This is a genomic window from Streptomyces africanus (assembly GCF_030816955.1).
GTDB lineage: Bacteria > Actinomycetota > Actinomycetes > Streptomycetales > Streptomycetaceae > Streptomyces > Streptomyces africanus.
This window is the reverse complement of sequence record NZ_JAUSYP010000001.1, coordinates 7,792,976-7,908,318: the sequence shown is the minus strand read 5'-3', so window position 1 is coordinate 7,908,318 and position 115,343 is coordinate 7,792,976. Positions and strand designations below refer to the sequence as shown.

Annotated in this window: 76 protein-coding genes, 1 tRNA gene and 4 pseudogenes (1 of these 81 cut by a window edge); 31 read left to right on the top strand and 50 right to left on the bottom strand. The window is 71.8% G+C overall.

Going from position 1 to position 115,343, the window contains the following annotated elements:
- Positions 1-21 precede the first annotated feature (21 nt).
- The 5 genes from QF034_RS36185 to QF034_RS36165 all read right to left on the bottom strand — a co-directional run bounded on the left by QF034_RS36185 (position 22) and on the right by QF034_RS36165 (position 7,450).
- On the bottom strand, positions 22-1,365 hold the full coding sequence (locus QF034_RS36185) for a wax ester/triacylglycerol synthase family O-acyltransferase (protein WP_307178877.1): 1,344 nt from the start codon (positions 1,363-1,365) through the stop codon (positions 22-24).
- A gap of 159 nt (positions 1,366-1,524) precedes the next feature.
- Positions 1,525-4,128, bottom strand: a complete 2,604-nt coding sequence (locus QF034_RS36180) for a PA14 domain-containing protein (protein WP_307178876.1) — start codon at positions 4,126-4,128, stop codon at positions 1,525-1,527.
- A 103-nt stretch (positions 4,129-4,231) separates the two neighbouring features.
- Positions 4,232-5,452: a glucose-1-phosphate adenylyltransferase gene (gene glgC / locus QF034_RS36175; RefSeq protein ID WP_243378490.1), complete on the bottom strand. Its 1,221-nt coding sequence runs from the start codon at positions 5,450-5,452 to the stop codon at positions 4,232-4,234.
- Positions 5,453-5,503: 51 nt separating this feature from the next.
- Positions 5,504-6,655, bottom strand: a complete 1,152-nt coding sequence (gene glgA, locus QF034_RS36170; RefSeq protein WP_307178875.1) for a glycogen synthase — start codon at positions 6,653-6,655, stop codon at positions 5,504-5,506.
- A gap of 39 nt (positions 6,656-6,694) precedes the next feature.
- Positions 6,695-7,450: a (2Fe-2S)-binding protein gene (locus QF034_RS36165; RefSeq protein ID WP_307178874.1), complete on the bottom strand. Its 756-nt coding sequence runs from the start codon at positions 7,448-7,450 to the stop codon at positions 6,695-6,697.
- 209 nt (positions 7,451-7,659) lie between these two features.
- On the opposite strand from QF034_RS36165, the gene QF034_RS36160 reads away from it, so the two are divergent.
- Positions 7,660-9,105: a DMT family transporter gene (locus QF034_RS36160; protein ID WP_307178873.1), complete on the top strand. Its 1,446-nt coding sequence runs from the start codon at positions 7,660-7,662 to the stop codon at positions 9,103-9,105.
- On the opposite strand, the gene QF034_RS36155 is transcribed toward QF034_RS36160, so the two are convergent.
- Positions 9,095-10,348: a transglycosylase family protein gene (locus QF034_RS36155; RefSeq protein WP_307178872.1), complete on the bottom strand. Its 1,254-nt coding sequence runs from the start codon at positions 10,346-10,348 to the stop codon at positions 9,095-9,097. The genes QF034_RS36160 and QF034_RS36155 overlap by 11 nt on opposite strands.
- Before the next feature lie 360 nt (positions 10,349-10,708).
- Here QF034_RS36155 and gnd point away from each other — a divergent pair, with 360 nt between their 5' ends.
- On the top strand, positions 10,709-12,148 hold the full coding sequence (gene gnd, locus QF034_RS36150) for an NADP-dependent phosphogluconate dehydrogenase (protein WP_307178871.1): 1,440 nt from the start codon (positions 10,709-10,711) through the stop codon (positions 12,146-12,148).
- A 605-nt stretch (positions 12,149-12,753) separates the two neighbouring features.
- On the opposite strand, the gene QF034_RS36145 is transcribed toward gnd, so the two are convergent.
- Together QF034_RS36145 and panD are read right to left on the bottom strand one after the other, a co-directional pair.
- Positions 12,754-13,098, bottom strand: a complete 345-nt coding sequence (locus QF034_RS36145) for a GNAT family N-acetyltransferase (RefSeq protein WP_307178870.1) — start codon at positions 13,096-13,098, stop codon at positions 12,754-12,756.
- A 28-nt stretch (positions 13,099-13,126) separates the two neighbouring features.
- Positions 13,127-13,546: an aspartate 1-decarboxylase gene (gene panD, locus QF034_RS36140; protein WP_307178869.1), complete on the bottom strand. Its 420-nt coding sequence runs from the start codon at positions 13,544-13,546 to the stop codon at positions 13,127-13,129.
- A 540-nt stretch (positions 13,547-14,086) separates the two neighbouring features.
- On the opposite strand from panD, the gene QF034_RS36135 reads away from it, so the two are divergent.
- From QF034_RS36135 to QF034_RS36105, 7 genes are all read left to right on the top strand, one after another.
- On the top strand, positions 14,087-14,734 hold the full coding sequence (locus QF034_RS36135; protein WP_307178868.1) for an RICIN domain-containing protein: 648 nt from the start codon (positions 14,087-14,089) through the stop codon (positions 14,732-14,734).
- 895 nt (positions 14,735-15,629) lie between these two features.
- Positions 15,630-17,933: a transglycosylase domain-containing protein gene (locus tag QF034_RS36130; RefSeq protein ID WP_307178867.1), complete on the top strand. Its 2,304-nt coding sequence runs from the start codon at positions 15,630-15,632 to the stop codon at positions 17,931-17,933.
- Between the two features lie 240 nt (positions 17,934-18,173).
- On the top strand, positions 18,174-20,534 hold the full coding sequence (locus QF034_RS36125; RefSeq protein ID WP_307178866.1) for a HAMP domain-containing protein: 2,361 nt from the start codon (positions 18,174-18,176) through the stop codon (positions 20,532-20,534).
- Positions 20,504-21,931, top strand: a complete 1,428-nt coding sequence (gene pgsB, locus QF034_RS36120; RefSeq protein ID WP_307178865.1) for a poly-gamma-glutamate synthase PgsB — start codon at positions 20,504-20,506, stop codon at positions 21,929-21,931. Before QF034_RS36125 ends, pgsB begins: the two co-directional genes overlap by 31 nt.
- Positions 21,928-22,410, top strand: a complete 483-nt coding sequence (locus tag QF034_RS36115) for a poly-gamma-glutamate biosynthesis protein PgsC/CapC (protein WP_307178864.1) — start codon at positions 21,928-21,930, stop codon at positions 22,408-22,410. Before pgsB ends, QF034_RS36115 begins: the two co-directional genes overlap by 4 nt.
- 31 nt (positions 22,411-22,441) lie before the next feature.
- On the top strand, positions 22,442-23,524 hold the full coding sequence (locus tag QF034_RS36110; RefSeq protein ID WP_307178863.1) for an NlpC/P60 family protein: 1,083 nt from the start codon (positions 22,442-22,444) through the stop codon (positions 23,522-23,524).
- 50 nt (positions 23,525-23,574) lie between these two features.
- Positions 23,575-25,500, top strand: a complete 1,926-nt coding sequence (locus QF034_RS36105; protein WP_307178862.1) for an ArnT family glycosyltransferase — start codon at positions 23,575-23,577, stop codon at positions 25,498-25,500.
- Between the two features lie 174 nt (positions 25,501-25,674).
- On the opposite strand, the gene QF034_RS36100 is transcribed toward QF034_RS36105, so the two are convergent.
- Positions 25,675-26,793 carry an acyltransferase family protein gene (locus QF034_RS36100; protein WP_307178861.1) on the bottom strand — a complete coding sequence of 373 codons (1,119 nt, stop codon included), beginning with the start codon at positions 26,791-26,793 and terminating at the stop codon, positions 25,675-25,677.
- Between the two features lie 363 nt (positions 26,794-27,156).
- Between QF034_RS36100 and QF034_RS36095 the strand changes: the two genes are divergently transcribed.
- The gene (locus QF034_RS36095) at positions 27,157-28,662 is read left to right on the top strand and encodes a S53 family peptidase (protein WP_307178860.1); all 1,506 of its coding nucleotides are present in this window, start codon (positions 27,157-27,159) and stop codon (positions 28,660-28,662) included.
- A gap of 527 nt (positions 28,663-29,189) precedes the next feature.
- Here the strand turns inward: QF034_RS36095 and araD are convergent.
- From araD to QF034_RS36055, 7 genes are all read right to left on the bottom strand, one after another.
- Positions 29,190-29,918, bottom strand: coding sequence for an L-ribulose-5-phosphate 4-epimerase AraD (gene araD, locus QF034_RS36085; protein ID WP_307178859.1), 729 nt, complete (start codon positions 29,916-29,918; stop codon positions 29,190-29,192).
- Between the two features lie 28 nt (positions 29,919-29,946).
- Positions 29,947-31,464 carry an L-arabinose isomerase gene (araA, locus tag QF034_RS36080; RefSeq protein WP_307178858.1) on the bottom strand — a complete coding sequence of 506 codons (1,518 nt, stop codon included), beginning with the start codon at positions 31,462-31,464 and terminating at the stop codon, positions 29,947-29,949.
- A gap of 61 nt (positions 31,465-31,525) precedes the next feature.
- Positions 31,526-33,208 (bottom strand): ribulokinase, encoded by a 1,683-nt coding sequence (gene araB, locus QF034_RS36075; protein ID WP_307178857.1) that lies wholly within the window; start codon positions 33,206-33,208, stop codon positions 31,526-31,528.
- Between the two features lie 102 nt (positions 33,209-33,310).
- Positions 33,311-34,330 (bottom strand): ABC transporter permease, encoded by a 1,020-nt coding sequence (locus QF034_RS36070; RefSeq protein ID WP_307178856.1) that lies wholly within the window; start codon positions 34,328-34,330, stop codon positions 33,311-33,313.
- On the bottom strand, positions 34,327-35,904 hold the full coding sequence (locus tag QF034_RS36065) for a sugar ABC transporter ATP-binding protein (protein WP_307178855.1): 1,578 nt from the start codon (positions 35,902-35,904) through the stop codon (positions 34,327-34,329). Before QF034_RS36065 ends, QF034_RS36070 begins: the two co-directional genes overlap by 4 nt.
- A 2-nt stretch (positions 35,905-35,906) precedes the next feature.
- Positions 35,907-37,031 (bottom strand): substrate-binding domain-containing protein, encoded by a 1,125-nt coding sequence (locus tag QF034_RS36060; RefSeq protein WP_307178854.1) that lies wholly within the window; start codon positions 37,029-37,031, stop codon positions 35,907-35,909.
- A gap of 570 nt (positions 37,032-37,601) precedes the next feature.
- Positions 37,602-38,633 (bottom strand): substrate-binding domain-containing protein, encoded by a 1,032-nt coding sequence (locus QF034_RS36055; RefSeq protein ID WP_307178853.1) that lies wholly within the window; start codon positions 38,631-38,633, stop codon positions 37,602-37,604.
- 545 nt (positions 38,634-39,178) lie between these two features.
- Here QF034_RS36055 and QF034_RS36050 point away from each other — a divergent pair.
- The 3 genes and pseudogenes from QF034_RS36050 to QF034_RS36040 all read left to right on the top strand — a co-directional run.
- A complete protein-coding gene (locus QF034_RS36050) occupies positions 39,179-40,675 on the top strand; it encodes an arabinofuranosidase catalytic domain-containing protein (RefSeq protein ID WP_370880909.1) in 1,497 nt (498 codons plus the stop codon).
- Positions 40,676-40,963: 288 nt separating this feature from the next.
- Positions 40,964-43,585 carry an alpha-L-arabinofuranosidase family protein gene (locus QF034_RS36045; RefSeq protein ID WP_307178852.1) on the top strand — a complete coding sequence of 874 codons (2,622 nt, stop codon included), beginning with the start codon at positions 40,964-40,966 and terminating at the stop codon, positions 43,583-43,585.
- A 454-nt stretch (positions 43,586-44,039) separates the two neighbouring features.
- A pseudogene (locus QF034_RS36040) lies at positions 44,040-44,393 on the top strand (flavin monoamine oxidase family protein); the annotation flags it as partial.
- Positions 44,394-45,058: 665 nt separating this feature from the next.
- Here QF034_RS36040 and QF034_RS36035 read toward each other — a convergent pair.
- Positions 45,059-45,911: pseudogene (locus tag QF034_RS36035) on the bottom strand (class II fructose-bisphosphate aldolase).
- 152 nt (positions 45,912-46,063) lie between these two features.
- On the opposite strand from QF034_RS36035, the gene QF034_RS36030 reads away from it, so the two are divergent.
- The gene (locus QF034_RS36030) at positions 46,064-46,852 is read left to right on the top strand and encodes a DeoR/GlpR family DNA-binding transcription regulator (protein WP_307178851.1); all 789 of its coding nucleotides are present in this window, start codon (positions 46,064-46,066) and stop codon (positions 46,850-46,852) included.
- Positions 46,853-46,896: 44 nt separating this feature from the next.
- On the opposite strand, the gene QF034_RS36025 is transcribed toward QF034_RS36030, so the two are convergent.
- Positions 46,897-47,784 (bottom strand): carbohydrate ABC transporter permease, encoded by an 888-nt coding sequence (locus QF034_RS36025; protein ID WP_307178850.1) that lies wholly within the window; start codon positions 47,782-47,784, stop codon positions 46,897-46,899.
- Positions 47,781-48,359 (bottom strand): carbohydrate ABC transporter permease, encoded by a 579-nt coding sequence (locus QF034_RS36020; protein ID WP_307178849.1) that lies wholly within the window; start codon positions 48,357-48,359, stop codon positions 47,781-47,783. The genes QF034_RS36025 and QF034_RS36020 overlap by 4 nt, the downstream gene beginning before the upstream one ends.
- Positions 48,360-48,379: 20 nt before the next feature.
- Between QF034_RS36020 and QF034_RS36015 the strand changes: the two genes are divergently transcribed.
- Entirely contained in the window at positions 48,380-48,511 is a 132-nt protein-coding gene (locus QF034_RS36015) for a hypothetical protein (RefSeq protein WP_307178848.1), read from the top strand.
- A 30-nt stretch (positions 48,512-48,541) separates the two neighbouring features.
- Here the strand turns inward: QF034_RS36015 and QF034_RS36010 are convergent, their stop codons facing one another.
- From QF034_RS36010 to QF034_RS35975, 8 genes and pseudogenes are all read right to left on the bottom strand, one after another.
- Entirely contained in the window at positions 48,542-50,338 is a 1,797-nt protein-coding gene (locus QF034_RS36010) for an ABC transporter ATP-binding protein (RefSeq protein ID WP_307178847.1), read from the bottom strand.
- Positions 50,316-50,720 carry a lasso peptide biosynthesis B2 protein gene (locus QF034_RS36005; protein WP_307178846.1) on the bottom strand — a complete coding sequence of 135 codons (405 nt, stop codon included), beginning with the start codon at positions 50,718-50,720 and terminating at the stop codon, positions 50,316-50,318. The genes QF034_RS36010 and QF034_RS36005 overlap by 23 nt, the downstream gene beginning before the upstream one ends.
- Positions 50,717-51,082: a lasso peptide biosynthesis PqqD family chaperone gene (locus tag QF034_RS36000; protein WP_307178845.1), complete on the bottom strand. Its 366-nt coding sequence runs from the start codon at positions 51,080-51,082 to the stop codon at positions 50,717-50,719. The genes QF034_RS36005 and QF034_RS36000 overlap by 4 nt, the downstream gene beginning before the upstream one ends.
- Positions 51,083-51,095: 13 nt before the next feature.
- Positions 51,096-52,932: pseudogene (locus tag QF034_RS35995) on the bottom strand (lasso peptide isopeptide bond-forming cyclase).
- A 105-nt stretch (positions 52,933-53,037) separates the two neighbouring features.
- Positions 53,038-53,151: a keywimysin-related RiPP gene (locus QF034_RS35990; protein ID WP_307178844.1), complete on the bottom strand. Its 114-nt coding sequence runs from the start codon at positions 53,149-53,151 to the stop codon at positions 53,038-53,040.
- 201 nt (positions 53,152-53,352) lie between these two features.
- On the bottom strand, positions 53,353-53,877 hold the full coding sequence (locus QF034_RS35985) for a GNAT family N-acetyltransferase (RefSeq protein WP_370880908.1): 525 nt from the start codon (positions 53,875-53,877) through the stop codon (positions 53,353-53,355).
- On the bottom strand, positions 53,874-55,472 hold the full coding sequence (locus tag QF034_RS35980) for an amidohydrolase (RefSeq protein WP_307178843.1): 1,599 nt from the start codon (positions 55,470-55,472) through the stop codon (positions 53,874-53,876). The genes QF034_RS35985 and QF034_RS35980 overlap by 4 nt, the downstream gene beginning before the upstream one ends.
- Before the next feature lie 6 nt (positions 55,473-55,478).
- The gene (locus QF034_RS35975) at positions 55,479-55,691 is read right to left on the bottom strand and encodes an MbtH family protein (RefSeq protein ID WP_086558994.1); all 213 of its coding nucleotides are present in this window, start codon (positions 55,689-55,691) and stop codon (positions 55,479-55,481) included.
- Positions 55,692-55,782: 91 nt separating this feature from the next.
- Between QF034_RS35975 and QF034_RS35970 the strand changes: the two genes are divergently transcribed.
- Positions 55,783-56,874 carry an alpha/beta hydrolase-fold protein gene (locus QF034_RS35970; RefSeq protein ID WP_307178842.1) on the top strand — a complete coding sequence of 364 codons (1,092 nt, stop codon included), beginning with the start codon at positions 55,783-55,785 and terminating at the stop codon, positions 56,872-56,874.
- A 73-nt stretch (positions 56,875-56,947) separates the two neighbouring features.
- Here QF034_RS35970 and QF034_RS35965 read toward each other — a convergent pair whose 3' ends face one another.
- The 9 genes from QF034_RS35965 to QF034_RS35925 form a co-directional block, all read right to left on the bottom strand.
- Positions 56,948-58,858: a sensor histidine kinase gene (locus QF034_RS35965; protein ID WP_307178841.1), complete on the bottom strand. Its 1,911-nt coding sequence runs from the start codon at positions 58,856-58,858 to the stop codon at positions 56,948-56,950.
- Between the two features lie 95 nt (positions 58,859-58,953).
- A complete protein-coding gene (locus QF034_RS35960; RefSeq protein ID WP_307178840.1) occupies positions 58,954-60,654 on the bottom strand; it encodes an ABC transporter ATP-binding protein in 1,701 nt (566 codons plus the stop codon).
- Entirely contained in the window at positions 60,641-71,581 is a 10,941-nt protein-coding gene (locus QF034_RS35955; RefSeq protein WP_307178839.1) for a non-ribosomal peptide synthetase, read from the bottom strand. Before QF034_RS35955 ends, QF034_RS35960 begins: the two co-directional genes overlap by 14 nt.
- 58 nt (positions 71,582-71,639) lie before the next feature.
- Positions 71,640-73,430 (bottom strand): ABC transporter ATP-binding protein, encoded by a 1,791-nt coding sequence (locus QF034_RS35950; protein ID WP_307178838.1) that lies wholly within the window; start codon positions 73,428-73,430, stop codon positions 71,640-71,642.
- 46 nt (positions 73,431-73,476) lie between these two features.
- Positions 73,477-74,535 (bottom strand): iron-siderophore ABC transporter substrate-binding protein, encoded by a 1,059-nt coding sequence (locus QF034_RS35945; protein WP_307178837.1) that lies wholly within the window; start codon positions 74,533-74,535, stop codon positions 73,477-73,479.
- A gap of 115 nt (positions 74,536-74,650) precedes the next feature.
- Entirely contained in the window at positions 74,651-75,490 is an 840-nt protein-coding gene (locus QF034_RS35940) for an ABC transporter ATP-binding protein (RefSeq protein WP_307178836.1), read from the bottom strand.
- Positions 75,491-75,528: 38 nt separating this feature from the next.
- A complete protein-coding gene (locus tag QF034_RS35935) occupies positions 75,529-76,590 on the bottom strand; it encodes a FecCD family ABC transporter permease (protein WP_307178835.1) in 1,062 nt (353 codons plus the stop codon).
- Positions 76,591-76,613: 23 nt separating this feature from the next.
- Positions 76,614-77,672 carry a FecCD family ABC transporter permease gene (locus tag QF034_RS35930; RefSeq protein WP_307180064.1) on the bottom strand — a complete coding sequence of 353 codons (1,059 nt, stop codon included), beginning with the start codon at positions 77,670-77,672 and terminating at the stop codon, positions 76,614-76,616.
- Positions 77,673-77,731: 59 nt separating this feature from the next.
- Positions 77,732-79,087 (bottom strand): lysine N(6)-hydroxylase/L-ornithine N(5)-oxygenase family protein, encoded by a 1,356-nt coding sequence (locus tag QF034_RS35925; protein WP_307178834.1) that lies wholly within the window; start codon positions 79,085-79,087, stop codon positions 77,732-77,734.
- Between the two features lie 211 nt (positions 79,088-79,298).
- On the opposite strand from QF034_RS35925, the gene QF034_RS35920 reads away from it, so the two are divergent.
- Entirely contained in the window at positions 79,299-80,246 is a 948-nt protein-coding gene (locus QF034_RS35920) for a methionyl-tRNA formyltransferase (RefSeq protein ID WP_307178833.1), read from the top strand.
- Positions 80,247-80,376: 130 nt separating this feature from the next.
- Positions 80,377-80,688, top strand: coding sequence for a hypothetical protein (locus tag QF034_RS35915; protein WP_307178832.1), 312 nt, complete (start codon positions 80,377-80,379; stop codon positions 80,686-80,688).
- A 9-nt stretch (positions 80,689-80,697) separates the two neighbouring features.
- On the opposite strand, the gene QF034_RS35910 is transcribed toward QF034_RS35915, so the two are convergent.
- Positions 80,698-81,417 carry a response regulator gene (locus QF034_RS35910; protein WP_307178831.1) on the bottom strand — a complete coding sequence of 240 codons (720 nt, stop codon included), beginning with the start codon at positions 81,415-81,417 and terminating at the stop codon, positions 80,698-80,700.
- Positions 81,414-83,042 carry a sensor histidine kinase gene (locus QF034_RS35905; protein WP_307178830.1) on the bottom strand — a complete coding sequence of 543 codons (1,629 nt, stop codon included), beginning with the start codon at positions 83,040-83,042 and terminating at the stop codon, positions 81,414-81,416. Before QF034_RS35905 ends, QF034_RS35910 begins: the two co-directional genes overlap by 4 nt.
- 97 nt (positions 83,043-83,139) lie before the next feature.
- Here QF034_RS35905 and QF034_RS35900 point away from each other — a divergent pair.
- Positions 83,140-83,550: pseudogene (locus QF034_RS35900) on the top strand (tripartite tricarboxylate transporter substrate-binding protein); the annotation flags it as partial.
- 103 nt (positions 83,551-83,653) lie between these two features.
- On the opposite strand, the gene QF034_RS35895 reads toward QF034_RS35900, so the two are convergent.
- Complete coding sequence (locus QF034_RS35895) at positions 83,654-84,157, bottom strand: hypothetical protein (protein ID WP_307178829.1); 504 nt, start codon at positions 84,155-84,157, stop codon at positions 83,654-83,656.
- Between the two features lie 102 nt (positions 84,158-84,259).
- On the bottom strand, positions 84,260-86,146 hold the full coding sequence (locus QF034_RS35890; protein WP_307180063.1) for an ABC transporter ATP-binding protein: 1,887 nt from the start codon (positions 86,144-86,146) through the stop codon (positions 84,260-84,262).
- 272 nt (positions 86,147-86,418) lie between these two features.
- Here QF034_RS35890 and QF034_RS35885 point away from each other — a divergent pair, with 272 nt between their 5' ends.
- Positions 86,419-87,402, top strand: a complete 984-nt coding sequence (locus QF034_RS35885; RefSeq protein ID WP_370880907.1) for a lysylphosphatidylglycerol synthase transmembrane domain-containing protein — start codon at positions 86,419-86,421, stop codon at positions 87,400-87,402.
- 231 nt (positions 87,403-87,633) lie between these two features.
- A complete protein-coding gene (locus QF034_RS35880; RefSeq protein ID WP_307178828.1) occupies positions 87,634-88,731 on the top strand; it encodes a mechanosensitive ion channel family protein in 1,098 nt (365 codons plus the stop codon).
- Between the two features lie 60 nt (positions 88,732-88,791).
- On the opposite strand, the gene QF034_RS35875 is transcribed toward QF034_RS35880, so the two are convergent.
- A complete protein-coding gene (locus QF034_RS35875) occupies positions 88,792-88,962 on the bottom strand; it encodes a hypothetical protein (RefSeq protein WP_307178827.1) in 171 nt (56 codons plus the stop codon).
- Positions 88,963-89,053: 91 nt separating this feature from the next.
- Here QF034_RS35875 and QF034_RS35870 point away from each other — a divergent pair, with 91 nt between their 5' ends.
- Entirely contained in the window at positions 89,054-91,273 is a 2,220-nt protein-coding gene (locus QF034_RS35870; protein WP_307178826.1) for an NADP-dependent isocitrate dehydrogenase, read from the top strand.
- A gap of 128 nt (positions 91,274-91,401) precedes the next feature.
- Positions 91,402-92,199, top strand: coding sequence for an N-formylglutamate amidohydrolase (locus QF034_RS35865; protein WP_307178825.1), 798 nt, complete (start codon positions 91,402-91,404; stop codon positions 92,197-92,199).
- 21 nt (positions 92,200-92,220) lie between these two features.
- Here QF034_RS35865 and QF034_RS35860 read toward each other — a convergent pair whose 3' ends face one another.
- The 3 genes from QF034_RS35860 to QF034_RS35850 all read right to left on the bottom strand — a co-directional run bounded on the left by QF034_RS35860 (position 92,221) and on the right by QF034_RS35850 (position 94,774).
- Entirely contained in the window at positions 92,221-92,700 is a 480-nt protein-coding gene (locus tag QF034_RS35860) for a hypothetical protein (RefSeq protein WP_307178824.1), read from the bottom strand.
- A 5-nt stretch (positions 92,701-92,705) separates the two neighbouring features.
- A complete protein-coding gene (locus QF034_RS35855; protein ID WP_010044855.1) occupies positions 92,706-93,281 on the bottom strand; it encodes an RNA polymerase sigma factor in 576 nt (191 codons plus the stop codon).
- A gap of 62 nt (positions 93,282-93,343) precedes the next feature.
- Positions 93,344-94,774 carry a S8/S53 family peptidase gene (locus QF034_RS35850; RefSeq protein ID WP_307178823.1) on the bottom strand — a complete coding sequence of 477 codons (1,431 nt, stop codon included), beginning with the start codon at positions 94,772-94,774 and terminating at the stop codon, positions 93,344-93,346.
- Positions 94,775-94,950: 176 nt separating this feature from the next.
- On the opposite strand from QF034_RS35850, the gene QF034_RS35845 reads away from it, so the two are divergent.
- Positions 94,951-97,518: a CHAT domain-containing protein gene (locus QF034_RS35845; protein ID WP_307180061.1), complete on the top strand. Its 2,568-nt coding sequence runs from the start codon at positions 94,951-94,953 to the stop codon at positions 97,516-97,518.
- A gap of 44 nt (positions 97,519-97,562) precedes the next feature.
- Here the strand turns inward: QF034_RS35845 and QF034_RS35840 are convergent, their stop codons facing one another.
- Entirely contained in the window at positions 97,563-99,287 is a 1,725-nt protein-coding gene (locus QF034_RS35840; protein ID WP_307178822.1) for a LuxR family transcriptional regulator AbsR2, read from the bottom strand.
- A gap of 95 nt (positions 99,288-99,382) precedes the next feature.
- On the opposite strand from QF034_RS35840, the gene absR1 reads away from it, so the two are divergent.
- From absR1 to QF034_RS35815, 5 genes are all read left to right on the top strand, one after another.
- Positions 99,383-100,468, top strand: a complete 1,086-nt coding sequence (absR1, locus tag QF034_RS35835) for a beta-glucuronidase AbsR1 (protein ID WP_307178821.1) — start codon at positions 99,383-99,385, stop codon at positions 100,466-100,468.
- A gap of 492 nt (positions 100,469-100,960) precedes the next feature.
- Positions 100,961-102,214, top strand: a complete 1,254-nt coding sequence (locus QF034_RS35830) for a cation:proton antiporter (protein WP_307178820.1) — start codon at positions 100,961-100,963, stop codon at positions 102,212-102,214.
- 56 nt (positions 102,215-102,270) lie between these two features.
- A complete protein-coding gene (locus tag QF034_RS35825) occupies positions 102,271-103,146 on the top strand; it encodes a hypothetical protein (RefSeq protein ID WP_307178819.1) in 876 nt (291 codons plus the stop codon).
- A complete protein-coding gene (locus tag QF034_RS35820) occupies positions 103,143-104,231 on the top strand; it encodes an ATP-binding protein (protein ID WP_307178818.1) in 1,089 nt (362 codons plus the stop codon). The genes QF034_RS35825 and QF034_RS35820 overlap by 4 nt, the downstream gene beginning before the upstream one ends.
- A 53-nt stretch (positions 104,232-104,284) precedes the next feature.
- A complete protein-coding gene (locus QF034_RS35815; protein WP_307178817.1) occupies positions 104,285-106,555 on the top strand; it encodes a hypothetical protein in 2,271 nt (756 codons plus the stop codon).
- Here the strand turns inward: QF034_RS35815 and QF034_RS35810 are convergent.
- The 3 genes from QF034_RS35810 to fxsA form a co-directional block, all read right to left on the bottom strand.
- On the bottom strand, positions 106,533-107,405 hold the full coding sequence (locus QF034_RS35810; RefSeq protein ID WP_307178816.1) for a hypothetical protein: 873 nt from the start codon (positions 107,403-107,405) through the stop codon (positions 106,533-106,535). The two genes, QF034_RS35815 and QF034_RS35810, sit on opposite strands and share 23 nt — an antisense overlap.
- 193 nt (positions 107,406-107,598) lie before the next feature.
- Positions 107,599-110,349, bottom strand: a complete 2,751-nt coding sequence (fxsT, locus tag QF034_RS35805) for an FxSxx-COOH system tetratricopeptide repeat protein (protein ID WP_370880982.1) — start codon at positions 110,347-110,349, stop codon at positions 107,599-107,601.
- A gap of 1,008 nt (positions 110,350-111,357) precedes the next feature.
- Complete coding sequence (gene fxsA, locus QF034_RS35800) at positions 111,358-111,552, bottom strand: FxSxx-COOH cyclophane-containing RiPP peptide (protein ID WP_010044821.1); 195 nt, start codon at positions 111,550-111,552, stop codon at positions 111,358-111,360.
- A gap of 258 nt (positions 111,553-111,810) precedes the next feature.
- Here fxsA and QF034_RS35795 point away from each other — a divergent pair, with 258 nt between their 5' ends.
- Together QF034_RS35795 and QF034_RS35790 are read left to right on the top strand one after the other, a co-directional pair.
- On the top strand, positions 111,811-113,043 hold the full coding sequence (locus tag QF034_RS35795; protein ID WP_307178814.1) for an FxsB family cyclophane-forming radical SAM/SPASM peptide maturase: 1,233 nt from the start codon (positions 111,811-111,813) through the stop codon (positions 113,041-113,043).
- Positions 113,040-114,470: an HEXXH motif domain-containing protein gene (locus QF034_RS35790; protein ID WP_307178813.1), complete on the top strand. Its 1,431-nt coding sequence runs from the start codon at positions 113,040-113,042 to the stop codon at positions 114,468-114,470. Before QF034_RS35795 ends, QF034_RS35790 begins: the two co-directional genes overlap by 4 nt.
- Here QF034_RS35790 and QF034_RS35785 read toward each other — a convergent pair.
- Positions 114,436-114,509 (bottom strand) — tRNA-Pro (locus tag QF034_RS35785). The genes QF034_RS35790 and QF034_RS35785 overlap by 35 nt on opposite strands.
- A 506-nt stretch (positions 114,510-115,015) precedes the next feature.
- On the bottom strand, positions 115,016-115,343 hold the 3' end of the coding sequence (locus QF034_RS35780) for a LacI family DNA-binding transcriptional regulator (protein ID WP_307178812.1). 671 nt of this gene lie beyond the right edge of the window; only the last 328 of its 999 coding nucleotides appear in the window; its start codon lies beyond the right edge, outside the window; the stop codon is at positions 115,016-115,018.

The following is a 115,343-nucleotide window of genomic DNA, read 5'->3' as shown; positions in this document are numbered from 1 at the left end:
GCACCGCCAAACCCGCCCGATTCAGGACCGGCAGGCGATGATCAGCGTGCGCACCTCCTCCGAGACGGCCGCCGCGAGCCGGTCGAGGTCCGGCACGGCATGGCCGTCGGCGACGAGCCCGTAGTGGACGCTCCCCCGGTACGTCGAGACCGCCACCGCCACGGAGTGGCCGGGGGCCAGCGGGGCGAACGGGAAGACGGCGGTGAGCGGGTTGCCGCCGAGCTTCAGGCCGAGGCTGGGCAGGGGCACGCTGGTGACCAGGATGTCGAACCAGAGCCGGGCCGCCTGGCCGACCAGGGGTCCGCCCAGCCGGTGGGCCAGGGCCGGGACATGGTCGGCGAGCAGGGCGACGGCGCCCGCGCCCCGGTTGGGGCCGGCGTCCTTGTTGCGGTCCATGGCGGTGCGGACCGAGGCGAGGCGGGCCAGCGGGTCCGGGTCGTCCACCGGAAGCCGTATCAGGTAGCCGGAGAGCCGGTTGCCCTGTGGGTACGCGGTGCGCGGGCGGCGTTTGGAGACGGGGATCAGGGCGCGGGGCGCGACGTCCTCGCTGCCGTCGCCGCGCTCGTCGAGCCAGCGGCGCAGCGCGCCCGCGACCACCGCGATCAGCACGTCGTTGACGGTGCCGCCGACGGTCTTGCGGACGCGGTGCACGTCGTCGAGGTCGAGCAGCACTCCGGCGGTGCGGCGGGTGCCGCTCGGCTCGCAGGTGAGGGCGGGCGTGGAGCGCACGTCGAGGGAGGAGCGGGCGACGGAGGCGCCGATGTCCAGGGCCCGGCTCATGTCGGACAGGGCGCCGCGCACCATCCCGGGCAGCTCGCGCACGTCCGGCAGCAGACCGCGCGGGGGCTCGGCGGGGCGGGGCCGGGGCGCGGGCATGTCGATCGGGTCCATGACGCCCGCGGCGAGGGTCAGCGCCCGCAGCCCGTCGGCCAGGGCGTGGTGGAACTTGAACAGCACCGCGAAGGAGACCCCGTCCTCGCCGGGCAGCACATGAGCCTCCCACGGCGGCCGGCCACGCTTCAGCGGACGTCCCATGAGCCGGCCCGCGACCGTGTGGAAGTCGGCGGTCGGGGCGTGCAGCCGCACGTGGTTCAGGGCGTCGAAGTCCGGGTCGGGTTCGCGGGCCGCGCCGCCGAAGGCGAGGGGCCGGCGCAGCGCGGAGGGCAGCGGCTGCCACACGTCGCGGATCCGCATCCGCAGTCCGGGCACGCCGGCGGCGCGGGCCGCGAGCAGGTCGGCCGCGTGGGCGCCGGCGGCGGGCGAGTGGGCCGAGAAGATCCCGAGCGCGCCGAGGTGCATCGGGTGGTCCGCGGACTCGATGTTCCAGAACGCCAGGTCGAGAGGAGCGAGCAGGTCAGCAGTCAAGGGCTTGCCTCGCGTCGACGTCGGGTGGGCCAGCAGTCAATCGCCCCCAGCCGATTACGGTCAAGTACGATCAGGCTACGTACAGTTAACAACACATTAAGTCCCGCCCCGGCGAGAGGGACGGGACTTATGGTGCATGTGTGGTCAGTTCAGCACAGGTTACGGCGCCGGGCACCCCGTGGGAGTCACCCGGGAGGCGTCACGGATCAGCGCCTGGTGGGCTGCCTTCAGCCGGGCCGTGTCCGGTTTCAGCACGGCCCGGTCGTACGTCAGGAAGCCGTTCAGTTCGCCCTCGACGTCGGTGATCTGGGTGTAGACCGCCCCGTTGCCGCCCCGGCATGCCAGAGCCCGGACCTCGTCCAGTTTCGCCAGGTAGTCGTCCGTGTAGGTGGCCGGGTCGACGTCGACGTACGACTGCTGCACCGACCAGGCGTGACCGGGCACCGCGAGGCCCAGGCCGCCGTACTCGCCGCTGACCAGGGCGCGCTCGCCGTCGGGGCGGGGCGGCAGGGCCGGGCTCGGATAGCCGTGCTCGTCCATGATGTCGCCGGTGCCGCCGTCGGCGCCGAGGTTCAGTCCGGACTGGCCGTTGACGAGCCTCGTGGGGTCCCACGCCTTGGCCTGCTCGGCTATCCGGCCCACGTCGTACTGGCCCCAGCCCTCGTTGAAGGTCACCCACATGACGACCGACGGGCTGCTGACGTGCTCGTCGATCATCTCCTTCAGCTCGCGCTCGTAGCGGGCGCGGGAGGCAGCACTCGGGTTCACCCCGGCCGTCATCGCGGGCATGTCCTGCCACACCAGCAGTCCGAGCCGGTCGGCCCAGTGGAACCAGCGGTCCGGCTCGACCTTGATGTGCTTGCGGACGGAGTTGAAGCCGAGCCGCTTGTGCGCCTTCAGGTCGGAGGCTAGGGCCTCGTCGGTGGGTGCGGTGTGCAGGCCGTCCGGCCAGAAGCCCTGGTCGAGCGTGGCCATCATGAAGACGGGCTCGCCGTTGAGGACCGTGCGCGGGACGCCGTTCACCTTCTCGACGGCGATGGACCGCATCCCGAAGTAGCTGCCGACCCGGTCGGCGCCGGCCTTCACCTTCAGGCCGTAGAGGAACGGGTCGTCGGGTGACCACAGGCGGGGGTGGTGGACGGTCAGGGTCAGCGGGCTGCCGGTGCGGCCGCTCGCCGTGGCCACCTTGCGCCGGCCGTCGTACGCCGTCGCCGTGATCGGTACGCCGTCCCGGACGCCCCGGGCCTCCACGGTGACCTTCTCGCCGGCCACGTCGGGGGTGAGCTTCAGCGAGTCCACGTGGTCGCGGGCCACCGGCTCCATCCAGACCGTCTGCCAGATGCCGGAGGACGGGGTGTACCAGATGCCGCTGGGGTCCAGGCGCTGCTTGCCGAGCGGCGGGTTCTCCCCGGAGGCGGCGTCGGTCGGGTCGTAGACGCCGACGATCAGCTCCTGGGTCCGCCCGGGCTTGAGCGCGTCGGTGATGTCGGCGCTGAACTTGTCGTAGCCGCCCTCGTGCTCGGCGACCTGGGTGCCGTTGACGTACACCTCGGACCGCCAGTCGACGGCGCCGAAGTTGAGCCTGAGCCGCTTGGCCGAGCCGATGTACCAGTCGGACGGGACCGTGAAGGTGCGGCGGTACCACATGCGGTCCTCGTGCCGCTCGATGCCGGAGAGCTGGGACTCCACCGGGTACGGGACGAGGATGCGCTCCTTCAATGTCCTGCCGACGGGCGGCTGCTCGCCCGGCTCGGCGGAGGCGAACTGCCAGCGGCCGTTGAGGTTCTGCCAGGCGTCCCGGGTCAGCTGCGGGCGCGGGTACTCCGGGAGGGCGTTGCCGGGCCCGACCTCGTCGGCCCAGCGGGTGCGCAGCTGGTACGTCGAGCGGTTCGGGCCGCTGGTCCAGAACTCCTTGACAACGTTGCCGTCGGCATCGGTGAGGCCGCCCTGCCCGTCGTAGCGGACGTCGGCGGTGCCGCGGGCCGTGCCGGTCTTGTTGCCGACGACCGGTTCGTCGAGCGTCACCAGGAGGGAGGAGGGGTCGGACGGGTCCGGCCGTGCCGCGCCCAGGGGCCAGGCGGCGCCGCCGATCACCGCCTTGAGGTGGTCGGTGAAGCCCGCGGGGGGCGCGGCGAGGGGCTGGGCGAAGTCGAGCTTGAGGGTGCGGCCGGTGGGCTGGACCGTGGCCGCGAGGGCGCCGTCGTAGTCGAAGCCGTCGGGGAGGCGGAACGCCGACTGCGGGACGGGTTCCTTGCCGCCGCCGGGCTGCGTCCAGCGGAGGTGGAGGTTGGAGCCGCCGTAGTGCTCGAAGTACTCGACCTTGATGTCGTGGGGCCGGCCGGCGGTCAGGTCGACGGGCCGGGCGGTCTGCTCGCGGTCCCAGTCGTCGACCCAGTGGTCGATGGCGAGCTGCCCGTCGATCCAGAGGCGGAAGCCGTTGTCGCCGATGATCGAGAAGGTGTGGGGGCCGGTCTTCTCCGGGACGATCCTGCCGGTCCAGCGGACGCTGACGTCGTCGGACTGTCCTGTGGTGAAGGTCAGGCGCGGCTCCAGGTTGTCGAAGTCGAGGTCCTGGTCGAAGGTCGTCGCCTTGAGGGTGTGGAAGTCGAAGGCGCCGGGGGCGGAGTGCGTGTAGTACTCGCCCTTGAGGCCGTGGATCTCGGCCGGGTCGTCCGCGAGGGCGGGTGCCGCGGTCAGGCCGGTGAGGGCGAGGAGCGCGGTGAGCAGTAACGCGAGTCGGGCTCTGAGACGTCCGGTACGCACGGAACCTCCATAACAACGTTGTCATGGACATGAGTTGGCATGACAACATCACGGATTCCGTTCTTCGTCCAGAGGCAGGACAAAGTCCCGCGGCTGCTCCTCCTCAGGTGACCAGCTGCCCCTTGCCGAGGGCGATGACTCCGCCCTTGGACACCGTGTACAGCTCCGCGTCGCGCTCCGGGTTGACGCCGATCGTCGCGCCCGGCGGCACCTCGACGTTCTTGTCCAGCACGGCACCACGCACCACCGCGCCCCGGCCGATGTGCACGTTGTCGTGCAGCACCGACCCCTGCACGACGGCCCCCGGGTCGACCACCACACCCGGCGACAGCACGGACCGCGTGACCTGCCCGCGGATGAGGCAGCCGGCGCTGATGATGGACTCGCTGGCGATGCCCCCGGCGTTGAAGCGGGCCGGCGAGAGCTGGTACGAGTGCGTGTAGATGGGCCAGCTGCGGTTGTACAGGTTGAAGGCCGGACGCTCGGCGATCAGGTCCATGTGGGCCTCGTAGTAGGCGTCCAGCGTGCCGACATCCCGCCAGTAGCCCTGGTCGCGGGTGGTCTCGCCGGGCACGTGGTTGGCGCTGAAGTCGTACAGCGCGGCCTCACCCCGGTCGGTGAGCTGGGGCAGGATCGAGCCGCCCATGTCGTGCACGGAGTGCTCGTCCTCCGCGTCCCGCTGGAGCGCCTCGATGAGGGCCTTCGTGGTGAAGATGTAGTTGCCCATGGAGGCGAAGACCATCTCGGGGTCGTCGGCCAGGCCGGGTGGGTCCGTCGGCTTCTCCAGGAAGCGCTCCACCGTCTGGCCGTCCGAGCCCGGGGTGATCACGCCGAACGCCGAGGACTCGGTGCGCGGCACCCGGATCCCGGCCACCGTGACGCCCGCCCCGCTGTCGATGTGCTGGGTGAGCATCTGGCGGGGGTCCATGCGGTAGACGTGGTCGGCGCCGAAGACGGCGACGTACTCGGGGCGCTCGTCGTAGATCAGGTTCAGCGACTGCAGGATCGCGTCGGCGCTGCCCAGGTACCAGCGCGGGCCCAGGCGCTGCTGGGCGGGCACGGGGGTGACGTAGTTGCCGAGCAGGCTGGACATCCGCCAGGTGGTGGTGATGTGCCGGTCCAGCGAGTGCGACTTGTACTGCGTCAGCACGCAGATGCGCAGCACGTCGGCGTTGACCAGGTTGGACAGGACGAAGTCGACCAGGCGGTAGGTACCGCCGAAGGTCACCGCGGGTTTCGCCCGGTCCGCGGTCAAGGGCATCAGACGCTTGCCCTCTCCGCCCGCCAGCACGATTCCCAGGACCGAAGGACCACCACGACGCATGGCCGCTCCCCTCACGCAGATTTCCCGATGCCTGCCCCTGAGCAGCTCGGACTAAGCCTGTTTCAGGATCTCCTCGTAGAGCCGGACCGTGCGGCGGGCCACCGCGTCCCAGCCGAACTCGCCGACCGCGCGTTCCCGCCCGGCCTCACCCATCCGCCGGGCGGCCTGCGGGTCGCCCAGGACGGAGTCCATGGCCCGGGCGAGTCCCGCCTCGAAGCCGTCGCCGGCCGGGACGAGCAGTCCCGTCCTGCCGTCGTCCACGACCTCGGGGATGCCGCCGACCGCCGAGGCCACCACGGGCGTGCCGCAGGCCATCGCCTCCAGGTTCACGATGCCGAGCGGCTCGTACACCGAGGGGCAGACGAACAGGGCGGCGTGCGTGAGGAGCTGGATCACCTCCGGGCGCGGCAGCATCTTCGGAATCCAGAACACGCCGTCGCGGACCCGGCTCAGCTCCCCGAACAGCTCGCGGAACTCCTGGTCGATCTCCGGCGTGTCCGGCGCGCCCGCGCACAGCACGACCTGCGCGGCCGGGTCGATGTCGCGCACCGCGCGCAGCAGGTGGGGCACGCCCTTCTGGCGGGTGATGCGGCCGACGAACAGCACGTACGGACGGGAGCGGTCGAGGCCGACGCGGTCCAGGGCGTCCGTGCCGTGGTCGGGCCGGTACAGGCTCGTGTCGATGCCGTTGTGGATGACGTGGACCTTCTCCGGGTCCAGGGCCGGGTAGCAGCCGAGGATGTCCTCGCGCATGGCACCCGACACGGCGACCACCGCGTCGGCGGCCTCGATCGCGGTGCGCTCGGCCCAGCTCGACAGCTCGTAGCCGCCGCCGAGCTGCTCGGCCTTCCACGGGCGCAGGGGCTCCAGGGAGTGGGCGGTCATCACGTGCGGGATGCCGTGGAGCATCTTGGCGAGGTGGCCGCCGAGGTTGGCGTACCAGGTGTGGGTGTGGACCAGTTCGCGGCCTTCCAGGGCGGCGGCCATGGCCAGGTCGACGGAGAAGGTGCGCAGCGCGTCGTTGGCCCCGTCGAGCGTGGACCAGGGGCGATGGCGCAGCACGCCGTCGGCGCGCCCCTCGCCCCAGCAGTGCACGTCGAGGTCGACCAGTGGTCGCAGCTCCCGGGCCAGGAACTCCACATGGACGCCTGCGCCGCCGTACACATCCGGCGGGTACTCCCGGGTCAGCAGTCCGACGCGCACCCGCAACTCCCTGCTCTCAGCGGCCGTTCCCTTTCATGGTCACCCAGATGAGGCGTGTGGGGAAGAGCGAGGCGGCCGTGTGAAGCAACAGTCACCACACAGGCCCCCGCCGGGCACGCGGTAGTACAGACAGCAGCTGCGGCGCCGGAAGGCCGTGCCGGTGAGGGTTCCGGAGCCGGTCAGCAGAGGGTGCGCGAGGAGTTCGGCGGTCAGGGAACGGGCCCGGGCGGCGGTGTCCGTACGGCCGTGCCGCCGGGCCCAGCGGTCGAGTTCCCGGGCGGCGCCCGCCAGCGCGGAGGCGGCGTTGCCCCGCAGCAGGCCCGGTGCGAGGCGGTAGTGGGCGCGCAGGGCGGCCGAGAGGGGTTCGAGGTGGCCGTGCAGGACGACGTCGGCGAGGGTCGGCGCGTCCCCGGGGAGCGGCCGTACGTCCGAGAGCCACAGGTCGTCGGGGGCGCCGGCGTCGGCGTCCCAGTGCAGCAGCCGGGGGTCGAGGTCGGGGAGACGGCCGTAGAGCGCGGCGCAGCCGAGTGCCACGGACCAGAGGCGGGCCGCGAGTCCGAGGTGGGCCACGGACGCCGCGACGCGCAACTCCGGGGCGCGCAGAGCATCGGCGACTTTGCCGACACGGAAAATCAGGGGATTTCCGTACACATCCGGTGACGCGGCGGCGTAGGCCTGTGCGAGAGTGGGAGGAGGCCCCGCCGCCGCTTCTCCCGTGCGCAGCACGAAGTAGCCGCCGAGCGGGCGGAGCGCGGCAAGGCCGGGGTCGAGGTCCACGAAGAGCAGTAGTACCAAGGCCCCTAAGGGATGCGACCCGGTGCCCCCGACCAAGGTCGCCCACCCTGGGGATGATGGGGGTCCCCTCGTACTCCATCGGCAGTAGGACCCAATGAGTGCTCAGGGACGACGACGGGAAGACCTGGACACGGCAGGGTGTTGGTCATGAAAGCCGACCATTCGCCGCGCCGGGCCGAGCGCCCCCGCATGACGCAGAGGAGCAGCCGATGAGCGCCCTCGCGTTGTCCGTCCTGCTGTCCCTCGTGTCCGCGTTCGCCTACGCGGGCGGGGCGATCGTGCAGGAGCGGGTGGCGGAGTCCTCGCCGGACGAGCAGTACGCGCCGCTGCGGCGGCCGGGCTGGTGGGCGGCGGTCGCGCTGAACGGCCTCGGTGGTCTGCTGCACGTGGTGGCGCTGGCGTACGGTCCGCTCAGTCTGGTGCAGCCGCTCGGCGCGCTGACCATCGTGGTGGCCCTGCCGATGGCGGCGCTGTTCGTCGGCCGCAAGGCCGGTGCCACGGCGTGGCGGGGCGCGATCATGGCGACGGTGGGACTCGCGGGTCTGCTGTCCCTGGTCGCCGCGTCCGACGCGCGGTCGCTCGACGCGGCGGAGCGGGTGGCCGTGGCCCTGGTCACCGCGGCTGTGGTCGTGGCGCTGATGATCGCCGGCCGGGCCGCGCACCGGCATGCGGCGGTCCGCAGCATGCTGCTGGCGACGGCCTCGGGTATCGCGTTCGGCATGTCCTCGGTGTTCACCAAGACCGTCGCGGTCGACTGGACCGGCGGTGTGTCGGCGGCGGACGTGCCGTCCCTCGCGGTGATCGGTGTCCTTGCCACGGCCGGCATGCTGCTGTCGCAGGCCTCCTACCGGGGCGCCGGCCTCGCGGCCCCGCTGGCCACGCTGACGGTGGTGAACCCGGTGGTGGCGGCCGCCGTCGGCATCACGATGTTCGGCGAAACCTTCCGGTACGGCACGACGGGCACGGCGCTCGCCCTGAGCTGCGGCGTGGTGGCGGCGGGCGGCCTGATCCTGCTGACGACGGAGCGGCTCACCCACGCCGAGCCGGAGCGTGCGGGGAGTGTCGGGCCGGAGGTCGCCGGGACGGGGCTGGTTCCTGCGGACACCGGCCTCGGGGCGACGGGGATGCTGCCCGGGCCCGCGGGGGAGCCGGCCGGGAGCGTGCGGGGCCCGCTGGAGACGGTGGATGTCGACGAGTCGGGGCGCGTGGGCGGCTTGGCAGAGACGGTGGGTGTCGAGTCCGGGCGTGTGGGTGCCTTGGTCGGGGCCGTGGGTCGCCCGCCCGGAAGCGGAGGCGTATTGCCCGGCCCGGTGGACGCGTCGCTTCCCGAGACGGTGGACGCGCTGCTTCCCGAGCCCGTGGGCGCGCCGCTTGCCGAGCCCGTGGGCGCCTCGCTGCCCGGGACCGTGGGTGCGCCGCCGGTCGCCGTGGGGGCGCTGCCCGGGGCGATGGGTGCCGGGGCCGGCCGGGGTGCGTCAGGGGACGTGCCGGTGTCCGTGCCTGCGGTTGCCGGTGCCGTTGCCGGTGAAGCCGAGGCCGGACCGGACGGCGCGTACGAGAGCGGGGAGCGCCCGCTCTCCTACGCTGCCTGCTACGGCATCCCGTACGTGCCGATGCCCACCGTGGACCGGCACCGCACACGTATCAGATCCTGACGCCGCCGGCCCTCAGGTAGGCGATGGGGTCGACGTCCGAGCCGAACCCGGGCCCCGTCCGCACCTCGAAGTGCAGATGCGGGCCCGAGCTGTTCCCGGTGGAACCGGAGCGGCCGATGCGCTGGCCCGCGCTCACCGTCTGCCCGTCCCGCACGGAGATCGCCGACAGGTGGGCGTACTGGCTGTAGCGGCCGTCGCCGTGCCGGATGACGACCTGGTAGCCGAACGAACCGCCCCACCCCGCGCTGACGACGCTGCCCGAGGCGACCGACTCGACGGACGTGCCCGTGGGCACGGGGAAGTCGACGCCGGTGTGGTACCCCTTCGACCAGGACGGGCCCGCCTTGCGGTAGGGCGTCCCCAGGGAGGCGCTGACGGGGGCGACCAGGCCCTGCCGGGTGGTCGTGGACCGTGCGGCGCGCTCCTTGCTCTCGTCCTTGGACCGGTCCTTGGCACGGTCGGGGGATTTCGACGACGACTTCTTCGCCGGCTCCTTCGCCGGCTCCTTCGTCGACGGCTTGGCCGACGGAGCCGGGGCCCGCTCGGGCGCGGGACGCGTCTTCGTGGCGCCCTCGCCGCGCAGCGCGAGCCGCTGGCCGGGCACGATCAGGTCGGGATCGCCCCCTATGGCCGAGCGGTTGGCGGCGTACAGACCCCGCCAGCCGCCCCGCACCTCCCGTTCCTCCGCGATGCCGGAGAGCGTGTCGCCCCGCACCACCGTGTACATCTCGGCACTGCCCGCCCGGGACTGCGGCGTGGACTGCGGCCGCACATCCTCGATGGACGTCTTGGCCCTGGTCTTCCGGTCCGCCTTCTCGCTCTTGCGCGTGCTCTCGGCGGCCGGCCGGATGTCGGGCTCGGCTCCGCCCCGGGGCAATCCGGCCCGGTCGGAGCACACCGGCCAGGCGCCCGGCCCCTGTCCGTCGAGCACCTTTTCGGCCACGGCGATCTGCTGGTGCTTCGAGGCCAGGTCCGCGCGCGCCGCGTAGGCCCGGCCGCCGTACGCCTCCCAGGTGGACTGGGTGAACTGGAGCCCGCCGTAGAACCCGTTGCCGGTGTTGATGTTCCAGTCGTTGCTCGACTCGCAGGCGGCGACCTTGTTCCAGGTGTCCACGTCCGCCGCCTGGGCGGTGCCGGCGCCCATGAACGGGAGCGCCATGCCCGCGCCGCCCGCCGTGACGGTGAGTGAGGCGCGGTTGATCCTGTTCGGCTGATACCGGCGATGCCGGCCGCGTACGGCCATCGAGAGCCCCCCTAGACATGCGTCAGGAGGGGCAAAAGTAAGCGCTGCGAACCGGCCAGGACAAGGCGGCTATCGGCCGCCCGGTTGCCCAAATGGCCGGGATGAGGCCCCTGTTGCGCGACGTGCGCCCCGGCGGCGCACCGTGTACGTCACCCGGTGCGCGGGTGCGGCGCGCGCGGGGACGCGTACCTCGGGTGAGTGCGACGGGGGCTCTTGTGCGTATCTGCGTGCGCGACGTCGTACGACCCGCGCGTGCGGACGGAGTAGCGGCACGTCAGGATGGGCGACGGGGCATGCTGGTGGACACGCTGGTGGACACCATCCGCAGCACCGATACCGAGGTCTTTAGGAGCCAACCGAATGAGCAGTACAGCGCAGATCGGCGTCACGGGTCTCGCGGTCATGGGCCGCAACCTCGCCCGCAACTTCGCCCGCAACGGCTACACGGTGGCGGTGCACAACCGGACGCCCTCGCGCACGCGCGCCCTGGTCGAGGAGTTCGGCGGGGAGGGGGAGTTCGTCGCGTGCGAGTCCGCGAAGGACTTCGTGGCGGCACTGGAGCGGCCGCGGCGGCTGGTCGTGATGGTGAAGGCCGGTGAGCCGACGGACGCGGTGATCCAGGAGTTCGCCCCGCTGCTGGAGCCCGGCGACATGATCATCGACGGCGGCAACGCTCACTTCGCGGACACCCGGCGCCGGGAGCGCGACCTGCGCGAGCAGGGCATCCACTTCGTCGGCATGGGCGTCTCCGGCGGTGAGGAGGGCGCGCTCAACGGGCCGAGCATCATGCCGGGCGGCCCGAAGGAGTCGTACGACTCGCTGGGCCCGATGCTGGAGAAGATCTCGGCGAAGGCGGCCGACGGTTCGCCGTGCGTCTCCCACGTCGGTCCGGACGGTGCCGGGCACTTCGTGAAGATGGTGCACAACGGCATCGAGTACGCGGACATGCAGCTCATCGGCGAGGCGTACCAGCTGCTGCGCGATGTCGCCGGGTACTCCCCCGCCCAGATCGCGGAGATCTTCCGCACCTGGAACCAGGGCCGCCTCGACTCGTACCTGATCGAGATCACGGCCGAGGTGCTGTCGCACGTGGACGCGGAGTCGGGCAAGCCGTTCGTGGACGTGGTGGTGGACCAGGCCGAGCAGAAGGGCACCGGCCGCTGGACCGTGCAGATCGCGCTCGACCTGGGTGTGCCGGTGTCCGGCATCGCCGAGGCGGTCTTCGCGCGCTCGCTGTCCGGGCACGCGGCGCTGCGGGAGGCCTCGCGCGGCCTGGCCGGCCCGCAGGCGAAGCCGCTCAGCGAGGCGGAGGCCCGGGCCTTCGCCGACCGGGTGGAGCAGGCGCTGTACGCCTCGAAGATCGTGTCGTACACGCAGGGCTTCCACGAGATCGACGCGGCCCGCGACGAGTACGGCTGGGACATCGACCTCGGTGCGGTGTCCGCGCTGTGGCGGGGCGGCTGCATCATCCGCGCGGCGTTCCTGGACCGGATCCGCGCGGCCTACGACGCCCGGCCCGACCTGCCGAGCCTGCTGTCGGACGCGACGTTCGCGCAGGAGATCGCGGATGCCCAGGACGACTGGCGCGAGGTGCTGGTCGCGGCCACCCGCCAGGGTGTGCCGACGCCCGGTTTCGCCGCGGCGCTCGCCTACTACGACGCCCTGCGCGCGGAGCGGCTGCCGGCGGCGCTGACGCAGGGACAGCGGGACTACTTCGGTGCGCACACCTACCGGAGGGTGGACCGGGACGGGTCGTTCCACACGCTGTGGGGTGGGGACCGGTCGGAGGTCTCCGCGTAGGCGGTGCTCGCTGACGGTGACGATGCGGGGCCGGTGGACGGCTGTGACGGCTGTCCACCGGCCCCGTTCTCTTGCCGGTTCTCCTGCCGGTTCTCTTGCTGGTTGTCTTGCCGGTTGTCTTGCCGGTTGTCTTGCCGCCGTTCAGGACAGCGGCGGGCCCGGTTCGGGGTTCGGTACGGGTTCCGGTCCCGGCGGGATCGGGGACGGGTCGGGTCCCGGCACCGGGTCCGGGCCCGGGGGTGTCGGCGGGGTCGGACCCGGGGGTGTCGGGCCCGGGGGTGTCGGGCCCGGGGGCGGGGTCGGGGCCGGGGGCGGCGGGGTCGGCTCCGGGCCCGGCGGCGGCTGCGGATTCGGCACCGGATCGGGGTGCGGCTCCGGGGGCTGGGGCTCGGGGCCCGGTGTCGGCCCCGGCGGCACGGGGTCGGGATACGGATTCGTCATGAGGTCCTCCAGCCAGTCGCTCGACTCCGGCTCTGGACTACTCCCCCGCCTACCCGTCGGCTCCTTCCCCAGTCACTCCCGCGCAGGACGGGGAGGGGCCAGGTGGAGGTAAGGGGACGGGGCCGGGCACCGGGTGTCCCGGCTCGGGAGCTCGGATCCGGGAGTCAGAAACGGCCGGGGTGTTCGGCCAGCCAGTCCTTCGCCGCCGTCAGCAGGGTCTGGCCGGCCGGTGGGGCCTCGTCGGGGTGGCGTTCGGCCCACTTGACGACGTAGGGGCAGAGCGGGGCGACGGCACTGTGCTCGCGGGCGGCGATCCCGTAGAGCTCTCGTGCCAGCGCGCCCGCGATGCCCTGGCCCTCGTGGGCCGGTTCGACGATCGTGTGCACGGGCACGAGCGCGCGTTCGGGGCTGTCGAGGACGAAGTACTCGATGCGGCCGACGACTTCACCGCCGGACAGCGCCTCCAGCCGGCCCGCCGCCCGGTCGTCGCGGATCTCCAGGTCCCTCATGGACACGCTCCTGTCCCCTGTACGTCGGTCAGGCCCGGACGGCCTGCGGGCTGCGCTGCTGGTCCGAGCCCGGTACCGGCTCGGACGGGTCGGCGCCGAGGTCCACGATCCTGTTGTCGCGGTCCACGTGCACGACCCGCGGGGCGAGTGCCCGGGCCTCGGCGTCCGTCACCTGGGCGTAGCTGATGATGATCACCAGATCGCCGGGGTGGACGAGATGGGCGGCGGCCCCGTTGATCCCGACGACGCCGGACCCGCGCTCGCCCTCGATGACGTACGTCTCCAGCCGGGCGCCGTTGGTGATGTCCACGATGTGCACGAGCTCGCCGGGCAGCAGGTCGGCGGCGTCGAGCAGGTCGGCGTCGATGGTCACCGATCCCACGTAGTGCAGGTCGGCCTGGGTGACGGTGGCTCGGTGGATCTTGGACTTGAACATCGTACGCAGCATCGCGGCACTCCCACAGGTAGGCTCCCTGCCCGCCTTTTCGCAGGTCAAGGGCTGTTTCCACACCGTACAACGAGTCGCATGTTCGGGCAGCTGTCGCTAGGTTTTCAGGACTCATGCTGACCGAATGCCGACTTTTCTGACGGGGCATCAGGCGCCGGGACGGGCACTCGGGGTGGTCCTTGCCTCCCGGGGGCGCCCCTCACGAACGGCCGCGATCAGCGTACTCAACGGCCCCCGAAGACTCTCGTGACGATCGCCACAGCAGGGTTCGACTACCTGACCATCAGGTCGAACAAGATCCGTCGACGTGAAACACGCTTCGAGTAACAGAGGGCTCTCGCCCGCCGCCCTGACTGCGAGTGCCACGGACGGTCCGCCCGCATTGCCTCGACGGGGCGGCGGGCGGTCAGGGCCGGATGCAGCCGGCGACTCCCAGGCCGCCCCCAAAGCGCAAGCACGCGTTCAGGACGCCATCAACCTTCCTGACCGGGAAGAACACGCTGAATCACCGACATTGCCGGTCAGGGGCACTTACTACGTGTGACGTGGAAGCTTCACAAGCCGGACAATCGGCCGCGATCGCGCTATGTGCGCACCGTCGTGTCCACCGCCAAGAAGTACGGAGCGGCCACAGTCTACTGGGACAACGGCGCAACCGGACGGTACGGGTTCGGGCTATTCGACCGACATTCCTATGCGGTGACCCAGCAGGGCATTATTGATGCCATCATGAGCGGCGGTGGTGGCGGTGGTGGCAGCCCGGGCCTACCGTCTGCCACCTACAAGATCAGAAACGTGGCGACGGGCAAGTACCTGGACTCGGACGCGAACGGCGTGGTCACCCTCGCCGCCGCCAGCTCGTACGACGACCAGGACTGGGTCGTCACGCAGCACTCCTCCGGCGCTTGGACGATCCGGAACGCCAGAAACGGGCGATTCTACGCCGACTCCGGACCGAACAACACCGTCATCTGGAACTCCGGCGAAGTCACCCCGGATTCGCTATGGAGGCTCGAAACAACCTCCGGAGGCTTCCGGCTCAACAACGAACAATCCGACAGGCACCACATGTACGGAACCTCAGCCGGCGAAGTGAAATGGAACACCGGATCGACCGACAGCAGCACAATCTGGTCCTTCGAACGCAAGCAGCCAAAATCCAAGAGTATTATCCTCGATGGTTCATGAGTCCTCGTCGGTTTACTGACGGGGACTCTGTGTTTGTGTGGTGCGGTCTTTTCGGGGCAGCGGGCGCCGTTCCGCCCGCTCTCACACAGCTGTCACGAACTGGGCAAAACACTCCCGTACCATGCGGTCCTGACCTGCAATTTTGTGCCCGCCCTGGAGTGGCTGGACGCCCATGGACAGTCGTCACAACCTGTGTCAGGTGGCGGCCCGTATCGTGCTACGCGGCCCGTGGCTGCCCCGGGGAGGCCGGCGTCCAGCACCGGAACAAGGGCGGCGCCATGGTCAGCCTCGGTGGCACCGCGAGGCGGCTCGGCACGGCGAGGAACCCCCGACGGCTCCCGGGCGGACCGAAGCTTCGCACCGACGTATCGAGTCGGTCAGCCGGAGGCCATTTCACAGCGATGGAGCGGTCAACAGGGCGCCAAATAGCCGTCTCTGTCCGGCATGGTCCACTTAAGCTCAGCTCGGCGCCGGTCGCTTGAACTGACACAGGAGCAAAAAACAGTGGGCCATTCACCTGCCACCACTGTGCGGGACTGACAGTCCAGCACTTCCGGTAAGGCGGAGCCTTCTCACCCGCACGCACGGCCGGCGGAGCGGTCTATCAGCTGAGCCGATCGGCCCGCTACGGGAGGCACCCGAACCCGGGGCTGTCACGCCTCTTACGACCGACTCCGGCATGCGTATCTCACTGAAGGCAACAAGGATGAGCGATTACCGCAGCGAGCCTCCTTCGCGAAATTCCCGGGGTCATTCCGGCCCGTATCCGGTGCGGGAGGGGACGGGGCCTGCGGGCGGACAGCCCGGGATGACCCGAGCGGAGATGCGCAGGACCGCCCGGACGGCGAACCGGCGCTGGTCGCGCAGGACGACGGAGAGAGGACACGCCCCGGGTGTGCGTCCGGCCGCTTCCTCCCGGCGCGGGACGTCCGGGAAGCGGCGGCTGATCGACTATCCGCGGGCCGGCAGACGCGGTCTGCGGCGCTGGCTACCGTCCTGGAAGCAGGTGTTGACCGTCCTCATGCTGCTCTTCGGCGGCACGGTCGGCACGGTCGGCTTCGCCTACGCGACAGTGTCCATTCCGAGCGTCAACCCGAACACGCAGCTGCAGAACAACGTGTTCTACTGGTCGGACGGCTCGCAGATGGCCAGCGTAGGCCAGGTGAACCGGCAGAACGTGAGCTTGTCGCGCGTTCCGTCCGATGTGCGGTGGGACTTCCTCGCGGCGGAGAACGCGTCCTTCTACACCGATCCGGGCGTCGACCCCCAGGGCATCCTCCGAGCGCTGTACCACATGGCGGAGGGCGGCCAGGTGCAGTCCGGGTCGACCATCACGCAGCAGTTCGTGAAGAACACCTACCTCAGCCAGGACCAGACCCTCTCGCGCAAATTCAAGGAGATCATGATCTCTTTGAAGATCGGTGCGAAGCTCAGCAAGCAGCAGATTCTGCAGGGCTATCTGAACAGCAACTACTACGGTCGCGGGGCCTACGGCATCGAGGCCGCCGCTCAGGCGTACTACCACCTCCCCGTGGAGAAGCTGAACGCCAGCCAGGGAGCGTTCCTGGCGGCCACGGTGAACGAGCCGAGTGTGATGATGAACGCCGACGACCCGCAGGCCCGCCCCCAGGCCACCGCCCGCTGGAAGTACGTGCTGAACCGGATGGCCGCCATCGGGAAGTTGAGCCCGACACAGGAACAGCGGTATCTGCGGGCCGGCTTCCCGGTGCCGAAACCGATGACCCACTCCGGCTCGCTGAACGGGCAGGTCGGCTACCTCGTCCAGATCGCGCAGCAGTACGTCGAGCAGCACTCGTCCCTCACCGACCAGCAGCTGAACCAGGGCGGCTACCAGATCTACACCACGTTCGACAGGCACCAGGTCGCTGAGCTGAGCGCCTCGGTGGCCAGTATGCGCAAGCAGCACCTGAACCCGCGGCACGGGCCGGCGGACCGGAACGTGCAGGTCGGCGCTGCCTCCGTCGACCCGGCCACCGGGGCGGTGGTGGCCCTGTACGGCGGTGACGGCTGGAACGAGGGCCACTACACGGACAACGCCAACAGTTCCGGCGTGCCGGTCGGTTCCACCTTCAAGCCCTTCGACCTCGCCGCCGCCCTGGACCACGGCGCGGTCCTCTCCCCCGGGCAGCCGCCGTCGCCGATCACGCCGGAGAGCAGGTTCGACGGCGACAACGGCATCAAGATAAAGAACCAGCAGGGACAGTACCTCCCGGACGGCAGCGACCCCACCGGGCTGCTCCACCAGCAGAACGACGTCTCCACCAAGTGGGGTTACATCACCCTGCGCAAGGCAATGGAGCAGTCCGTCAACACCCCGTACGTCCAGCTGGGCGAGTATGTCGGGTACGACACCGTGGAGAACGAGGCGCTGGCGGCCGGCCTGCTGCGCAGCAGCCTCCAGTACGACACCGCCGGCTTCTACATCGGCACCTCCACCCCGTCGGCCATCCGCATGGCCGACGCCTACGGCACCTTCGCCGCGGACGGGGTCCACCACGAGCCCTACTCGGTCACCAAGGTCCTCGACGGCGGGCGGCAACTCCCCGGTTTCACCCCGCCCGTCGGCGCCCGGGCCATGCCCGCCTCGACCGCCGACACCGTCACCAACGTGCTGCGGGACGTGGTGAAGCACGGCACCGGCACCAACGCCTTGGCCCTCGGACGGCCCGCCGCAGGCAAGACCGGCACCACGGACGACTACAAGTCCGCCTGGTTCATCGGCTACACCCCGCAGTTGTCCACGGCGGTCACCATGTTCAAGGAGGGCTCCGGCAACTCGGGCCTGCGGTCCATGTCCGGAGTCGGCGGCTACAGCAAGGTCTTCGGCGCGGACATGCCCACCCAGGTATGGCTCGGCTACATGTCCGCCGCCCTCCAGGACCTGCCCGTGAAGTCCTTCCCTCCGGCACCGCCACTCGGCCAGGGAGCCAACGAGAACGGCGCTCCGTCCGCCACCCCCTCGGCCTCCCCGACCGAGTCGCCCTCGAGCACCCCCTCACCAACCACACCGGCACCGTCCCCGTCCATCACGCCGTGCAGCGACATCCCGGGCGGGTGCGCCTCCCCCACCGCTCCCACACCCTCCCCCTCGCCGACCAGTCCCGGCCTGACAGGAGGTCTCTTCGGCCCGGGAGGCGGCAAGCAAGGAAACGGTGGCGGGCCATCACCACACCGATGACCTGGGGCTCCGGCGCCGGCCCCGCCAGAACGTCTCAGGATGAGGTGCGCAGGCGGCGGAGCCCGATCCTTACCGCTTTCATGCCCAGAAGTGAAGAAACCATGACTATTCCGCAATAACCTGTGTGCATTCAGCGATCGTTGTCGCCTTTTGTAGGTGCTTGTCGGCGCTGCGAGAGGACCCGCCCTGCACACGTACGCCCGGGCGCCGCGACGACACCGCATTCGCCGCCGCGCCGACATGCCGCTCATAGGCGGCGTCCGCCCGCCGGTCGCCATCCTGATGGTGCTTCTGCTCTCGGTCGCCGGACTCACCGTCTACGCCCTCGGCTCCGTCCCCGGCGAGCACCTGCCGCTTGCGGTGCGGGACACCGAGCAGCAGATCGCCGCGGACGCCGCCGTGTCGGTCCGTGGCTCCATCAGCGCCGAGGCGAGCACGCTGCGCCGTGCTGCCGAGGCATACACCCCGACGAGTACGACCGCGCCCGCGACGGCCCTCAAGGCGGTCGTCTCCGGCCGCCGGTCGGTGCGCGGCGCCGCCCTGGTCGATCCGGCCACCGGTCACCTGCTGGCCGCGAGCGGCTCGACTGTGCCGCTCGCCGGGATCGGCGTGGGGGACCTGGCCGTAGACGCGGAGCGCACCATCGTCGCGCCGCGGCTCGTGACCGCCGCCTCCGGCGCCCGCATCCTCTACTTCGCCCGGCTCACCGTGCCCGAGCACCACCAGGACACCAACGCCGACCAGAGCCAGGACCAGACACAGCAGCAGACCAAGCACTGGCTGGTGGTGGTCCTCGAACCTCTGCCGACACCCGCGGCGCACGGAGACGGCCGCGGCACTTGGCTGGTGGGGGGCGACGGCACCGTCCTGGCGGCCGCTACCCCCGTGCGGGCCCCCTCCGGCGCGGACCGGACGCTCCCCCGAACCGCAGCCCGGGCCGCCGGGGTCTCCGGATGGCAGAGTGACGCCTCCGGCAGCCTGCTCGGCGCCGCCGCCTCCGGTACGCGCACCGTGGCCGGTTGGGCGGTGGTCGCACCGCAGCGGACCGCCGCCGGCAACACCGGCACGGACAACACCAGCGGCCTTCACCTGACAGTCGTGACCGTGCAGTCCGTCGCGCTCACCGCCCAGTCCACCGACTACCTGCGGGTCGCCCTGCTGACGGGCGGCGCGCTCGCCGCCATCGCCGTGCTGAACTGGCTGTTGCTGGTCTTCGCCGTGCAGCGCCCGTTGCTGCGGCTGCACCTGTCCGCCGCGCGCCTCGCCCGGGGCGCCGTCGGTCGGCACCCGCTCGCCTCCGAGGACCTGTCGCGGCCCGTAACGGTGCCCGCATACGGCGAACCGCGTCGCACAGGCCGGGCGTTGGAGGCCCTGCGGCGGCAGCTGCTCGGTACGGACCCGCCGGAGGAGATCCTCGCCCCACGGGGGCCGGGCAGCCGGGCGCTGGTGGCCTGCTGCGCTCTGCTGGTCACCGCCTGGGCCGCCCCGATGCTCTTCGTCGTCGACCACGTGGACACGCCCGCCTCCGTGCCCGTGAGCGTGGTGGCCGGGCAGCAGACGCGCACCCAGTACGCGGCCGACCGGGTGCGGCGGTCCCTCGACCAGTCGTACACCGACCTGGTCGACGTCGCCGCGTCGCTGAAGGGCAAGAGCACGGCCCAGCGGCGCCGGGTGCTGCGGAAGACGCTGGCCGACCACGGCCGGTACCGCTCGCTTTACGTGCTCGACCGTGCCGGCTCCATCGTGCTGCGGGTCGGCCAGACTCCGCTGCGCACCATCGTCCACGTGCCGGGCGGCAACGGCATCACCGGCGTCAACACGTACGGGAAGATCCCGGCCATCGCCGCGTACGCGCACATCCCGGCGGCGAAGGCCGGGACGAAGGCTTCCGGTGTGGTGGTCTTCGGCGAGATCGACGTGAAGGTGCTCGACGGTCTGCTCCCCGAGCCCGGCCTGGGCAGTGTGTGGCTGACGGACAGCCACGACCGAGTGCTGGCCGCGGGCGTGGGCTTCCGGGCGTTCCAGCCTCTGTCCGGCCCGGGGCTCGCGCGGCTCGCCGACCGTACCCGGGCGCCCGGCACCGCCGGCACCCCGACCAGCGCGGTGCTGACCTCCTCGGGCGTCTCGCGGGCGATGTCCGTGGCCGCCGCCGCGCCACTGGCCGAGGCCGGCCCGGCCGCGGGGCTGGGCTGGCGGGTCGTCACCTCCGAGCCGGCCGCCTCGCTGCGGCTGCCCGCCTTCCGGGCCGAGCGGATGACCATGCTGGCCGGGCTGCTGGGGTTCGCGGTGGGGGTGGCCTGCCTGAGCTGGGTGCACATCGTGGTGGTACGTCCGCTGCGCGAACTGGCGCGACTCGCCGAGCGGTTGGCGGGCGGCGACCGCCGCACCGTGCTGTACCCGGTGAACCACGACGAGACCGGCTCCGTCACCCGCAGTCTGGAGCTGATCAGGCAGGCGCTTGCCGACCGGGCCGGTCGGGGACGGCATTCCCTGCCGCACCCCGCGCGGAAGCCTCGTCCGCCGGTCACGGCCGAGTACACACACAGCAGTGAACAGGAAGGCGGACTGAGGTGCTCTTCCTCTACATCATGTTGCTGCTGAGCAGCGCCGTGCTGGTGACAGCCGGTGTCATCGAGCAGCGGCGGCACTACGCGGCGCTGGATCAGATCCCGGTGCGGGTCCTGGTGAACGGCATCCGCGGCAAGTCCTCCATCACCCGGCTGTGCGCAGGGGCGTTGCGCGGTAGCGGGCTGGTGGCGGTGGCCAAGACCACCGGCACGGCCGCCCGTTTCATCCACCCGGACGCCACCGAGGAGCCGGTATACCGAAAGTTCGGGCTGCCCAACATCGTGGAGCAGATCGGCATCGTGCGGCGGGCGGCGGCGTACACGCCGGACGCGCTGGTGATCGAGTGCATGGCCGTGCTGCCCGCGCTGCAGGAGGTCAATCAGGAGAAGCTGATCCGCTCCACCATCGGCGTGCTGTGCAACGTCCGCGAGGACCACCTGGCCGAGATGGGTCCCACACTGGACGACGTCGCCCGTTCGCTGTCCCGCTCGATGCCGGTCGGCGGGGTGTGCGTCACCGCGGAGAAGGAGCGGCTTCACATCCTGCGCGAGGAGGCCGAAAAGCGGAACTGCCGCCTCGTCGCGGTGGATCCGGAGACGGTCAGCGACGCGGAACTGCGGGGCTTCAGCTGGTTCACGTTCAAGGAGAACGTGGCCATCGCGCTGGCCGTCGCCGAACTGATGGGTGTGGAACGGGAGACGGCGCTCAGGGGCATGTGGGACGCGCCGCCGGACCCGGGCGTTCTCTCCGTGGAGCGCTACCGCACGCACGACGGCAAGCGACTGCGGTTCGCCAACGTCTTCGCCGCCAACGACCCGGAGTCGACGCTGATGAACGTCCGTCAGCTGCTGGATCTCGGTGCGATCCGCCGCCCGCTCAACGTGGTCGTCAACTGCCGCCCGGACCGGGTGGAGCGCAACGGTCAGATGGGCGCGATCATCCGCGACCTCGGCCCCGACGCGGTCTTCCTCATCGGCCATCCGACCAAGAGCGCCAAGGACGCCATCCCGTCCTCGTTCGCCGGCCAGGTGATCGACCTGGGCGGCGACCGCCGTGACCCGCGGGAGCTGACCGAGACCGTTCTGGCCGAGCTCGGCCCGGCCTCCTCGCTGGTGGCGGTGGGCAACATCCACGGTCAGGGCGAGCTGCTGCTGGAAATTCTTGCCGAGTTGCCGCTGGACGACTCGGACGAGCCGCTCACCCCGGCGCCGTACTCCGGGCCTCTGGGCGAGGACACCCTGCGGATCGTGGTGGCCAGCCCGCCCGAGCCCGAGCCCTTCAGCTGGGTGGCACCGCTGGAGACCCCGGCGCACGGCATCCACATCCCTGGCCGCCGCGGACGGGCCCGCCACAACGCGCACCGGAACGCCCACCGATCCGAACCGAGGCCGGACGGCTCCCCGACCCAGCCGATGAGGAACCAGCCGTGATATCCGCCAACCTCACACCGCAGGTCGCCGCGCTGGGAATCGCGCTGGGCCTGGTCTTCTCTCTCGTGTGCTACCTGACCACCAACCTCTCACCCGGCGGGATGATCACCCCCGGCTGGGTGGCGCTGACACTGGTCACCCATGTGCAACTGGCGGCGATGATGGTCGGCGTGGCCGCGGTCACCTACGGCGCGACCCGGCTGTTGCAGCGCAACGTGATCCTCTACGGCAAGCGGCTGTTCGCCGCGGTGGTCGTGTGCGCAGTGGTCATGCAGACCACCGTGATGCTTGCGCTCAACCATCAGTTCCCGCTGCTGTACACCTCGCAGACGCTGGGTTTCATCGTGCCCGGCCTGATCGCGTACCAGCTCGTCCGCCAGCCGTTCGGGGCGACCGTGCTCTCCACCACGGCCGTCACCCTGGCCACCTACGTGATCATCGCCGCCGGGCTGCTGCTCGGCGCTGTGCCCACCACCTGACCCACCGCCTCGCACGCCTCAGGAGGACGAGATGTATCCCGACTCCAGGTCCGGTCACGGCAAGGACGGCGGCCTGATCCGCCGCCAGGTCTTCGGCTCCCTCGTCGGCCTCGCTGTGGCGGGCGCGGGCGGCGCCTACGCCTGGCAGCGCCTCGAACACCGCCCCGGTGCGAACATCCCCACGGTGGACGGCTCCGTGCCCCGGGCAAGGCCCGTGGGCGGTCACCGGGTCGAGCGGCTCGGGAACCCGGCCCGCACCGTGGTACGGGACGCCGACGGCAGCGTCGTAGCGACGTTCACCGACGGGGCACGCACGGCCGTGCTCACCGGTCCGTCCCGCACCTTCAGCGAACCTCGCACCACCACAGCCACCGTCACCACGGACGCCTGGGTGCGCGTCCTGCCCAGCGAGTGGCGGCAGGGCAGGGAGGAGAGCTCCTGGTTCAAGCGGTGGTTCCCCGAGGCGCTGCGCGACACCAGCCCGGACGTCTTCGCGGTCGCGTTCCAGTACAGCAGCGCCGGGGCGCCGGACAAGCACAACTCCGCCGGGGTGCGCTACGCCGGCACGGCCCACTTCGGGCCGCGCAATCCAGGTGTCGGTTCCTCGCTGGACTTCGGCTACCACGACGAGCGGTCCGACTTCTACGACTACCTCGGCATTCCGTGGACCTTCCCGGACGGCAGCCGCGTCGAGCCGGAGAAGGCCCGCTACGGCGACGTCGACTGCTCCGGCTTCCAGCGCCTGGTGTGGGGCTACCGGATGGGCATACCCACGCACAACACCAACACCGCGGGCGTCGGCCTGCCCCGCCGCGCCTACTCCATCGCCGCCTACGGCCCCGGGAAACTGCTCATCCCCGACAAGGGCCGGCAACCCACCGACCTCAGCGCGCTGCAACCCGGCGATCTGGTCTTCTTCGCCATCATCAAGAACGAGCCGAACGTCATCGACCACTGCGGCATGTACCTGGGCCTCGACAACGCGGGCCGCCCTCGCTTCTATTCGAGCCGCTCCGCCGCCAACGGTCCCACCATGGGTGACCTCGCGGGCCACGCCCTGCTCGACGGCACCGACTTCTACGCCCGCGGCTTCCGCGCCGCCCGCCGCCTGTAGCGGTACCTCCACCCGAGCCCGACCAGCACCGCACGAAGGACGACCCCGTCATGGCCATCGCTCCCCGTGCCCGGGAAACCGGCGCGCACCGCCGCAGGGCCGACCGCTCCCGTCGCAGAAGCGCCCTTGACGGGGGGCGGGACATCCCCGCGCGCTGGGAGCGCGTGAGCCTGCTCGGCGTGCTCGCCGTCGCCGCGCTGCTCTACGGCTGGGGCCTGAACCACGCCGCTGTGCACCCGTACTACGGCGCGGCCATCCGCTCCATGGCCACCAGCGGGCGGGCGTTCCTCTTCGGCGGGCTCGACCCCAGCGGCACGATCAGCATCGACAAGACACCCGGCGGTTTCTGGCCCGACGCGGCCTCGGTGTGGCTCTTCGGCCCGCACACCTGGGCGGTGGCGCTGCCGCACGTGCTGGAGGGCGTGCTCACCGTCTACGTGCTGCACCGGACGGTGCGCGCCTGGGCCGGGCCGCTGGCCGCCCTGTTCGCGGCACTGGCGCTCACCGCCACTCCCGTGACGGCGGTGCTCGACCGGGCCACCATCCCGGACGAGCTGCTCACCCTGCTGCTGGTGCTGGCCGCCGGGGCGCTGCTGACGGCGGTGCGCAGCGGACGGTTGCTGCCGCTGCTGGCCTGCGGCCTGTGGGTCGGCCTGGCCTTCCAGGCGAAGATGCTTCAGGCCTGGCTGCTGCTGCCGGTCTTCGTGGCGGTCTACCTGCTGGCGGCCCCGGGCGGGGCGTTGCGTCGCGTCGGGCGGGCGGTCCTGCTGGGCGCCACCGCGCTGGCGGTCTCCTCTTCTTGGCTGCTGCTGGTGCTGGCGACGCGCCCGGCCGACCGCCCCTACCTGGACGGCACCATCAACAACAATCCCTTCACTCTGGTCTTCGGCTACAACGGCATCAGCCGCTTCGGCGGTGACGCCGGCGCGCTGGGAGCCGTGCCGGGCACGTCCGCCAGCCGCACCACGGGCAACACCGGGTGGGGGATGCTGGTCAACCACACCGTCGGCCCTCAGATCGCCTGGCTCCTGCCGCTGGCCGTGCTGGCGGCGCTGCTGGGGGTGCTGTGGCGTGCCGGGCAGCCGCGCGGCGACCTGGCACGGGCCGGCTTCCTGCTCTGGGGCGGCTGGCTCGCCCTGCACGTGGCCGTCTTCAGCACCTCCAACGGAAACCACGCTTACTACACCGCCGTCATCGCCCCCGCGCTCGCCGCGCTGAGCGGCGGCGGCCTGGCCACCTTCTGGAGGGAGCACCGGGCACCTCAGGCCGCCTGGCATCGCGCGGTACTGCCCGCGGCGATCGCGCTGACCTCGGGCTGGGCCCTACTGCTGGACGCCCACACCCTCTTCGCCGCCTGGCTGCTGCCCGTGGTGGTGATGCTCGCCCTGTGCAGCGTCGCCACGCTGTGCCAGCGCGGGCCGCGCACGGGCTCCCGGCAGCGAGCCTGGGCACTGGCCGCCGGTGTCGCCGCCGTGCTCGTCCTCCCCACGGCCTGGGCGGTGTCCAGCATCGACCCGCTCTACGCAGGGGCCGCCACCTCCCCACTGGCCGGCCCGGTCGGTGGCAACTACGCCGACCTGGACGGCCACGAGCCGACGATCAACACCGGGCTGTCCACGCCGAGCGCCCGCGACAAGGCCCTGCTCACCTACCTGGAGGCCCACCGGAGCGGCGAGAAGTACCTGCTGGCCACGCAGGCCGCGTACACCGCCGAGCCGTTGCTGCGGGCCGCCTCCGATCCACTGCTGGTCATGGGCGGTTTCACCGGGCTGACACCCTTCCCGACCGCGGCGCAGCTGAGCACGCTGATGGGCAGGCACCAGGTCCGCTACGCCATGCTGACGACCCAGCGTCCGAGCACCCCGGCGACCACCTGGGTCAAGGGCCACTGCTCACGCGTGTCCCCACGCGCATACGAAGAGCGTCGGACGGATGGGAGTTTCACCCTCTATGACTGCCGTCCGACGGCCGGCTGACCGGCGCGGCGTTGATGCCGCGACGTAGCGGGTGCGGAGTCGTATGAAGTGATGGAGCAACTCCGAGGTCGTGCGGCAGGGAGTTCCAGCTGACAGACGGCATGTACCGGCCACAGCTCCGCGATGTACTCGCCGACGGTGATCACACAGTCGCGCTGCTGCCACGTCACGGCGTCAGAAACGGATGCTGCGCAGCAGCAGTCGTCTGGCCGGGCGTTCCAGACCCTCGTACAAGGCCCAGGACAACCCCAGCGCCACGGTGAACGCGACGACCGTGGCGGTCAGCGCGGGCAGCACGCCGAAGTGCGGAGAGGTGCCGAGCAGGTTGGTACCGATCCGCAGCACAAGTAGATGGATCATGTAGAAGGCGAAGGAGAGTTCACCCAGCCGCACCAGCCTTCGGTGCCGCCACAGCGAGGGGAGGCCGCGTAGGTCGGCGACGGCCGCCGCCGGGATGAGGAGAGCGAAGCCGATGAGGGTGCAGGTGGTGGCCGGATACCCGGCGGGGACTTGGGGGACGAGGAAGTAGCCGATGATCGCCAGAGCGAGTGAGGCCTCCAGGCTGGGCCCGCGCCATTGCCCGAGACTGACCACACGGGCGACAGCGGCGCCGAGGACGAACTCGGGGAGGCGGGCCGCCGGGAAGGAGTAGAGCGGCTGGCCCAGCCAGTGGTGCGTGTCCGACCAGGCCAGCACCAGCACCGCCAGTACCGATACCCCGGCCAGGACGGCCGATCCCCGGGCTCCCAGGCGACGCAGCCAGAGAGCCAGCAGCGGAAAGACGGCATAGAAAAAGGCCTCGCAGGCAAGCGACCAGCTGACGGGATCCAGCGTCTGCCACCAGGGGCGCCACCAGGAATGCAACAGCAGCACATTGGCCAGGGCCTGATAAAGGGTGGGCTTCCCCTGATGGGCCAGGGTGAGTCCCATGAGCAGCGCGATCGCGGCGGTGACGAGGTGGACCGGATAGATCCGGGCGATACGCCGCCACCAGAACGCCGGTGCTCGGTCGCCCGGCCGTGCGGACCACATCAGGACGAAGCCGGAGAGGATGAAGAAGAACGACACCCCTGTGGCCCCGGCCCCGAACCCCCACGTCGCGATACGCCCGCCGGTACCCCCGAAGTATCCGAAATTGCGCACATGCAGCCCGAAGACCAGCAACGCCGCCATCCATCGCAGTCCCGTGAGTGACGGCAGTGACCGCAGTGACGGCACCGGTGTGGTGGAAGTGGCCTCGTCTGCGGTCGCTGTGGCGGGCAGCGTCCGGGGCGCCCCGGTCGCCGCCGCCATCACGTCACCTGCCGAGGGTTGTGCATGTGCGGCATGCGCCTGAGCTTTGCCCGGTCGTCGCCATTCATTCCAGGCTCGTGGGGAGCATCACATCGGTGTGGGCCGCCCGCCCGCGGACTCCGTCTGTGCGTTCCACACAGCGGGAGCCGCACATCGCGCCGCTCGGGATGCCCCCCCGGCATGCCCGAGGGGTCACCGCACGACCGGTTCGACAAGGGCCATTCTTTGATCGTTGTTGACAGGACAAGTGTGTCGGACGGGCAACCGCGAGGGCTAGCCTCGCCACGTCCGCACCCCCTGTACCCACCCCCACCTGAGGTGGCGGACGCGCAAGTCCCCTTTCGAACTCAAGGAAGGACTCTGATGGCACGCACCATCAGACGGTGGCTACTCGCGGGGGTGGGAGCCCTCAGCCTCGCGGCGGCGGGCGCCGTCCCTGCGACGAGCGCGGCCTACCAGGCCGCCTATCCGCGAGTACGGCCTACCGTGGCCGACTACACGCAGGTGACCACCAGCCAGACCCCACCCACCCAGTCGCAGTGTGCGTCAGCAGGACGCCGCTGCTTCACCCCGCAGGCCATCCAGGCCGCCTACAACGTGGGCCCGCTGCACTCAGCCGGGGACGACGGACGCGGTCAGACGATCGCCATCGTCGACTCCTACGGCAGCGACACCATGGCCCACGACCTGCATGTCTTCGACCGTGCATTCGGCATTGCGCCCATGTGCGGGGAAGAGGGCGTCAGCTGTGCGTCCGGCATGCCGACCTTCAGCGAGCTTCATCTACAGGGCTCGCCCGCCACCAAAGCGCCGCCGTCCACGAGCAACAGCCCCGGGCAGGAGGACAAAAGCGCCTGGGCGCTGGAGGTGGCTCTCGACGTCGAGACCGCCCATGCCATGGCGCCCGGCGCCAACATCCTGCTGGTGACCACCCCCACCGCCGAGACCCTCGGGGTACAGGGCTTCCCTCAGATGATGGCTGCCGAGCAGTACGTGGTCGAGCATCACCTCGCCACCGTCATCTCCCAGTCGTTCGCCTCCGCGGAGGGTGCCTTCGGCAGCGCCCGGTCGCTTCAGAACCTGCGCTACGCCTTCAAGTCGGCGGCCCAGGACGGCGTCACCGTTCTCGGCTCGTCGGGTGACGACGGAAGCGCCGGCTCGGCCAAGACACCGGTGGGCCAGGGCGGGTCGACGCTCTCCGGCCCCGCTGTCGAGTGGCCGGCGTCCGATCCGCTGGTCACCGGAGTGGGCGGCACGAACCTGTGCACCGACCCGGGTGCGACCAGCGGCAGGGTCGTCGACAGCGCCGCCCCGCCGGGGGCTTGCCAGAATGCCCCCGGCGGGGCGGAGACCGGCTGGACCGGCTCCGGCGGCGGCTACAGCAGCGTCTTCGCCAAGCCGGACTACCAGTCGGGCGTGCTGCCGGCCGGCAGCACAGCCATCGGCGCCATGCGCGGCGTTCCGGACATCTCCCTCCAGGCAAGTCCGTCGACGGGAGCACTGGTGTACCTGTCCCTCCCGCCCGACGGCCAGAGCGGGCTGAAGTGCGGCAGCACACCGTGCAGCACGGGCTGGTACGACATCGGCGGCACGTCACTGGCGTGTCCTCAGTGGGCGGGGCTGGTCTCCATCGCCGCCCAGATCAACCACGGTGGACTCGGACGGATCAACCCGGCTCTGTACAAGCTCGCGTCCGACCCGGCCACCTACGCGGCCGACTTCAACGACGTCACCGTGGGCAACAACACCGCCGACACGTCGGTCTTGGGCTATTCGGCCGGCGCAGGATGGGACCCCGTCACCGGACTGGGGACGCCGAACGCGGCGAAGCTCCTGCCCGACCTCGTCAGCGCCGTGCACGGCGGCTGACCTTCCGGGCCCCGCGCACCGGCTGTCCGGACGATGCCCTCCGCCGTGGCGACTTCAATCTCCTCTTGAGCAAGCCAAGAGGTTCTCTCACCAGAGCCAGGTCCACGTCATCCAGGACCACGGGCGTCATGCCCTCGCGCCGGCATCGTTTCAGGACGTCATGCAGGTCGGCTCTGGGCCGCCGGAACATCGATGCCCTCGTGCAGATGGCGGTGGCCGGTGGCCCGGGAGGCTCCCCGCGTCACGGGCCAGGCAGTGCACGCAGCCGCGCTCGCGGAACCAGCGCAGGACCAGCACTGCCTGACGGAACGGCCCGAGCGCCCGTGAGCCCTTCGGCGTGCCCATCCGGCGGTGGGCGGTCAGCAGACTGCGCCCCGGTCCTCCGGCGGTGTATCGGGCGCAACCGCTCGACCGGCACCCAACGCACCCTGGCCGCGGGGCCGTCGACCGCGCCCTGCCGCTCCCTGGCACGCGCTGGCGCGCCGGGAGCGGCGCGCCGTCGGCCTGGCCGGCGGCGACGTGCGTGATCACCTGGAGACCGCGGTCATGTCCGGGTTGCCGTAGTAGGCGTCCGGGCCGTGCTTGCGGGTGTAGTGGCGGTCGAGCAGGTGGCGGGGCGGTGGGGCGGCCGGGGCGAGGCTGAGGGTGTGAAGGGCGATGTCGGCGACCGCCTCGCAGACGATCGCGTGTTCCAGGGACTTGCGGGCAGTGATGCCCCAGGTGAAAGGGCCGTGGTTGGCGACGAGGGCGCCGGGAACCTCGACGGCCTTCCGGTCGTCCTCCTCGAGCATGTCCACGATGATGCGGCCGGTGTTGTACTCGTAGTCCTTCGCGCACTGCTCCGCGGTCAGGTCGGGGGTGCAGGGGATGGGGCCGTTGAAGGTGTCGGCATGGGTGGTGCCGAGGACGGGGATGTCACGGCGGGCCTGAGCGAAGGCGACCGCGTGGGTGGAGTGGGTGTGGGTGACCCCGCCGGTGGAGGGGAACGCCAGGTAGAGGCAGCGGTGAGTCTCGGTGTCGGTGGAAGGCCGCAGGCCGCCGTCGACGACGGCGCCGTCGGCCAGGCGAACCGTCACCAGGTGGTCGATCGTGAGGTCCTCGTAGGGGACTCCGGAAGGCTTGATGACGAACACCCCTGCCTCCCGGTCGACCCCGCTCACATTGCCCCAGGTCAGGGTCGCGAGGCCGGCCTGCGGGATGGCGAGGTTCGCCTCCAGTACCTCCTGCCGCAGGCCGTCGCGTACAGCTAGGGTCATCGCTCGTCTCCTTCGATGCGGTCGTACGTCACAGGGCCTGGGCGAGCCGGTGGTAAGCGGCGTTCCAGCGGATTTCCTTGGCGAGTTGTCCGGCAGTGGTGTTCTCGTCGATGGTCAGCAGTTCGACGCCGGTCATGGCGGCGAAGTCGGTCAGCGTCTCGGCGTCGACGGCGGAACTGAGCACGGTGTGGTGCGGAGCGCCTGCGAGCAGCCAGCTCTCGGCCGATTCCGCGAGTGAGGGGCGCGGCTTCCACACGGCCCGGGCGACGGGCAGGTGGGGCAGCGGCTGGCTGAGGGCGACGACGTCGACCTCGTTGGCGGTCAGCCGGAAGCGGTCGCCGAGGTCGGCCAGGCCGACGACGAGGGCGGGGCCGGGCGCCGCGTCGAAGACGAGGCGGACGGGGTCCTCACGGCCGCCGATGGACAGCGGGTGGATCTCGCAGCGCGGGCGCTCGGCGGCCACCGACGGGCAGACCTCCAGCATGTGCGCGCCGAGGATGCGGGGCGTGCCCGGTCCGAGGTGGTAGGTGTAGTCCTCCATGAAGGTGGAGCCGCCGGGCTGTCCCTGTCCCATGACCTTCATGACGCGCAGCAGCGCGGAGGTCTTCCAGTCGCCCTCGCCGCCGAATCCGTATCCGTCGGCCATCAGTCGCTGCACCGCCAGACCGGGCAGCTGACGCAGACCGCCGAGGTCCTCGAAGTTGGTGGTGAAGGCGGTGAAGCCACCCTCGGTGAGGAAGGTACGCAGGCCGAGCTCCTGGCGGGCGGCGTACCGCAGCGAGTCGTGGCGGATACCGTCGGGGCGCAGGGAGGGGACGACGTTGTAGGACTCGACGTACTCGGCGGCGAGTTCGGTCACGTCCTTGTCCTCGACGGCGTCGACCACGGCGACCAGGTCGTTGACACCGTAGGTGTTGACGGAGAAGCCGAACCGCATTTGGGCCTCGACCTTGTCGCCCTCGGTGACGGCGACGTCGCGCATGTTGTCGCCGAAGCGGGCCAGGCGCAGGGTGCGTGCCGCGTGGCGGCCGGCGGCGGCCCGCGACCAGGCGGCGATCCGCCCCACGACCCGGGGGTCGGTGGCGTGACCGGCGACGATCTTGCGGTCGATACCGAGCCGGGCCTCGATGTGGGCGAACTCGCGGTCGCCGTGGGCGGCCTGGTTGAGGTTCATGAAGTGCATGTCGATGCTCGACCAGGGCAGCGACAGGTTGTACTGGGTGTGCAGGTGCAGCACGGGCCGGTCGAGCGCGCTGAGTCCGGCGATCCACATCTTCGCCGGGGAGAAGGTGTGCATCCACACGATCACCCCCACGCAGTCGTCGGAGGCGGTGGCCTCCTGGCACAGCCGGCGGATCGCTTCGGCATCGGTGAGGACGGGCTTCCACACGATCCGCAGCGGGATCGGGTCGGCCGAGTCGAGTCTTTCGGCTATCTGCCGGGACTGGTGGGCGACCTGCTTCAGGACGTCGTCGCCGTACAGGCCCTGACTGCCGGTGAGAAACCAGATCTCCTGGCCGGCGGACGGCTTTTCGGGTGCGGTCATGACGGGGTTCCTTTCGAGTGGAGCGACTTGCGGGCAGGAGGGGCACGAGCGGTGGAGCCGCTCAGGCGGATGCCTCGGCTCGAATGCGGCGCAGGCGGTGCATGACGTCATTGGCGCCGCGGCCGAAGTAGTCGTGCAGGAGCCGGTACTCCTCGTACAGGCGGTCGTAGGCCGCCGCGCGGTCCGGGTCCGGCTGGTACGCGCCCCGGCCGGCCTTGCCCATGGACCGGGCAGCGGCCTGGATGTCGGGGTAGGCCCCGGCCGCCACCGCGGCGTGCATGGCCGCGCCGAGAGCGGGGCCCTGTGTGGAGCCGATGACGCCGAGGGGGCGGCGGGTGACGTCCGCGTAGATCTGCATCAGCAGCACGTTCTTCGTGAGTCCGCCGGCGATGATCAACTCGCGTACCGGTACGCCGGCCGTCTCGAAGGCCTCGATGATGATCCGGGTGCCGAAGGCGGTGGCCTCCAGCAGCGCCCGGTAGACGTCCTCCGGGCGGGTCGACAGCGTCAGGCCCACCACCACACCGCTCAGTTCGTGGTCGACCAGCACGGAGCGGTTGCCGCTGTGCCAGTCCAGGGCGATCAGGCCGTGTTCGCCGACCTTCTGCTCGGCGGCGAGTGCGGTGAGGTGCTCGTGCGCATCGCGCCCGAGTGCGGCGGCCGCTTCGGTGTACGCGGCGGGGAAGCCGGTGCGTACGAGCCAGGCGAAGATGTCGCCGACGCCGCTCTGACCGGCCTCGTAACCCCACAGGCCCGGCAGGATGCCGCCGTCGACGACACCGCACATGCCCGGCACCGCGCCCTGCTGGTCGGAGCTCATCACATGACAGGTCGACGTGCCCATGATGGCCACCATCTGCCCCGGTTCCACCGCCCCCGCAGCGGGCGCCGTGACATGGGCGTCGACGTTGCCCACGCACACCGCGATGCCCTCGGGCAGACCCGTCCAGGCCGCCGCCTCGGCCGTCAAGTGCCCGGCCTTCGCGCCCAACTCGCCGATCGGGTGCTCCAGTTTATCCGTCACGAAGTCGGCGAAGCCGGGGTTGAGTGATTCCAGGTAGGCACGGGAGGGATAGGCGCCGTCCTGGAACTGGCCTTTGTAACCGGCGGTGCAGGCATTGCGCAGGTAGGTGCCGCACAGCCGCCAGACGATCCAGTCCGCCGCTTCCACCCACCGCTCCGTGCGGTGGTAGATCTCGGGGTCCTCCTCCAGCACCTGCAGGGCCTTGGCGAACTCCCATTCCGAGGAGATCTTCCCGCCGTACCGCTCCAGCCACGCCTCCTTGCGCTCCGCGGCCAGTGCCGTGATCCGGTCGGCCTGCGGCTGGGCCGCGTGGTGGCGCCACAGCTTGACGTAGGCGTGTGGGCGGCCGGAGAGGCCGGGAAGCTCGCACAGCGGCGTGCCGTCCCCGAGCACCGGCAGCACCGTGCACGCGGTGAAGTCCGTGCCGATGCCGATGACCTGCTCCGGCCGCACACCGGCGGTCGCGAGCGCCGCCGGCACCGCGTGGCGCAGCACGTCGACGTAGTCCGACGGCACCTGGAGGGCCCAGTCCGGGGGCAGCCGGGTACCGTCCGGCAGCTCCCGGTCCAGGACCGCGTGCCGGTACTCGTGCTCGGCCGTCCCCAACTCCGCGCCGTCCCGCACGCGGACCACCACGGCTCGGCCGGACAGCGTCCCGAAGTCGACTCCTACGACGCAGGGTTCCGGGTTCCCGGCTGTCTCGTCTCCGGCGTTCACCATCAGCCTCCTCACTTTGCGGTATTCGATATATCGATCACTGTTCGGTCTTCTGGGGGCGCCGAGGCGGTGTCTGCGGCCGGATCGGCGGAGTCGACGGACGTGCTAGGCGCGGCTCCTGCCGAAGTAGCGGGCGCGCACCCGGTCGAGCAGGATGGCGACGCCGAGAACCGCTCCCTGGACCACCTGCTGGTCGTACGGGCTGACCTTGAGCGCGAGCAGGCCGTTGGTGATGAACTCCAGCAGGATCGCGCCGGCCGCGATGCCGGCGATGCGCCCCTCGCCGCCGGAGAGCGACATGCCCCCGACCACCGCGGCGGCGATCGCGGTCAGTTCCCAGCCGGCGCCGACCGAGGGGTCGGCCACGTTCATCCGGCCGATCACCATGATGCCGACCAGACCGGCCAGCGCGGCGCTGGCGACGTAGGTGGAGGTGATCCGGCGGGCGGTCGGGATGCCGGCCAGCCGGGCGGCTTCCTTGTTGCCGCCGACCGCGTAGATCTGGCGGCCGACGTAGGTGCGCTCCAGCACGAACCAGGCGATGGCGGCCGCTCCCACGAAGAACAGTGCGGGAACCGGCACTTGGCCGATGTAGTACTGGCTCAGGTTGCTGAACATCGGGTCCAGGTTGTTGATGGGCGAGCCGCTGGTGATCGCGAGCGCCAGGCCCTGGGCGACGGTGTAGGTGACCAGGGTGATCACGAAGGGCGGCACGTTCAGGCGGGTGACCATGACGCCGTGCCACAGGCCGACCCCACCGCAGATCACGAGCGTGAGCAGCATGGCGAGGGGCGCGGGCAGGCCCTCGTTCACGTTCATCCAGGCGGCCAGGATGCCGGCCAGACCGGCCAGCGCGCCCACCGAGAGGTCGATGCCACCGGTCAGGATGACCAGCGACTCGCCGATCGCCAGGATGCCGACCTGCGACAGGTCGCGGCCCATGACCTGCAGGTTGCCCACCGCGGTGTACGTGTCCGCGTTGGCCGCGATCCCGGCGAACACCAGCACGCAGGCGATGATCACGCCGGCCTCCGGGGAGGCGGCGAGCTTGCGGGCGAGGCTCGATATGGCCGGGCGGGAAGGCGGCGCGACCTCGTCGGGTGCGAGCGTGATCTGCGCGCTCATGCTGTGGCTCCGTTCGTCAGCTGTTCCTGGTCGGGCGCTGGCTGGATGAGGGGGGACGTGCCGGCCGCGGCCGTCATGATCCGTTCCTTGGTGGCATCGGCCCGGTCGAGGACCGTGACGACCCGCCCGTGGTTCATCACCGCGATGCGATGGCAGATCCACAGCAGCTCCTCCAGTTCGGAGGAGGCCACCACCAGCGCCATGCCCTGATCGGCCGCACGGTCGATCAGCTTGTAGATCTCCGCCTTGGCGCCCACGTCCACGCCGCGGGTCGGCTCGTCGAGCAGCAGCAGACGCGGCTGCGCGGCGAAGGCACGGCCGAAGATGGCGCGCTGCTGGTTGCCGCCGGACAGCGAGCCGATCGGCTGCTCCACCGACTGCATCCGCACGTTGACGTTCTCGGTGATCTTCCGTGCCTCGGCTCGTTCCCGTCCCGGGCCGAGCAGGCCCCGGGTACTGATCCGCTTGAGCACCGAGACGACGACGTTCGACCGGATGGACGCGAACAGCACCAGCGACTGCTCCTTGCGGTCCTCGGGGATCAGCGCGATCCCGGCCGCTACACCGTCACCCGCGCCCCGCGGCCGGTAGGGATCGCCGCCCAGCCGCATCCGGCCGCCCGTTGAGGGCTGCGCGCCGGCGATCGTGTGGACGAGGCGGCTGCGGCCCGACCCCATCAGTCCGGCCACGCCGAGGATCTCGCCCTCGCGCACCTCCAGGTCGACGGGGCCGATACCGTCCGCGGTCAGGCCCTCGACCTGCAGCAGGACCGGGCTCGCCGCCGGCGCCTTCGGCTCGCCCTGCGTGACCTCGCCGCCGACCATCTCCCGGATCAGCCGTTCCTCGGTGGCCTCGGCCGGTTCGAGGTCGGCGACCAGCCTGCCGTTGCGCAGCACCAGGACGCGGTCGCTGATGTCCCGCACCTCGTCAAGGCGGTGCCCGATGAACAGCACCGTGCCGCCGCGTTCGGCCAGTTGCCGGGCCAGGCCCAGCACCATCTCGGCCTCGACCGGGCCCAGGGAGGAGGTCGGCTCGTCAAGGATCAGCAGCTTGGGCTCGCGGCCCCAGGCCTTGGCGATCTCGATCATCTGCCGCGTCGGCACCGGAAGGGTGCGCACCTCCCGGCTCACCGCGATCGTCTCCGCGGACAGACCGATCTCCGTCAGCATCGCCTCGGCCTCGGCCCGCTGTGCGGCGCTGTCCACGAGGAACCGCCGCTTCGACTTCCGTGGACGGCGGCCCAGCAGCAGGTTCTCGGCCACCGAGAGTTGTCCGACCAGAGGGAACTCCTGGGAGACCATGGCGATACCGAGCTGTCCCGCGGCTTCGGTGGATCCCGCGACGAGGGGCTCGCCGTCGATCAGGATCTCGCCGCCGTCCCGGTGGACCGATCCGGCCAGTGTGCCCATCAGCGTGGACTTTCCGGCGCCGTTCTCGCCGACCACGCCGATCACCTGGCCGGCGTAGAGGTCGAGCTCCGGCAGGTCGAGGACGCGCACCGGCCCGTAGGACTTGTGTACTCCTCGAAGCCGCGCCGTGATCGCGCGGCCCGGGGTGCTCTTCGTGGCCGTCATGCTCAGCCGATCCCGAGCTTCGACTGGAGGGACTGGTACGCGCTCAGGTCGGACTTGGTGACCAGACCCACGCCGGAGCTCAGGGTCGAGCCGTCCTTCTCCAGGTAGGGCTTGACGATCGCCATCGTCTTGGTCTTGCCCAGCACCTTCTCCGCGGCCAGGATGTACGCCCCGGTGTAGCCCTGCTGGTACGGCATCTGCACCACGGTGCCGGAGATGACGCCGGACTTGATGAACTTCAGGGTCTGGGCGTCGGAGTCGTCCGACACGATGTGCACCGAAGACGTCTTGCCCGCAGAGGTCACCGCCTGCGCCAGCGCGGGGCCGTCGTAGGAGTAGACGCCGTAAAGCCCGTTGACGTCGGGGTTGTTGGCCAGGATGGTCTCGGCGTCGGAGGTCGCGGTGCTGGCCTGGAGGTTGTCGTTGACCTTCTGAGCGACCGTGATCTTGGTGCCCTTGAGCGCGGCCTCGAAGCCCGCGATCCGCTGGGTGGCGTTCGACGCGGTGAGCGAGCCGACCAGGATCGCCACCTTGCCCTTGCCGCCGAGCACCTGCTTCATCGCAGTGCCGGCCTGGAATCCGGCGGTGTAGTTGGGGGTACCGAGGTAGAGCGAGGCGGCGTCGGTGCCCGGCAGCGGCGAGTCGATCGCCAGGACGCCGATGCCCTTCTGGACGTCGGTGTGGATGGTGCCCGCGGCCGAGGTCGGGTCGATCGCCGAGATCGAGTAGCCGGTGACGCCCTGCGAGCGCAGGGTCTCCAGTTCCGAGTTCTGCTCGGTCAACTTGCCGTTGGCCGGGGCGAAGTACGTGCACTTGCTCTTCGGGATGCCGAGGTCGGAGCAGCCCTTGAGGAACCCGACCTGACCGGCCTTCCAGTAGTCGGCGGCCACATTCACGACCATCGCGATGTCGACCTTGGACAGGTCCTTGCCGGCCAGCGCCGACTTCAGCGCCGCGTCGAGCTTGGCCAGGTTCGTCTGGTTGAAGGTGACCGAACCGGCCAGCGCGACCGGGGCCGCGCTGGAGCCCGCGCTCGAGCCGGCCGAGTTGGAGGAGTCGGAGCCGCCCGCGTTCTTGGAGCAGCCGGCAGCGGTGAGTGAGATGAGCACGGCGGTCGCGGCGGCCACAGTGCGGGCTCGTCTGGTGCGAATCATTGGTGATCAGCGCCCTTCTAGGCGTGTCGGGGGGAGCCCACGGCCGGGAACGGATGTGGGCAACCAGGGATGACGGGATCGCGATCCCGTCCGCAGGCCCCGGCCGATGGGCATGCCGGTGCCTGGGAGGGGGCCGGGGGTAGTTGGGTGGTGGTTCCGCTCGGGGGCGGTAGGGGGCGCAGCGGGCAGTTGTCGGCGTGTGGGAGCCGACCGTGGGGGCCGTGTGCGCGACAACGAGGTAGGGGTGCCTGACGGCGAGTCAGGGCTTGAAGGCCGTCGGGTGGGCACCGTGGCCGGGGTGGAGCTGTCGCGACCGGCGGGCGTCGCGGAGCATCTCATGCGGCCGGCGCATCACGTCGCCGGTCGCAGGTCCCAAGTGATCTGAGGAGAAAGGCCGTTCGGGCTCCGGCACTCAGATGTGACGGGCCCCTGGCCTTCGGGGGCGTGGTGCCGCAGCCGGATCGTCGGCGCTCACCGAGTGGAAGCGGCCCACGGCGGAGTTCCCTTTCTCTGGGCAGGCGGGTGGTGTGACCGAGGCCTCGGTCAGGGGCTGGGGCGGGTCGCCGAGGTTCGCACCACCAAACTGGGCGGGATGACGATGTGGGGTGTCTCGTCGGCCGCCGGTATCCCGGCGTCGGGATCACCGACGATCTCGATCAGCGCGCGCAGGGCACGTCGGCCGAGTTCGTCGAAGTCCTGGCGGACGGTGGTCAGTGACGGGCCGAAGTACTCGGCCTCCGGCGTGTCGTCGAAACCGATGACGCTGATGTCCTCGGGCACCCGGTGCCCGGCCTGTTGCAGCGCCCGCAGCAGGCCGAGCGCCATGTGGTCGTTGGCGCAGAACACCGCGGTGACATCGGGGTCGGCGACGATCCGTTGACCGTGCTCATATCCGGTGCGGGCCGTCCAGTCACCGCCGACCAGCGGATCGGCCACCGCGGCGCCCCGCTTTTCCAGGGCGTTGCGCCATCCGGTCTCGCGCTCCTGCGCGTCGAGCCACGAACGCGGCCCGACCAGGTGGTGCACCGTGCGATGGCCGAGGTCGAGCAGGTAGTTGGTGGCGAGTTCGGCACCGGCCTCGTTGTCCACGGCGACCGAGGCCAGCGCGGTGTGGGTGCCGCAGCCGACCGCGACCAGGGGCACGTCCGGCGGTGCGTTCGCCAGTGCGCCGACCGCGGAGGTCTGCGGGGCGATGACGATGACTCCCTCGACACCCTGGTCCCGAAGCCTGTCGACGGCATCCAGCAGCGAACGCCGGTCGAGCGTGCCGACGGCGGCCACGGTGACGAAGTACTCGTGCTGCCGGGCCGCCTGTTCGATGCCGTAGAGCATGCAAGCCGGGCCGTACAGCGTGGTGTTGAAGCTGATCACACCCAGGGTGCGGGTGCGTCGGGTCGCCAGTGTGCGGGCGGCGGCGTTGGGGCGGTAGCCGAGTTCGCGGACCGCCGCGAGGACACGGTCCCGGGTGGCGGGCCGCACGTTCGGACGGTCGTTGAGGACCCTTGAGACGGTCTGGTGCGAGACGCCCGCGATCCGGGCCACGTCCGCCATCACCGGTGCACGATCCCCGTCCATGCTCTCCACCTCCTGACGCGCCATCACGTTCTGGATCGGGTGCGTTCTCCGGGTGGGAGCCGGCGCGCCGTGGGGAATTGTTAACGCACACATTCTGAAGGGGTCAATTGCTCCAGCCGCTCTCTTTCGAAATTCTTAACAGTGCTGTCATCCACCCTGTAGCCGCCTGACCTGCTCATCCGTCACCAGCAACGCGCTGCTGCGCCATGGCCGAGCGCCGGAACCAAAGGAATGCATGACCTTTGTTTCCATACTCTTGACTGTTCAACATGTGTTGCCTGCTGTTCACACCAGCGTAAAAAGATGGGGTCGCGAGACCGGTCGATCACCGCCGAGCCGTGCGAGAACGGCGCAGCTCGGCAGCAGTGCTCCGAAGAACAGCACGCAGCCCGGTCGTACCCGTCCCCGTAGAGCTCGGATGAGTGGCGGCATCCGAGGGTCCTGCTTGTTAGCGCTCACATTCCCCTGTCGGGCTGTCGGCGAGTCGCGTTCAGCGCCGGACTCCGCGGCCCGGCGGCAATCCCCCACGACGGAAGAGGTTCACAGTGATAGCCAGACATCTGAGAGGACTCCGGCTGAGGGTGGTGGGCGCGGTCCTCGCACTGCTCGCCGGCGTCCTGGCCGGGGCCATCGGCACCGCGGGGACGGCTCAGGCCGCTTCGTCCCTGCCGTGCGACATCTACGCCTCCGCAGGGACACCCTGCGCCGCGGCACACAGCACCACACGGGCGCTCTACACCGCCTACGACGGTCCTCTCTACCAGGTCAAACGCGCCTCGGACTCCGCCACCACCGACATCGGCGTACTCACCGCCGGCGGCTACGCCAACGCCGCGGCGCAGGACTCCTTCTGCGCCGGCACGACCTGTGTCATCACCAAGATCTACGACCAGAGCCCGAACCACAACGACCTGACCATCGAGGGACCGGGCGGCAACGGCGGACAGGACGTCGGTGCGATCGCCAACGCCCTGCCGGTCACGGTCGGCGGCCATGCGGCGTACGGCGTCTTCGTGTCGGCCGGCGTCGGTTACCGCGACAACAGCACCAGGGGCATCGCCACCGGCAGCTCTCCAGAGGGCGCGTACATGGTGACCAGCGGTCACCACGTGAACAACCGGTGCTGCTTCGACTACGGCAACGCCGAGACGTCCGGCAACGACACCGGCAACGGCCACATGGACGCGATCAACTTCGGCACCGAGTGCTGGTTCTCTCCCTGTTCGGGATCAGGGCCGTGGGTCCAGGCAGACCTGGAGAACGGTCTGTTCGCCGGCGGCAACGGCTCGAACACGAACAACAAGGGCAACTCCAGCGAGTACGTCACCGCCATGGAGAAGAACAACGGCACGACGACCTACGCCGTCAAGGGAGGCAACGCACAGTCGGGCTCCTTGACCACCTGGTACAACGGTGCCCTTCCCAATCTCGGCGGATACACCCCGATGCACATGGAGGGCGCCATCGTCCTCGGCACCGGCGGTGACGACAGCAACGGGTCCGACGGCTCCTTCTTCGAAGGCGTCATGACCTCCGGCTACCCGACCGACGCCGCCGACAACGCCGTACAGGCCAACATCACCTCTGTCGCCTACACCACCCCGGCCGCCGCCTTCCCCGCCGCCGGCACCGCCTACCGCCTGACCAACGTCAACAGCGGCAAGGTCCTCGACGCGGTGAACTGCGGTACTGCCAACGGAACCTCGGTCGACCAGTGGTCCTCGCTCGGCAACACCTGCCAGCAGTGGAAGTTCGCCGGCGCGGGCAACGGCCACTACACCATCACCAACGTCAACAGCGGCACCGTCCTGGACGACAAGAACTGCGGGCAGAGCAACGGCACCGCGGTCCAGCTGTGGGCCTCGCTCGGCAGCACCTGCCAGCAGTGGGACGTCACCAGGGTCGGCAGCCACTACACCATCACCAACGTCAACACCGGAATGGCGCTGGACGTCGCGAACTGCGGAACGGCCAACGGGACCGTGGTCCGCCAGTGGCAGCAGCTCGACAACACCTGCCAGCAGTGGAACATCGCGCCCTGACCGAACCGACCGGGTCACCGCCGGCGGCGGCGAGCACTGCGGCACCGAGGGCAGTACCGCCCGCCGCTCGCCGGCGGTGGAGGCCCGCACGGGTGGCGACCGTCGTGGGCCCGACCACGGACAGCGACCGGTGGCCATCGGTGCCAAGGCGTGCGATCACCACCGCCCGGATGCGGGCGGCACGCACCGCGGAACGGCAATCACTCCCCTTCCGTCATGGTCCTCCCCCGCCACACCCCACCCCGCAGTTGCCCTGACCGACTCGTCTCTCGCTAAGGAACGTCGCACATGTCTTCAGAAGCCGGGCTGCCCCGCAGGACCGTCCTCACAGCCGCCCTTGGCGCCACGTCCCTTGCCGGGACATTCGCCGCCTCCACTCCCGCCCGTGCCGCCGAGCGCTCCGGCGCGGCCGCGGACGCCCCTGCCGCGGACCTCCCCGCCGCAGCCGCGCACTGGACCTTCGACGAGGGCTCCGGCACCTCCGCCGCCGACTCTTCGGGCAACGCTCGCACCGCGGTCCTTCAGGGGGCGGCCACCTGGGACACCGGCAAGGCCGGCTCCCACTGCCTGAGCCTCACGGCCGGCGGCAACGCCGCGGCGTCCGGGCCGGCCCTCGACACCTCCAAGGCATTCTCGGTGGCCGCCTGGGTCAACCTCGCTCAGACGGGCGGCTACCAGACCGCTGTCAGCATCGACGGCAAGGTCGTCAGCTCCTTCTACCTGGGGCTGCGCGACGACACCGGCACCTTCGCCTTCGCCCGGCTGAACGGGGACGACACCGGAAACGCCGCCGTGGCGGCCGCCGCCTCAGCCCCCGCTCCCGGCGTCTGGACCCATCTGGTCGGCGTCAGCGACCCCTCAGCCGGCGTCACCCGCCTCTACGTCAACGGCGTGCTGGAAGGGGAAACCGCCTACACGGCAGGCTGGGCCGGCAGCGGCGACACCGCCATCGGCCGCGCGCTCTACGGCGGCGGGCACGTCGACCAGTGGCACGGCCTGATCGACGACGTGTGGATGTTCCCGTCCGTCCTCACCTCCGACCAGATCGCGGCGCTGGCCGGGGTGCCGGTGGAGACCACGACACCGCTGCTGAGCGTGGACGTCGCCAACCCCGCGCACGCCGTGTCCCCCATCCTTCCCGGCCTGATGTTCGAGGACATCAACCACTCGGGCGAGGGAGGAATCTACGCCGAACTGGTGCAGAACCGCTCGATGATGGCCAGCGACACCGCGCCGGTCCACTGGTCCGCCATCGGTGGGACGGCTCTCGCGCTCGACACCGCCGCTCCACTCAACGACGCGCTCAAGCGTTCCCTCAAGGTCGTGCTGCCGAGCAGCACCGGGGCCGGAAACCGGTCCGGGGTGGCCAATGACGGCTTCTGGGGCATACCGGTACGGCCCCGAACCACGTACACAGCCCGGCTGTTCGCCAAGGCATCGCGCCGGATCGGGCCCCTCACGGTGACCATCGAGTCGGCGGACGGCGCGACGGTGTACGCGTCCGCACACGTGCCCCACGTCGGCACCACGTTCGCCGACCGCCCTGTCGAGCTCACCCTGCGCACCGGTCCAGGCACCCCCGTGGTAGGTGACGCGAAGCTGACCGTTACCACCGCCGATCCCGCCGCCGCGGGCGAGACCCTCTGGCTCCAGCACGTCTCCCTCTTCCCACCCACCTACAACAACCGTCCCAACGGGCTGCGCATCGACCTGATGGAGAAACTGGTCGCCCTGAAGCCGAAGTTCCTGCGCTTCCCCGGCGGGAACTTCGTCGAGGGCAACACGATCGCCACTCGGTTCGACTGGAAGAACACCATCGGTCCGGTCTGGGAGCGTCCCGGCCACATGGACGACGCCTGGGGCTACTGGTCCACGGACGGGCTCGGGCTGCTGGAATACCTGGAATGGGTCGAGGACATGGACGCCCAGCCGGTCCTCGCCGTCTTCGCCGGCTACGCGCTGAACGGCGAACACGTGACCGGCGACGCGCTCAAGCCGTACGTCCAGGACGCACTCGACGAGATCGAGTACATCACCGGCCCCGTGACCAGCACCTGGGGCGCGAAGCGGGCCGCCGACGGACACCCGGAGCCGTTCCCGCTCGAGTTCGTGGAGATCGGCAACGAGGACTTCTTCGACCGCTCCGGATCGTACGAGGAACGGTATGCGGCCTTCCACGACGCGATCAAGGCGAAGTACCCGCAACTGAAGCTGATCGCCACGACGCCGGTGACGAGTCGCGAACCGGACCTGATCGACGAGCACTACTACCTCGCGCCGTCCGCCGCTCAGGCCGCCACCCACAAGTACGACAGCCGAGACCGCAACTCGACGAAGGTGTTCGTCGGGGAATGGGCCGCGCAGGAGGGCCGCCCCACACCCGACCTCAACGCCGCGCTGGGCGACGCCGCATGGCTGGCCGGGCTGATCCGCAACTCCGACCAGGTCCTCATGGAGTGCTACGCGCCGCTCTTCTCGCACGTCAAGAACAACGTCTGGGCGACCAACCTGATCGCCTACGACAACCTCACCAGCTACGTCTCACCCAGCTACTGGGCGCAGCACATGCTGACGAGCAGGCTGGGCAGCACAGTGCTGCCGGCCACCCCCCGTGCACTGCCGGCCGTCGCCACCGTCGCCACCCGCTCGGGGAGCCGCCTCTACCTCGCGGTCGTCAACTACGGGACGGAGAAAGTGAAGGTGCCGGTCGAACTGAAGGGGCTGGCCAAGGGGGTCGAGAGGAACGCCACCGCCACCGTCCTGACCGGACCCTCACGTACCACCACCAACACGCTGACCGAACCCAGCACTGTGGTGCCCAGGACCAGCACCGTCACCGGCGCCGCGGCCTCCTTCACCAGCACCCTGCCGCCGCTGTCCGTCACCGTCCTGGAGCTCACCCTGACCTGATCGCCGCTCCGGCAACGCGAAGCCTTCGCCCGGGAGCACGGCAGCGCTTCAGCTCCCCTGCTCCCGGGCTCCCTTCGCCGGTCGGCGAACGGAGCGTGTCCCCGGTGGCTCTGCGCTACATCGACATTCGGTAGATCAGCAAGCTGGGACGCCACCCTGCCTCATGCTGTCAGCTGTCGCCACGTGTTTCAGTCCTCACACTGACCCGTTGCACTCGTAGTCGGCCGCTCGCATACGCCACCCCTCGGCGCCGTACCACTGCATGATCCGACCGTCGTCGCCCTCCTGCCGGAGCCTTCCGTCAGTTCTCGCCGACGACGACCACCGCGTCCTGGACCGACCAGCGGCGCCGCTCCGCTTTGGGCGGGTTGATCCGCACGCCGTAGCCGGGACTCGTCGACGAGTCGTGGTACGACGCCTACCGCACCGGCCGCGCCGCCGGGGGCAGTGCGGGGGGGGTGTGGTCCTGGCCTCCTACAGCTGGGCGGACGACGCGCTGCGCTGGGACTCCCTGGACGACGAGGCACGGTACCCACACGCTCTGTGCGGTCTCCAGCAGGTCTACGGCCAGCGCATCGAGGTCTTCTACACGGGCGCGGGCCGCACGCAGAGCCGGCTGCGCGACCCCTACGCCTACGGGGAGGCGTCCGTGCTCCTGCCCGGGCAGCACACGGAGTTGCTGCCCGCCATCCCCGTGCGCGAAGGGCCGTTGCACTTCGCCGGGGACCACACGTCCGTCAAGCCGGCGTGGATCGAGGGAGCCGTGGAGTCCGCCGTGCGTGCCGCCTTGGAGATCCACACCGCGTGAGCCGCGCGGTCCGCTGAGCCACGGCGCACACGCAGGCCCCCGCCCCGACGGCGGGGCCATCAGCCTTACGTCGCGACCTCATCGCCGTCCGCTTCCGGCGTATCCGCCGTCGGTGTCAACGTCGGTCAACAGGAACTGCCACAGGATGACGAACTGCCGCAGGACGACGAGCTGCCGCAGGACGAGGAGCTACTGCAGGACGACGAGCTGCCGCCGGAACAGGAGGAGGAACCGCCGCAAGAACCGGACGGCGAGGGGTCACAGGCGTCACCCGCGGCGTACCAGGACGAACTGCTGGACGCCGTGCCAACGCCTCCTGCAGCTGATGCCGGACCCGTACCGCTGCTCGTCGGCCACGGCCCGTACCCCTGCCCACTCCACAGGCCGTACCCGGGCGCCTGCCGGCCCAGATCGTCCCAGGCACGCCGCCAAGCCCGACGCACGAGCCAGGCACACAGCACGGCCATCACCAGCACGGCGACAACCACCACGACCAAAGCGATCACGATCACTTCCCCCCGTCCACCGGGCCAGGCGCACCGGCTGTCCGGACCATGCCCCCTCCCGTGACGACTTCAATCTCCCCTTGAGCAAGCCAAGAGGTTCTCTCACCAGAGCCAGGTACTGAATGTCCGCTGCGTGCGGTGTGCATGCTGCGGCACGACTCACACTGATCCGTACCCGCCGCCCGACAGCACCCGCAGCGCCGACGTCACGGCATCGGCCATCGCCCGGCGCGCCGCGGTGAGGGCGGGCCGGGGGTCGACGGCCGCGGGCGCCGCGGCGAGGGTGTCGGACCGCGCCGGTGAAGGCGGCGTTCAGCGCCGTACCGATGTTGACCTTGACCATGCCGGCCGCCACCGCCTTCCGGAGCTCCCCGTCGGGCACGCCCGTCGAGCCGTGCAGAACCAGCGGTACGGGGACCGCCGCCGCGAGGCGGGCGATGAGACCGTGGTCCAGCCGGGCGGTGCGCGTGGTCATGGCGTGGGAGCTGCCGACCGCGACGGCCAGTGCGTCGACCCCGGTGGCGGACACGAAGTCGCGCGCCTGACCGGGGTCCGTACGCGCGGAGGCTGCGTGCACTCCGTCCTTGCCGCCGATCTCGCCGAGTTCCGCCTACACCCACGGACCCCGGGCATGCGCCCACTGCGCCGCCGCGCGCGTGGCGGCGACGTTCTCGGTGTGCGGCAGCGCGGACGCGTCGAACATGACGGATCCGAAGCCGCAGTCCGCTGCGCGGCGCAGCAGCTCTTCGTCGGTGACGTGGTCGAGGTGCAGCGCCACGGGAACGGCGGCCGCCTCGGCGAGCGCGGCGGTGGCGAGGGCTATCGGGGCGAGCCGGCTGCCGTGGAACCGCACGGCGTTCTCGCTGATCTGGCAGATGACCGGGCAGCCCGCGGCTTCCGCCCCGGTGACCACGGCCTCGGCGTGCTCCAGGGTGATCACGTTGAACGCGCCGACGGCCCGTCCGTCGCCGCACGCGGAGCTCACCACGTCGGCGGTGGGAGTCAGCGGCACGGACGGCCTCCTGTCGCGGGCGACAGAGGCAAGGTCTTGTGACACGTGCAGGGTTTTGTTCGTTTGAGCACCATAAAACACCCAATCAAGCGCCGTGGTTTCATGGAGATGCGCACATCGTGGCGCACATCACCGACAAGGAGTTGTGAGAGATGGCGGCACCGCAGGCCCGCTGGAGCGCGCTGCTGGAGATGCTGACGCGCGACGGACGGATCGAAGTCGAGCCGGCTGCCGAGGAGTTGGGGGTCTCCGCCGCGACGATCAGGCGCGACCTCGACGAGCTGGCCCGCCAGCAGATGGTCACCCGCACGCACGGCGGAGCCGTGATCAACGCCATCGCCTACGACCTGCCGCTGCGTTACAAGGCCGCGCGCAAGGCTCCGGAGAAGGAGCGGATCGCGGACGCGGCGGCCGGGCTGGTCAAGGCCGGCGCCGTGGTGGGGCTCAACGGCGGCACCACGACCACCGAGGTGGCGCGGGCGCTGGCCACCCGGTCCGACCTGAGTTCCGGCGGCGCGGAGACGGCGGTCACCGTGGTGACCAACGCCCTGAACATCGCCAACGAACTGGTCGTACGGCGTCACGTGAAGCTCGTGGTGACCGGCGGGGTGGCCAGGCCGGCGTCCTACGAGCTGATCGGGCCGCTGGCCACCGAACTGCTGGCGGAGATCGCGCTGGACCAGGTCTTCATCGGGGTGGATGCCATCGACGTGGCCCACGGGGCGACCGCCCACCACGAGGGGGAGGCCAGTATCAACCGGGCGCTGGCCCGCCGCGCGCAGCAGGTCGTCGCGGTCGCCGACTCCTCCAAGCTGGACCGGCGGGCCTTCGCCCGCATCTGCCCGGTGGAGGACATCGACGTCCTGGTGACCGACAAGGCCGCCTCGGACGAGCTGACCGAGGCGTTCACGGCGGCCGGTGTGGAGGTCATCCGCGCCTGACACCGCACGCGGCTTCCCTGGCGGCTCCGATGCGCGTCCCGGTGTCATCCCCGGACGCCGCCCGCGGTCAGGCCGGCGACGAGGTGGCGCTCCACGAAGGCGAACAGCACCACCACGGGAACGATCGCGACGAGCGACGTGGCGAACAGGTACTGCCATTGCTCGTGGTACGAGGTGACGAAGCCGGGAATCGCCTTGGTCAGGGTCATCCGGTCACCGGACGAGGTGATGGTGAGCGCCACCACGTACTCGTTCCACGCGCTGATGAAGGTGTAGACGAGCGCGGTCACCACACCGGGCATCGCGAGGGGCAGGACGACACGGGTGAGGGAGCCGAGCCGCCCGGTGCCGTCGAGCCAGGCCGCCTCCTCCAGTTCCCGGGGGATGCTCGCGAAGTACGCGTTGAGGATCCACACGCAGAACGGCAGGTTGAACGCCGCGCTCACCAGGATGAGGCCCTCGGCGGTGTCGGTCAGGTCGAGGCTGACCATCTCCCGGTAGATGCCGACCAGCAGCGCGGTCGGAGCGAACATCTGGGTGACGAGTACGAGCAGCAGGAAGGCGCCGCGCCCGCGGAAGCGGTGCCGGGCGGTGTAGTACGCGGCGGGCATCCCGACCGCCAGGGCCAGCAGTGTCGAGGCCCCGGCGACGTACAGCGAGAACATCAGCGCGTCCGCGACGCGCGGGTCGGTGAGCGACCAGATGTGCGTGAAGTTCGACCACTCCCATGCGGAGGGCAGATAGGACGGCGGGGACTTCATCAGTTCGGGCGTCGGTTTGAGCGCCGTCAGCAGCATCTCCGCGTAGGGCGCGAGAAACACCACCGCCACCAGCCATCCGACGGCGGTGAGCAGGACGGTGCGCAGCTTCATCGGTCCTCGCCGCCTCCTGGGCGGAGCGGCTTCGCGGGACATGACGGCGGTCCTGCTCACGGGGTGTCCTCCTGTCGGCGGACGACGCGCAGATAGACCAGCACCACAGCCAGGATCAACCCGAAGTTGACGACGGCCATGGCGGCCGACTCCCCCACCGACTGGTTGTCGAAGGCGAGTTTGTACAGGTAGGCGGTGGTCGTGTCGGTGGCGAAACCGGGGCCGCCGCGCGTCATGGCCCAGATGATGGGGAACGAGAGCAGCCGGTTGATCACGCCGTAGAAGTTGTTGAGCATCCAGCGCCAGATGAGTGCCGTCATCAGCACGGACGAGGCCCAGGGCACGATCAGCGCCCACCGCACCAGCCGGCGCCCGGGGAACCGGGAGTTCAGCAGTTGGGTCAGGCCGAGGGAGACCACGATCGTGACGGTGACGACCCCGACGACCCACACGAGGGTGCGCAGCAGCACTCCGGGCAGGTCGCCCTCGGCGAACAGGTCGGTGTAGTTGCGGACTCCGGCGAACCCCTGGGACAGACCCGTGGAACTCACCCGCGTCAGGGACGTACGGATCATCTCGACGACGGGCCAGACGACCATGGTCAGGATGAGGGCTGTCGCGGGACCGAGCCACAACAGGGGCTCCAGCGCGCGCCATGTCCTGCGGCCGCGGCGCGGCGAGGGCGGGCTCGTCCGCCGCACAGGACGTCGAGGTCTTCATGACCGCGGCCAACGGCTGGACCGACGGACGGGGCATCGCCACGTTCGACGGATTCACGGTGGTCTGATGTCGCAGTGGCCGTAGCCAGGACCTGCCGTTATCCGGAGAGGACGTCCCCCGTTTCCTGGGCGCGGGACAGCAGGCGGTACTGCGCGCTGCCGGCCAGCAGTTCGTCGTGGGTGCCCGTGGCGACGACGCGGCCCGCGTCGAGGACGATGATCAGATCCGCGGCGCGGATCGTCGACATGCGGTGGGCGATCACCAGCAGCGTGCACTCGTCCGCGGTCTCCCGGATCGACCTGCGGAGCGCCACCTCGCTGACCGCGTCCAGATGGGCGGTCGGCTCGTCCAGCAGGAGCAGGCGTGGCCGGGTCAGCAGGGCACGGGCGATCGCGATCCGCTGGCGCTCGCCACCGGAGAGCGCCATGCCGTGCTCGCCGGCGGCGGTGTCGAGGCCCCGCGGAAGGCGGTCGACCAGGTCCGTCAGGTGCGCCAGCTCGACCACTCGGTCCAGCTCGTCCGGTCCGGCGTCCGGGACGGCGTAGGTCAGGTTCTCCCGCAGCGTGCCGTACAGCACCGGGGAATGCTGCTCCACCAGGCCGACCCGGCCCCGGTGGTCGGCCCGGCCGAGCGCCCGTATGTCACGGCCGTCGAAGAGGATCCGGCCGTGATCCGGGTCGTAGAACCGCTCGATGAGGGCGAAGACGGTGGACTTTCCTACGCCTGAGTCGCCGATCAGGGCGACATGGGAGTGCTCCGGCACCTCGAAGCTCACGCCGCGCAGGACCGGGCGCTGCGGTTGATAGCCGAACCAGACGTCCCGGAACTCCAGCACGGGTGCCCTCGGCCGTCCGCCGCTGCCGCTCGCGAGGGACGGCTCCGAAGCCCCGGGTTCGGACACCGTGTCCTGTTCTGTGGGCAGCGTCAGCACTTCCCTGACCCTGCGGTACGCGCCCGTGCCCTGCTCCATGGTGCTGAGGGACTGGAACAGCGTGCCGATCGGCTCCACCAGATAGATCATGTACAGCAGGAAGGCGGCGAGATCGGCGATCGATCCCTGCCGGTCGGCGACCCGCATGCCGCCGATGAGCAGGACGACGATGAACGACCCCTTGACGGCCAGCTGGATCGCCGGCGACACCACCGCATCCAGCTTGGCCATCCGCACGCTGCCCTCGTATGCCGCGTTCGCGCCGACCGCTATCCGGTCGGACTCGCGCTGCTCCGCGCGGCTGGCCCGGACGGTGCGGATGGCACCGAGCGCGCGCTCCAGGTCCGCGGTCATCGCGCCCGTCGCCCGCTGGGTGGACAGTGACGCGACCTCGATGCCGCGCAGCACCGAGGCGACGATCACGGTGGCGATGGCCACCATGGCCAGTACGAGCAGGAACATCAGCCAGTCGAGCCAGATCATCAGCGCCACGACGCCGATCAGCCCGATGGCCCCGGTCACCGCCTCGGTGAAGCCCTCGGCGACGAGCAGCCGCAGGGTCGTGCTGTCGGTGCTGGTGCGTGAGATCAGATCGCCGATGCGGTGGCGGTCGTAGACGGCCATCGGCAGCCGCAGCACATGCTTGATCAGACCGAGCCGGACCCCCAGAACGATGCCTTCGCCCGTGCGGGACAGGACGAACTGGGCGAGTCCCTGGACCAGTGCCTGGGCGACGAAGAGCACGACGAGCAGCGTCAGCACGTACCCGATCGCGCCGCCGGACTGGGTCGTCTCGATCACCTGCTTGACCAGCAGCGGCTGGGCCAGGCTCAGCGCCGAGGCGCCCAGCGTCAGCAGCACGGCGAGGGCGATCCACCGGCGGTGTCCGTGCAGCAGGTGCAGGACGCCCCGTAGGCCGACCCGGTCCTGCTCGTTCGTCTCATCCGTCGCTGGGGACTTCATGGATCACGGACTCACGGCTGAGGGGATCAGGAGCGCAGGGCACGGTGAACAGGGGGCGGAAGTAGTCGGGCGGGTGGCCCTCACCCACCGGCACGCCCTCCGCCTCCACCCAGGCGTGCGCACCGAAGGGCGCCAGCCGCCGTGCCCCCACGCACCAGGTGGGCCACTGCCCGTGCAGGCGGCACAGCAGGATCGTGGCGAGGGAGCGGGGCAGACACCCTTCCCGTCCCGCGCACGCCAGACTGACCGCGACGACGGTCCTGATGCGCCGGGGGTGCCGGCGGGCCAGGAGCCGCGCGGCGCCCACGGCGAGCCGGACCTGCGCCCGGCGCGGCAGGGGCACCGAGCGCGGGTCGTGGACGATGACCTCCGGCGAAGTCATCGGCTCTTCTTCCCCTGCTGTCGGCCGCGCAGGTGCGGCCATCGGGCGTGTACCCGGCCGCGGCGCACCTGCCGTACCGATGGGGCCGACGCGGTGTTCCCGGTGCTCTCTTCGGCCAGTCCCGCCGCGTGCAGTCCGCCGACCAGCTCCCGGACGTCCCGGTGCGCGGTGTCGAGGTCCACGGAGTACTCCTCGGTGAGCGTCCGTGCGGCGTCGGCTTCCGTGCCGCCGTCCAAGAGCTTCCGCAGGGCGAGGGCGGCGCTGGGATTGAGCGTCCAGTACTGGTCGTGGTCCTCGTCGAGCAGTGCGATTCCGTAGTCGGTCTCGGCCGTGAACACGCTCTCACGCAGCTTGAATGTCATCGGCCCTCTCCATTCAGCCCGGAGCGGGGGTGGTGGCGGTGTCCAGCGTGCGCAGCCACATCTCGCACGCCACGGTCTGGTACAGCGCGTCGAACGGCAGGGTCGGCGGCAGGGGGCGACTGGACATCTCGCGCAGCACGTTCGCGTCGATCAGGCCGAGGCGGGCCAGCCGGGAGTCCTCGCACAAGGCCAGCAACTCGGCGCGCTGCTCCCGCATCCCCATCTCCGCCTCGTAGGAACCCTCGTCCTTGGTGTGGCGGGTCAGGCTCTCGGCAGGGACGATCCCGCGCATCGCCTCGACGATGAGCGGCTTGTACCGCCAGGGGGTGATCCTGTCCTGCGGCCGTACGGCCAGGCCCGCTTCGATCACGCGGTCGTCGTAGTAGGGGGCGGTGAGGGTGAGCCCGGCGCGGGCGGCCATCTGGCCCACCTGCCGGACCATGCGGGAATTCGCTCCCATGGCTTCCAGCTCGACGTGCAGTCCCCGCCTCGGTGCCAGTGGTTCGGTGGTACGGGCCGCGGTGCGGATCAGCTCTCGTGCGGCGTCGACGGCGTCCGGCGTCGCCCATGGGGGCAGCCGCGGCGGTGTCCCCCAGTCCAGCGCGGGCGTCTCGAGGGGGGGGCGGTACGGCGGTCAGCTCGTCACCGGCTCGCACGAGCCACTGCCGGTAGTCGCTGGTGTCCCACAACTGCCGGAGCGTTTCCCGGTACGGCCACGGGCCCTGGGCGGCGAACCCGCGCACGCGCTGCCACGCGGTCCTGGGCCGGGTGCGCATCAGCGTGTGCAGGTGGGCCGGGGAACCGGCGAGCAGCTCGTCCCCGCCGAAACCCGTCAGGTGCAGCCGCGAGCCGCGTGCCCCGGCCAGCCGCGGAATGAGCAGGCACCGGCTGGGGTGCATCGCGGCCGGGCACGGCTCGTCGAAGCGGTCGTCCAGGTCCTGCAGGCCCTCGTACACCATCGGCAGCCGCTCCCCGGCGATGACGTGGTGTTCGACGTCGCCCAGTCCGGCAATGGTCCGGCGAGCCCAGGTCACGTCGTCGCAGAGAGGGTCGAGACCGTCGGCGGTGTAGGCGATGACCTTCGCCCCGCCACGGGCGGCCAGGGCGCATACCGACGTCGAGTCCAGCCCGCCCAGATCGCAGCTCACCAGGTCTCGGCCCCGGGTGCGGACCTCCACCGCGGCGGACAACGCCTCCCGCAACGCCGACGCGCCCTCGGCCATCGGTACCACCGGATCGGGAGGCGCCCACCACGCGACGGTCCGTCCCCGGCCGTCGGCGTCGAGCGCCAGGCAGTGGCCGGTCTCCAGAGCGCTCACCCCATGCCACACCGGCAGGGCTGCCAGCGGGTGCGGCGCGCACGGATTCAGCAGTCGGGCCGCCAGCCGTTGCTCGTCGACTTCAGCGTCGAGCAGGGCGGCGAGTACGTCGGCCCGGTCCGCGGCCACCGTGGTGTCACCGATCCTGGCGTGGAACACCCGTCGAAGGCCGCTGACGCTCCCCTGGACACGCACGCGTCCGGTGACCGAGGCGACCAGATAAGAACTGCCCGTCATTTCGCGGGCCAGTTCATCGAGGTCGGCGATCGTGCGGATCCGGCCGGCCGCTGTGGTGAGCCGGTCGGCGGTGACGGCGTGTTCACCGAGGACCGCGATCTTCACCTGGCCTGCCACACCGACGGCCATGGCACGGGCAGACCAGTCGCCGAGCAGCCAGGGCCGACCCGATGGGTGGCTGACCTCTTGTACCGCCCGGCTGCGGAGTGCGCCGCCGGCCCGGGCCGCCGAAGCGCAGTCCGGAAGGACGACGAACCAGCCCGGCCGCTCGCCGGAATCAGGAAAATCAGCCATGCCCGGCGTCCTTCCTGGAGGACCTGCCGTCCGGTGATCACAGAATCTGGGCGGCGGGACCCGCGTCCCACCGCCACAACGGGGTGCTCGGGCGAGAGGGGAGGCTCAGAAGAACCTCCTGCGGAAGAACCAGAACCGTTCCGGTCCATCCCTGAAGCCGATACCGGTCTTGCGGAAAGTGCCAGCCGCGGTCAGCGTCGGGCGCTCGTAAGTGCGCATGTCGTTACACCTCCTCTCAACTGTCCGGAGCTCGTTTGGAGAGTTCAGAGGTGTGATCCTCGACGTGCGTCCACGATGTCGGATCTCTTTCCACAATAGACGCTCACGTTGCCCATCGCCTGGCTCGGCACATCGCGAACTATTGTTTCCCATTCAATATTTGAAACGGAGAGTCGCGTGACCGTGACAGCGCCCGGTCGGTCACCAACTCCTGACGAGGACCTGCGCGTTGCGCCGCGGGTCCAGCGACTCGGCCCAGGCCCGCGGCGCCAGGCGCGCGGCCGTGGGCGTGAAGCCGTAGCGGAGGAACAGCCCGCCACCGCCGGTGGTCGCCGTGAACAGGGCGGAGAGCGTCCGGGCGCGGGCCGTGGCCAGCACGGCACGCAGCAGCCGGCCTCCCAGTCCGCTGCCCTGCCGGTGCCGGGCCACGCAGAAGTTGTAGAGAACGCCCGCGGGACCGCGGCTCCCCTCTGCGTCGGCCGCGTGGACGCGCAGGGCCAGGCAGCCCTCCAAGGTGCCGTCGGGTCCCTCGGCCACGAGGAAGTCGGCCGCGTGGGCGGCGTAGAGCGAGACGGGGCGCGGCCGTAACGCCCCCGAGTGCACGAAGGGTCGGGACAGGGCCGCGAGTGCGGCGGCGTCCTCCGGGCGGGCGGGGCGTACGACCGAGGTCGCCGTGAGAGGAGCACACGGCAGCGGCGGTGCCGTGGACGGCTCAGCCGTGTTCACGGCGTCCCTGCCCCGCTTCCGGATCCGCCGTCGCGTCGATCGCGGCCGTCGACGTATGTCGCCACGACCTCGATGTCGCCGATGCGGGAGGTGTCGACGCGCCACGGGTCGTCGCCGAGCACCACCAGGTCGGCGCGCTTGCCCGGGGAGAGGCTGCCTGCGCTGTCCGCCCAGTGGCAGGCGTAGGCACCGGCGACGGTGTAGGCGCGCACCGCCTCGTCCACGGTGATGCCCTCGTCCGGGCCGATCACCCGGCCGGACTCGGAGGCGCGTTCGACCATGAACTGAACGGCCCGCAGCGGGGATCCGTCGGTGACCGGCCGGTCCGAGCTGCCGACGAGGGTGATGCCGTGGTCCAGGAATCCCTTGCCCCGGTACAGCCACGGCGCGCGCTCCTCGCCCATGATCGCCGCGTAGTCGTCGCCGAAGTAGCGCAGGAAGTTGGGCTGGACGACGGCGCTCACGCCGAGTTGCGCCATGCGCGAGAGCTGGTCGGGGCGGATGAGGCCCGCGTGTTCGATGCGGTGCCGGACGCCGTGGCGCGGACGGAGGCGCTGGGCCCGTTCCAGGGCGTCCAGGGCGACGTCGGCCGCGCGGTCGCCGATCGCGTGCACGGCGAGCTGCCAGCCGGCGAGGTGGCCGGCCACGATCGTCTCGGTGAGCGTCTCCGGGTCGTCCTGCAACTGGCCGGTGTGGTCCAGCCCTTCGTACGGACCGCTCAGCGCGGCGGTACGGGCCATCATGCCGCCGTCGGTGTAGACCTTCAGGGCGCCGACGGAGAGCCAGTCGTCGCCGAGGCCTGTGCGCAGGCCGAGGTCGAGGGCCCTGGGAATGCCGTCGGCCTCGTGTGCGGCGACGGGCCGCAGCCGGTCGGCGGCGACCATGAGCTGCACCCGTAGCGGCAACAGGCCCTTTTCACGGGCGAGTTGGTAGGCACCGAGTTCGACGGGGCTGTGCCCGAACAGGGCACCTCCGATGCCTGCCTCGGCGCAGGCGGTGACGCCTTCGGCGACGCAGGTCCGGGCGGCGCGTCCGATCGCCTCGGCGAGTTCCTCCTGGGAGTACGGCAGGCGCAGGGCGCGGGCGGCGCCCATCGCGCCCTCGGCGAGGAAGCCGTTCTCGTGGGGGACATCGGCGGGGAGCAGGTCCAGGACGGCGGTGTTGACGACGCAGCCGTGTCCGGAGTCGTGCAGCACGAACACCTTGCGTCCGTGGCTCACCCGGTCCAGTTCGGCGGCGGTCAGATGACGGCCCAGGGCCCGCTGGTCGTAGCCGGCGATGCTGACCCAGGCGTCGGGCGAGGCCGTGCGGCGGACGGCTTCCGCCACGACGGCGAGCGCGTCGTCGATCCGCGTGCGGCCCGCGATGCTCGGCGTGTTCTGCTTGAACCCGGTCCAGGCCAGATGCACATGGGCGTCGATGAACCCGGGCAGCACGGTGGCACCCTGAAGGTCGGTCACCTCCCGTGCGGGCAGCGAGGTCACGGCCTCGTCCAGGCCGACGATCCGGCCCCGCCAGATGCCCAGGTCGTGGGCGACGGGGTGGGCCGGGTCCATGGTGACGAAGCGGGCGTTCGTCAGTCTGGTGCAGAGCATCGGGCGTCAGGCGTCGAGGGACTCGGCGAGGGAACGGGGGCGCAGGTCCGTCCAGTTGGCCTCGACGTACTCCAGGCAGGCCTCTCGGGTGTTCTCCTCGAAGGCGATCGTCCAGCCCCCGGGCACGTCCGCGAAGGACGGCCAGAGCGAGTGCTGGCCCTCGTCGTTCACGAGGACGAGGAAACGGCCGTCGGCGTCGTCGAAGGGGTTGGTGCTCATGTGCCGGTGCCTCCTATGAAAATTAGGTTAGGCTCGCCTAATCGCAAGTGAGCTTAGCCTTCTCGCTTTCCGCTCCACAAGGAGACGTTGCATGAGGTTGGTGGGGGACGACCCGTTCGCCGCGTTCGGACTGCCCGGCACACCCGGCACCGACGCGTTCTGGGCGGCCGCGCGGACACCCTCGTCGATACCCGACGGCGACGGCTGGACCACCCTCTTCCTCTGGCGTGGGTCCGGTGCGGCGACCATCGACTTCGAGAGCTGGTCCGAGCCGGTTCCGTTGGGCCGGTTCGGTGACACGGACTGCTGGTACGCCGAGGTGCGCATGCCCGCGCGGCTGCGCGTGACGTACCGGCTCCGCGTGGGCGAGGAGGCGTACGCGGATCCGTTCAACCCGGTCGGGGCCGGTGGCGACCGGTCCATCGCCGCGACGCCGGACGCGCCGGCCCAGCCGCACTGGCCCGCCGTCGGCACGGACGGTGTGCTGCCCCTCCCCCGTACCCGGATCCGCTGGGCCAGTGAACGGCTGGGCGGGCGGCGGACCGTGCGTGTGCATCCTGCGGGTGGGGGCGGGCCGGTGGTCCTGCTGCTGGACGGGGACGACTGGCTGTATCTCCACCCGGCCATGACCGCGTTCGACTCGGCGGTCGCCAGTGGGGAGATGCCGCCGGTCACGCTCGTCTTCCTGCCGGCCAGGGACAGGGAGGCGGAGTTCGCGTGCCGGCCCGAGCTGTGGGAGGCGGTCCGGGACGAACTGCTGCCGCTGGTGGCGGAGTCCGGGGTTCCTGCCGACCTCGACCGGTTGGTGGTCGCCGGGCAGAGCCTGGGCGGCCTGAGCGCGCTGTACGCGGCGTTGGAGTTTCCGGAGCTGGTGACCCGCGTCGCCTGTCAGTCGGGGTCGTTCTGGTGGACACCCGACGCCCTGGGCCTGGCCGACCCCTTGGGCGGCCCGGTCGGCGGCACCATCGCCACGCGCCTGCGGGAGCGCCCGGACCTGTCCGGTCTGCGGGTCGCGTTCGACGTGGGGGAACACGAGACGCGGATGCTGCCCCACTGCGAACTGACCGAGACCCTGGCGGAACGGGCCGGCGCCACCGTACGGGTCTCCCGGTCGCCGTCGGGCCACGACCGGGCGGGCTGGCGTCACGCCCTGCTCAGGGATGTCGCCTGGGCGCTCGCTTGAGGCGTGCGGACCGGCGGGCAGTAGGCCGGGGCCGGCAGTCCGGGCAGTACGGCCCGCTGCCCCACGGTCCGCGTCACCCCCGCTGCGGCGGGATCAACGCTGACGCGGGGGCCAGTTCCCGGCCGCCGTCCCGGTCGTCGGGGAGCGCCGCGTCGTGCCCCGGCGTGTCGTCCCGTATCAGGTTCTCGCGGATGAGGACGGCCGCGGTGGCGCCGCCGCTCTCCGAGGGGCGCAGTTCGACTCTCAGGCCCTGCCGGGCGGCGATGCGGTTGACCACGAAGAGGCCGATCTGCTTGGCGTCGAGCAGGTCGATGTTCTCGGACTGGATCTTGCGGTTGGCCTCGGCCATCGCCTCCTCGTTCATGCCGAAGCCGCTGTCCTCGATCTCGATGAGGAGGCCGTCCCGCAGCCGGGCGGCCCGCAGCCGGACCTGGGTACTGGGCGGTGAGAACGAGGCCGCGTTCTCGACGAGTTCGGCGAGCAGGTGGATGACGTCGGCGACGGAGCCGCCGTTGACGGAGACATGCGGTACGGGCCAGAGCTGGACCCGGTCCGGCTGCTCTATCTCCGCGACGGCGGCCCGCAGGACGTCCGCCAGCGGGATGGGGTCGCGCCAGCCGCGTCCGGGTGCGATGCCGGACAGGATGAGCAGGCTCTCGGAGTGGCGGCGCATCCGGGTGGCGAGGTAGTCGACCTGGTACAGCTCCTGCACCTCGGCCGGGTCGCGCGGGCGCTGCTCCAGCTGGTGGAGCAGGTCGAGCTGGCGGTGCAGCAGCACCTGGCCGCGGCGGGCGATGCTGACGTACACCCCGGAGATGCCGCTGCGCAGTTCGGCGCGCTCGGAGGCGGCCTTGAGCGCGGCCCGCTGCACGGCGGTGAGTGCGGTGCCCACCTGGGCGAGTTCGTCGCCGACGAGGCGGCGCATCGGGGCCTCGGCGTCGATGTCCACGCCGTGCCCGGCGTGCAGTCTGCGCATGGCCTGCGGCAACCGGCGCCCGGCGACCTCCAGGGCGGAGTTGCGCAGGTCGAGCAGTTCGACGATGAGTCCGCGGCCGACGCCCACGGACACCAGCAGCGACAGCAGCACACCCACCAGACCGAGGATGACGGCGATGCCCGAGGCGCCCAGCGTGTCCCAGCCGAACGGGTTCGCCTTGGCCGTGGCGCCCGTGCCGGCGTCCGACTGGGCCTCGGCCAGGTCCTTCAGCACGGCGTCGGCACCCGTGTCCCAGTCCTTCAGGAAACCGGCGGAGACGACCCGGGCGCCGGGTCCGGCGCTGCGCACCCGATCCTCGCCCGCCGCGAGCCCGTCGTAACTCTGGCCGGTCAGCACCTCGTTGTACACGGCCCGGTGCGCCGGCTTCAGGTCGGCGACCGCGGGCTTCAGCAGCTCCCGCTGGGTGGCGACGGCCCCGACGAACAGCGTGTACTGCTCCGTGGTGAGCTTTCCCGCCCCGCTCCCCGCGGCGAGGAGGGACTGTTCCTGGGCCACCGCCTCGCGGGCGCGGGCGAGTTCCAGGACGACCCGAGCCTCTGACGCGGCGTGAGTGCCGTTCTCCCCGGTGAGCGCGCCGGTGACGGCGAAGGCGTCCTCGATGATGGTCGAGTACCCCGTGAAGGCCTTCTGAGCGGCGCCCTTCGCGTCGGTCTTCGCGCGCAGCGCCGTGAGTCCGTGCGCGTCGGCTTCCAGGCGGTCGATGCGGGCGGGCAGGCCCGCGTCGAGCAGCTCGGCGTCCGCGGCGGCGGCGTCGGCGCCCTGACGGAAGGCGGCGGCCTCGTCGGTGGCCTTCCGGGCCTCCTCGACCCTGCCGGGACCGGCCGAGTCCGGCGCGGCTGCGTGGCGGGTGACGGCGGTCCGCTCGGCCTGCAACGCGGTGACGAACTCGTCGAGGGGGGCGAGGAGTTCGGTGTTGACGTCCTTGACCCGCTCGGTGTCGCCGATGCTGGAGGCCGTCGTCACCGCTGCGAAGCCCCACAGGGCCATGAGGGCGCTCCGTACGCGATGCGCATGGCCGAAAAGCGTTCAGGAAGGGGTTACGGACACCCGGGTCGGCCGCGACGGCCGACCGCCCCAGCGGGTCACCGGGCCACCGCCAGGCAGTAGTCCTCGTCCGTGGCCAGGAGGTTGCGATGGGTGTCCTCGGCGGTGATGACGCCGTCATCCAGGACGAGGACCCGGTCGGCGGCGTCCAGGAGGGCTGGGCTGCTGGTGAGGACGATGGTGGTGCGGCCCCGGCGCAGCTTCGCCACAGTGCGGGCGATGAGCTGTTCCGTGACCGCGTCGACGGCCGTCGTCGGGTCGTGCAGGACGAGGACGTCGCTGTCGGCGGCCAGGGCGCGGGCCAGGGAGAGCCGTTGGCGCTGTCCCCCGGAGAGGTTGGCGCCACGGTCGCGGACGGCGTAGTCGAGGCCTTCGCGGTGCAGGGCGACGACGTCGGTCAGCATGGACGCCTCGACGGCCTCGGGGACCATGCGGCTGGTGCCCGACGGGTCGATGTTCGAGCGGAGCGTCCCCGCGAAGATCTCCCCGTCGTACGGGTTCACCAGCACGTGCTCGCGGACCGCCTCGACCGAGAGGCCCGCGAGGTCCCGGCCGCCGACCCGTACCGTTCCCTCGTACGCGCCGGGCGGGACGTTCACGGCCAGGATCGACGCGAGGTCGGCCGCCGCGCGCGGCTGGTAGGCGGCGATCGCCACGAACTCTCCGGCCGACACCTGGAACTTCAGCTTGCGCAGGGTTCCGTACTGGACACAGTCGAGCTCCACGTCCCCGTTCTCAGCAGGGCGTTCGGATCCCGGCGTCATCACCGGTGGCGCGGTCAGCACCAGCGCCATGCGCTCGGCCGAGGCGCGCGCCATCATCACGTACTTCGGCATCTCCGAGAACAGCTTCAGCGGTTCCATGATGAACTGCGCCAGGCCGACGGCCATGACCAGTTCGCCGATGCTGATCCGGCCGTCGAACGCCAGCCGGCCGGCCAGCAGTGTCACGGCGCCGGCGAGCACCGCGTTGAGGGCCAGCGCGGTGCCCGCGTACGCGCCGTTCACCTTGGCGACGGTGATCGCCTGGACCTTCGCCTGCGTGCTGACCTTCCGGTAGGACCGGAACGCCGCGTGGTTGCCGCCGAAGCCGTGCAGCGGGCGCAGGCCGGTGATGAGGTCGGCGACCTTCGCGCCCGCCCGCGCCACCCGGGCCTGCTGTTCCTGGGTGCTGGTGCCGATCCGCTTGGACAGCACGCTCAGGCAGGACAGGATGGCGACGGTTCCCACGATCACCAGCAGGCCGAGCCGGAGGTCGGCCAGGCCGAGCGCGAGAGCCGCGACCACCACCGCGACCAGCGAGCTGATCAGCAGCGGCACGACCTCGATGATGTCGGCGGTCTGGTCGGCGTCCTCGGTGGCGATGGTCAGCACCTCGCCGGACTTGAGGTCGACGTCCCTGGCGACCGGCTGGAGCCCGCAGGCGGCGACCTTCACGCGCCAGCGGTGTGCCTCCGTCGTGTTGGCCTTCTGCAGGATGCGCATCCCGAACCGCCAGGACAGCGACACGGTCGTGATGATCACGGCCAGCACGGCGATCGAGAGGCCGAGCGCGCCGAGGCTGCGGTCCCGCATCGTGTGCTCGACGATCAGGCCGAGCGCGATGGGGAAGGCCGTCTCGCCCGCCTGGTACAGGCCCATGAGGAGGGTGCCGCCGGCCATGGCGCCGACGTTGCGGCGCAGGGCGGTGCGGAGGATGTCGGACCCCGAGCGGGGCCGCTGCGTGTCAGGAGTTGTCATCGAGGTGGCGGGCAATCGCTTCCGGGGTGCGCAGGGTGAACAGATCGCGGATCGTGATCACGGGACCGTACTCGCGGCGGAGCAGCCCGATCAGCCGCACCGCCAGCATGGAGTGTCCTCCGAGGGACACGAAGTCGCTCACCGCGCTCACCTCGTCGTCGTCCAGGTCCAGTGCCTCGGCGAAGTACTCGCACACCACGGTCTCGGTCTCGGTCGCGGGTCCCCGCTCCCCCGCCGTGGTCAGCGCGCCCAGCGGCTTGGCCTCCGGCAGCGCCTTGGTGTCAGCCTTCCCGTTCACCGTCAGCGGGATGCTGTCGACCTGGGCGTAGTGGGTGGGGCGCAGGAAGTCCGGCAGTGCGGCGCCGACTTCGGCGGCGACCGTGGCCGGCTCCGCGCCTTGCAGGACCAGATAGGCGGCCAGGCGGTACGCGCCGTCGACCTGCGGGTCGGGCTGGGCGACCGCGGCGGCGAACCGCACCGCCGGGTGCGCGGCGAACGCGGCCTCCACCTCGCCGAGTTCGACGCGGTGCCCGCGGATCTTGACCTGCTGGTCGGTGCGGCCCAGGTACATCAGGTTGCCGTCGGGCCGGCGGACCACCAGGTCCCCGGTGCGGTACATGCGCTCGCCCGGTTCCCCGAACGGGCAGGCGACGAAGCGGTGCGCGGTCTGGGCGGGCTGCCCGAGGTAGCCGCGGGCGATGCCGATGCCCGCCACGTACAGCTCACCGGGGACACCGTCCGGCAGCGGCCGCAGCCACGGGTCCAGGACGTAGACGTCGGTGTTGTCGATCGCCACGCCCACCACGGGGTCCGCGCACTCGAAGGTGCCGACGCCGAGGGTGTTGATGGTGTACTCGGTGGGTCCGTACAGGTTGTAGCCGACCGTTCCCTCGGTCTCGGCGAGCCGCTGCCACAGCGTCGGGGTGACGGCCTCACCGCCGAGCAGCACCAGCGGCGGCCGGCGTTCCGGGTCGTCGAGCAGGCCCTCGGCCACGAGCTGCTGAGCGTAGGTCGGGGTCACGTTGACGACGTCGATCCCGTGCTCCAGGCAGTACGCGACCAGCCGGGGCGCGTCGCGGCGCAACTCCTCGTCGCAGACGTGCACTTCATGCCCGTCGGCGAGCCACAGCAGCTCCTCCCAGGACATGTCGAACGCGAACGACACGGTGTGCGCGATCCGGAAGACGCGGTGGCCGTGCTCCGCCAGCACCGGCTCGAAGATCCGGCGCTGATGGTTGATCAGCATGTTGGTGAGTCCCGCGTACTCGGTCACCACGCCCTTGGGCTTGCCGGTCGAGCCGGAGGTGTAGATCGTGTACGCGGGGTGCCGCAGGCGGTCCGGGTCGTCCGGTGCGAACGTCCGATACGGCTCGGCCTCGGGCAGCGGGCGGTCCAGTTCGATCAGGTCGGCGTTCAGCGAGGCCAGCCGGGGCGACACGCCGCTCACGGTGAGGATCACCTCCGGGCGGGCGTCCTCGACGATCGCGGCGATCCGCTCGTCCGGATGGTCCAGCTCCAGCGGCACATACGCGGCGCCGACCCGCAGCACGGCGAACAGCGCCACGATCGAGTCGAGGGAGCGCGGGATCGCGAGACCCACGTTCGTCTCGGATCCTATGCCCCGCCGGGCGAGCACACCCGCCACCGCGCGGCTGCGGTCACGGAGTTCGGCGAAGGTCATCCTCGAACCGTGGGAGACGAGCGCGATCCGCTCCGGTGCGCGGTCCGCCGCCTGGTCGAACCGGTCGACGACGGTGTCCGTGCCGACGTCCGTACGCTCGCCCCGCGAGGGCTCCGGCCCCAGGCCCCGCAGCGCGCCCACCGGGCCGGTCGACCGGGCCAGGTCCTGAAGCACGCGCAGGTAGTCGTCGAGGAGACGACGGGCGCCCGCGGTGTCCGCGTCGCGGTACTCCAGCTTGACGGTGAGCCGGTCGCCGGGCGTGACGACCCAGGTGAACGGATAGTGCGTGGAGTCGTCGGCCTGCACCGAGGTGATGCCGTGCCGGGTGTTCATCTCGGCGAAGGCGTCCCTGTCCAGGAAGTTCTGGAGCACGAACAGGTTGTCGAACAGGGTGTCGTGCCCGCTGGCCCGCTGGATCTCGCCGAGCCCCAGGTGCTCGTGCTCCATCGCCTCGACCCTGGCCGTCTGCACGGCCGAGAGGTAGTCGCGGACCGTGTCGTCCGGCCGCGGCCGCGTCCACATCGGCACGGTGTTGAGCAGCACGCCGACGATGTCGGACAGCCCCTCGCCCTCGCGGCCGGAGACCGTCACGCCGAACACGGCGTCACTGCGGCCCGTGTGGGCGCCCAGGAGCAGGCCGAAGGCTCCGGTCAGCACGGAGTTCAGCGTGACGCCGTGCGTCCTGGCCGCCTCCCGCAACAGGTCGGACTGCTCGGCCGACAGCGTGTGCACGAGCGCGCGCGGCAGGTCGTCCGAGAAGGCCGGCGCCGGTCCGGCGAGCAGCGTGGGGCCGGGGAGGCCGGCCAGGTGCTCCGCCCAGAAGCGTTCCGAGACGGCGGAGTCCCTGGCGTCGACAGCCCGGGCGTAGTCCTCGAAGCCCGGCGTGGCCGGAACCGCGTCGAGCGGCTCCCCCGCGACGACCGCCTGGTAGGCGTCGAACAGGTCCCGCAGCACGATCTCGCGGGACCAGCCGTCCCACAGCAGCAGGTGGTAACTGAGGAGCAGGCCGTCGCGGTCGTCGGGCAGCCGCACCACGGTCAGCCGGATCAACGGTGGCTCACCCGGGTCGAACCCGGTGTCGCGGTCCCGGGCCCGCAGGGCGTCGACCTCGGCGTCCGTCGCCAGCTCGATCGTGCGGACGTCGACCCGCCGGCCGGCCTTGAGGACCTGGACGGGGCTGCCGTCGGAGTCGGTCGTGAACCCGGCGCCCACGACCGGGTGCCGGGTGATCACGTACGCCATCGCCTCGGCCAGCGCGCCCGTGTCCAGGCGCCGGTCGAACGTGAACCAGCTCTGCGCCACGTAGTGCCCGGCCGAGCCCGCCATCTGGGCCTGGAAGAACAGGCCTCGCTGGAGCGGGGTGACCGGTGCGGTGCGCTCCGCTGTCGTGGCGGCGTCCGCGATGCGCCGGAGGGCGCGGTGCCAGTGCTCGGTGATCTCGTCGGGGATGCCCTCGGCGAGGGTGAACTCCGCGTGCAGGCTGCGGGTGGTCCCGTCGAGCCAGGCGTTGACCTCGACGGCGTACGGGCTGCCCTGGTCGCCGCCGGTGAGGTGCACCGCCTGGGACTCGCTGCCTCGGCCGAGGTAGTTGAACAGCACTCGCGGGTGGGCGGTGTTGAGCAGCGGGGCTGTCTGCGGGTTGAGATACCTGAGCTGTCCGTAGGCGACGTGGGCGCGCTCGTCCGGCTGGCGTTCGGCGACCTCGCGCGCGGCTGCGACGGGGTCGGTGTGTGCGGTGAGGCGTACAGGTGCGATCGCGGTGAACCAGCCGACCGTACGGGTGTAGTCGTGGTGTTCCAGCACCGGGACCCGGCCGTGCCGCTCCAGGTCGATCGCGAGGTCGGTGGGCGAGGGCTGGATGTGGGTCAGCGCGGTGCGCAGGGCGCCGCACAGCAGCTCGGTGAGGCCGACGCCGAGTGCGGCGGGGGCGGTACGGGTCAGGCGGTCGGTCGGCTCGGGCGGGAGGACGACCGTGGTCTCCCGCAGCCCTTCGACGGCGGGGAGCAGCGGGGGCGCCTGGAGCGTGGTGAGCCAGTGCCCGAGGTCGTCGATCGCGTGGGCGGACCGGAGGGCCAGTGCTTCGGCGTACTCGGCGTACGACGTGGTCGGTGCGGCCAGGGCTGCCCCGCGCAGGGCGGCGGCCAGGTCGTCCAGCAGGATCAGCCAGGACACCGCGTCGACGGCGAGGTGGTGCACGGTGACGACCAGGGTCCGGGTCGCCTCCAGCCACGAGAAGGCGACGACTTCCCCCGACTCGGGGTCGAGCCGTCCGGCGGCCTGGTTCGCGGCGGTCGTCGGGTCGGTGGGCTCCAGTACGACGGTGACTTGGCGGGCTGGTTCGGTGCGGAGGGTCCACACTCCGTGTTCAGTGTGGAGGCGCAGGCGCAGGGTGGGGTGTGCGGCGACTACGGCGTTGGCGGCTCGTTCGATGTCGGCGAAGGAGCAGCTCTCGGGGACCGCCAGTGTCCTGGCCTGGGCGAACCGGGTGAGTGAGCCGCCGAGTTCGCGTTGCCGCAGGATGATCGGCGTGGGGGCGAGCGGGCCGTCCTCGCGATGGGTGGGGGCGGCGGACTGTGGTGTGCGCGTCGGCAGGTGTGCGGCGAGTGCGCGGGGGGTCTTGTGCAGGAACACGTCCCGGGGGGACAGGGGCAGGCCGAGTGTCCTGGCCTTGTTCACGACCGTGATGGCGATGATGCTGTCGCCTCCGGCGTGGAAGAAGTCGGTGTCGGCGTCCACGGCGGTGCCGGGCAGCGTCTGGGTGAAGATTTCGACGAGCGTGGCAAGCGTTGAGTCTTCGCCTGCGGATGCGTCGTGGCTGGTCGCGCCCCGCGGCGGAGCCGCAAATTGATACAGCCCCGCGCCCCTGAAAAGGGTCCGCTTCTCCAAAGCCTTTCGATCCAGCTTGCCGTTGACCGTCAGCGGCAGGGCGTCGATCGTGAGCACCCGGCCCGGGACCATGTGAACGGGCAACTTCTCGGACAGCTGGGCAGCGAAATCCCCCGGCACCCCGCCCACCACGTGCGCCACAAGGTGATCCCCGCTGTCCGCCACGGTCACGGCCACGTCGGTCACGCCGTCGAGTTCGCGGATCGCGGTCTCGACCTCGCCCAGTTCGATACGGAAGCCCTTGAGCTGGACCTGGTCGTCGGCGCGGCCGACGAACTCCAGGTCGCCGTCCAGGGTGCGGCGGGCCAGGTCGCCCGTGTGGTACATGCGGGAGCCGTCGCCCGCGAAGGGGTCCGCCACGAACCGGCCCGCGGTGAGCCCGGGCCTGCCCAGGTAGCCGAGCGAGACCTGGTCGCCGGCGACGTAGATGGCGCCCACCCGGCCCGGCGGCACCGGGCGGAGCCGGTCGTCGAGGAGGTGGGTGACCAGGCCGGGCAGGGGGCCGCCGATCGGGCTGGCGTCGTCGCCGGGGACGAAGTCCTCCTCGGTCAGCACGCGGTGGGTGACGTGGACGGTGGTCTCGGTGATGCCGTACATGTTGACCAGCTCGGGCGAGCCGGTGCCGTGCCGTTCGACCCAGCCGCGCAGCCGCCCGAGATCCAGCGCCTCCCCGCCGAAGATGATGCGGCGCAGGGCGGGCAGGGGCTCGGCGGCGTGCCGGTCGGCCTCGATGAACTGGTAGAAGGCGGACGGCGTCTGGTTGAGCACGGTCACCCCGCGCTCGCGCACCAGCCGGTGGAAGTCCACCGGGGAGCGGGTCAGCCCGTACTCCGGCACCAGCAGCTCACCGCCGTACGCCAGCGCTCCCCAGAGCTCCCAGACCGCGAAGTCGAAGGAGAACGAGTGGAACTGGACCCAGACGTCGTGCGGGCCGAAGTCCATGTCGGGCTGGGTGTGGGCGAGCAGCGTCACCACGCTGGAGTGCGGGACGATGACGCCCTTGGGCCGGCCGGTCGACCCGGAGGTGTAGATCACGTAGGCGGGGTCGTGCCAACCGGCCCCGTGGCCCGGCTCGGTCGTGGCTTGCGGAAGGTCGTCGCCCTGGACGAGTACCCGGGACTGAACGCCCGTACGGGCCAGGAGTTCCGTGAAGCGGTCGCGCTGCTCCCGGTCCACGAGGACGACCTGCGGAGCCGCGTCGGCGAGGATGTACTCCAGCCGTTCGTCCGGGTAGGCGAGGTCCAGCGGTACGTATGCGCCGCCCGCGGTGACGATGGCGACCAGGGCGACGACCTGCTCGACGGACCGCGGGACGGCGACGGCGACCCGTCCGCCGGGGCCGACACCGGCCGCGCGCAGAGCCGAGGCCAACTCGTTCTTGGCCTGCGCCAGTTCGCCGTAGGTCAGGGACCGGGTGCCGCCGTCGAGGCCGCACTGGGTGACGGCGGTGGCGGCCGGGTCGCGTCGCGCGGCGGCGTCGAACAGGCCGCCGAGAGTGGTCGGGGCGATGCGCGCGGGGCGCCGGCCGTCCTCGGAGGCCACGTCGTCGACCAGGGCGTCCGGTCGGGTGAGCAGGGCGGTGAGGGTCGAGGTGAACGTACGCAGGATCGCCTGGGCGGTCGTCTCCCGCAGCAGTTCGCCGTCGTAGATCAGGTTGAAGCGCGGGCGACCGTCGAGTGCGCGTTCCACGACCAGGGTCAACGGGTAGTGGGGTGCGCCCTCGTTGACGAGGTCGGTGACGACCAGGGTGTCGCCGGGCCGGCGCAGCGCGTCCACGTCGGTCGCGACGTCGAACACCACCAGGGTGTCGAACAGGGAGCCGGCGTCGGCCTGGCGGCCGATCCTGGCCAGGGAGACGTGCTGGTGCGGCAGGACCGCGCCCTGGTGTTCCCGCACCGAGGCGAGGAGGTCGCGTGCGGTGGTGGTGGCGGTCCAACGGGCGCGGACGGGGATCGTGTTGATGAACAGGCCCACCATGTCCTCGATGCCGGGCACCTGCGCGTCGCGGCCGGACACCGTGGAGCCGAACACCACGTCCCTGCCGTGCAGGATGCCGCCCAATGTCACCGCCCAGGCGCTGTGCACGGCCACGCTCAGCGGCACGCCGGCCGACCGTGCGGCCGCGTCGATGTCGTGCTCCGGGCGCACGGCGGTGTCGGCGAACCGGTCGGACGGGGTGTGCCCCTCGGCGACGATCGACGGGCCGGGCAGCTCCGCGAGTTGCTCGCGCCACACCCGGTCGCTCTCGTCGGCGTCGCGTCCGGCGAGCCGGCGCACGTAGTCGGAGAAGCGGCCGGTCGGGTACACGGTCCCGGGCGCGTGGTACTCGGCGAGCAGGGCACGGAGCATCGGTGGCACCGACCAGCCGTCGGCGATGATGTGGTGCACGGTCTGTACGAGGACGTTCCGGCCGGGACCCGAGCGGATGAGGGTGTACCGCATCAGCGGACCCGTCGCCAGGTCGAATCCGGCGCGGCGGTCCCGCTCGGCCAGGTCGCGCAGCTGGGCGTCGGTGATGCCGGGGCGGTCCACGGTGGTGAAGGGCGCCTCGACGCCGCTCTCCAGTACGGAGACCACGCGGCCGTCGGCGAGGGCCACGAAGCGCGCGGCCAGGTTGGGGTAGAGCGTGAGCAGCCGGGTGGCCGCGGCGGCGAGCCGGTCGGCGTCCACCTCGCCGTCCAGGGTGAGCAGTTGCTGTTCGACGTAGGTGCCGGCCGAGTCGTCGTCGAAGACGGAGTGGAAGTACAGGCCCTCCTGCAGCGGTGTCAGCGGCAGGATGTCCCGCAGCGCCGGGCCGTCCAGGGCGTCGACGTCGGCCTGGGTCAGCGGCACGAGGGGGAAGTCGCTGGGCGAGTGGCCGCCGTGCGGGTCGAGTGCGGCCAGCCCGGCCAGGGCGTCCCGGAAGTATCCGCCGATGGTCGCGATGTCCTCGTCGGTGAACATCCCCTCGGGCCAGGAGATGGTGGTGACCAGGTCGTACTCGCCGGTCGGGGCGGGTTCGGCGATCGCGTTGAACTCCAGGGCGCGAGGCAGGCGCATGCGGGGATCGCGCTTCTCACCCAACTGGTCGGTGGTCTGCGCGAGTTGCCAGTCACCGGGCTCGCCGGCGGCGAAGCGGCCCAGGTAGTTGAAGAGCACCTGCGGTGCGGGCGCGTCGAACTCGGTGTCGGTCAGGTACCGCAGGGCGCCGTAGGAGACGCCGTTGTCCGGGACCCGGGCGAGGTCTTCCTTGACCGCCTTGAGGGCGGCGGTCAGGTACGCGGGTGCGGTGAAGTCGGCCGCCGTGCCGGGGTCGACGGTGACAGGGAAGAGGGTGGTGAACCAGCCCACGGTTCGGGACAGTTCGGGCTCGAAGCCGGCGGAGGCCGCCACGAACTGCCCTTCGCGGCCGTGACCTTCCAGTTCGATGTGCGCGAAGGTCTGGTCCTGTCCCAGGTCGCGGCGCCACCGGGCGAGCGCGACGGCGAGCCCGGTCAGCAGGACGTCGTTGACGCCCGCGTGGAACTTCGCGGGGGTCTCGCCCAGCAGCGCGGCCGTGATGTCCGGGCCGGCCGAGACGGTCCGCAGCCGCTCCGTGGCGACGGTGTCGGCTTCGGACAGCGCGCGCCTGCCCACCGGGTGGTCCTCTCCGGGCAGGGGGCGCCAGTAGTAGGAGCTGTCCGCGTCGAACGCCGCGCGCTCCAGCAGCTGCGTCCAGCGCCGGAAGGACGTGCCGACCGGGGGCAGCTCGACCGGGGTGCCGGAGGTGAACTGCCGCCAGGCGGTGGCCAGGTCGTCCATCAGGATCCGCCAGGACACGCCGTCGATCACCACGTGATGGGCGACCAGGACCAGCTGCCCCGCCGCGCGGCGCCAGACGGCGCGCAGCATCACGCCGTTGTCGGGGTCCAGGGCGTCGGTGGCGAGTGCGACGCACGCGTCGAGCGGCCGGTCGCTCTCCTGCCATCCGGCGACGGCGCGGTCCGGCTCCGGGATGTCGAAGCTCCAGCGGTCTGCGCGCACCAGCCTGGCGCGCAGCATGCCGTGCCGGCGGACCAGGGCGGTGAGGATCTCGTCGAGCGCGTCGGCGGTCAGGTCCGGCGGGGTGTTCAGGACGACGGACTGTACGAAGCCGTCGATGGCGTCGGTGGTCTCGCCGAGCCACTGCACGATGGGCGATCCCACGACGGGCCCGGTCGCGACATCGCGGTGGTCGACCGTGGAGACGTCCTCCCGGCTCGCGACCGCGGCCAGGGCTCCCACGGTGCTGTGGGTGAAGATCTGCCGTGCCGTGACGTAGAGGCCCGCGTCGCGCAGCGCGGTCAGCAGCGAGATGGCCAGGATGCTGTCGCCGCCGAGCTGGAAGAAGTCCTGGTCGACGCCGACCTCTTCGAGCCGCAGCACGGCCGCGACCGCCGCGCAGACCGCGCGTTCGTTGTCGGTGGTGGGCCGTACGAGCGTGCCCGTGCCGATCACGGGCTCCGGCAGGGCGTTGCGGTCGAGCTTGCCGTTGGCGGTGAGCGGGAACTCCGTGAGCACGACGATGTGGGCGGGCACCATGTACTCGACCATGTGCTCGGCGGCCCACGCCTTGACCTCGTCCGCCCGCAGGTCCTCGCTGCCCGCGGCCGGGATGACGTAGCCCACCAGGTAGGTGCCGCCCGCCGCGTTCTTCCGGGCGACGACGCAGGTGTGCCGTACGCCGGGGTGCTCGGCGAGGCCGGCCTCGACGTCCTCGATCTCCAGCCGCATACCGCGGATCTTGATCTGGTTGTCGGCACGGCCGAGGAAGTCCAGGGAGCCGTCCGGGGCGTATCGGGCGAGGTCACCGGTGCGGTACAGGCGGGAGCCGTCGTTCGCGAAGGGGTTGGCGACGAACCGGGAGGCCGTCAGACCGGGCGCGCCCACGTAGCCGCGCCCCAGGAGGAACCCGCCCACGTACAGTTCACCGCCGACCCCGACGGGGACCGGGCGCAGCTCCTCGTCCAGGACGTACAGCTGGGTGTTGGGGTTGGCCTTGCCGATGGACGTCGACAGGCGCTCCGCCTCGCCCCGGTAGATGACGTGGGAGACGCCGATGGTCGTCTCGGCCGGGCCGTAGCCGTGGTACATGGGGATGTCGAGCTTGGTGCGGAACCGCTCGTACAGCTCCGGGGTCAGCACCTCGCCGCCGCACCACACGTGCCTGAGGCTGTCGAGCCGGCCGGAGTCGCCGGCGATCTCCAGCAGCACGTCCAGCATGGAGGACACGAGGTAGGTGAAGGTGACGCGCTGCTCGGCGATGACGCTCAGCAGGTGGTGCGGGTCGCGTTCGCCGCCGGGGCGCAGCACCACCAGCCGGGCGCCGGACACCAGCGGCAGGAATATCTCGTTGATGGAGATGTCGAAGGACAACGGCGCCTTGAACAGCGAGGCGTCGTCGTGGCCGAAGCCGAGGATCTCGTTCACCTGCCACAGCAGGCGCTCGCTGATCGCCTCGTGCCGGATCATGGCGCCCTTGGGCCGTCCGGTCGAGCCGGACGTGAAGATCACATACGCGAGGGAGTCGCCGTGGACGGTGACGCCGGTCCCCTCGGTGGGGTGGGAACCGTGGCGCCAGTCGTCGAGGTCGACGGCCACGGCCGGCGGTTCGGCCGGGTCGTGCTCGCCCGAGTCGTTGAGCTGCACGACGACCCGGGCGTCCTCGATGACGACGGCCCGGCGCGCGGCGGGCCACTGCGGATCGAGCGGCACGAACGCGCACCCCGCCCGCAGCGCGGCGAGCAGCCCGACGACCATCTCGGCGGAGCGGCCCAGTGAGATGCCGACGACCTGTTCGTGGCCGAGGCCGCGCTCGATCAGGTGGTGGGCCAACTGGCTGGAGAGCTCGGCTGTCTGACGGTAGGTCAGTGACCGGCGCTCGTCCACGATGGCCACGGCGTCCGGCCTGGTCCGCGCCTGCTCGTGGAACATCTCGACGATGGTGGGGCGGATGCGGTCGGCCTCGGTGTCGTTCCACCGGGCCAGGAGTTCGAGTCTGGCCGCCACGCTGGAGGGGCCGATGGTGCCGAGGGGCCGGTCCGGGAAGTCGGCCAGGTCGTCCAGTGCGAGCTGCGCGTCGGCCGGTGCGATGCCGTCGGGCACGGTGATGCTCCGGCCGTCCGCGCCGACCTTCCAGTCGCCGGGCCCGGCCCCGCCGTTGTCGACCCAGCCGAGGACGTCGGCGAACAGGGTGCCGGGGGTGAGGTCGATGCCGTCGGGGCTCTCGCCCGTCGTCCAGTACGACAGCCCGATGGCGCACGCTTCGGTGATGGTCCTGTCGGAGTGGTCGCCGGTCCGCCGGCGTACGTCGGCCAGGCGTGCGGGAGAAAGCCGTACGAGACGAGCGCTCGGTTCCATCATCGAAGACTCAGCACCCTTTCAAGGAAACCAAAGTGAGCCCAACCTGACTCGGGCTTGCCTAACTGCCCTCGCGCCATGCCTGCCACAGCCGTGCGTACCGGCCGCCCAGAGCCACCAACTCGTCGTGCGTGCCCTGCTCGACGACGCGGCCCGCGTCCAGCACGGCGATCCGGTCCGCCGCCATCGCCTGGGTCAGCCGGTGCGCCACGAACAGGGTGGTCCGGCCCGCGCACGCGGCCACGACCGCGCGTTCCAGCTCGGCGGCGCCCTCGCTGCCGGCCTCCGCCGTGGACTCGTCGAGCACCACCACGGGCGAGCGGGCCAGCACCAGCCGGGCCAGGGCGATCTGGGCGACCTTGGTGACGTCCAGACGCTCACCGCCCTCGCCGACCGTGGTGTGCAGCCCGTCGGGCAGCGCCTCGACCCATGCGTCGGCACCCGCGGTGCGCAGCGCGTCCGTCAGCTCGGCGTCACTCGCCCCGGGCGCGGACAGCCGCAGGTCGTCGGCGAGCGGGCCGGAGAACACGTGCGTCTCCTGCGTCAGGATGCTCACCAGGGCCCGCGCCCCGGCCTCGTCCAGACCCGCCAGGTCCGTCGCGCCGATGCGCACCGACCCGGCCTCGGGCGTGCCGATGCCCGCGATCAGCGCGGCCAGGGTCGTCTTGCCCGCACCCGTCGCACCCACCAGGGCGAGCGAACCCCCGGCCGGGATCGTCAGATCGACGTCCCTCAGCACCGGTTCCTCGGCGCCGGGGTAACGGAACGTCAGCCCCCGCACGGTCACCGGCAACGGCTCGGCGTCCGCCGGCGCGACGGCCGGGTCACCCACCAGCCGGCCCTCACCGGCCTCCCCCAGCACGCCGACCAGCCGGGTCAGGCTCGCACCCGACTTCTGCGCCTCGTCGAAGGTGAACATGATCAGGCCGAGCGGGCCGAACAGCCGGTGGAACAGCAGCGGGGCCGCCGACACCTCGCCCAGGGTGGCGGCGTCGGCCTCCAGCAGGGCGTATCCCACCACGATGATCAGGACCAGCCCGATGAACTCGGCGCGGTTCTCCCGGCCGACGAACCGGCCGAAGAACCGGAACACCTCGATACCGAGATCACGCACCCGCCAGGACTCGCTGGTGACCTTCTCGCGGAAGGCGCCCTCCAGGCGGTACGCACGGACCGTGTCGATCCCGTTCAGACCACTGATCAACGCCTGCGCGCGGTCGGCCTGGGCCACCCGCTGTTTGCGGTAGAGCGGGGCGGAGCGGGGCAGGTACCAGCACAGGGCCAGCGCGTAGGCGGGCAGCGCGCCGGCGCCCGCCAGTCCGAGCCGCCAGTCCAGCCCGAACATGCCGAACGTGGCGATGGTGACCAGGACTCCGGCCGAGAACACCGTGGGGATGGCCGTACGGATGCCCTTGGAGATGACGGCCACGTCGTCGCCGACCCGGGAGAGCACGTCACCCCGGCCGACCTGTTCGATGCGGGCGCTCGGCATCCCCAGCACGGCCCGGACGGCCCCCTCCCGCAGCCGTGCGAGCAGGTCGGCGCCCAGCCGGCCGATCAGATAGGTCGACACCGCGGTGGCCGCCGCGCCGAGCAGCGCGGCAGCCCCGATCAGCACCCCGATGGTGACCAGGACCGAGCGCGACTCACCCACGACCACGCCGTCGACCACCCGGCCGAGCAGCAGGACCGGGAGCACCTGGAGCGCCGCGCCGGCCACCGTGGTGAGCACGGTGGCCGCCGACAGCCAGGGCACCTCGCGGCAGTGCGCCGCGACCCATCGGGTGGCCTCGCGCCCGGTCGCCGTGTGCAGGGCCGCCGCCGGGGCGGGGCGGGTGGCGGTCTCGCTCACACCGCGCCCCGGGCGGGCAGAGGACAGGACAGGGTGACCGGCATCGCTACTCGGCCACCGACTTCACGAGCTCGTCGACGGCGTACGGCATGGACAGCAGCGTGCCCTGGGAGATGGCCGCGCCGACCGCCGGGCCCTCGCTGTCCAGCAGGTAGGACACGTTGCCCTTCTTCACGGCGTCCAGGTTGGCGAACAGCTTGAACTTCTTCAGGGCCGCCGTGTCGGCCTTGTCGTTGATCACGAAGATGCGGTCGACGTCGACCAGGTCGACGCGCTCGGGCGAGAGCTTGGTGTAGAAGCTGCCGTCCGCGACCTTGTCGATCTCGGTCTGGTACTGGAAGCCGATGCCCGTCACGAGCCGGCCGCGCACGTCGGTGGAGGTGAACGGCGCCACCGAGTTCTCGTACCAGGACAGTACGACGGCCTTCTGCTTCGCGAGTTCTGGGTGCGCCTTCTTGGCCGCGTCGAGCTTGGCCTGGATGTCCCGCACCATCTTCTCGCCCTCCTCGGCCTTGCCGAGTGCCTTGGCGATGTGCAGGGCGTTGTCCTGCCAGGGGGCACTGAACGGCTCCTTCTCGGCCTTGGTGCGGGCCACCGTCGGCGCGATCCTGGAGAGTTTGTCGTAGCCGGCCTGGTCGATCTCGGAGTAGACCGCGATGATCAGGTCCGGGCGCAGGGCGGCGATCTTCTCGTAGTTGGGGCCGGAGTCACCGTTCTTCATGATGACCTCGGGCAGGGCGCCGCCCCACTTGTCCTTCACCCAGGGCCACTGGGTGTTGATGTCGGGGCTCTTGCCCGCCGGGTTCGGGTACTGGTCCGTCATGCCGACCGGCTTGATGCCGAACGCCAGGACGCTCTGGTCGTCGGTGTAGCCGACGGTGACGACCCGCTTCGGGGCCTCGGTGACCTTCGTCGTGCCGAACGCGTGCTCCACGGTGACCGGGAAGGCGCCGGCCGCGGCGGTCGAGGAGTTGTCGCTGCCCTTGTCCGCCGAGTCCGATTCGGAACCGCACCCCGCGAGGAGGCCGACGCCCAGCGTGGCGGCGCAGAGCAGTGCCGCGACCCGCCGCCAGGGCTTCCTGCGCGTCGTTCTGTGGAGGAGCATCCGTCAATCCCCTTGCTTTTTCGCACGGTCCACTACGCCCCCGGGTAAGGGCAGGCAAACCGTACCGCAAGCCAGTAAGGCAAGCCTAGCCTTACTTCCGTAACTTTATGGCGGACTAGTCGAGTTGGACGTGCGTGCGACCGATCGGCACGATGAGCGGCCGGTCGCCCACCGGGTCGTCGATGACCTTGGCGTGCAGCCCGAACGCCTCATGCAGCAGCTCGGCGGTCAGCACGTCACGGGGGTGCCCCTGCGCCAGGATCGACCCGGCCCGCATCACGACGAGGTTGTCGCTGTAGCGCGCGGCCAGATTGAGGTCGTGCAGCACCATCACCACCGTGCATCCCGACTCGTGCAGATCGTCGACCAGATCGAGCACGTCCATCGCGTGCGCCAGGTCGAGATAGGTGGTCGGCTCGTCCAGCAGGAGCAGATCGGTGCCCTGGGCCAAGGTCATCGAGATCCAGACGCGCTGCCGCTGCCCTCCGGACAGCGCGTCGACCGGGCGGTCGGCCAGGTCGGACACCCCGGTCATGGCCAGTGCGCGTTCCACCACCTCGGCGTCGTCCGAGGACCACTGCCGCAGCCAGCTCTGGTGCGGATGGCGGCCCCTGGCGACCAGGTCGGCCACCGTCAGCCCCTCGGGCGCGACCGGCGCCTGCGGCAGCAGGCCGAGCTTCCTCGCCACGTCCCTGGTCCTGAGCCGGGCGATGTCGTCACCGTCCAGCACGACCGACCCCCTGGACGGCTTGAGCAGCCTCGACAGGGTCCGCAACAGGGTTGATTTCCCGCAGCCGTTGGGGCCGATGATGGTGGTGATCACGCCGGGGGGTATCGCCACGTCGAGATCGTCGATGACGGTCCGGGCGCCGTACCCGACCGTGACGCCCCTGGCGGCCAGCCGTGCGGTGTGACCGGACTCGGACTCGACCCCTGTGACGGACTGAGTGTCCACAAGGCCCCCTCACTTAGGCTTGCCTGACTTTGTATCAGCTATCTGCGGTTCGCCCGTACCAGCAGATGGACGAGGAAGGGGCCGCCGATCGCCGCGGTGACCACGCCGACCGGGAGACTGACGGGCAGTGCCGTGCGGGCGACCAGGTCCGCGCCGGTCAGCAGCAGCGCACCGACCAGCGCGGAGGCCACCACGGGCGGCGTCGGGCAGCGCGCCAGACGCATCGCCACCTGCGGCGCCACCAGCGCCACGAACGGGACCGGGCCCGCCGCGCTCACCGCCACGCCGGCCAGCAGCACCGCGCACAGCAGGAGCACCGCCCGCACGGCCCCGTAACGGACTCCCAGGCCCGCGGCGACGTCGTCACCGAGGTGCATCGGCTTGAACTGGAACGCGGCGCCCGCCACGACGACCAGCAGCACGAGCGTGCCCCACAGGGCCACCTGGACCTCGTCCCACGACCGGTCGTCCAGCGAGCCGACCAGCCACGCCTGGGCCTGGGCCACGTCCCTGATGTCGGCCGTGACCAGCAGCCAGGTCGTCAGGGCCTCCGTCACGGCGCTCACCGAGATGCCGATGAGGATGAGCCGGAGGCCGTCGATGCCGCGCCGCCAGGCGAGGAAGTACACCAGCAGGCCCGTGCCGAGACCGCCCATGAGGGCCGCCGCCGACAGGCCCACCGAGCTGACGATCGCCGCGGCCGTCCCGCCCGACACCGTCACCAGGAACACCGCGACCGCGCTGGCGCCGCCCGTGATCCCGAGGACGTCCGGACTGGCCAGCGGATTGCGGGCGATGGACTGCGTGAGCGCCCCGGACACCCCGAGCGCGACGCCCACGACGAGCCCGGCCAGGGCCCGCGGCATCCGCAAATCCATGATCACGAACTCGTCGACCCGCTCGCCCCGGCCGAAGATCGTGGCGATCACCTGGGGCAGTCCGATGGGGAAGTCCCCGACGCCGATGGACAGACAGAACACCAGGAACGTCGCCGCCGCGAGCAGCAGCGAGACGCACACGATCCACGGTCGCCAGACGAACGACACCTGGCCGAGCCGCACGCCCGGCGTCACCGACGGCTTCACGTCTGTCCCGTTCATGCGCGGCTTCACGCCTGTCCTGTTCATGCGCTCTTGAACTTTCCGCGCCACACCAGAGCCGCGAAGAACGGGGCGCCCAGCAGAGCGACGACGACACCCGCGTCCAGCTCGCTCGGCCGCACCACCAGGCGGCCCACGATGTCGCAGACCAGCAGGACGACGGCGCCGAGCAGACCCGCGTACGGCACCAGCCAGCGGTAGTCGGGGCCGGTCAGATACCGGGCCACGTGGGCCACCATGAGCCCGAGGAACGCGATGGGCCCGCACGCGGCCGTCGCGGCGCCCGCCAGCAGGGTGATGGCGATGATGCCGATGGTCCGGCTCAGCGCGATGTTCACCCCGAGCCCGCGCGCCACGTCGTCACCCAGGTTGAGCAGGTTGATGGCGGGCAGTGTGATCAGGGCCAGCACCAGTCCGGCCGCGATGAACCCGGTCACCGGCCAGATGACGCCGAATCCGACGCCGGCGACCGAGCCCGCGTTCCAGAACCGCAGCGCGTTCAGCGACTTCTGGTCCGACAGCGCGATCGCGGTGGTCATCGCCGCGAGGAACACCGTGACTCCCTGCCCGGCCAGGGCGAGCGTCAGCGGGTTCCCGGCGCCCCGGCCGATGCTCGCCAGCCCGAAGACCACGACCCCGGCGACCGCCGCCCCGAGGAACGCGAACCAGATGTACTGGAACGGGTCGGAGAGCCCGAACACGGCGATCACCGTCACCACAGCGAACGAGGCACCGGAGTTCACGCCCAGCAGGCCGGTGTCGGCGATCGGGTTGCGCGTGTACCCCTGGATCAGCGCGCCGCCGACCCCGAGGGCGACGCCCGCCACGATCGCGAGCACCGTCCGGGGCACCCGCACGGTCTCCACGATGAGCCGGATCTCGGTGAGCCGCTGGTCGGACTCCGGTGCCGCGAACAGCCCGTGCCACACCTCGCCGGGGCTCAACGCGCGCGCCCCGACGGCCAACGACACCGCGCCGGCGGCCACAAGGGTCAGCACCAGCACGCCCAGGCCCACAACTCGCCGCCGACGGGCCGGAGTCGTGGCCTTGGACGTGGGACGCTCCACTGCGATCGTGCCCATGTCGACGTACGTCATCCCTTTGATCTGTGCTGTCGTGCCTGCCGGGTGGGGTGGGTGGACTAACGCGCCGCGCTGCCCGTTCCGTCCGCGACCGTCCGGGCCGCGTCGGAAGCGGACTTGCGGCCCCGGTCGAGGAGCGAGTCGAGGATGTCGCCGACCCTGACGGCGGTGTTGGACAGCAGGGACGAGGTGATGCCGTGCGTGTGCTCGGTGCCGCCCTGGAGGTAGATGCCGCAGTGCAGATCCGGCTCCGTCGCGATGCGGTAGTCGCGTTCGACGCGGACGCGGCCCTCGTCGTCCCGCAGGCAGCGGTCGGCCACCTCGCCGAGCAGACCGACGGGGTCGGCGGGGCTGTAGCCGGTGGCGAACACCACGACGTCGGCGTCCAGGAGGGTCTCCTCGCCGGTGACGAGGGAGGTGACGGCGGCCGTGACCTTGTCCGGCGTCTCCGCGACACCGGTGAGCCGGGAGACGTTGAGGAAGCGCAGGCGCTCGCTGCCGAGGACCTTCTCCCGGTACATCTGCCGGTACAGGTCGTCGATCAGGTCGATGTCCACCACGGAGTAGTTGGTGTTGCCGTGGTAGTCCATCAGCCGGCGTTTGACGTCCTTCGGCGCCGCGAAGAACTCGTCGACGGCCTCGGGGTCGAAGATCCGGTTGGCGAAGGCGCTGTCGTCGGCGGGGCTGTAGCCGTAGCGGGAGAAGACGGCGCAGACCTCGGCCTCGGGGAAGCGCCGGTGCAGGTAGGCGACGTTCTCGGCGGCGCTCTGCCCGGCTCCGACGACGACGAACCGGGAGGGCGAGGAGCCCTCCAACGCGTCGACCCTGCCCAGCAGTTCGGAGTTGTGCCAGATGCGGTCGCCGCGCTCCACGCCCTCCGGCATGAGGGGGCGCAGGCCGGTGCCGAGGACGAGGTTGCGGGCCCGGTGGACCTCCAGGCCCTCCCCCGACCGGACCGTCACGTCCAGGTACTCCACCGCGCCGTCGCGCACGACGGGCATGACGCCGACGACCTCGTGGCCGTAGGAGACCATGTCGTCCACCTGGCCCGCGGCCCACTCGAAGTAGTCGTGGAACTCCACCCGCAGCGGGAAGAGGTTCTTGTGGTTGATGAAGTCGATCAGCCGTCCCTTGCTCTTGAGGTAGCACAGGAAGCTGTACTCGCTGGCCGGGTTCCGGAGCGTCACCAGGTCCTTGAGGAAGGACACCTGCATGGTCGCGTCGTCGATGAGCATGCCGCGGTGCCAGCCGAAGCGCGGCTGCTGCTCGAAGAAGTGAGCGGAAACCGCCTCTCCCCCGCCGACGCGCGCGTTGTGCTCGCTGAGCGCGATCGCCATGGCCACATTGGACGGCCCGAAGCCGATGCCAATGAGGTCGTGGATCAAAGGGGCGTCGCCAGGACGAGCCTGTGCCATGTCACTCCCATCGTACGAAGTCGGGCACGCCGAAAGAGGCACCGCCCAAAACTTAGGTAAGGCTAAGCTCATCCGATAGGGCTGTCCATAGACAAAACGGACTCGCGCGCAGGCGGCGATCGTCAACACGCCCGCAAACTGGCCCCGTTGACCACTTAGGTAAGCCTTGCTTTACTGGCCACGGCCAATCCCTGCTTCGAGGAGGAACCCCATGCGGGTCGTCATGTTCGGTTACCAGACCTGGGGGCACCGCACCCTGCAAGCCCTCCTGGACTCCGAGCACGACGTGGTCCTGGTCGTGACGCACCCCAAGAGCGAACACGCCTACGAGAAGATCTGGAGCGACTCGGTCGCCGACCTCGCCGAGGAGAACGGCGTACCGGTCGTGATCCGCAACCGCCCTGACGACGACGAGCTGTTCGAGCGCCTCAAGGAGGCCGACCCGGACATCATCGTGGCCAACAACTGGCGTACGTGGATTCCGCCGCGCATCTTCGACCTGCCGCGCCACGGCACGCTGAACGTGCACGACTCACTGCTGCCGAAGTACGCCGGCTTCTCGCCGCTGATCTGGGCGCTGATCAACGGAGAGCCCGAAGTGGGCGTGACCGCGCACATGATGAACGACGAACTCGACGCCGGCGACATCGTGCGGCAGGAGGCGGTCGCGGTCGGGCCGACCGACACGGCGACCGACCTGTTCCACAAGACCGTCGACCTCATCGCCCCGGTCACGATCGGCGCGCTCGGGCTCATCGCCTCCGGCCAGACGGAGTTCACCCGGCAGGACCGCTCCCGGGCCAGCTTCTTCCACAAGCGGTCCATCGAGGACAGCCGCATCGACTGGACCTGGCCGGCCGAGGACCTGGAGCGGCTGGTCCGCGCCCAGTCCGAGCCGTACCCCAGCGCGTTCACCTTCCACAAGGGCAAGCGCCTGGAGGTCCTGGCCGCCGTCGTCTCGCAGGGGCGGTACGGCGGCACGCCCGGCCGCATCTTCTACCGCGAGGGCGAGGGCGTGGTCATCGTCGCCGGCGCCGACGCCCGCACCGGCCGCAACCACGGCCTCGCGCTCACGCACGTCCGGACCGAGGACGGCCGCGAGCTGCCCGCGAGCGAGTACTTCACCGCCATGGGCGGCTACCTGACCAACCAGCCCTGAGGCCGCTGTGAAACTTCTGTGCAAACGCGTGGGGCTTTAAGTTTCAAGATTCCTCTCGCCCGGCGGCGGCTGCGACAGTGAGTCCCATGGGGGCAGTACATGATGTCGAGTCGAACCACCGGGACGACAGTTGGCCTACCACGACACCTACCACCGGACCGCCGGCACGCTCCTGAGCCCCGTCCTCGGCTGGGTCCTGGCACTCACCGGGGCCGTGGTGCTCCCCCTGACCGTCGCCACGGCCGCCGGCCAGGATTCGGGGCAGTGGCGTGACCAGAGCCCGAGCCGGTACACCGTGAGGATCGCGGAGGACACGGCGGAGCAGCCGGCCGCCTCGACGCCGGAGGGCCGAGGCGGCTCCGTCGCGCCGGTCTCCGCCCCGGCCCCCGCGCCTTCCCCCTTGCCGGCACCGGCGGCTCCGCACGGCGACGGCCCGCAGTAGACCGGCGGATCACGCCCGCCAGGAGTACCGCCGTTCGGGCCGGCCGGCGACGCCGTAGCGCAGGGACACCTCCGCGCTGCCGGTGCCGTGGAAGTACTCCAGGTAGCGGCGGGCGCTCACCCGGGACACGCCGGTCAACGCGGCGCACTCGGTGGCGGACAGGGTGCCGTCCGCCGCGCGCAGGGCCCGCTCGACGAGTTCGGCGGTCTCCACACTCATGCCCTTCGGCAGCGCGGGGGCCGGTGCGGGGACGCCCGCTCCGGCCAGCACCCGGTCGATGTCGGCCTGGCCTCGCACCACCGCCGTGAGCAGCCGGCCCCGCTGAGCGGCGTAGCGCTCCAGGCGGGGGCGCAAGTCCTCGAAGTCGAAGGGTTTCAGCAGGTAGTCGACGACCCCCTGCCGGACGGCGCCGCGGACCGTCTCGGCCTCCTGTGCGGCGCTGATGACCATGACGTCGCAGTCGTGGCCGGCGGTGCGCAGCCGGGGGATGACGTCGAGGCCGAACAGGTCGGGGAGATACAGGTCGAGCAGGACGAGGTCGGGGCGCAGTTCGTCCACGGCCTCGATCGCCTGTGCGCCGGTGTGGGCCACACCGACGACCCGGAACGGCTCGACGCGTTCGACGAACGCGCGGTGGACCCGGGCCACCATGAAGTCGTCGTCGACCACGAGGACGTCGATCGTGCCCGCCTCGGCGCGCGTTCCGGTCATGTCGCGCGTTGCGGTCATGGGGCCGCTCCTTCCGCCACCGCTTCGGGGAGGTGGCTGACGGTCATGCGTGCGGTGAACACGGCACCGTCGGGGGTGTTGGCCACCGAGATCTCTCCTCCGTGCCGTTCGCAGACCAGCTTGGTCAGGGCCAGTCCGATGCCGCGCTCACCCTCCCGTGCGGCCTTGGTGGTGAAGCCGTGGGAGAACACCTCGCGGGCCAGTTCGGGAGCCACGCCCGGTCCCGAGTCCCGGACCGCGATCTCCACGCTGGAGGCGTCCTGCCGCAGCGCCACCTCGACCCACCGCTCCCCGGCGTGCGCGGCGGCGTCGACGGCGTTGTCCACGAGGTTGCCCACGACGGTCGCCACGTCGGCGGCGTCCTCCGGGGCCAGCCGCTCCAGCGCGGTGTCGTCCGAGATGCGCAGGCTGACCTTCCGTTCGGCCGCGAGGGACGCCTTCGCCATCAGCAGGGCGGCCACCGCGGTGTCCCGGACACGGCGGCTGAGGGTGACGTCCAGGGACTGGCGGCGCTGGTTCAACGCGCGGATGTAGCGCACGACTTCGTCCTGCTCGCCGATCTGGATCAGTCCGGAGATGGTGTGCAGCTGGTTGGCGAACTCGTGCGCCTGCGCCCGCAGCAGCTCCGAGGAGCTGCGGAAGGAGCCGATCTCCCGCTCCAGGCGGGCCAGTTCGGTGCGGTCGCGCAGGGTGGTGACCGAGCCGAGGAGCCGGCCGTCCTTGGTGACGGTCATCCGGTTCATCACCAGCACCCGGCCGTGGCGGACGACCACCTCGTCCCGCTCGCCCGGGGCGGTCCCGGCCAGTACGTCGCGCAGCCGTCCGTCGATGCCCAGGCCGTCGAGGTTCTGGCCGACGCAGTCCTCGGGCAGGTCGAGCAGGCGGCGGCCCATGTCGTTGACGAGGGTGAGCCGGTGCTGCGGGTCCAGGGCGATGACGCCCTCGGCGATCCCGTACAGCATCGCCTCCCGGTGCTCGGCGAGCCCCGCGATCTCCCCCGGCTCCAGGCCGAGGGTCTGCCGCTTCACCCGCCGCGCGAGCAGCCAGGAGCCGGCCACGCCGAGCCCGCTGGCGATGCCCAGGTAGGCGAGCAGATACGAGGAGGCGCCGCTGAGCCGCTGCCAGACGGTCGGATCGGCCTCGCCGATCATCACCGTGCCGAGGATCCGGCCGAGGTTCCCCTCCGTCGCCCCGAGGACGGGGACCTGGGCGGCCAGTTCGCGGTTGCCGTCCAGCGTCAGCTGTCCCGACCAGCCCCGCGCCTGGTCGGCGCCCGGCTCGGCGGGCAGCCGCTCGCCGACGACCGTGGGGTTCGTGGAGCTGACGATCCGGCCGGAGGCGTCGGCCACCGTCACCGAGGTCACTCCGGACTGCGCCTGCGTGGCGAGCACCAGCGGGGCGAGCGTCTCCCCGGGCGCGGGACGCACCAGCTGGCTGCGCACCAGGGGGTTGGCGGCCAGCTGTTCGGCCAGCGCGCTCACCCGGCGTCCCTCGACCCGGTTGAAGGTGGCCTGCGACTGGGCGAGCGAGACCGCGGCGACCGCCAGCAGCACCACCACGACGATGGCGAGCTGGAGCACCAGCATCTCGCCCGCGAGCGAATGGCGACGAAAGGTGGCGACCACGATGAACTCAATCTTCAATGCCGACACAGGTGGGGCAGCTCATGTGCCGAGTCGCACAATCATGACCCCGGCCAGGGAAAACCGGAAGTGAGGTGTCATGAGACGTCCCGCACGCGCCGTGCTCGGAGCCTGCGCCGCCCTGGTTCTGCCTTTCGATCTGCCCGGCGCCGGCGGCACGGTGGGCCTGAAGCGCCTCGCCGACGAGAGGGGCAACGGCGCTCTCGCCCTGCAGATGGGCCTCGGCGTCGTGGGCGCCGCGCACGCGGCCGGGTCGCGGGTGACCGTCACCGACACCACCCCCATCGCCCGCCTCGTCGAGGAGTCCGGCGCGATCGTCGTCCGGAAGGACTCGCCGTACCGGACGATCGGCGCGCTGGTGGACGCCTGGCGCGCGGATCCCGGGAGCATCAGGGTGGGCGGCGGATCCTCCGTCGGCGGCCCCGACCACCTCCTGCCGATGCGGCTGGCGCAGACGGTCGGCATCGACCCGCGGAAGGTCGCCTACGTGGCTGGTCGGACGTGTTCGCCACCGGCCGTGCCTTCGAGTCCCGTCTGGCCCGGCAGGACGAGCAGGTCGCCGGTCTGGTCGGCCGGCTCGGGCAGCGGTGAGGTCAGGAGGCGCTCGGGCTGGGGCCGATGCCCCGCAGCTTCCTGACCGTGCCGCCGAGTTTGGCGCGGAGGGGCTCCAGCATCTCCGGCTTGGCGCTGACCACCCAGCGCATGCCGACGAGGTAGGTGCCCCCGTACACGCGGGCCGCCTCCAGCCAGGTCTCCTTGAGCTTCTCCTGGGGGAAGGTGGTGATGAGGTAGTCGCCCTTTGCGGTGTGGCAGACGCCCTCGCGCAGTTCGTCCGCCTCGGTGCGGATCTTCACCTTGCAGCCGGTCAGGCCGGCGATCACCTCCACCTTCGCCGGCGCGACGACTCCGGCGGCGGGAGCGGCGGACCCGCTCGGCGCCGCCGTCCTGCCGGCGGAGGCCGGCTCGTCGTCACCGCCGCCGCAGGCGGTGACCAGGGGAAGCATGACCAGCGCGGCGGCCGGCGCGGCGGCGCGCAGCCGAGGGGCGCGGGACAGGGGCCGGTGGTGGGATCGTGCGTGCGGTTGCTGCTGGGACACGTCGTCTCTCCGGATGCGGACCGTCCCGCCCTCGCGGGCGGGCAGGAGTACTCGTCAGGGGTACGGACGCGCGCCCGGAACCGTTCACCCAGGTCGGGCGTGTTACGCGGCGGCCTCGTCCACGACCGTGCTCTCCGTCCCGCCGAACTGGGTCCGGTACAGCTCCGCGTAGCGCTCCCCCGCTGCCAGGAGCTCCTCGTGCGTGCCGCGTTCCACGATCCGGCCGGCCTCGACGACCAGGATCTGGTCGGCCGTGCGGACCGTGGAGAGCCGGTGGGCGATCACGACCGCCGTCCTGCCTTCCAGGGCTTCGGCGAGTGCCTCCTGGACGGCGGCCTCGGAGGTGTTGTCGAGGTGGGCGGTGGCCTCGTCGAGGATGACGACGCGCTGCCGGGCCAGCAGGAGCCGGGCGATGGTCATGCGCTGGCGTTCCCCTCCGGAGAGCCGGTAGCCGCGTTCGCCGACCACCGTGTCGAGACCGTCGGGCAACGACCGTACGAGGTCGTCGAGACGGGCCCGGCGCAGGGCGTCCCACAGGTCGCTCTCCGTGGCCGAGGGGCGGGCCAGCAGCAGGTTGGCGCGGACGGTGTCGTGGAAGAGGTGCCCGTCCTGGGTGACCATGCCGAGGGTCTCCCGCAGGGACCGCGCGCTCAGGTCGCGGACGTCGACGCCGCCGACGCGTACGGCGCCCTCGTCGACGTCGTACAGGCGCGGCAGCAGTTGCGCGACGGTCGACTTGCCCGCGCCGGAGGAGCCGACGAGCGCCACGGTCTGCCCCGGTTCGGCGCGGAAGGAGATGCCGTGCAGGACCTCGTCACCGCCCCGCTTGTCGAGCGTGGCGACCTCCTCCAGGGAGGCCAGGGAGACCTTGTCGGCGGACGGGTAGCCGAAGCGTACCTGGTCGAACTCGACGGCCACGGGCCCGTCGGGCACCCTGCGCGCGTCCGGCTTCTCCTCGATGAGCGGCTTCAGGTCGAGCACCTCGAAGACCCGCTCGAAGCTGACGAGGGCGCTCATCACCTCGACCCGCGCCCCGGCGAGCGCGGTCAGCGGCGCGTACAGCCGGGTGAGGAGCAGCGCAAGCGACACGACCGCGCCGGGCTCCAGCGTGCCGCGCAGGGCGAGGGCGCCGCCGAGGCCGTAGACCAGGGCGAGGGCGAGCGCGGAGACCAGGGTGAGTGCGGTGATGAACGCGGCCTGGGCGGTCGCCGTCCGGACGCCGATGTCCGCGACCCGACGGGCGCGTTCGGCGAACTCCGCCGACTCCTCCTCGGGGCGCCCGAAGAGCTTGACGAGGGTGGCGCCGGGTGCGGAGAAGCGCTCGGTCATGCGGGTGCCCATCGCCGCGTTCAGCGTCGCCGCCTCCCGCTGCATACGGGCCATACGGCTGCCCATGCGCCGGGCCGGGACGACGAACACCGGCAGCAGCACCAGCGCGAGCAGGGTGATCTGCCAGGACAGCGTGAGCATCACGGCGAGGGTGAGCAGCAGCGTGACGAGGTTGCTGACCACTCCGGACAGGGTGTTGCTGAACGCGCGCTGGGCGCCGATGACGTCGTTGTTGAGTCGGGAGACCAGGGCGCCCGTACGAGTGCGTGTGAAGAACGCCACGGGCATGCGCTGCACATGGTCGAAGACGGCGGTCCGCAGATCGAGGATGAGGTGCTCGCCGAGCGTCGCCGACAGTCTCCGGCCGAGGATGCCGAGCGCCGCTTCCGCCACCGCGATCAGCGCGATGAGCAGGGACAGGCGTACGACGGTGCCCTCGGTGCCGTCAGAGACGATCGCGTCGACGACACTCCCGGCCAGAACGGGGGTCGCCACGGCGAGCAGGGCGGTCCCCACCCCGAGCAGGACGAACAGGGCGATACGGCGCCGGTGCGGGCGGGCGAACGTTCCGATGCGGCGCAGGGTGGCGAGGGCGAGGGGGCGGCGCTCCTCCTGGGCGTTCATGACGCTGTGCAGTTGTGTCCACGCTGTGGTCTCCATACTCATGACAGAGAACCTAGAACCTCAAGCAATCTTGAGGTCAAGGCGCTCGCACATCGCCCCGACATCCCGCACAATCGGCCCGAACCCCCTTTCCTCGATCGCCCTTTCCCCGCTCCCCGGCTCCCTGCTCCCCGACTCCCCGGTCCCGTCTCCCCGTTCCCCCCGCAAAGGCCCCGATGACGCTCTCCTCCCAGCCGCTCCCCGTACGTAAGACGCCGTCCGCACGTCCGCAACCCGCCGTTGGCGGGGCATGGGAAGCCTCTGCGGATGTGACAGCGGTACAACTCCCCGAACTCCGCCCGGGACGACTCCCCCGTCGCGTCCCGGTCCGCCGCCTGCGTCAGATCCTGTGTCTGCTTCCACTCCTGCTGGTCACCGTGGTCGCGGTGCGGCACCGGTCGGTGCTCGCCGAGGGCTTCGCGCATCTGGGCGACGCCGAGTGGCCGTGGCTGCTGGCCGCGATCGGCGCGACCTGTCTGACCTGGGTCGCCGCCGCCTGCACCCGGCAGGGCGCGGTCGTCGAGCGGCTGCCCCGACGGCGGCTCGTGGCCACGCAGTTCGCGGCGGGCGCGGCCAACCACCTGCTGCCGACCGGGCTGGGCGCGAGCGCGGTCAACCTGCGGTTCATGACGGTGTGCGGGCTGCCGCTCGCCCGTTCCTCGGCGGCTCTCGCCCTGTATCTGCTGGCGGAGAGCGTCGGCCGGGTGGCCCTGCTGGGCGCCCTGCTCGTCGCGTTCCCCGACGCGTTGCGGCTCGGCACGCTGGTTCCCGAGACGGCGTTCGGTCCGCTGCTGGCCGGTGCCGGTGTGGTGCTCGTCATCGCGGTGGCCGTGCTGACCCTGGTCCGGCGGGTGCGTTCGGCCGTGCTGTCCTTCCTGCGGACGGCGCTCGGCGAGGCCCGCTCCGTGCACACCCGCCCGGGCCGGGCCCTGGCCCTGTGGGGCGGGGCCTTCGCCTTCCCCGCGTTGCAGGCGGCCGTCCTGGTGCTGGTGGGCCGGGCGATGGGCCTGGACGTGCCGCCCGCGCACATGGCGGTGGCCTACCTGGCGGCGACCGTCGCCGTCGCGTTGGTCCCCACCCCGGGCGGGATCGGCTCGGTGGAGGCGGCGCTGGTCATGGCGCTGGTGGCGGCGGGCGGCCCGGCCGCGGTGGCCACGGCCGTGGTCCTGGCCTTCCGCGTCATCACGGTCTGGCTGCCGCTGCTGCCGGGCGCGCTGACGCTGGCGGCGCTGGTACGGCTGAAGGTCATCTGACCGCCCGGCAGGCCTCCGGAGTGCCCTGGTGGTACCGCCCGGGCTCGGCCCGTTCCCCGGTACGAAACCCCGTACGGAATGCGGCAGGATGAACGGTCGTGCCGACCGCAGGTCAGGGTGGCCGGGCACGGCGGAACATCCCGCAGGACGAACAGGTGACGACGTGACGAAACTTCACATCCGGCGGCCGGCAACGGCATTCGCCGCAGTTCTTCTTCCCGGAGGTGACCGGTGAACCGGGCGCTCACCGCGGACGATCTGGTCTTCGCCGGCATCGCCCTGGCGTCGGGCCTGCTGGCGGCCTTCGCGCTGCGCATGCTGCTGCGCTGGCTGGGCGGGCACGCGGACCGCACCCGCTGGAGCGGGGACGACGTCATCGTGCACGCGCTGCGGGCCGTGCTGCCGTGGGCCGCGGTGGTGGGCGGCGCGGCGGGCGCGGCGGCGGTGCTGCCGCTGACCCGGACGGTGCAGCAGCACACCAATCAGGTGCTGACGGTGCTGCTCATCTTCGTGGCGACGGTGTCGGCGGCGCGGGTGGTGACCGGCCTGGTGCGCACGGTCACCCAGTCCCGCTCCGGGGTCGCCGGCTCGGCCACGATCTTCGTCAACATCACCCGGATCCTGGTCCTGGCGATCGGCTTCCTGGTGGTGCTCCAGACGCTGGGGATCTCCATAGCCCCCATGCTCACCGCCCTGGGCGTGGGCGGCCTGGCGGTCGCGCTGGCGCTGCAGGACACCCTCGCCAACCTCTTCGCGGGCATCCACATCCTCGCGTCCAAGACCGTCCAGCCCGGCGACTACATCCGCCTCAGCAGCGCCGAGGAGGGCTACGTCGAGGACATCAACTGGCGGCAGACGACCATCCGCAACCTGTCCAACAACCTCGTCGTGATCCCCAACGGCCAGCTCGCCAAGGCGAACATGACCAACTTCATGCGGCCGGAGGAGCAGCTGACCATCCTGGTCCAGGTCGGGGTGGCCTACGACAGTGACCTGGAACACGTGGAGCGGGTGACCAACGAGGTCATCGCCGAGACGATGACCGAGGTCGAGGGCGCCGTGCCGGACCACGAGCCGATCATCCGGTTCCACACCTTCGGCGATTCCCGTATCGGCTTCACGGTGATTCTGGGCGTCGGAGAGTTCAGCGACCAGTACCGGGTCAAGCACGAGTTCATCAAGCGGCTGCACAAGCGGTACCGCGCGGAGGGCATCCGCATCCCCGCCCCGGCCCGTACGGTGGCCCTCCAGCAGGGCGGCGTCGTCATCCCCCAGCAGCGGACCGGCGCGATCGAGCCGGGCGACATGACCTCGGCCCGGTTCGACTGAGCCGACTCTCGTGGCAGGGCCCGTCCCACCGGCTGTGCGGCCCGGCCGGGGACGGGCCGTTCAGTCCGGGTGGCCGCCGACGTGGACGGACCGCGCCTCCAGGCCGAGCCCGTCGAGGAAGAAGCAGGTCAGGGACCGCCGCCGCGCCGTTGCGGGCCGCCGCCGGTCCGTTCCCGCGCCGCGAGATCCCCTGGCCCGCATCGGCTCGGACGGCTGTCGGGTCCCGGTCACCCGAAACTGGTCCCGGACCCCTGTCGAGACGAGGTCCGTCAGGAGATATCTTGATGTCGAGCAATGTTGCAGACGTGGAGCGGAGCACCCGGTGACTGACTCGACCATCATCTATACGCACACTGACGAGGCCCCGGCCCTGGCGACGTATTCCTTCCTGCCGGTGGTCCAGGCGTACGCCTCGCAGGCGGGTGTCGCCGTCGAAACCCGCGACATCTCGCTGGCCGGGCGCATCATCGCCCTGTTCCCGGAGTACCTCACGGAGGACCAGCGCATCCCGGACGCGCTCGCGGAGCTCGGCCAGCTGGCCAAGACGCCCGCCGCCAACATCATCAAGCTGCCGAACATCTCGGCGTCGATCCCGCAGCTCAAGGCCGCCATCGCCGAGCTCCAGGGCCAGGGCTACGCGCTGCCGGACTACCCGGACGACCCGAAGACCGACGAGGAGCGCGAGATCCGCGCCCGTTACGACAAGGTCAAGGGCTCCGCCGTGAACCCGGTCCTGCGTGAGGGCAACTCGGACCGCCGTGCCCCCGCCTCGGTCAAGAACTACGCCAAGTCCCACCCGCACCGCATGGGCGCCTGGTCCGCCGACTCGAAGACGAGCGTGGCGACCATGGGCCAGAACGACTTCCGCTCCACCGAGAAGTCCGTGGTGATCGCCGAGGACGGCGCGCTGCGCATCGAGCTCGTCGGCGACGACGGCACCACCACCGTGCTGCGCGAGTCCGTACCCGTCCAGAAGGGCGAGGTCGTCGACGCCTCCGTGATGCGGGTCGCCGCGCTGCGCGAGTTCCTGACGGCGCAGGTCGCCGAGGCCAAGGCCCAGGGCGTGCTGTTCTCGGTGCACCTGAAGGCGACGATGATGAAGGTCTCCGACCCGATCGTCTTCGGCCACGTGGTGCGCGCCTTCTTCCCGAAGACGTTCGCGAAGTACGGCGACAAGCTCGCCGCGGCCGGCCTGACCCCGAACGACGGTCTGGGCGGCATCTACAAGGGCCTGGACGCCCTGCCGGAGGGCGCCGAGATCAAGGCCTCCTTCGACGCCGAGCTCACCGAGGGCCCGGAGCTGGCGATGGTCGACTCCGACAAGGGCATCACCAACCTGCACGTGCCCTCCGACGTCATCATCGACGCCTCCATGCCGGCCATGATCCGCACCTCCGGCCACATGTGGGGCGCGGACGGGCAGGAGCACGACGCCCTGGCGGTCATCCCGGACTCCTCCTACGCGGGCGTCTACCAGGCCGTGATCGAGGACTGCAAGGCCAACGGCGCCTTCGACCCGTCCACCATGGGCACGGTGCCGAACGTCGGCCTCATGGCCCAGAAGGCCGAGGAGTACGGCAGCCACGACAAGACCTTCGAGATCGCCACCACGGGCACGGTCCGCCTGGTCGACCAGAACGGCACCGCGCTCATCGAGCAGACCGTCTCGGCCGGTGACATCTTCCGCGCCTGCCAGACCAAGGACGCGCCGATCCGGGACTGGGTGAAGCTGGCCGTCACCCGCGCCCGCGCCACCGGCGACCCGGCGGTGTTCTGGCTGGACGAGACCCGCGCGCACGACGCCAACCTGATCGCCAAGGTCAAGGCGTACCTGCCGGAGCACGACACCGAGGGCCTGGACATCCGGATCCTGAACCCGGTCGAGGCCACGAAGCTGTCGGTGGAGCGCATCCGCCGCGGCGAGAACACCATCTCGGTGACCGGCAACGTGCTGCGCGACTACCTGACCGACCTGTTCCCGATCCTGGAGCTGGGCACCAGCGCCAAGATGCTGTCGGTCGTCCCGCTGATGGCGGGCGGCGGCCTGTTCGAGACGGGTGCGGGCGGCTCGGCACCGAAGCACGTGCAGCAGCTGGTCAAGGAGAACTACCTGCGCTGGGACTCCCTGGGCGAGTTCTTCGCCCTGGTGCCGTCCCTCGAGCAGTTCGCCAAGGTGACGGGCAACGCCCGCGCCCAGGTCCTCGCCGACACCCTCGACCGCGCCACGGCGACCTTCCTCAACGAGGACAAGTCGCCGACCCGGCGCGTCGGCGGCATCGACAACCGCGGCAGCCACTTCTACCTGTCCCTGTACTGGGCGCAGGAGCTGGCCCAGCAGACCGACGACGCGGACCTGGCGAAGGCCTTCGCGCCGATCGCCGAGACGCTCGCCGCCAACGAGCAGAAGATCGTCGACGAGCTGGCCGCCGTCCAGGGCAAGCCGGCCGACATCGGCGGCTACTACCAGCCCGACCCGGCGAAGGCCGCCGAGGTCATGCGCCCGTCCGCCACGTGGAACGAGGCGCTGGCGTCCCTGAGCTGACGCCCCGGGCCCCATCGGCCCACCCGCTCCGCCCCGGCCGGCGCACCGCCCGGCCGGGGCGGAGTTATGTTCGAAGAGGCCGGGCTTTCGAGCGAAGCCCCTCGACCACGTCCCCGTGGAGCCGCCGCGTGACCGACGACCCCCCGTCCTTCGACATCCTGCCCGGCGCCGGGCACTCCCCCGTGATCCTGCATGTCCCGCACTCGGCGCGGGAGATACCGCCGTCCGTCCGGGCGGACATCGTGCTGGGCGACGACGAGCTCGCGCGGGAACTGGACCACATCACCGACGCGCACACGGCTCAGATCGCCGAGGCGGCGGCCCGGGCGGCCGGTGTCGTCCCCTGGCGGTTCGTCAACCGGCTGTCGCGACTGGTCGTCGACCCCGAGCGCTTCCCCGACGAACGGGAGGAGATGCGGGCCGTCGGCATGGGGGCGGTCTACACCCGGACCACGCACGGCGCCGTGCTGCGGTCCGGGCACGTCGAGGCCGGGCCGCTCGTCGCGCGGTACTTCCTGCCGTACGCGCGGGCGATGACCCAGGCGGTGGCGGACCGGCTGGCGGCCACCGGGCGGGCTCTGATCATCGACGTGCACTCCTACCCCCGGACCCGGCTGCCGTACGAGCTGCACGGCGAGGGGCCCCGGCCGCCGGTGTGTCTCGGCACCGACTCCTTCCACACCTCTCCCGGGCTGCTGGACGCCGCGCGGCAGGCCTTCGGGGACATCGGGGAGACGGAACTCGACAGCCCCTTCAGGGGGGCCTACGTGCCGCTGCAGTTCTACGGGACCGACCCGCGGGTCGAGGCGCTCATGGTGGAGATCCGCCGGGACACGTACATGACCGAGCCGGGCGGTCCCGCTGGCCCCGGTCTGGAGCGGCTCGCCGCCGCGCTGGCCCGCCTGGTCGACGCCGTGTCCGGCTGACCGGCACCGGCTGGAGCACCCCTACGCCCGCAGCCACTCCGTCACCACCACATCCCCGCCGGTCCGCAGCCGCAGGGCGAACGGGCCCGACGGCGGTGTGTCGGCGGTGAAGCGGCCCAGGTCGTCGGCCGTGAGCGGGGAGCCGGGGCGTGGTCCGCCCAGGACCTCGATCCTGGCCGGCTGCGGCGGCAGCACCTGGCCCATCAGGCCGTGCGGGGTGACCTCGACGTCGACGGTGACCTCGCCCGCCTGGAAGGTCAGCATCCGGGGCGCGCCGCCGGCTCCCCTGACCGGGAGGGCGTCGACCAGCGAGTCGAAGGTGAGTTCCGCGACGCGGGCGTCCAGGTCGTGCAGCGCGTAGGCGTCGAAGGCGATCTGCTGGAGCTCCGCCGGCACGGGGTCCAGGACGGCGGCGGCCCGCCGGAGCTCCTCCTCCAGCAGCCCCGCGTCCAACTCCTCGTGCCCCCAGTCCTCTTCGCCGAACAGCTCGTCGTCGTTCATGTCGCTCACATCGCCCCCCGCGCTTCGAGCCGGGCCCGCAGGCGCCGCAGACAGCGCTGGCGCAGCGGCCCGATGCTGCCCACCGCGATCCCGAGCGCGGCGGACACGTCCTGGTAGCTGGGCGGCGGCGTGGCCATCAGCACCCGCAGCAACTGCCGGCACCGCTCGCCCAGTTCCTCGAACTCCTGCCACAACCGCCGTACGCGTTCGCTCTGGGCGGCCGCCTCCTCGGAGTCGAGCAGCGACTGTTCCGGCGTGCCGTCCTCGCTGACCCGGTCCAGGAGCTGCGGATCGTCCGTCAGGGTCAGCCGCTGCGAGCTCCGGATGACCTTCAGGCACTCGTGGCGCGCGGTGCTCGCCAGCCAGGCGCCCGCCTTGCCGGGTTCCCGGATCCGGCCGAGGTGCTGGGCGAAGCGGAACCAGGCGGTCTGGTAGACCTCGTGGGCGTCCGCGTCGGACAGCCGGTGGGCCCGCACCACGGACCACACCAGGGGGCTCAGCCCTTCCACGAGCGCTTTCCAGGCCGCCGCGTCGCCGTCGGCGGCGGCCTGGACGAGCGCGCCGGCATCAGTACGGTCCACGGCAGCCCCACCCCTCGAGTACGGCACGTCATCGTACGCCGCGGAGGGGGCGGTTTTGGCCTTCACGGCCCGGGGGTGGGGCGCACGACCGGGACGGGGCGCCAGGTGGGAGGGCGCAGCGCGGGCACCTGCGCCCCGCGCACGTCCGCGACCCCGGCGCCGCCGTCGAGCAGTTGCCGCCGGGCCGCGCGCGGGTCGGTCTCCTTGTGCGCCGTCATGTGGGCGGCGACCAGGCCGGCGGTCACCGGGGTGGCGAAGGAGGTGCCGCTCCACTGCGCGTACCCCTCGAACATCACCTGGTCGGGCTTGGCGGCGGCGTTCTCGTCGCTGAGCACGCCGGTGTGGCGGGGGTGCCGGCAGGTACAGCCGTAGGTGAAGCCGTAGCGGCAGGCGTCGTACGTGGAGTGCTGGTAGACGTACGGAACGGGCGTCTCGAAGCCGGTGAGGGCGCTGGTGAGGCGCTCGCCGGGGGCGTAGACCTTCACCCAGGGGCCGTGGTTGGTGAAGCAGGCGGCGGACTCGCCGTCGCTGCGCAGCGCGCCGACCGACAGCACGGAGTCCTCCCAGCCGGGCAGGTCGGCGTAGGCGGCGGGCCAGAAGGGGGTGGCGCTGCCGTTGTTCCCGGCGGCGGCGACCAGCAGGGTCCGCTGCTCGCGCAGTTCCCGCATGAAGTTCTCCACGCCGAGCAGGCCGTCGGTGCGGCCGTTGGCGGTGCCGGCGGAGAGGCTGAGGACGTCGGGCCAGCCGCCGGCGTCGACGGCCTCGAAGAGCTTCTCGCCGAACTCCGACTCCAGGATCGCGCCTGCGTCGTTGAGGCTGCCGCGCACGGCGATGTCGGTGTTGGGCGCGACGGCGGCGACGAGCCCGGCGATGAACGTGCCGTGCCCGACGTACTGCCGGAGGATCCCCTGCTCGTCGCACTCCTGGACCTGCGCGTCGCCGTCGGTGTGGGCGAGGAGCGCGCAGGAGCGGTAGTCGTGCGTGAGGCCGGTGTCGACGACGAGGACGCCGACGGCGCTGTCCGGGTCGTACGCCGTGTCCGCGGCGGCCGGGTTGGGCGGCTCGGTCACCGGGACGGGGACGGGTTCGTCGCCGGGGCAGGCGTTGACCGCGATGTGCACCACGTGGTTGCGGGCGACCATCCGGTGCCCGGCGCGGGCCTCGCGCTCGTGTACGGCCCGCAGCGCCTGTGCGACGGCCCGGTCCGCTCCCCGGCCGCCCTCGCCGGGGTCGCCGACCCGGATCCGGGTGACGCCGCTGCGGTTGCGCTGCGGGCCGGCCCGGCGGACCTGGTCCTGGTCGAGGTCGGGTGCCGCCGTGAAGTGCGCCCGTACGGTGTCCTCGACGACCTGGGCCTCCTCCCCGTCGCGGACGAGGACGACGCCCTTCTCGTACATGAACTCGGCCGAGTCGTCCGGTCCCATCGCCAGGGGGACGTCGGGCATCGAGCCCTGGATCTGGTCGAACTGCTCGTGGAATCGCTGAGGTGCCATGCGGGTCCTCCCACTGGGCGACGGCGTCGGTCGGTGCGGCGAACGGTCGTCGGTTCTCCTCGACAAGAGCCGCCGGGCCGTCTTTTGATACAGCGCCACCCCTGTGGCGTGGTTCCGGGGCCACTACCATCCGAGGAGTGACAGCGGGAAGCGACGCGGTGCAGGAACTGCTGCCGATGGTGTTCGCCGACCCGGGCGAGGCTCTCGCGAGGGCCCGGGCGCTGCTCGGCGCCGATCCCTCCCCGCTGCACGCGTCCGTCGCCCACCAGGTGATCGGCATCTGGCAGCGGGACTTCGGTGATCTGCGGCTCGCGCTGAACCATCTGCGGCGGGCCCGGGCGTTCGCGGCGCGGGCGGACTCGGCCGACCGGGAGGCGGACGTGCTGGCCACCCTGGGGGTGGCGCTGGTGCACGCGGGCCGTACCCGGGAGGGCCTGGCGGCGTTCGAGCGGGGCGTCGCGCGGGGCGGCGGGCACACGCGGGCGCGGGTGCTGTACCGGCGGGCGTACGTGTGGTGGGTGCTCGGTCACCATCGCGAGGCGCTGGAGGACGTACGCCGGGCGATACCGGTGCTGCGGCAGGCGGAGGACGTGATCTGGACGGCGCGGGCGCTGACCCTGCGGGCGACCGTGCATCTGGCGCTGGGGGCGGTGGAGCGGGCCGAGGCGGACTTCACCGCGGCCGAGGCGCTGTGGGACACCACGGGCCAGGAGCACGACAAGGCCGACGCGGTGGAGAGCCGGGGGCTCGCCGCGTTCCGGTCCGGTGACGTGCCGGCGGCCCTGCGGCTGCTCGATGAGGCGGAGGAGCGGTACGCCCGGCTGGGCACGCCGACGTTCATGCTGAACATCCGGCGCTGCGAGGTGCTGATGGCGGCCGGGCTGGCGCCCGAGGCACTGGCCGAGGCGGACGCGGCGATCGGGAAACTGGACGGGATCGGCGGGCAGTCCACCCGCAAGGCCGAGCTGCTGCTGGCCGCCGCGCGGGCCGCACGGCTGGCCGGTGACCCGCACACCGCGATCGCCCGTGCCGCCCTGGCCGTACGGCTGTTCGCCGGGCAGCGGCGCACCTGGTGGGAGACGCACGCCCGGCTGGTGCTGATCGAGGCGCGGCACGCGGCCGGGCGCGGCTCGGGGCGGCTGGTCGCCGACGCGGCCGCGGTGGCCGAGAAGCTGGCCGCCTTCGGTGCGCCGGCCGCGCCGGAGGCGTCGCTGCTGGCGGGCCGGATCGCGCTGGGTCTTGGCTGGACGGCGGACGCGGAGCGGCATCTGGCCGTCGCCGCCCGCAGCCGGCGGGGCGGCCCGCCGCTGGCGCGGATGACGGGCTGGGCGGCGCAGGCGCTGCGGGCCCGGGCCGCCGGATCGCCCCGGGGCGTGCTGGAGGCGTGCCGGCGCGGTTTGGACGTGCTCGACGACCACCGGATGACGCTGGGCGCCTCGGAACTGCGGGCCCATGCCACCGAACAGGGGGCGGAACTGGCCGCGTTGGCCGGGCGGGCCAGTCTGGTCTCCGGCGGGCCGCGGCGGCTGCTGGTGTGGAGCGAGCGCTGGCGGGCGACCGTGCTGTCGACCCCGCCGACCCGGCCGCCCGCCGACCGGGAGCTGCTCAGCGGCATGACCGCCTTCCGGGAGATCGCCTCCCGCGCGGAGGCCGCCCGGATGGAGGGCCGGCCGGTTTTGGCACTGGAGCGTGAACAGCGGCGCCTGGAGCGGCAGATCCGGTCCCGGACGCTGCACATGCGCGGTGAGGCGCCCGGTGGCGGCGACCGTTTCGACGTCGGCCGGCTGCTGGAGCGGCTGGGCGACGAGGTACGGCTCGTGGAACTCGCCGTGCTGGACGGGCGGGTGCAGGTGCTGCTGTGCGGGCAGGGGCGGGTGCGCAGGTTCGAGGCCGGGCTGCTGGCCGACGCGGAGACCGAGGCCGAGCACGTGCAGGCGGGACTCCGGCGGCTGGCGCACCCCGGGGCCGAGGCGCGGCTTCCGGTGGTGGAGGCCGCGGGGCGGCGGCTGGAGGAGCTGCTGCTCGGGCCGGCCGCGGCGCATCTGGGCGGCGGCCCGGTGGTGATCGTGCCGCCGGGGCGGCTGCACCGGGTGCCGTGGGCGCTGCTGCCGTCGCTGCGGGAACGGGTGCTCAGCGTGTCGCCCTCGGCGGGCAGTTGGCTGCGGGCGCGGGAGACGACACCGCCGCCGGACGGCCGCCATGTGCTGGTACGCGGCCCGGGCCTGGCCACGGGCGGCGCCGAGGTGCCCGAACTGGCCGGCCGGTACGCCTGCGCGACGGTCCTGGAGGACGACGAGGCGCGGGTGCCGCGAGTGCTGGAGGAGCTGGACGGGGCCGCGCTGGCGCACATCGCCGCGCACGGCACGTTCCGCGCGGACAGCCCGCTGTTCTCCTCGCTGCGGATGGCCGACGGCCCGATCGTCGTACACGACTTCGAGCGTCTGGACCGCAGCCCCTACCGGATCATCCTGTCCTGCTGCGACACCGCGCTCCTCGCCTCCGTCGGCGCCGACGAGCTGCTCGGCCTGGTCACCGCGCTGCTGCCGCTGGGCACGGCCGGGGTGGTGGCGTGCAGCGCGCCCGTCAACGACGCCGCGGTGGTGCCGCTGATGCTCGCGCTGCACAAGGGTCTCGGGGCCGGGCTGTCCCTGGCGGAGGCGCTGCGCGACGCCCGGGCCGCCCTGCCGGGCGACGCGCTGCACCAGGCCACGGGCTGGGCGTTCTCGGCGTTCGGGGCGGCCTGACCCGTCCCCTGTTCGGGTCAGGCCGCCGGTCTTGGGAGCAGGGCCTAGGCCGGCTGGGCTTCCGGGACTTCCGTCAGCCAGGGCAGGGCGCCGCGGTCGTTCGCGCCGAGCCGGGCGTAGGCGCTGTACAGGTGGTTGCCGACGGTCCGGATGGACAGGGTGAGGCGTTCGGCGATCTGCCGGTTGCTCAGGCCCGCCGCCGCGAGTGTGACGATCTGCCGTTGTCTGGCGGTGAGTTCGCCGAGAACCAGCCCTGACAGGGCGGGTGTGCGGGCGCCCTGGCAGCGCCGGGCCAGGGCGACGGCCCGGGTGCGGGAGTGCCGGGCGGCGCTCGGAGCGCGGTGGGCGCGCACGGCCTGGGCGTACGCCTCTGCCGCGAACAGCGTGAAACCGCGCCGCTCCAGCTCTTCGGCCACCTCGTCCAGGGCCGGTCCGTCGGCCCGGGTGAGCGCGTCGGCGTGCCGGGCGAACACGCCGGTCAGCCGGTCGATGACCTTCTCGGGGCAGCCGAGGCGTACGGCGTCGTAAGGCTCGGCGAGGGTGTCCGGGTCCAGGTCCCGGCCGCTGTCCACCGGTGCGCAGGCGCGGGCGAGTTCCGCCCGGCACGCCACGTCCTCGGGGTCGCCCCGCAGGCCCTCCCTCGCCCAGGCCGCCGCCTCCCTCAGTTCCCCCCGCAGCCGCGCGAACCGGGCGCGTACTGCGGCGTACCGGCCGGGCAGCGGGCCGCCCTCGGCGACCAGCCACTCCCCCACCGGCGTGGGCATCGCCCGTACGTCGTCCTGGTCGATCCGGTGGGCCAGTGCGGCCGACTCGGCGTCGAGGGCGGCGGCGTACGCGTCCGGTGTCCGGGCCAGCCGGCGTGCCCGCAGCCGGCCCGCCGCGGCTCTGAGCACCGGGCCGTGGAGGGGGTGGGCCAGACGGACACGACCCAGGTCGTCGACCTCGACCAGGCCGTCGGACTCCAGGACTTCCAGGGCCCCGAGGTCCAGATCGTCGAGCGTCGGCGACAGCGGTTCGGCGAAGGCGAGGCGGTCGAGGGTCTCCCGTTCGAGCGGGCAGGCGCGGCCCAGGACGGGGACGGTGCACTCACGGACGGCCATGGTAACCGGCACGGGGCCCCGCCACGCCCGTTCGCCGGTGTCCGGGACGAGGGTGAGCCGCCCCCGCACCGCCCCGAGCAGGTCGCGCAGCAGCCGCAGGTCGCCCCGGCTCAGGCGCCGCAGCCGGTTGACGGTGAGCGGTTCGAGAGGGCCGGCGCCGGCGGTGAGCAGCTGCGCGGTCTCCTCCTCGGGCAGCGGCTCCAGAGTGAGCCGCGGCAGGAGTTCCCCCGTCCACAGCCGGGAGATCGCGCCCGGCACGGCCGTGCCGTCCGTGGCGACGACCAGCAGACGGGTGCGGCCGTGCACGGCGAGCTGGTGGACCAGGGCGGCGGAGGCGTCGTCGAGGAAGTGGGCGTCGTCCACGAGCAGCGTGCGCAGACCGGACAGGAGCTGGACGGCGCGGTGCAGGGTGACCGACTCGGGCAGCAGGTGGGCGAACGCGGCGAAGGGGATGGTTCGGCTCTCGGGCGTGCCCGCCGCCCGGGCGCAGTCGGTGCCGCGGATCGCCTCGGTGACGAGTCGGGTCTTGCCGCAGCCCGCCGGGCCCGTCACCACGATGCCGCGGCGTGCGCCGGCCAGGGACCGGCGGACCAGCTCCAGTTCGTCCTCCCGCCCGGCGAACGGCCAGGGCAGCTCCAGCGTCGTCGCGTCCCTCTCGTAAGTCGTCACACAGACATGAGCGCGGCTACTCACTTCTGATACAGGGCGACTTGAGTAGCCCCCGACTCAGGCGCCCGGGACCGGCGGCGGGGCAGGCTGTGGCCATGACCGCACGCTACTGCTCGCTGGCACAGGCGCCGGCGCCCGCCTTCGCACCGGGGCTGGCGACCGAGCGGCTGAGCGCGCTCGCGAGCGGGCGCCGGATGTGGGTCAACGGCACGGTTCTGCACTACTGCTTCTTCGACCGTGACACCGACGCGTCCGTCATCCCCGTGCCGGGGACGGGGATGACGCGACGCGTGCCGTGGGCCGGTGGCGAGGAGCAGCGGGACGTGGTGCGCGGGTGCTTCACGGAGTGGCAGGACCTCGGCATCGGGATCGTCTTCGCCGAGGTCGACGACCGCTCGGAGGCAGAACTGCGCATCGGGTTCCAGTTCGGCGCCGGCTCCTGGTCGGCGGTGGGGCGGGACGCGCTGCTGGCCGGCCGGCACGAGCGCACCATGAACTTCGGCTGGGACCTGACCGTGCCCGGGGAGCGCGGGACGGCCCTGCACGAGATCGGGCACGCGCTCGGCATGCTGCACGAGCACCAGAGCCCGTTCGCCGGCATCCACTGGGACGACGAGGCCGTGTACGCCGAGCTGGCGGGCCCGCCCAACCACTGGAGCCGGGAGCGGACGCACCACAACATCCTGCGCAAGCTCGACCCGGACGAAGTCAACGGCTCCGTCTGGGACCCGCAGTCGATCATGGAGTTTCCGTTCTCGTCGGGGCTGGTGCTGGAGCCGGAGCAGTACCGGGCGGGTCTCCACCCGCCGGGCACCCTGTCCGCCGCCGACAAGGAGTTCGTGCTCCGCTGGTATCCGGCGGCGGATCAGCCGCGTCCGCCCGCGCTGGTGCCGTTCCGTTCGGCACCGCTCGGTCTCGGGCCGGGTGAGCAGGCCGACTTCGTCGTCGACCCGCCACAGACCCGCACGTACACGCTGGGCACCTTCGGCGACGGCGACGCCGTCGTCGTGGTCTTCGAGGTGCGGGACGGGGAACCCCGCTACCTCGCCGGGCAGGACGACGGGGGAACTCCGCACAACGCCGCGATCAGTGCGCGGCTCGTCAAGGGCCGCCGCTACCTCGTCCGCGTACGCCTGTACTCCGCCTGGGGTTCCGGCGAGACGGCGGTGATGTGCTGGTGACGGCACGGATCCGCCGCGTGGACACCTGAGCCACAGTCCGGCGCCGGGGGAGCGGTCGAGGACGTCACCTCATCGGGGGGTGGGTGACGTCCTCGACCACGCCATGCGTGCAGAACCGTCGCGGTCCGAACCTTCGTGTTCCGCCCGCCGGCGCGTGCGCCGCCGTCCGCTCGTTCACGCCGAGGTCCGGCCGGGGCGGGGGGGCGCACGGCCGTCGGACGTGACGCGGTCGAGGGCCTCGCCGAGGGCGGCGGGGGCGGACGCGGGGCGCACCGGCCGTGTGCCGTGGATCCACCCCAGGGGTGAAGGGCGTTCAACGGCCGCCGAGGCCGGGCATCGTGCAAGGGAACGGCCGGCAATGGCGTTACGCCGTCCGGATGATGATGCCTACGCTTGATTGCTCTCGCGGTTGCACGTCCGTACCAGAAAGCGCACGAGGTGCCGGCGGCCCGACTACGCTCGCGGCGTAACACCGGGGGATGGGGGGAGCCAGTGGAGACGTCCCGACGCAACCGTGCCCGGCGGCCGAGACTGCCGGAGGCGGTTCCGGCCGTTCTGCTCGGCGCGCTCGGCGCTCTGGTCCTCGGGACGGTGATCGGCCTGGCGACGGATCCGTCGCGCATGGTCGGCACCACCGGATACGTCTTCGCCACCGGGCTGCTGCTGGCCGTCGGCCTGTACGGCAGCACGTACGGCATCGACCTCGCCGACCTGCGCCGTGATCTGCGCGGTGTGGTGGCGGCCGTGACCCTGGGGGTCGTCCTCAAGGCGGGGCTCATCTCGGGTGTCATGGTCCTGGCCTTCGACCGCCCGGAGTACCTGATCCTCGGCATCGTCGTCGCGCAGATCGACCCGCTGTCGGTGGCCGCCCTCAGCAGGGACGGGCACATGTCGCGGCGCGCCCGGTCCCTGCTCACCGCGTGGGCCTCCTTCGACGACCCGATGACGGTCCTGCTGACGCTGTACGTCGCCGGATACGCGTACACGGCCGCGGGGCACACGGGCACGCCCTCGATGGTGGGCGGCGGCACCCGCGGCTACGCCCTCGGACTCGCGCTCAACGCGCTGCTGCTGGCCGGTGCCCTGCTGTTGTGGTGGGCGGGCGGCAGGCTGTGGCCCGCCCGGCAGGAGCTCGACGCCGACGGGACCCGGCGGCCCGCGACGCCGCTCGCCGCCCTGCTGGTCGTGGCCATGCTCGTGCTCGCCGCCGCGAACATGCTGATGCTCGCCGTGGCCGTCGCCGGGCTGTTCCTGCGCGCGAAGGCGTTCACCCGGCCGCTCGCGCGGGCGGTCTCCAGTGCCTTCCTGCTCGCCACCGCACTGCTGGGGCTGTTCGTCGCCCAGGGGGTGTCGCCGGTCCCGGGTGTGCTGCTCGGTGCCACGGCGTTCGTGGCGCAGGCGGTGGTGGCCGCGCTGCTGATGCCCCTCTTCGTCCGCGGTCTGTCGGGAAGGGACCGGTTCCTGCTGGGGATCGGCCAGCAGAACGGCCTCACGGCCGTGCTGCTCGCCCTCACCCTCGAACGCGACTTCCCGAAGACGGTCGGCATCGTCGCCCCCGCCGTGGTGACGGTCAACCTCCTGCACTACGGGGCACAGATCGGGTTCGGCTGCTGGTCGCGGCACCGGTCCCGGAGGAACCGGCAACCCGGGGGCGGCCTGCGGCGTCTCCCCGGGCGTCCGGCGGGCGAGGGCGGCGGGCCGCCGGCCCCTCCGGCCACGGCCGACGGACTGCGGTCCTCCGCATAACCGGATGGTGTGCGGCGGCCGGGCGCGGCCGCGGCCAGGGGCACGGGGGAGGTCGGATGGGCGAACGGAGAGGGAGCGGGGGCGGTGGGCGGGCTGTGCTCGGCGTCCCGCTCCTCGGCCTGTTACTGCTGTCGGCGACCGCCGGGCCGGCCGTCGCGGACACCGGCAGGAGTGATGTCCGGCTGGTGTACTGCCTGGCCGACGAGCACCGGGGCGAACTCCGGGACGCGGCGCTGCGGCTCGGTGTGGTGCGACGGCCCACGGGGACGGGCGGCGGGGTGGAGGCCGTCGAGGTTCCCGGGCGCGAGGGCGGTGTGCTGTCGCTGGACGAGTGGGCGAAGCGGCACCGGGGCGACTTCGAGCGGGTGTGCGACGCGCTGCTGGCCGCCGCGGGCGACCCGCCGGGGGCGTCGGCGGACCAGGGTGGTTCGGGGCAGGGCGGGTTCCTCGACGCGGTGTACCTGCTCGCGGCGGGAGCCGCGCTCACCCTCGTCGGGCAGATGACGGAACGGATCTCGGCGGAGCGGCGCACGCGCAGCCGGCAACTGGCGGCGGCGGTACGGGAATTCCGGAGGATCGCATGGCTGTATCTCGCGGCGTACGAGCAGGATCCCGATGCGGACCACGCGGAGGCGCTACGGGCCAGGGAGGCGCTCTCCGGCCTGCTGGCCCAGGTGCCCGGCCCGGCTCCGCGCGGCGAGGCGGCCCGCCGGCTGGCCGACTCCCTGCCCCTGGCGGAGGCACTGCCACCCAGCCGGGACGGGCAACTCCTGGGACCGCACGAGAGAAAGAGCGAGGCGAGCGCCGTGCGCACCACCTTGGACCGGCAGGCACGGGAGGTGGGGGAACTGCTGCGCCCCGCGCCCCTGTGGTGGCTGCGGAGATCACGCGGCAACGGCCGTCCCACAAGCTCCGGAGGACCCCACGCATGACCAGCTCCGACTGGGCGAACCCCTACGGAGTGCGCAAACCGTACGGACCGAACGGCATGAGCAGCGGTCACGTCGGTCAGAACGGCGCCTCCACGCTCAGCGCCGACCACCCCCTGGTGCCGTGGAAAGAGCCGGACCACGTGCACCAGTGGGTGGACGTCGACCACTCGCAGGAGGCACTGGACCACTTCAGCGGGAGCTTGTCCGAGCTGGGCGAAGTCCTCGACTCGAACAAGGGGTACGGCCGTGTCGTGATCGTCAGCGGCCCGGCCGGCATGGGGAAGACGACGCTCATCCACCGGTGCCTGTACGAGGTGAAGCGGCGTCTGGCGGTGGACGGGGCCGCGGTGGGGAACCCGCTCCCGGTGTTCGTGCCGACGGCGGGGCTGGAGAACGACGGCCACCGGATCAGTGTCGATCCGGACGGCGAGTCGTTCGCGCCGACCAGGCTGATCAACGACCGCATACGCCGCGAGCTCGCGAAGCGGCTCCGGACCCACGACTTCCCCGAGTCCCGCGTCAAGGCGATCATCGACGAAAAGGATCCCTTCCAGGCCTACGGCGAGATGAGCGATCTGCTGGTCCATCGCAACGCGCTGCTCTTCGCCGTGATCCCGCACATACGGTGGAACGACGCACACCTCAGGGCGGCGTTTCTGCGCACCTGTCTGAGCCATGCGCACCCGAGGATCGTACTGTTCGTCGAAGTGAGCCAGGGCGCTGCGGAGACGGCGAAGGAAGTGGCCGACGCCCTCAGCGGATCGACGGCGGTCACCCATCTCGCGCTGAGCGAGCTGAACAGCGAGGACATCTGGCGGTTCAGCCACAGCGCCCGGCCGGGCCACGGCGGACCGCACGTCCTGGTCAAGCCGGACAGGAGCTCTCTGATGGCAGCACACGACGAGTGGAAGCCCCGCGACGTACGCGAACTGCGGAAGGTCTTCCACTCGGCGGCGGACGCGCTCCGCAGCGCGCCGCACCCCTGGCCGATCGACGCCGACGCGCTCAGACCCCACTGGGAGCCGCGGCGGACGGGCCGCGACGCCCTGCTCCGTGATCCGATCCGGCCCCGCCCCGGCGGCTGACGCCCGCCACGCCACCCCGACCGCGCCTGACAGGACCCGCAAGGAGTGCCATCGTGGCCGCAAACAGCGCAGACACCTGGTACAGCAACCCTTTCCCCCTGGTGCCGGTGGTGCGGCTCGGCCCCTCGGCCGATCTCGGTGACGCCCCGGTCGAGGCCGCGGACTCGGGCAACGCCCATGTCCCCACCCGGATCCTGGGCGAACTCCAGGACCTGGTGCGCGACTACCTCCGCGACCAGCCCCGGGGCGGCCGGCGCGGCCGGGCCATCGCCGTGGTGGGCGAGTTCGGGCTCGGCAAGAGCCACGCGGCCCGGGAGGTGTGCAACGGGCTGGCCCGTCCGGACGGCCCGGCCATGTGGATCGTCGACGAACCGGCGCAGGACTTCGGCCGGATGTACCGCGACCGGCTGCGCGGCCCCGCGGACACCCCGGAGGGCCGGGCCGCGTTCGAGGAACTCGTCCGGGACTACTACGCCTATGTGACGGCGGCCCGGGTCGACGAGCAGAGCTCCGGCCCGCGGCCCGGCCGGGCGGACGACGTCCCGCTCGACGACATCGCCCTCGACGACATCGCCACCGGGCTGCGCGACCGCGTGCTCGACCCCGACAAGGTGGTCTCCGCCCTGCGCTACGACCCCGAGGTGCTGCACGCCGGTCTGCGGGTCACCCTCGGCGAGGTGACGGAGCACCGCAGGTTCGCCACCGCGCTCGCCCTGCTCCAGGACCCGCGGTTCACCTCGATGGTGTGGGCGTGGCTGACCGGGGACGAGCCGGCGCAGCAGCTGAAGGAACGCGGCATCAAGGACGCCGTCACGGGCATCGACCCGGTCTTCGACGCACTGGCCGTCCAGGGCTTCCTGCACGGCAGGGTCGGCAAACCGTACGTCCTGCTGATCGACTCGCTGGAGAAGGTGCTGGACTGGCCGGAGGAGTCCCGGCGTACGTTCGTCGACGCCTTCGAGCGCCTGGTCAACGTCTATGTGAGCCGGGGCGGCCTGCTGGTGTTCTGCACCTCGCCGCGCGGGCTCAGCGCGTTCCGTCCGAGCCTGCACGAGCGCGTGGTGCAGTTGTGGCCGGCCCGTTTCTCCGCGGAACTCACCGCCGAGCTCGTCGCCGAGTACATCGGTTCGGGTCCCCGTCCCGCCTCTGCCGAGGGCGCGGACGCGGTCGAGCGCTGGCCCGCGCCGTTCGGCGCCGAGTCGGTGGCGATCCTTCAGGAACTCACCGGCGGGGTACCTCGCGAGATCCTCAAGACCTGCCATCACGCCTGGCAGTTGAGCGAGGACGACGCAGGCGCGGTCCGGGAGGTGACCGCCGCGACCGTGCTGAGGGCCGTACGCGGGCTGCACGGCAACGTGTCCGAGGACCAGGTGCTCTCCACGATCCATGACGCGCTGGCCCTCGGGCAGTGGCGCATCGCCTCGCGCGACCCGGTCCCGGCGCGGGCGTCGTCCGACGACGGGTCGCTGGTGGTGGCGTACTGGCTGGAGCCCGTCCCGAACGCCTACATCGCGATCGTGGTCACCGGTTCGGTGCTCGTCGCGGACGACCAGGAACGCATCACCGCGCGCGTCCGGGCGCTGCGCGGCGCGCTGCACCCGGCCCAGGCCGAAGTGCTGCTCGTGGTCAACGGCCATGTGTCGCGGACCATGCGGGACCGGCTGGCGCGCTCGCTCGGCTCGCAGCCCCTGCTGTACCGCCCGGGCGACTTCCCGAGGGCCGTGAACGAGGCTCTGGACCGGCTGCGGGCCCGCCTCACGGAGCTGCGCCAGGAGGCCGATCTGGCGGAGCTGACGAGCGAGTTGCGCGGTGCGCTCGGCGAGCAGAGCGCCCAACTGGGCCGGCTGCGCAGGACGGTGAGCGATCTCGCCCGGCGCGATCTGGTCGCGGTGGCGCCCGGCCCGGCGCGTTCGGCGCTGCCGGAGCGCGTCGAAGGGCGGTTCGAGGAGGTGTTCGCGCTGCTCGACGCGGCCGTGGAGCGGCTGGCCGGCCGCCCGGCCGACGACGGCGAGGGCCCGCCACCGCGGGCGGAGCGGGCCGATCTGACGGCGCTGGGATGCGCCACCCTCGTCCGGCAGCTGACGGAGCGGTTCCGCACGGGCGCCGACACCTGGTTCCGCTCGGCCGCGCCCGGCGCGCCGACCGAGGAGCAGTGGGCACGGCTGCGCCGGGTCTGCCGTGAGTACGAGACGGCGGTGGAGGTGCTGCCCGTGCAGTCCCTCGGCAGTCCCGGCCCGGCGCACCGCCCCACGGCGGCGCGCGCCGTGGAGGCGCTCGCCGACGAGGTGTGGGGCGCGCTGGTCAGTGCCGTTCGGGCGCCGTGACCTCGCGCAGGGCGTCCGCCAGGTCGTGCAGCCGGTTCTCCGCGTGGCCGACCTGCCGCTGGTCCAGCGTCACCCCGAGGACGTAGTCCCGCGGCGACAGCCAGGTCACGAACACGGCGCCCTCCTGGACGTCCAGGACCAGGCGGTCGGCGGGCGGCTGCACCACCAGCCGCAGGGCGTCGGTGAGCCGGGCGAGATGGCCGCGCAGGTTCTGGGCGAGGTCGCGGTAGGCGGTACGGCGTGAGCGCACGCTGACGTCGAGGAAGCGGGGGCCGAGCTCGGGGTTCTCGAAGACGTCGCCCGCGCAGACGAGTTTCCAGTCCCGGTAGAAGGCGGCGTACTGCAGGTCGAGGGTGTTGACGTGGCCGCCCCACAGGGCCCGCAGCCGCATCTCGGACAGTCCGTCGTGTCCGGCCGCCGCCGTCCCGAAGTCGATGCGCAGCCGCTCCTTGTGCTCCGGCAGCGGCTCCGGAGGGTCCGTCAGACCACCGGGCAGTTCGTCGGGAAGGGTGTGCACCCGGGTGCGGATGGCGGTGACGAGACCGTTCATGGCCGCGTCCGCGGCGGGCATCCCGCCGGGGGTGTCGGTGAGGGCGGACAGGTACTCCCCCGCCTTGACCCGGCCGCCCCACAGACCGCCGCGCGCATTGGCCAGCACGACGCGCATCAGCTCGCCCGTGCCCAGTGGCCGCATCAGGGCGTTCAGGTCCTGGGTGCACAGCAGGAGCCGGCTGCCGGGCAGGGACTCGTTCGCGATGTCCTGGCCGCGCTCGGTGACCAGGCTGCTCAGCGGCGGGCAGTCGCCCCTGCGGACGACGAAGTCGATGATGCCGTTGCTGTAGTGGGACACCGACCTGAGGGCGGGGGCGCCGGCGAAGGCCCCTTGGCACAGCTCTGTTATTCGGCCGTGGACCTCCGGGGACCAGTGGGACTCGGTGAAGAGCTCGGTCTCCGGATGCGGGGCTGCTGCCACGTACGCTCACCTTTCCGTCGTGGAACCGTCGCCGGGCGACGGCGCCGGGTCTTCTGCCCGGATGCCGGGCTCAGATGCCGGGCAGTTCCAGATCGATGTCGAAGTCCCCGGCCGGTGGGGTGGATCCGGTGGTCCGGGAGGTCAGCCAGGTGTGGTGGGCGCCCACCCGCCGCCCGTCGGGCCGATGCCCCATGTCCAGGTCCCGCAAACGGCGCAGGGCGCGCTCGGCGAGTGCGACGGCCTCCTCGGTCCGCCCGGCCGCGGCGAGGGTCGCCGCGAGGGAGTTCTCCGCGGCCGACACCCAGGCGTGGCTGTCGCCCAGCCGGTCCTGAAGGAGGTTGAGCGCGGCCCTGCCGGTGGCCTCGGCCTCCTCGACGGCGCCCGTGGCCCGCAGGTACACCCCGTGCCGGACGCCGGCCAGTCCGGCGTAGGGGTGCCAGGCGCCGAGCGTGCGCTCCAGGGCGCGGCTGCACTGGCGGGCCTCGTGTTCGGCCTCGTCGTGCTTGCCGAGCGCCTGCAGGTCGGCCGCCAGGCTGAAGCGGCAGCGCACGGTGTCGAGGTGCTCGGCGCCGAACCGGCTGGTGGACTCGGCGAGCACCCGCCGGTCGCGCTCCAGGGCCTTCTCGTAGCCGTAGACGGTCTCGTGCGAGCGGGCGGAGTTGTAGGTGATGCGCCGTTCGCTGATGGCGAGACCCCGTTCGATGCCAAGCCGGGTGCCGGCCGCGACGTCGCCGTGCCGGTGCAGCCACTGCCGCAGCAGGTCCTGGGACTCCGCGTCGCGGCCCAGGGTCCGGTAGACCCAGGCGAGCAGGTCGGCGAGCTGCCAGACGGCCGGGTCGTCCTCGCCGCCGACGGCCTGGCGGTAGCGGAACCGGGCGAGGAGCCGGGCCAGTGCGTCGGGGCCCCGGCCGCTCAGCGCCTCCGTGAACGCCAGGTTGCGCTCGGCCTGCACGGTCGCGGGGTGCTGCGGGCCGAGCAGCAGCGTCAGGCCCTCCAGCACGGGGCGGGCCTGGAACAGCGCGTCGGAGAACCTGCCGAGGGAGCGCAGGACGGCGCCGTAGGAGTCGGCGGACAGCAGCGTTCTGGGGTGCAGCGGGCCCAGCAGTCTGCGGTGGCCGCGCAGGGCCTGTTCGGCCAGTTGGCGGGCCTGCTCGTAGGAGCCGTCGAGGCGGTGGGCGCGGGCCGTGAGGTTGAGCAGGCGCAGGTACTCCGGTGACGGGTCGTCGGCCTCCGGGCACCAGGCCCGCTGCGCGCGCTCGGAGATGTCGAGCATGCGGGCCCGGTCGGCGGTCTCGCCGCGCTGGCTCAGGGCGTTGAGGTGGCGCAGCAGGGACCGTCTCACGCGGGGCCGGTGGTCCTCCCACAGCCGCAGGGAGTACACCTCGCGGGCCCAGTCGGCGGGCAGGTCGCGGTTCTCGTCCGGGGTGAACTCGGCGAGGGTGCCGCGCAGCACGTGCTCGATGTGGGCGCGCTCCGCCGGTTCCATACCGGCGCGCACGGCGTCCCGTACGGCGTGGTGCTGTCCGAGGGGCTGTTCGGGCCGGTCGAAGTCGACGTCCAGGAGCCCGACCCGGGACAGGGCCCACAGGGCGACGCTCACCATGTGCTCGTCGGGCAGCCGGGTGTCGGCCGGGGTCCGGGGCGCGCCGGGGTTGCGGGCCGTCGTACCGTCGCGGGCCAGTTCCGCGAGGATGCGTCTCGACCGCAGCAGTTCCAGCCCCATGCCGCGCCCGGTGAGCAGGGACGCAGCGTTCAGCAGCCAGCCGAGGGCGTCGCTGGTGCGGCTCTCGGCACGCCAGGCGGCGGCGCCCGGGGTGTGCAGCACCGTCTGCCGGGCCACCCGCACCATGACCGTCACGGGCGGGGCCGCGCTGTCGCGTTCGAGCAGGGCCTGCTGGGCGGTGCGGTACTCGGCGAGGAGGTGGGCGACGGCCGCCCGGGCGGCGGCCCCCTCGCCCATGCTGTCGTCGCGCCGGTGCGCCGCGGCGCGCTCGGCGAGGCAGAGGGCGGCGATGCGTACGGCGAGCGGGACGAAGCCCACGACCTGTCCGACGCGCTGGGCCTGGTCCTCGTCGATCTCCGGGAGCTGCTCCGCCAGGACGGCGCGGCATTCGGCGGGCGACATGGGCGGCAGGGCGAAGGCCGCCATGCCGGGCGTGGCCGGGGCGGTGCGGCTGGTGATCAGTACGTGCCCGCGGGCGTGCGGGGTGGGCAGCAACTCCCGCAGCCCGTCGGGGCTTTCGGCTCCGTCGTAGACGAGCAGCCAGCTCTGGGTGTCGGTGCGGGAGAGGTGCTCGAACAGCTCAGGGGAGGCGCCGTCGCCCGTCGTGACGAGGTCCAGCCGGCCGGCGAGCCGGTGCAGGCCGCGGCGGGCACGCGGGATCTCCCAGGAGCGCACCCACCAGACGACGTCGTAGGCGGAGCCGAAACGGTGGCACAGCTCCCGGACGGTCTCGCTCTTGCCCCAGCCGCTCGCGGCGTGCACGACCAGCGGGGTGCGGTCCCGGCCGGCCGTGTGCAGTTCCTCCAGGAGGGTGCCGAGGACGTCGTCCCTGCCGACGAAACCGCTGTAGCGGGGGGCCACGTTGGTCACGGCGGGCAGGCGCGGGAACCGGGGGCCGGGGTGGCCGTCCACCGGGGGCGGGGTGCCGAGGCCGAGTCCGGACCACAGCCGCCGCACGGCCTCGTCCTCGTCGGTCCCGCGCAGGTCGATGCGCTCGTGGTGCGCGGCCCCCGGGTCCGGGAACGGCTCGTCGGCCAGCACGATCCGGACGTCGGGGTGGGACAGCGCGGCGAGCTGTGCCAGCGCGGCGTGGTCCATGTCCGCCGGGGAGAGGAACAGCAGGGCCGTGCCGGGAGCCGGACGGTCGCCGGAGTAGGCGTCCTGGGCGCGCAGTTCGCTGCGGATGCCGCCGCGCCGGAACTGGTCCTCCAGCCAGGCGGCCCAGGGCGCGTGCCGCTGGGAGTGGACGATGGTGACCCGGCTGAGCGGCACCGGCCGCCGGTTGCGCAGCCAGTCGGCGAGCCGCTCGTAGTAGGGGCGCAGCCCGGTCACGGAGCCTTCCGGCTCGCTCTCCACGGCGAGTTGCCGGGTGTCCAGGTAGAGCGGGTTGTACGGGATCTCCAGGAAGGCGAGCTCGGCCGTGCCGGAGGTCCGCGTCAGGGGGCCGAACTTGCGGCGCACCCGTTCGCGGGCGCCGCGCAGCCGGTCGTGCGACTCGACGTTGCTCTTCAGACCGAGGGCCATGAGGCGTACGGGCCGGCCGGAGCGGCCGGCGCTCATCTGCTCGGCCAGGGCGGCGGCACCGTCGATGGACCAGGCCGTCATGGCGAAGCAGAGCACCAGTGAGTCGGCCAGTGCACCGAGCCTGCCCTCGGGCGGTGCGCCGGGGGCGTCGGGCAGCGGGGCTTCGACGAGGACGTGGTCGTAGCGCAGGGCGGCGGCGTCCGAGGCGAGGGCGAGGAGGGACGCGGCGTCCGGACGCGCCACCAGGGCGATCCGTCCGGGCTCCGGCTCGGGCACGGGCGTCGATGTCTCCTCCGGCGTGCCCGTGGCGCGGCCGTCCACGATCAGGACGCTGCGGTTGCCCGCGGCCAGCAGGTCGGCGACGTTGCGCACGGTCGTGCTGACGCCGAGGTTCTCCGCGGTGGAGCAGAAGAGGGCGAACCGTCCCGGGCGGTCGGCTGCGTGGGTGTCGGGCATGGCCACTCCGCTTCGACGGCAGGTGCTGGACGGTGGGGCACGGCAGTCAGGGACGGTCAGTATAAGGCGGGTTGCCCCTGATCAGGCGGTTTCGCGCTAGGGGGTGGTGTCCGCACCCGGAGCCGGTCACTGGCTCTCGCTGAACCCGGTGACGAAGGGGTCGCCCGGGGTGCGCCCCGTCCGCAGCCGGCGCAGGGTCTCCCCGAGCACCGAGGACGGCAGGGCGGCGACGTCGTCCAGCGGCACGTCGGTGAGGTCCAGCACGACGGACTCCAGGGTCGCCTCGCCCTGCTCGGCACCCGCTTCCTCGAGCTCTGCCATGGCCCATCCTCCGCGGTGCCCGACGGACCGCCGTTCGCGGCGGCCTCGCACGCCTGCGCGTCCGTGTCCGGGGACGTCGTGTCCAGTGGTGACGTCCCCACGGGGCGGCCCGGGAAAACGGCTACTTTCGGGCGGCGGCGGCCCGGACGACGGAATCTCGATGTTGACGGTCTGTCACCGGCGCCGAATACTGAGGCCAATGGCGTGGGCCGGCCGGACGGGCACCGGGCCGGTCGGCATGCGAACCGGGGGGTACGTATGAATCGACTGCGCCATGCGGAGCCACCGTGGCCGGTCGCGGCCGATGTCGCGGCGCGGGAAGCGACCGGATGGGCGCCCACTCCGTTCCACTCCTTCGTGCTGAAGGTGCACAGCCGCTGCGACCTCGCCTGCCAGTACTGCTACATGTACCGCTCGCACGACAGCAGTTGGCGCGAGCAGCCGCGCACCATGGAGCCTCAGACGCTCGACCGCACGGCCGAGCGCATCGCCGAGCACCTGGCGGCGCACGGGGTGCGCGAGGCCGGGGTGGTGCTGCACGGGGGCGAGCCGCTGCTCGCCGGGGAGGCCGCCGTCGGCCGGGCCGCCTCGGTCCTGCGCGCCGCGGCCGGTCCGGGCGTACGGCTGCACCTCGCGCTCCAGACCAACGGCGTACGGCTGACCGAACGCTGGCTCGACCTGTGCGGCGCGCACGACATCCGGGTCTCGGTCAGCCTGGACGGCGACCGCGCCGCACACGACCGGCACCGCCGGGGTGCCGACGGACGCGGCAGCCACGCCCGGGTCGCCGCCGCCCTGCACCGGCTGGCCGACGGGCCCCATCGCGAGCTGTTCGCGGGCCTGTTGTGCACCATCGACCTCCGCAACGATCCCGTGCGCTGCTACGAGCACCTGCTGACGTACCGTCCGCCCGCGGTGGATTTCCTGCTGCCGCAGGGCAACTGGCACACTCCCCCGCCCGGACTGCGGCCGGGTCTGTCCGGCACGCCGTACGCGGACTGGCTGTGGCGGGTGTTCGAGCGGTGGTACGGGGCTCCGCGGCGGGAGACGCGGGTGCGGCTGCTCGACGACCTGATGACGCTGCTGCTCGGCGGCGCCCCGGAGACGGAGGCGCTGGGATTGGCGCCCGTGCGGTACGCCGTGGTGGAGACGGACGGCGCTCTCGCCCAGGACGACACGCTGCGCACCGCCTATTCCGGCGCCGCGCGGACCGGCCTTCATGTCGAGCGGGACTCCTTCGATGCGCTGCTGCGCCATCCTGGCGTCGCGGCCCGCCAGTGGGGTGCCGACGGTGTGTCCGCGCAGTGCCGGGACTGCCGGCTGCTGCGGGTGTGCGGGGGCGGCCACTACGCCAACCGCTACCGGCCGGCCACCGGGTTCGCCAACCCCAGTGTCTACTGCGCCGACCTGGCCGCGCTGATCGTGCGGGTCAGGGAGCGGCTGGCCGGGGACCTGGAACGGCTGCGCGGTGCCCCGGCGGAAGCGGCATGAGGCCCGTGCCGATCCGGATGCCCGGCAGGCTCTTCACCGCGCTCGCCACGGGCGGCGGCGGGGCCGAGGCCCTGGACCTGCTCGCCCGCGCCGAGTACAGCCGCCGTCTGGCCTGCGCGCACGCGGTCACGGAGGCCGCCCGGGAGATCGGCGGCGGCGTGGCCGAGGCGGCCGGGCAGGCCTGGGAGCTCCTCGCGGCCGCCCATCGGGCCGATCCCCGGGCGGTGTCGGCGGTCCTCACCCATCCGTCGGCGGGCACGGCGCTGGTCGGACTGCTGGCCCGGCTGGACCGCGTCGTCGAGGGCGGGGCCGGGGCGGTGGGTGAGCCGCCGGTCCGCTGGTTCAGCTCCCTCGCCGCGTCGGCCGCGGTCCGCGCGGGCGTGTCCGCGCGGGTGCGGTGGCCCCTGACGACGGACCAGGTCTTCCTGCCCTCGCTCGGCGGCGCCCGCTTCTCCGGTGCCGGGCCGGGCGACCTGGCCGAGGTGGCGATCGATGCCGCCGGTGCGGCCCGGGTCGACGTCGCGGGGCGGGGCTCCGTTCCCGGCCCTGTGGCCGTGCCGAAGGCTCCGTACACCTCGTCGGGACGGTGGCGGGCGGCGCACCGGCTCGCCGTGCTGGACACCGGCGCGCCCCTGCTCCTGGACGACGTGGACCCGCTGCGCTTCCCCGGCGTGCCCGAGCGGCCGCTGGGACTGACGGCGGACGATCTGCACTGGTGGGAGGTGACGGCCCGGGAGGCCTGCCGGTTGCTGCGGGACCACCACCCGGGGACATTCGCCGAACTCGCCGCCGGCCCGCGCACCTTGGTGCCCCTCGGCCGCACGGGCGGCTTCAGCGGAAGCAGCGCGGAGGCGTTCGGCTCCATGGCGCTGTCCCGGCCGCGCACCGGCCGCGCTCTCGCCCTGTCCCTCGCCCACGAGTTGCAGCACAGCAAGTTCGCCGCCGTCCTGCACCTCTTCGACCTGTTCGAGCCCGGCGGCGAGGAGCGGTACTACGCGCCCTGGCGTCCGGATCCCCGGCCCCTGCTCGGCCTGTTCCACGGGGCGTACGCACACCTCGGTGTGGCACAGTTCTGGAACCGGCACCGGGACGTGGAGCAGGACCCCGAGGAACTGGCCCGGGCACACGCCCAGTTCGCCCGCTGGCGCGCGGGCGCCCGGGAGGCCACGGAGGTCCTGCTGTCCTCGGGCCGCCTCACGGCGCTGGGGCAGGACTTCGCGGAGACGATGCTGCGCACGCTCGACGCGCTGTGCCGGCTCCCCGTACCCGCCGAGGCCGGCCGCCGGGGTCTGGCCCTGGCCGCCGAGCACCGGGTGGAGTGGGTGCGCAGGAACGACCGAGAGGCCGTACCGGAAAGCTCCCGGTACGGCCTCTGGTCTGCTGCTTCACACGTCGGGACGACAGGATTTGAACCTGCGACCCCTTGACCCCCAGTCAAGTGCGCTACCAAGCTGCGCCACGTCCCGATGCGGCTCGCGCGGGTGAACCGCGTGATCGCGCAGGTCAACCCTACCGCATCCGCACCCCTGGCCCGCGTGGGCGTCGGGCGGGGTGGGACCGGTGGGGTGCGGCGGGAGGAGCGCGTACGCACCGAGGGGCGTGTCACCGTCCTCCAGGCCGGCCTCGTCGCGTCCCCCGCGCCGGCGGCCGAGATGTGCCCCGGTCCAGCCGGCGAGGCCCGCCGTCGACACGGCGACGGCGAGGACGGCCCACCAGGGCAGGTCCGCCTTGGTCGCGTGTCCGGCGCAGGACGCGAGGGCGAGGAGCCCTGTGACGGCTCCTCCGGTCGTTTCGGCTCGCCGGACACGCCGGTCCCGCGCCTCGTCCACCCGTTGCTCCCCCTTCGCCCTAGGATGCCCACACACCTCACCCCGTGGGCATATGCCGCAAACAATACGCTAAGTCGACGGGTCCCCCCGACCAGGGCATAGAGGTCGAGACGGACACCCCCGGTCCGATCCGGTGCGGGCCTCTAGGACGGCCGGCCCGTCGTCCCCCGGATCTCCAGCGTGGGGGCCGCCAGATGGATCCGCCCCTCTCCCCCGGGCCGCTCGAAGCGGTCGAGGAGGAAGCGGGCGGCGCGGCGGCCGACCTCGTGGCCGGCGTTGTCGACGGTGGTGAGCCACAGGTGGCGCAGCCGGGAGATGCTCGTGTTGTCGTAGCCGACGACGGACACGTCGTGCGGGACGCGCAGGCCCAGTTCCTCCGCCGCCGAGAGGGCGCCGACGCAGGTGATGTCGTTGACGGCGAAGACGGCGGTGGGCCGGTCGGGACGGCTGAGGAGGCGGACGGTGGCGCGG

Bases quoted from the DNA above. Each gene is read 5' to 3' on its own strand.
- QF034_RS36010 (WP_307178847.1), bottom strand. From the start codon at position 50,338: ATGAAGTCCCCAGCGACGGATGAGACGAACGAGCAGGACCGGGTCGGC.
- QF034_RS36095 (WP_307178860.1), top strand. From the start codon at position 27,157: ATGGCACGCACCATCAGACGGTGGCTACTCGCGGGGGTGGGAGCCCTC.
- QF034_RS35930 (WP_307180064.1), bottom strand. From the start codon at position 77,672: ATGGGCACGATCGCAGTGGAGCGTCCCACGTCCAAGGCCACGACTCCG.
- QF034_RS36000 (WP_307178845.1), bottom strand. From the start codon at position 51,082: ATGACATTCAAGCTGCGTGAGAGCGTGTTCACGGCCGAGACCGACTAC.
- QF034_RS36015 (WP_307178848.1), top strand. From the start codon at position 48,380: ATGTCCTGCGGCCGCGGCGCGGCGAGGGCGGGCTCGTCCGCCGCACAG.
- QF034_RS35935 (WP_307178835.1), bottom strand. From the start codon at position 76,590: ATGAACGGGACAGACGTGAAGCCGTCGGTGACGCCGGGCGTGCGGCTC.
- QF034_RS36105 (WP_307178862.1), top strand. From the start codon at position 23,575: ATGGCCATCGCTCCCCGTGCCCGGGAAACCGGCGCGCACCGCCGCAGG.
- QF034_RS36145 (WP_307178870.1), bottom strand. From the start codon at position 13,098: ATGAGGGACCTGGAGATCCGCGACGACCGGGCGGCGGGCCGGCTGGAG.
- QF034_RS36055 (WP_307178853.1), bottom strand. From the start codon at position 38,633: ATGGACGGGGATCGTGCACCGGTGATGGCGGACGTGGCCCGGATCGCG.
- QF034_RS36160 (WP_307178873.1), top strand. From the start codon at position 7,660: ATGAGCGCCCTCGCGTTGTCCGTCCTGCTGTCCCTCGTGTCCGCGTTC.
- QF034_RS35980 (WP_307178843.1), bottom strand. From the start codon at position 55,472: ATGCTCTGCACCAGACTGACGAACGCCCGCTTCGTCACCATGGACCCG.
- fxsA (WP_010044821.1), bottom strand. From the start codon at position 111,552: ATGGCAGAGCTCGAGGAAGCGGGTGCCGAGCAGGGCGAGGCGACCCTG.
- absR1 (WP_307178821.1), top strand. From the start codon at position 99,383: ATGACCGCACGCTACTGCTCGCTGGCACAGGCGCCGGCGCCCGCCTTC.
- QF034_RS36155 (WP_307178872.1), bottom strand. From the start codon at position 10,348: ATGGCCGTACGCGGCCGGCATCGCCGGTATCAGCCGAACAGGATCAAC.
- QF034_RS35945 (WP_307178837.1), bottom strand. From the start codon at position 74,535: ATGCTCCTCCACAGAACGACGCGCAGGAAGCCCTGGCGGCGGGTCGCG.
- gnd (WP_307178871.1), top strand. From the start codon at position 10,709: ATGAGCAGTACAGCGCAGATCGGCGTCACGGGTCTCGCGGTCATGGGC.
- QF034_RS36065 (WP_307178855.1), bottom strand. From the start codon at position 35,904: ATGACGGCCACGAAGAGCACCCCGGGCCGCGCGATCACGGCGCGGCTT.
- QF034_RS35790 (WP_307178813.1), top strand. From the start codon at position 113,040: ATGAGGCCCGTGCCGATCCGGATGCCCGGCAGGCTCTTCACCGCGCTC.
- QF034_RS35910 (WP_307178831.1), bottom strand. From the start codon at position 81,417: ATGACCGCAACGCGCGACATGACCGGAACGCGCGCCGAGGCGGGCACG.
- glgC (WP_243378490.1), bottom strand. From the start codon at position 5,452: ATGCGTCGTGGTGGTCCTTCGGTCCTGGGAATCGTGCTGGCGGGCGGA.
- araD (WP_307178859.1), bottom strand. From the start codon at position 29,918: ATGACCCTAGCTGTACGCGACGGCCTGCGGCAGGAGGTACTGGAGGCG.
- QF034_RS35795 (WP_307178814.1), top strand. From the start codon at position 111,811: ATGAATCGACTGCGCCATGCGGAGCCACCGTGGCCGGTCGCGGCCGAT.
- QF034_RS36045 (WP_307178852.1), top strand. From the start codon at position 40,964: ATGTCTTCAGAAGCCGGGCTGCCCCGCAGGACCGTCCTCACAGCCGCC.
- araB (WP_307178857.1), bottom strand. From the start codon at position 33,208: ATGGTGAACGCCGGAGACGAGACAGCCGGGAACCCGGAACCCTGCGTC.
- araA (WP_307178858.1), bottom strand. From the start codon at position 31,464: ATGACCGCACCCGAAAAGCCGTCCGCCGGCCAGGAGATCTGGTTTCTC.
- QF034_RS35970 (WP_307178842.1), top strand. From the start codon at position 55,783: ATGAGGTTGGTGGGGGACGACCCGTTCGCCGCGTTCGGACTGCCCGGC.
- QF034_RS35990 (WP_307178844.1), bottom strand. From the start codon at position 53,151: ATGCGCACTTACGAGCGCCCGACGCTGACCGCGGCTGGCACTTTCCGC.
- QF034_RS35845 (WP_307180061.1), top strand. From the start codon at position 94,951: ATGGTGTTCGCCGACCCGGGCGAGGCTCTCGCGAGGGCCCGGGCGCTG.
- QF034_RS36005 (WP_307178846.1), bottom strand. From the start codon at position 50,720: ATGACTTCGCCGGAGGTCATCGTCCACGACCCGCGCTCGGTGCCCCTG.
- QF034_RS35925 (WP_307178834.1), bottom strand. From the start codon at position 79,087: ATGGCACAGGCTCGTCCTGGCGACGCCCCTTTGATCCACGACCTCATT.
- QF034_RS35975 (WP_086558994.1), bottom strand. From the start codon at position 55,691: ATGAGCACCAACCCCTTCGACGACGCCGACGGCCGTTTCCTCGTCCTC.
- QF034_RS36125 (WP_307178866.1), top strand. From the start codon at position 18,174: ATGCCGCTCATAGGCGGCGTCCGCCCGCCGGTCGCCATCCTGATGGTG.
- QF034_RS35965 (WP_307178841.1), bottom strand. From the start codon at position 58,858: ATGGCCCTGTGGGGCTTCGCAGCGGTGACGACGGCCTCCAGCATCGGC.
- QF034_RS35920 (WP_307178833.1), top strand. From the start codon at position 79,299: ATGCGGGTCGTCATGTTCGGTTACCAGACCTGGGGGCACCGCACCCTG.
- QF034_RS35955 (WP_307178839.1), bottom strand. From the start codon at position 71,581: ATGATGGAACCGAGCGCTCGTCTCGTACGGCTTTCTCCCGCACGCCTG.
- QF034_RS35850 (WP_307178823.1), bottom strand. From the start codon at position 94,774: ATGGCACCTCAGCGATTCCACGAGCAGTTCGACCAGATCCAGGGCTCG.
- QF034_RS35860 (WP_307178824.1), bottom strand. From the start codon at position 92,700: ATGAACGACGACGAGCTGTTCGGCGAAGAGGACTGGGGGCACGAGGAG.
- QF034_RS35890 (WP_307180063.1), bottom strand. From the start codon at position 86,146: ATGGAGACCACAGCGTGGACACAACTGCACAGCGTCATGAACGCCCAG.
- QF034_RS36110 (WP_307178863.1), top strand. From the start codon at position 22,442: ATGTATCCCGACTCCAGGTCCGGTCACGGCAAGGACGGCGGCCTGATC.
- QF034_RS35825 (WP_307178819.1), top strand. From the start codon at position 102,271: ATGGGCGAACGGAGAGGGAGCGGGGGCGGTGGGCGGGCTGTGCTCGGC.
- fxsT (WP_370880982.1), bottom strand. From the start codon at position 110,349: ATGGACCACGCCGCGCTGGCACAGCTCGCCGCGCTGTCCCACCCCGAC.
- QF034_RS36100 (WP_307178861.1), bottom strand. From the start codon at position 26,793: ATGGCGGCGGCGACCGGGGCGCCCCGGACGCTGCCCGCCACAGCGACC.
- QF034_RS35820 (WP_307178818.1), top strand. From the start codon at position 103,143: ATGACCAGCTCCGACTGGGCGAACCCCTACGGAGTGCGCAAACCGTAC.
- QF034_RS35960 (WP_307178840.1), bottom strand. From the start codon at position 60,654: ATGACAACTCCTGACACGCAGCGGCCCCGCTCGGGGTCCGACATCCTC.
- QF034_RS36070 (WP_307178856.1), bottom strand. From the start codon at position 34,330: ATGAGCGCGCAGATCACGCTCGCACCCGACGAGGTCGCGCCGCCTTCC.
- panD (WP_307178869.1), bottom strand. From the start codon at position 13,546: ATGCTGCGTACGATGTTCAAGTCCAAGATCCACCGAGCCACCGTCACC.
- QF034_RS36030 (WP_307178851.1), top strand. From the start codon at position 46,064: ATGGCGGCACCGCAGGCCCGCTGGAGCGCGCTGCTGGAGATGCTGACG.